101 protein-coding genes and 4 tRNA genes (2 of these 105 cut by a window edge) are annotated in these 115343 nt (G+C 51.8%); 42 read left to right on the top strand and 63 right to left on the bottom strand.

Annotated features, from left to right (window positions below):
- The 11 genes from ABXT50_RS00820 to ABXT50_RS00770 all read right to left on the bottom strand — a co-directional run.
- Positions 1–553, bottom strand: partial view of a pirin family protein gene (locus tag ABXT50_RS00820; protein WP_415274300.1) — the 5' portion only. It extends 323 nt beyond the left edge of the window; the window shows 553 of its 876 coding nt (coding positions 1–553); it begins with the start codon at positions 551–553; its stop codon lies beyond the left edge, outside the window.
- A gap of 81 nt (positions 554–634) precedes the next feature.
- Positions 635–1825, bottom strand: a complete 1191-nt coding sequence (gene tuf / locus ABXT50_RS00815; protein WP_415274299.1) for an elongation factor Tu — start codon at positions 1823–1825, stop codon at positions 635–637.
- A 102-nt stretch (positions 1826–1927) separates the two neighbouring features.
- Positions 1928–4030, bottom strand: coding sequence for an elongation factor G (gene fusA, locus ABXT50_RS00810; RefSeq protein WP_415274298.1), 2103 nt, complete (start codon positions 4028–4030; stop codon positions 1928–1930).
- Positions 4031–4114: 84 nt separating this feature from the next.
- On the bottom strand, positions 4115–4585 hold the full coding sequence (rpsG, locus tag ABXT50_RS00805) for a 30S ribosomal protein S7 (protein WP_040324824.1): 471 nt from the start codon (positions 4583–4585) through the stop codon (positions 4115–4117).
- Entirely contained in the window at positions 4585–4956 is a 372-nt protein-coding gene (gene rpsL / locus ABXT50_RS00800; RefSeq protein WP_007540759.1) for a 30S ribosomal protein S12, read from the bottom strand. The genes rpsG and rpsL overlap by 1 nt, the downstream gene beginning before the upstream one ends.
- Positions 4957–5130: 174 nt before the next feature.
- Entirely contained in the window at positions 5131–9309 is a 4179-nt protein-coding gene (gene rpoC, locus ABXT50_RS00795) for a DNA-directed RNA polymerase subunit beta' (RefSeq protein WP_415274297.1), read from the bottom strand.
- A 35-nt stretch (positions 9310–9344) separates the two neighbouring features.
- A complete protein-coding gene (locus ABXT50_RS00790) occupies positions 9345–12968 on the bottom strand; it encodes a DNA-directed RNA polymerase subunit beta (protein WP_415274296.1) in 3624 nt (1207 codons plus the stop codon).
- A gap of 235 nt (positions 12969–13203) precedes the next feature.
- Positions 13204–14118 (bottom strand): permease-like cell division protein FtsX, encoded by a 915-nt coding sequence (gene ftsX / locus ABXT50_RS00785; protein ID WP_415274295.1) that lies wholly within the window; start codon positions 14116–14118, stop codon positions 13204–13206.
- Positions 14115–14855, bottom strand: coding sequence for a cell division ATP-binding protein FtsE (ftsE, locus tag ABXT50_RS00780; protein ID WP_415274294.1), 741 nt, complete (start codon positions 14853–14855; stop codon positions 14115–14117). The genes ftsX and ftsE overlap by 4 nt, the downstream gene beginning before the upstream one ends.
- 80 nt (positions 14856–14935) lie before the next feature.
- Positions 14936–15025: transfer RNA gene (locus ABXT50_RS00775), tRNA-Ser, on the bottom strand.
- A gap of 80 nt (positions 15026–15105) precedes the next feature.
- The gene (locus ABXT50_RS00770; protein WP_415274293.1) at positions 15106–15549 is read right to left on the bottom strand and encodes a nucleoside deaminase; all 444 of its coding nucleotides are present in this window, start codon (positions 15547–15549) and stop codon (positions 15106–15108) included.
- 12 nt (positions 15550–15561) lie between these two features.
- Between ABXT50_RS00770 and upp the strand changes: the two genes are divergently transcribed.
- A complete protein-coding gene (gene upp, locus ABXT50_RS00765; protein WP_415274292.1) occupies positions 15562–16209 on the top strand; it encodes a uracil phosphoribosyltransferase in 648 nt (215 codons plus the stop codon).
- 2 nt (positions 16210–16211) lie between these two features.
- Here upp and ABXT50_RS00760 read toward each other — a convergent pair whose 3' ends face one another.
- Complete coding sequence (locus ABXT50_RS00760; RefSeq protein WP_415274291.1) at positions 16212–17675, bottom strand: sigma-70 family RNA polymerase sigma factor; 1464 nt, start codon at positions 17673–17675, stop codon at positions 16212–16214.
- A gap of 76 nt (positions 17676–17751) precedes the next feature.
- On the opposite strand from ABXT50_RS00760, the gene ABXT50_RS00755 reads away from it, so the two are divergent.
- From ABXT50_RS00755 to ABXT50_RS00730, 6 genes are read left to right on the top strand one after another with little or no spacing between them, the layout of a single operon-like run.
- Complete coding sequence (locus ABXT50_RS00755; protein WP_415274290.1) at positions 17752–19068, top strand: UDP-glucose dehydrogenase family protein; 1317 nt, start codon at positions 17752–17754, stop codon at positions 19066–19068.
- Positions 19061–20002, top strand: coding sequence for a glycosyltransferase family 2 protein (locus tag ABXT50_RS00750; RefSeq protein WP_415274289.1), 942 nt, complete (start codon positions 19061–19063; stop codon positions 20000–20002). The genes ABXT50_RS00755 and ABXT50_RS00750 overlap by 8 nt, the downstream gene beginning before the upstream one ends.
- 12 nt (positions 20003–20014) lie before the next feature.
- Positions 20015–20245: a hypothetical protein gene (locus ABXT50_RS00745; protein ID WP_415274288.1), complete on the top strand. Its 231-nt coding sequence runs from the start codon at positions 20015–20017 to the stop codon at positions 20243–20245.
- Positions 20224–21768 (top strand): polysaccharide pyruvyl transferase family protein, encoded by a 1545-nt coding sequence (locus ABXT50_RS00740; RefSeq protein WP_415274287.1) that lies wholly within the window; start codon positions 20224–20226, stop codon positions 21766–21768. Before ABXT50_RS00745 ends, ABXT50_RS00740 begins: the two co-directional genes overlap by 22 nt.
- A complete protein-coding gene (locus tag ABXT50_RS00735) occupies positions 21768–22538 on the top strand; it encodes a hypothetical protein (RefSeq protein ID WP_415274286.1) in 771 nt (256 codons plus the stop codon). The genes ABXT50_RS00740 and ABXT50_RS00735 overlap by 1 nt, the downstream gene beginning before the upstream one ends.
- On the top strand, positions 22538–23272 hold the full coding sequence (locus tag ABXT50_RS00730) for a glycosyltransferase family 2 protein (RefSeq protein ID WP_415274285.1): 735 nt from the start codon (positions 22538–22540) through the stop codon (positions 23270–23272). Before ABXT50_RS00735 ends, ABXT50_RS00730 begins: the two co-directional genes overlap by 1 nt.
- Positions 23273–23284: 12 nt before the next feature.
- Here ABXT50_RS00730 and ABXT50_RS00725 read toward each other — a convergent pair whose 3' ends face one another.
- Entirely contained in the window at positions 23285–24565 is a 1281-nt protein-coding gene (locus ABXT50_RS00725) for a S8 family peptidase (protein ID WP_415274284.1), read from the bottom strand.
- An 84-nt stretch (positions 24566–24649) separates the two neighbouring features.
- Here ABXT50_RS00725 and galU point away from each other — a divergent pair, with 84 nt between their 5' ends.
- On the top strand, positions 24650–25558 hold the full coding sequence (galU, locus tag ABXT50_RS00720; protein WP_415274283.1) for a UTP--glucose-1-phosphate uridylyltransferase GalU: 909 nt from the start codon (positions 24650–24652) through the stop codon (positions 25556–25558).
- A gap of 4 nt (positions 25559–25562) precedes the next feature.
- Here galU and ABXT50_RS00715 read toward each other — a convergent pair whose 3' ends face one another.
- The 6 genes from ABXT50_RS00715 to ABXT50_RS00690 form a co-directional block, all read right to left on the bottom strand.
- Entirely contained in the window at positions 25563–25640 is a 78-nt protein-coding gene (locus ABXT50_RS00715) for a DUF2256 domain-containing protein (RefSeq protein ID WP_415274781.1), read from the bottom strand.
- A 64-nt stretch (positions 25641–25704) separates the two neighbouring features.
- The gene (locus ABXT50_RS00710) at positions 25705–26793 is read right to left on the bottom strand and encodes a DUF3048 domain-containing protein (RefSeq protein ID WP_415274282.1); all 1089 of its coding nucleotides are present in this window, start codon (positions 26791–26793) and stop codon (positions 25705–25707) included.
- A 49-nt stretch (positions 26794–26842) separates the two neighbouring features.
- Complete coding sequence (locus ABXT50_RS00705; RefSeq protein ID WP_415274281.1) at positions 26843–27484, bottom strand: DedA family protein; 642 nt, start codon at positions 27482–27484, stop codon at positions 26843–26845.
- Between the two features lie 117 nt (positions 27485–27601).
- Positions 27602–28627 (bottom strand): ABC transporter ATP-binding protein, encoded by a 1026-nt coding sequence (locus ABXT50_RS00700; RefSeq protein ID WP_415274280.1) that lies wholly within the window; start codon positions 28625–28627, stop codon positions 27602–27604.
- Complete coding sequence (locus ABXT50_RS00695; protein ID WP_415274279.1) at positions 28627–30141, bottom strand: ABC transporter permease; 1515 nt, start codon at positions 30139–30141, stop codon at positions 28627–28629. The genes ABXT50_RS00700 and ABXT50_RS00695 overlap by 1 nt, the downstream gene beginning before the upstream one ends.
- 10 nt (positions 30142–30151) lie before the next feature.
- Positions 30152–31153 carry an iron ABC transporter substrate-binding protein gene (locus ABXT50_RS00690; protein WP_415274278.1) on the bottom strand — a complete coding sequence of 334 codons (1002 nt, stop codon included), beginning with the start codon at positions 31151–31153 and terminating at the stop codon, positions 30152–30154.
- A gap of 373 nt (positions 31154–31526) precedes the next feature.
- Between ABXT50_RS00690 and ABXT50_RS00685 the strand changes: the two genes are divergently transcribed.
- Entirely contained in the window at positions 31527–32531 is a 1005-nt protein-coding gene (locus ABXT50_RS00685; protein ID WP_415274277.1) for a fatty acid desaturase family protein, read from the top strand.
- Between the two features lie 209 nt (positions 32532–32740).
- On the opposite strand, the gene ABXT50_RS00680 is transcribed toward ABXT50_RS00685, so the two are convergent.
- Positions 32741–33157, bottom strand: coding sequence for an arsenate reductase ArsC (locus tag ABXT50_RS00680; RefSeq protein WP_415274276.1), 417 nt, complete (start codon positions 33155–33157; stop codon positions 32741–32743).
- Positions 33150–33809 carry an aquaporin gene (locus tag ABXT50_RS00675; RefSeq protein WP_415274275.1) on the bottom strand — a complete coding sequence of 220 codons (660 nt, stop codon included), beginning with the start codon at positions 33807–33809 and terminating at the stop codon, positions 33150–33152. The genes ABXT50_RS00680 and ABXT50_RS00675 overlap by 8 nt, the downstream gene beginning before the upstream one ends.
- Before the next feature lie 143 nt (positions 33810–33952).
- On the opposite strand from ABXT50_RS00675, the gene ABXT50_RS00670 reads away from it, so the two are divergent.
- The 4 genes from ABXT50_RS00670 to ABXT50_RS00655 are packed head-to-tail and all read left to right on the top strand — an operon-like array spanning position 33953 to position 37270.
- Positions 33953–34285 carry an ArsR/SmtB family transcription factor gene (locus tag ABXT50_RS00670; protein WP_415274274.1) on the top strand — a complete coding sequence of 111 codons (333 nt, stop codon included), beginning with the start codon at positions 33953–33955 and terminating at the stop codon, positions 34283–34285.
- A gap of 34 nt (positions 34286–34319) precedes the next feature.
- The gene (locus ABXT50_RS00665) at positions 34320–34541 is read left to right on the top strand and encodes a heavy-metal-associated domain-containing protein (RefSeq protein ID WP_415274273.1); all 222 of its coding nucleotides are present in this window, start codon (positions 34320–34322) and stop codon (positions 34539–34541) included.
- Positions 34542–34563: 22 nt separating this feature from the next.
- A complete protein-coding gene (locus tag ABXT50_RS00660) occupies positions 34564–36624 on the top strand; it encodes a heavy metal translocating P-type ATPase (protein ID WP_415274272.1) in 2061 nt (686 codons plus the stop codon).
- A 46-nt stretch (positions 36625–36670) separates the two neighbouring features.
- Positions 36671–37270 (top strand): RBBP9/YdeN family alpha/beta hydrolase, encoded by a 600-nt coding sequence (locus ABXT50_RS00655; RefSeq protein ID WP_415274271.1) that lies wholly within the window; start codon positions 36671–36673, stop codon positions 37268–37270.
- Here the strand turns inward: ABXT50_RS00655 and ABXT50_RS00650 are convergent.
- Positions 37242–38453, bottom strand: a complete 1212-nt coding sequence (locus tag ABXT50_RS00650; protein ID WP_415274270.1) for an MFS transporter — start codon at positions 38451–38453, stop codon at positions 37242–37244. The two genes, ABXT50_RS00655 and ABXT50_RS00650, sit on opposite strands and share 29 nt — an antisense overlap.
- A 115-nt stretch (positions 38454–38568) precedes the next feature.
- Between ABXT50_RS00650 and ABXT50_RS00645 the strand changes: the two genes are divergently transcribed.
- Genes ABXT50_RS00645 through ABXT50_RS00630 form a run of 4 tightly spaced genes read left to right on the top strand, consistent with a single transcriptional unit; the run spans position 38569 to position 42718 of the window.
- On the top strand, positions 38569–39429 hold the full coding sequence (locus ABXT50_RS00645; protein WP_415274269.1) for an SDR family NAD(P)-dependent oxidoreductase: 861 nt from the start codon (positions 38569–38571) through the stop codon (positions 39427–39429).
- Positions 39430–39456: 27 nt separating this feature from the next.
- The gene (deoC, locus tag ABXT50_RS00640; protein WP_415274268.1) at positions 39457–40428 is read left to right on the top strand and encodes a deoxyribose-phosphate aldolase; all 972 of its coding nucleotides are present in this window, start codon (positions 39457–39459) and stop codon (positions 40426–40428) included.
- Between the two features lie 8 nt (positions 40429–40436).
- The gene (locus tag ABXT50_RS00635; RefSeq protein ID WP_415274267.1) at positions 40437–41867 is read left to right on the top strand and encodes an aldehyde dehydrogenase family protein; all 1431 of its coding nucleotides are present in this window, start codon (positions 40437–40439) and stop codon (positions 41865–41867) included.
- Entirely contained in the window at positions 41867–42718 is an 852-nt protein-coding gene (locus tag ABXT50_RS00630; RefSeq protein ID WP_415274266.1) for an aldehyde dehydrogenase family protein, read from the top strand. Before ABXT50_RS00635 ends, ABXT50_RS00630 begins: the two co-directional genes overlap by 1 nt.
- 11 nt (positions 42719–42729) lie before the next feature.
- Here the strand turns inward: ABXT50_RS00630 and ABXT50_RS00625 are convergent, their stop codons facing one another.
- Complete coding sequence (locus tag ABXT50_RS00625) at positions 42730–43623, bottom strand: carbohydrate kinase family protein (RefSeq protein WP_415274265.1); 894 nt, start codon at positions 43621–43623, stop codon at positions 42730–42732.
- Positions 43607–44512, bottom strand: a complete 906-nt coding sequence (locus ABXT50_RS00620; protein ID WP_415274264.1) for a pseudouridine-5'-phosphate glycosidase — start codon at positions 44510–44512, stop codon at positions 43607–43609. The genes ABXT50_RS00625 and ABXT50_RS00620 overlap by 17 nt, the downstream gene beginning before the upstream one ends.
- 72 nt (positions 44513–44584) lie before the next feature.
- On the opposite strand from ABXT50_RS00620, the gene ABXT50_RS00615 reads away from it, so the two are divergent.
- From ABXT50_RS00615 to ABXT50_RS00600, 4 genes are all read left to right on the top strand, one after another.
- Entirely contained in the window at positions 44585–45049 is a 465-nt protein-coding gene (locus ABXT50_RS00615) for a hypothetical protein (RefSeq protein ID WP_415274263.1), read from the top strand.
- 190 nt (positions 45050–45239) lie between these two features.
- Complete coding sequence (locus tag ABXT50_RS00610; RefSeq protein ID WP_415274262.1) at positions 45240–46028, top strand: bacteriorhodopsin-like; 789 nt, start codon at positions 45240–45242, stop codon at positions 46026–46028.
- Positions 46029–46248: 220 nt separating this feature from the next.
- On the top strand, positions 46249–46989 hold the full coding sequence (locus ABXT50_RS00605; protein ID WP_415274261.1) for a nitroreductase: 741 nt from the start codon (positions 46249–46251) through the stop codon (positions 46987–46989).
- Positions 46982–48172 carry a cytochrome P450 gene (locus ABXT50_RS00600; protein WP_415274260.1) on the top strand — a complete coding sequence of 397 codons (1191 nt, stop codon included), beginning with the start codon at positions 46982–46984 and terminating at the stop codon, positions 48170–48172. Before ABXT50_RS00605 ends, ABXT50_RS00600 begins: the two co-directional genes overlap by 8 nt.
- Positions 48173–48195: 23 nt before the next feature.
- Here ABXT50_RS00600 and ABXT50_RS00595 read toward each other — a convergent pair whose 3' ends face one another.
- The 9 genes from ABXT50_RS00595 to ABXT50_RS00555 all read right to left on the bottom strand — a co-directional run bounded on the left by ABXT50_RS00595 (position 48196) and on the right by ABXT50_RS00555 (position 56368).
- Positions 48196–49128 carry a carbohydrate ABC transporter permease gene (locus ABXT50_RS00595; protein ID WP_415274259.1) on the bottom strand — a complete coding sequence of 311 codons (933 nt, stop codon included), beginning with the start codon at positions 49126–49128 and terminating at the stop codon, positions 48196–48198.
- On the bottom strand, positions 49125–50057 hold the full coding sequence (locus ABXT50_RS00590; RefSeq protein WP_415274258.1) for a carbohydrate ABC transporter permease: 933 nt from the start codon (positions 50055–50057) through the stop codon (positions 49125–49127). Before ABXT50_RS00590 ends, ABXT50_RS00595 begins: the two co-directional genes overlap by 4 nt.
- A 23-nt stretch (positions 50058–50080) precedes the next feature.
- Positions 50081–51379, bottom strand: a complete 1299-nt coding sequence (locus tag ABXT50_RS00585; protein WP_415274257.1) for an ABC transporter substrate-binding protein — start codon at positions 51377–51379, stop codon at positions 50081–50083.
- Positions 51380–51537: 158 nt separating this feature from the next.
- Positions 51538–52572, bottom strand: coding sequence for an LLM class flavin-dependent oxidoreductase (locus tag ABXT50_RS00580; RefSeq protein ID WP_415274256.1), 1035 nt, complete (start codon positions 52570–52572; stop codon positions 51538–51540).
- Positions 52573–52609: 37 nt separating this feature from the next.
- Positions 52610–53782, bottom strand: coding sequence for a 23S rRNA (adenine(2503)-C(2))-methyltransferase RlmN (gene rlmN, locus ABXT50_RS00575; RefSeq protein WP_415274255.1), 1173 nt, complete (start codon positions 53780–53782; stop codon positions 52610–52612).
- A 92-nt stretch (positions 53783–53874) separates the two neighbouring features.
- Positions 53875–54195, bottom strand: coding sequence for a hypothetical protein (locus tag ABXT50_RS00570; protein WP_415274254.1), 321 nt, complete (start codon positions 54193–54195; stop codon positions 53875–53877).
- 130 nt (positions 54196–54325) lie between these two features.
- Complete coding sequence (locus ABXT50_RS00565) at positions 54326–54445, bottom strand: type II toxin-antitoxin system Phd/YefM family antitoxin (protein ID WP_415274253.1); 120 nt, start codon at positions 54443–54445, stop codon at positions 54326–54328.
- A gap of 225 nt (positions 54446–54670) precedes the next feature.
- Entirely contained in the window at positions 54671–56056 is a 1386-nt protein-coding gene (locus tag ABXT50_RS00560; RefSeq protein ID WP_415274252.1) for a PTS galactitol transporter subunit IIC, read from the bottom strand.
- Between the two features lie 36 nt (positions 56057–56092).
- Positions 56093–56368, bottom strand: coding sequence for a PTS sugar transporter subunit IIB (locus ABXT50_RS00555; RefSeq protein ID WP_415274251.1), 276 nt, complete (start codon positions 56366–56368; stop codon positions 56093–56095).
- A gap of 132 nt (positions 56369–56500) precedes the next feature.
- Here ABXT50_RS00555 and ABXT50_RS00550 point away from each other — a divergent pair, with 132 nt between their 5' ends.
- Positions 56501–56953: a PTS sugar transporter subunit IIA gene (locus ABXT50_RS00550; protein ID WP_415274250.1), complete on the top strand. Its 453-nt coding sequence runs from the start codon at positions 56501–56503 to the stop codon at positions 56951–56953.
- A gap of 123 nt (positions 56954–57076) precedes the next feature.
- Here the strand turns inward: ABXT50_RS00550 and ABXT50_RS00545 are convergent, their stop codons facing one another.
- Genes ABXT50_RS00545 through ABXT50_RS00530 form a run of 4 tightly spaced genes read right to left on the bottom strand, consistent with a single transcriptional unit; the run spans position 57077 to position 61150 of the window.
- Positions 57077–58027, bottom strand: coding sequence for a sugar-binding transcriptional regulator (locus ABXT50_RS00545; RefSeq protein ID WP_415274249.1), 951 nt, complete (start codon positions 58025–58027; stop codon positions 57077–57079).
- Positions 58020–59150: a biotin/lipoyl-containing protein gene (locus ABXT50_RS00540; protein ID WP_415274248.1), complete on the bottom strand. Its 1131-nt coding sequence runs from the start codon at positions 59148–59150 to the stop codon at positions 58020–58022. Before ABXT50_RS00540 ends, ABXT50_RS00545 begins: the two co-directional genes overlap by 8 nt.
- Positions 59150–60139, bottom strand: a complete 990-nt coding sequence (locus ABXT50_RS00535; protein ID WP_415274247.1) for an alpha-ketoacid dehydrogenase subunit beta — start codon at positions 60137–60139, stop codon at positions 59150–59152. The genes ABXT50_RS00540 and ABXT50_RS00535 overlap by 1 nt, the downstream gene beginning before the upstream one ends.
- A complete protein-coding gene (locus tag ABXT50_RS00530; protein ID WP_415274246.1) occupies positions 60140–61150 on the bottom strand; it encodes a thiamine pyrophosphate-dependent dehydrogenase E1 component subunit alpha in 1011 nt (336 codons plus the stop codon).
- Between the two features lie 142 nt (positions 61151–61292).
- Between ABXT50_RS00530 and ABXT50_RS00525 the strand changes: the two genes are divergently transcribed.
- Together ABXT50_RS00525 and ABXT50_RS00520 are read left to right on the top strand one after the other, a co-directional pair.
- The gene (locus ABXT50_RS00525; protein ID WP_415274245.1) at positions 61293–62135 is read left to right on the top strand and encodes a UbiA family prenyltransferase; all 843 of its coding nucleotides are present in this window, start codon (positions 61293–61295) and stop codon (positions 62133–62135) included.
- Positions 62136–62146: 11 nt separating this feature from the next.
- A complete protein-coding gene (locus ABXT50_RS00520; protein WP_415274244.1) occupies positions 62147–63562 on the top strand; it encodes a phytoene desaturase family protein in 1416 nt (471 codons plus the stop codon).
- 5 nt (positions 63563–63567) lie between these two features.
- Here ABXT50_RS00520 and ABXT50_RS00515 read toward each other — a convergent pair whose 3' ends face one another.
- Both ABXT50_RS00515 and ABXT50_RS00510 read right to left on the bottom strand, forming a co-directional pair.
- Positions 63568–64125 (bottom strand): hypothetical protein, encoded by a 558-nt coding sequence (locus tag ABXT50_RS00515; protein WP_415274243.1) that lies wholly within the window; start codon positions 64123–64125, stop codon positions 63568–63570.
- Positions 64122–64427 carry a hypothetical protein gene (locus ABXT50_RS00510; protein WP_415274242.1) on the bottom strand — a complete coding sequence of 102 codons (306 nt, stop codon included), beginning with the start codon at positions 64425–64427 and terminating at the stop codon, positions 64122–64124. Before ABXT50_RS00510 ends, ABXT50_RS00515 begins: the two co-directional genes overlap by 4 nt.
- A 204-nt stretch (positions 64428–64631) precedes the next feature.
- Here ABXT50_RS00510 and ABXT50_RS00505 point away from each other — a divergent pair, with 204 nt between their 5' ends.
- Positions 64632–65351 carry a LuxR C-terminal-related transcriptional regulator gene (locus tag ABXT50_RS00505; protein ID WP_415274241.1) on the top strand — a complete coding sequence of 240 codons (720 nt, stop codon included), beginning with the start codon at positions 64632–64634 and terminating at the stop codon, positions 65349–65351.
- A 217-nt stretch (positions 65352–65568) separates the two neighbouring features.
- Here the strand turns inward: ABXT50_RS00505 and ABXT50_RS00500 are convergent, their stop codons facing one another.
- Positions 65569–68838 (bottom strand): beta strand repeat-containing protein, encoded by a 3270-nt coding sequence (locus tag ABXT50_RS00500; protein ID WP_415274240.1) that lies wholly within the window; start codon positions 68836–68838, stop codon positions 65569–65571.
- A gap of 516 nt (positions 68839–69354) precedes the next feature.
- On the opposite strand from ABXT50_RS00500, the gene ABXT50_RS00495 reads away from it, so the two are divergent.
- Positions 69355–70062 carry a LuxR C-terminal-related transcriptional regulator gene (locus ABXT50_RS00495; RefSeq protein ID WP_415274239.1) on the top strand — a complete coding sequence of 236 codons (708 nt, stop codon included), beginning with the start codon at positions 69355–69357 and terminating at the stop codon, positions 70060–70062.
- Positions 70063–70204: 142 nt separating this feature from the next.
- Here ABXT50_RS00495 and ABXT50_RS00490 read toward each other — a convergent pair whose 3' ends face one another.
- Positions 70205–72007 carry a fibronectin type III domain-containing protein gene (locus tag ABXT50_RS00490; RefSeq protein WP_415274238.1) on the bottom strand — a complete coding sequence of 601 codons (1803 nt, stop codon included), beginning with the start codon at positions 72005–72007 and terminating at the stop codon, positions 70205–70207.
- Positions 72004–78057 (bottom strand): hypothetical protein, encoded by a 6054-nt coding sequence (locus ABXT50_RS00485; RefSeq protein ID WP_415274237.1) that lies wholly within the window; start codon positions 78055–78057, stop codon positions 72004–72006. The genes ABXT50_RS00490 and ABXT50_RS00485 overlap by 4 nt, the downstream gene beginning before the upstream one ends.
- A gap of 772 nt (positions 78058–78829) precedes the next feature.
- Here ABXT50_RS00485 and ABXT50_RS00480 point away from each other — a divergent pair.
- Both ABXT50_RS00480 and ABXT50_RS00475 read left to right on the top strand, forming a co-directional pair.
- Positions 78830–79318 carry a beta-class carbonic anhydrase gene (locus tag ABXT50_RS00480; RefSeq protein ID WP_415274236.1) on the top strand — a complete coding sequence of 163 codons (489 nt, stop codon included), beginning with the start codon at positions 78830–78832 and terminating at the stop codon, positions 79316–79318.
- A 412-nt stretch (positions 79319–79730) separates the two neighbouring features.
- The gene (locus tag ABXT50_RS00475; protein ID WP_415274235.1) at positions 79731–80219 is read left to right on the top strand and encodes a phosphate-starvation-inducible PsiE family protein; all 489 of its coding nucleotides are present in this window, start codon (positions 79731–79733) and stop codon (positions 80217–80219) included.
- A 7-nt stretch (positions 80220–80226) separates the two neighbouring features.
- Here the strand turns inward: ABXT50_RS00475 and ABXT50_RS00470 are convergent, their stop codons facing one another.
- A complete protein-coding gene (locus tag ABXT50_RS00470) occupies positions 80227–81162 on the bottom strand; it encodes a nucleoside hydrolase (protein ID WP_415274234.1) in 936 nt (311 codons plus the stop codon).
- Positions 81163–81339: 177 nt separating this feature from the next.
- Here ABXT50_RS00470 and ABXT50_RS00465 point away from each other — a divergent pair, with 177 nt between their 5' ends.
- A complete protein-coding gene (locus tag ABXT50_RS00465; protein WP_415274233.1) occupies positions 81340–83178 on the top strand; it encodes an ABC transporter ATP-binding protein in 1839 nt (612 codons plus the stop codon).
- 10 nt (positions 83179–83188) lie between these two features.
- Here the strand turns inward: ABXT50_RS00465 and pdxH are convergent, their stop codons facing one another.
- Entirely contained in the window at positions 83189–83842 is a 654-nt protein-coding gene (pdxH, locus tag ABXT50_RS00460) for a pyridoxamine 5'-phosphate oxidase (protein WP_415274232.1), read from the bottom strand.
- Positions 83843–83939: 97 nt separating this feature from the next.
- Here pdxH and ABXT50_RS00455 point away from each other — a divergent pair, with 97 nt between their 5' ends.
- Entirely contained in the window at positions 83940–85124 is a 1185-nt protein-coding gene (locus ABXT50_RS00455; RefSeq protein WP_415274231.1) for an FAD-binding domain-containing protein, read from the top strand.
- A gap of 147 nt (positions 85125–85271) precedes the next feature.
- On the opposite strand, the gene ABXT50_RS00450 is transcribed toward ABXT50_RS00455, so the two are convergent.
- Positions 85272–87599 carry a leucine-rich repeat protein gene (locus tag ABXT50_RS00450; protein ID WP_415274230.1) on the bottom strand — a complete coding sequence of 776 codons (2328 nt, stop codon included), beginning with the start codon at positions 87597–87599 and terminating at the stop codon, positions 85272–85274.
- A 124-nt stretch (positions 87600–87723) separates the two neighbouring features.
- On the opposite strand from ABXT50_RS00450, the gene ABXT50_RS00445 reads away from it, so the two are divergent.
- Positions 87724–88362 (top strand): response regulator transcription factor, encoded by a 639-nt coding sequence (locus ABXT50_RS00445; protein WP_415274229.1) that lies wholly within the window; start codon positions 87724–87726, stop codon positions 88360–88362.
- Positions 88359–89990 (top strand): hypothetical protein, encoded by a 1632-nt coding sequence (locus ABXT50_RS00440; protein WP_415274228.1) that lies wholly within the window; start codon positions 88359–88361, stop codon positions 89988–89990. Before ABXT50_RS00445 ends, ABXT50_RS00440 begins: the two co-directional genes overlap by 4 nt.
- A 189-nt stretch (positions 89991–90179) precedes the next feature.
- Here ABXT50_RS00440 and ABXT50_RS00435 read toward each other — a convergent pair whose 3' ends face one another.
- The 7 genes from ABXT50_RS00435 to ABXT50_RS00405 all read right to left on the bottom strand — a co-directional run bounded on the left by ABXT50_RS00435 (position 90180) and on the right by ABXT50_RS00405 (position 99938).
- Positions 90180–91043, bottom strand: a complete 864-nt coding sequence (locus ABXT50_RS00435; protein ID WP_415274227.1) for a cytochrome c biogenesis CcdA family protein — start codon at positions 91041–91043, stop codon at positions 90180–90182.
- On the bottom strand, positions 91043–91531 hold the full coding sequence (locus ABXT50_RS00430; protein ID WP_415274226.1) for a TlpA family protein disulfide reductase: 489 nt from the start codon (positions 91529–91531) through the stop codon (positions 91043–91045). The genes ABXT50_RS00435 and ABXT50_RS00430 overlap by 1 nt, the downstream gene beginning before the upstream one ends.
- Before the next feature lie 4 nt (positions 91532–91535).
- Positions 91536–92777, bottom strand: coding sequence for a YeeE/YedE family protein (locus ABXT50_RS00425; RefSeq protein WP_415274225.1), 1242 nt, complete (start codon positions 92775–92777; stop codon positions 91536–91538).
- Positions 92777–93760 (bottom strand): sulfurtransferase, encoded by a 984-nt coding sequence (locus ABXT50_RS00420; RefSeq protein ID WP_415274224.1) that lies wholly within the window; start codon positions 93758–93760, stop codon positions 92777–92779. Before ABXT50_RS00420 ends, ABXT50_RS00425 begins: the two co-directional genes overlap by 1 nt.
- A gap of 579 nt (positions 93761–94339) precedes the next feature.
- A complete protein-coding gene (locus ABXT50_RS00415; RefSeq protein ID WP_415274223.1) occupies positions 94340–97516 on the bottom strand; it encodes a beta strand repeat-containing protein in 3177 nt (1058 codons plus the stop codon).
- A gap of 593 nt (positions 97517–98109) precedes the next feature.
- Positions 98110–98712, bottom strand: coding sequence for a helix-turn-helix domain-containing protein (locus ABXT50_RS00410; protein ID WP_415274222.1), 603 nt, complete (start codon positions 98710–98712; stop codon positions 98110–98112).
- The gene (locus tag ABXT50_RS00405; protein ID WP_415274221.1) at positions 98709–99938 is read right to left on the bottom strand and encodes a tyrosine-type recombinase/integrase; all 1230 of its coding nucleotides are present in this window, start codon (positions 99936–99938) and stop codon (positions 98709–98711) included. Before ABXT50_RS00405 ends, ABXT50_RS00410 begins: the two co-directional genes overlap by 4 nt.
- A 627-nt stretch (positions 99939–100565) precedes the next feature.
- On the opposite strand from ABXT50_RS00405, the gene ABXT50_RS00400 reads away from it, so the two are divergent.
- From ABXT50_RS00400 to ABXT50_RS00360, 9 genes are all read left to right on the top strand, one after another.
- Positions 100566–100919 carry a hypothetical protein gene (locus ABXT50_RS00400; RefSeq protein ID WP_415274220.1) on the top strand — a complete coding sequence of 118 codons (354 nt, stop codon included), beginning with the start codon at positions 100566–100568 and terminating at the stop codon, positions 100917–100919.
- A gap of 30 nt (positions 100920–100949) precedes the next feature.
- Positions 100950–101672, top strand: a complete 723-nt coding sequence (locus tag ABXT50_RS00395; protein WP_415274219.1) for a CDP-alcohol phosphatidyltransferase family protein — start codon at positions 100950–100952, stop codon at positions 101670–101672.
- Complete coding sequence (locus ABXT50_RS00390) at positions 101669–102700, top strand: lysylphosphatidylglycerol synthase transmembrane domain-containing protein (protein WP_415274218.1); 1032 nt, start codon at positions 101669–101671, stop codon at positions 102698–102700. Before ABXT50_RS00395 ends, ABXT50_RS00390 begins: the two co-directional genes overlap by 4 nt.
- Positions 102697–103749 (top strand): glycosyltransferase family 4 protein, encoded by a 1053-nt coding sequence (locus ABXT50_RS00385; protein WP_415274217.1) that lies wholly within the window; start codon positions 102697–102699, stop codon positions 103747–103749. The genes ABXT50_RS00390 and ABXT50_RS00385 overlap by 4 nt, the downstream gene beginning before the upstream one ends.
- 27 nt (positions 103750–103776) lie before the next feature.
- Positions 103777–104565, top strand: a complete 789-nt coding sequence (locus tag ABXT50_RS00380; protein ID WP_415274216.1) for an inositol monophosphatase family protein — start codon at positions 103777–103779, stop codon at positions 104563–104565.
- 482 nt (positions 104566–105047) lie between these two features.
- On the top strand, positions 105048–105878 hold the full coding sequence (locus ABXT50_RS00375) for a zinc-dependent alcohol dehydrogenase (RefSeq protein ID WP_415274215.1): 831 nt from the start codon (positions 105048–105050) through the stop codon (positions 105876–105878).
- Positions 105879–105886: 8 nt separating this feature from the next.
- On the top strand, positions 105887–106282 hold the full coding sequence (locus tag ABXT50_RS00370) for a 6-pyruvoyl trahydropterin synthase family protein (RefSeq protein ID WP_415274214.1): 396 nt from the start codon (positions 105887–105889) through the stop codon (positions 106280–106282).
- Between the two features lie 2 nt (positions 106283–106284).
- Positions 106285–107058: a class I SAM-dependent methyltransferase gene (locus tag ABXT50_RS00365; RefSeq protein WP_415274213.1), complete on the top strand. Its 774-nt coding sequence runs from the start codon at positions 106285–106287 to the stop codon at positions 107056–107058.
- Positions 107059–107200: 142 nt separating this feature from the next.
- Positions 107201–107860 (top strand): RibD family protein, encoded by a 660-nt coding sequence (locus tag ABXT50_RS00360; protein WP_415274212.1) that lies wholly within the window; start codon positions 107201–107203, stop codon positions 107858–107860.
- A gap of 347 nt (positions 107861–108207) precedes the next feature.
- Here ABXT50_RS00360 and ABXT50_RS00355 read toward each other — a convergent pair.
- Positions 108208–108280 (bottom strand) — tRNA-Arg (locus ABXT50_RS00355).
- Positions 108281–108412: 132 nt separating this feature from the next.
- Between ABXT50_RS00355 and ABXT50_RS00350 the strand changes: the two genes are divergently transcribed.
- Positions 108413–108985, top strand: a complete 573-nt coding sequence (locus ABXT50_RS00350; RefSeq protein WP_415274211.1) for a cytochrome b5 domain-containing protein — start codon at positions 108413–108415, stop codon at positions 108983–108985.
- 116 nt (positions 108986–109101) lie between these two features.
- Here the strand turns inward: ABXT50_RS00350 and ABXT50_RS00345 are convergent, their stop codons facing one another.
- From ABXT50_RS00345 to serS, 10 genes are all read right to left on the bottom strand, one after another.
- A complete protein-coding gene (locus tag ABXT50_RS00345) occupies positions 109102–109968 on the bottom strand; it encodes a substrate-binding periplasmic protein (protein ID WP_415274210.1) in 867 nt (288 codons plus the stop codon).
- 64 nt (positions 109969–110032) lie between these two features.
- On the bottom strand, positions 110033–110683 hold the full coding sequence (locus ABXT50_RS00340; RefSeq protein WP_415274209.1) for an amino acid ABC transporter permease: 651 nt from the start codon (positions 110681–110683) through the stop codon (positions 110033–110035).
- Positions 110683–111318: an amino acid ABC transporter permease gene (locus ABXT50_RS00335; protein ID WP_415274208.1), complete on the bottom strand. Its 636-nt coding sequence runs from the start codon at positions 111316–111318 to the stop codon at positions 110683–110685. The genes ABXT50_RS00340 and ABXT50_RS00335 overlap by 1 nt, the downstream gene beginning before the upstream one ends.
- Positions 111318–112088, bottom strand: a complete 771-nt coding sequence (locus tag ABXT50_RS00330) for an amino acid ABC transporter ATP-binding protein (protein WP_415274207.1) — start codon at positions 112086–112088, stop codon at positions 111318–111320. Before ABXT50_RS00330 ends, ABXT50_RS00335 begins: the two co-directional genes overlap by 1 nt.
- Positions 112085–112240, bottom strand: a complete 156-nt coding sequence (locus ABXT50_RS00325) for a hypothetical protein (RefSeq protein ID WP_415274206.1) — start codon at positions 112238–112240, stop codon at positions 112085–112087. Before ABXT50_RS00325 ends, ABXT50_RS00330 begins: the two co-directional genes overlap by 4 nt.
- 560 nt (positions 112241–112800) lie before the next feature.
- Positions 112801–112891 (bottom strand) — tRNA-Ser (locus tag ABXT50_RS00320).
- 54 nt (positions 112892–112945) lie between these two features.
- The gene (locus tag ABXT50_RS00315; RefSeq protein WP_415274205.1) at positions 112946–114184 is read right to left on the bottom strand and encodes an LCP family protein; all 1239 of its coding nucleotides are present in this window, start codon (positions 114182–114184) and stop codon (positions 112946–112948) included.
- Positions 114185–114359: 175 nt separating this feature from the next.
- Positions 114360–114447: transfer RNA gene (locus ABXT50_RS00310), tRNA-Ser, on the bottom strand.
- Positions 114448–114464: 17 nt separating this feature from the next.
- Positions 114465–115295: an HAD family hydrolase gene (locus tag ABXT50_RS00305; RefSeq protein ID WP_415274204.1), complete on the bottom strand. Its 831-nt coding sequence runs from the start codon at positions 115293–115295 to the stop codon at positions 114465–114467.
- Positions 115296–115343, bottom strand: partial view of a serine--tRNA ligase gene (gene serS, locus ABXT50_RS00300; protein WP_415274203.1) — the 3' portion only. It continues 1218 nt past the right edge of the window; the window shows 48 of its 1266 coding nt (coding positions 1219–1266); the start codon falls outside the window, past its right edge; it ends in the stop codon at positions 115296–115298.

The raw sequence follows: 115343 nt of genomic DNA, 5'->3' as shown, positions 1-115343 counted from the left end.
CCATTCCCGCATCCACGGGAATCTTGTGCGTGCCTGGTTCAAGCACTAGCTCGACGCCCAACAATGGAGAAAATGTTTTTGCCATGGCGGCATGGCCCATGAACTCGCCAACTAAGACTGTTGCCCTAAGGCCCTGCATCTCAAGACGGGGCAGTTGCTCAATGTGTTCAAAGAATGGATCTATGTCTAAGGACTGCTTCGGAAGAGCAACCCAGAGCTGAACTCCGTGAAACCATTTTGCGCCCTCCATAGACAACTCGCTGTGAGAAATACCCTTGCCTGCGGTCATCAAGTTCACCTGACCCGGTGTAATCAGCTGAACTGAGCCGACGCTGTCGCGGTGCTCGATATGTCCCTCAAACAGCCAGGTTACTGTCTGCAATCCAGAGTGTGGGTGAGCAGCAACGACCATTGGTTTGGTTTGCTCGGTTGGACCAAAGTGATCTATGAAGCACCAGGCCCCGATGGTCTTGAGCCTTGCGTGCGGAATTGTCCTGCTGATTTCAATGCTGGTGCGCGTGGTGAGCTTCACTCGGCGAGGTTCTATGCGCATCCGACAAGCCTAAGCACTTTCCGATCTCGTTAAGCACAAAACCCCCCGGTTTCCCGAGGGGTTTTGTAAGAGTTTCTTATGTTACTTGGTGACCTTTGTAACGGTACCGGCACCTACTGTGCGGCCACCCTCACGGATCGCGAAACGTAGTCCCTCTTCCATCGCGATTGGCTGGATTAGCTCCACGCCCATCTCGGTGGTGTCGCCAGGCATAACCATTTCGGTACCAGCTGGCAAGGTGATAACACCAGTTACGTCAGTGGTACGGAAGTAGAACTGCGGACGATAGTTCGCGTAGAACGGGTTGTGACGGCCACCCTCATCCTTAGCAAGGATGTAGACGTTGGCGTCAAAGTTGGTGTGAGGAGTGATCGAACCTGGCTTACAGACAACCTGGCCTCGCTCTACATCCTCGCGCTTGGTACCACGCAATAGAAGTCCAACGTTTTCGCCGGCCTCCGCGTAGTCAAGTAGCTTGCGGAACATTTCGATTCCGGTAACTGTGGTCTTCTGCTTGTCGCGGATACCAACGATTTCGACTTCGTCGTTTACGTTTACAGTTCCGCGCTCGACCTTACCGGTGATAACGGTTCCACGACCAGTGATAGTGAACACGTCCTCGACAGGCATTAGGAATGCCTTGTCAATGTCGCGCTTTGGCTCTGGAATGTGTGCGTCACAAGCCTTGATTAGCTCGTAAACCTTCTCGGCCCAAACTGGGTCACCCTCAAGTGCCTTGAGAGCTGAAACCTGGACAACTGGGGCGTCGTCGCCTGGGAACTCGTACTTGGAAAGAAGTTCGCGAACTTCAACCTCTACAAGCTCAAGAATTTCAGAGTCGTCGACCATGTCGGACTTGTTTAGGGCAACAACGATGTAAGGAACTCCAACCTGACGAGCAAGAAGCACGTGCTCCTTGGTCTGAGGCATTGGTCCATCAGTTGCAGCAACAACCAAGATTGCGCCGTCCATCTGGGCAGCTCCGGTAATCATGTTCTTGATGTAGTCAGCGTGACCCGGTGCGTCTACGTGAGCGTAGTGACGCACGTCGGTCTGGTACTCAACGTGTGAGATGTTGATAGTAATACCGCGCTGCTTCTCCTCTGGGGAGTTGTCGATCTGATCGAACGCATAGCTTGTGTTCTGATCAGGGAACTTGTCGTGCAGTACTTTTGTAATTGCCGCAGTCAGAGTGGTCTTACCGTGGTCAACGTGACCAATGGTTCCGATGTTGACGTGCGGCTTTGTGCGCTCGAATTTCGCCTTAGCCATTTTGGGTCCTCCTGATGGATCCGTAGTAAATCATCGACCGGTGGGCCGACTCTGATTGGGTTTTACAGAATTTCTATCTTAGTCAAGTTTAAGTAGTTTTTACTACTCGCCCTTGGCCTTCTGTACGATTTCGTCAGCAACTGCCTTCGGAACCTCTGCGTAATTCTCGAACGTCATTGAGTAGACGGCTCGACCAGAGGTCTTCGAACGAAGGTCACCAACGTAACCAAACATCTCCGAAAGTGGCACTAGGGCGCGAATAACTTTCACACCTGTCGCTTCTTCCATCGATTGGATCTGCCCGCGTCGTGAGTTTAGGTCTCCGATTACGTCTCCCATATATTCCTCTGGGGTACGAACTTCGACTGCCATCAACGGCTCGAGTAGAACTGGGTCTGCCAATCGAGCGGCCTCTTTAAAGACCATCGATCCGGCAAGCTTAAACGCCATTTCTGACGAGTCAACATCGTGGTAAGCACCATCTAGCAAGGTGGCCTTCACTCCAACGACTGGGTACCCCGCTAGCACACCGGACTGCATTGCGTCCTTCATGCCGGCATCAACCGACGGAATGTACTCGCGTGGAACGCGACCACCGGTTACGGCGTCTACGAATTCATAAATGGTGTCGCCCTCAACAACTAGAGGCTCAAGCTTGATCTGCACCTTCGCGAACTGACCCGAACCACCGGTCTGCTTCTTGTGTGTGTAGTCGTGCTTTAGCACCGTGCGACGGATTGTCTCGCGGTAGGCAACCTGCGGCTTACCCACGTTGGCTTCAACCCCAAACTCACGGCGCATGCGGTCAACCAGAATGTCCAAGTGAAGCTCGCCCATTCCGGAAATAATCGTCTGGCCAGTATCGATGTCGTTCACAACTCGGAATGTTGGGTCTTCTTCAGCAAGCTTCTGAATAGCGATTCCAAGCTTTTCCTGGTCTGACTTCGTCTTTGGCTCAATGGCCACGGAGATAACTGGCTCCGGGAAGGTCATCGACTCCAACACAATCTGGTTGTCCAAATCGCACAAGGTATCACCGGTTGTGGTGTCCTTCAGGCCAATGGCTGCATAGATGTGGCCAGCGGTGACACCGCTGATAGGAATTTCCTTGTTGGCGTGCATCTGGAAAACTTTTCCGATGCGCTCTTTGCGTCCCTTTGTAGAGTTCGCAACAGCGTCGCCAGCGTTAGCTTTTCCAGAGTAAACCCGGATGTAGGTCAAACGACCAAAGAATGGGTGCGTAACAACCTTGAACGCAAGGGCCGCAAAAGGCTCATTGACGTCAGGCTTACGAGTGATTCGCTTTTCCTCGTCGCGAGGATCTCCACCCTCGACGCTTGCAACATCAAGTGGGGATGGAAGGTAATCCAAGACAGCATCCAGCATTGGCTGAACACCCTTGTTCTTGAAGGCGGAACCGCAAAGAATCGGGTAAGCAGCGCTGTTGACAGTCAGCTTACGAATTGCCTCTTTGATTTCCGCAACAGTCATCTCTGTGCCGTTGAAGTATTTCTCCATTAGCTCGTCAGAAGTGTCGGCAACGGCCTCGATTAGCTGAGCCCGGTACTCATCGGCCTTGGCCTGCATGTTCTCTGGAATCGGTTCGATTTCATACTTCGTGCCCATTTCGACGTCTCCACGCCAGGTTAGCGCGCGCATCTCAACTAGGTCGATAACACCTTCGAACTCATTTTCGGCTCCGATTGGAAGCTGAATTACTAATGGCTTGGCACCTAGTCGATCAATAATGGTTTTCACGGTGAAGTAGAAATCAGCACCCAACTTGTCCATCTTGTTCACAAAACAAATACGTGGAACGTTGTACTTGTCAGCCTGACGCCAAACGGTCTCGGACTGAGGCTCCACGCCTTCCTTACCGTCGAAAACAGCAACGGCACCGTCTAGGACACGCAACGAACGCTCCACCTCAACGGTGAAGTCGACGTGACCGGGGGTGTCGATGATGTTGATCTGGTTGTCTTTCCAGAAACAGGTTGTCGCAGCAGAGGTGATAGTGATTCCACGCTCTTGCTCTTGCTCCATCCAGTCCATCTGAGATGCACCATCGTGAGTTTCACCGATCTTGTGAGTGATGCCTGTGTAGAACAGGATTCGCTCAGTCGCGGTTGTCTTACCGGCGTCAATGTGCGCCATGATGCCGATGTTACGAACCTTGTTCAGGTCAGTGAGCACGTCTTGTGCCACGGTTGCCTCCGAAGAAATTTATTGACTAGGGGTTTGATGCTTGTGCCACCGAGGATCAAGACCCTCGATGCCAGTATTTGGTTTTTACCAGCGGTAGTGAGCGAAGGCCTTGTTGGCCTCAGCCATCTTGTGAGTATCCTCGCGACGCTTCACAGCGGCACCAAGGCCGTTAGAAGCATCAAGAATTTCATTCATCAGACGCTCGGTCATGGTCTTTTCGCGACGTTGCTTCGCAAACTGAACCAACCAACGCATAGCCAAGGTATTAGCACGGTGGCTCTTAACCTCGATTGGCACCTGATAAGTCGAGCCACCAACACGGCGAGAACGTACCTCGACTGTTGGGCGGACGTTGTCCAGAGCCTTCTTTAGGAGGACCACTGGGTCGTCGCCGGTCTTGACGTTGGTGCCTTCTAGGGCACCGTAAACGATTTTTTCTGCAATTGACTTCTTACCGTCAAGCAAAATCTTGTTTACTAATTGCGACACAACTGGGGAACCGTAAACCGGATCCATAGCGACTGGGCGCTTAGCTACTGGGCCTTTACGAGGCATTACTTACCCTTCTTTGCGCCGTAGAGACTACGAGCCTGCTTACGGTCTTTCACTGCCTGAGTGTCCAGGGCACCACGAATGATCTTGTAACGAACACCGGGTAGGTCCTTCACGCGGCCACCACGGATAAGCACCATCGAGTGCTCCTGAAGGTTGTGACCTTCGCCCGGAATGTACGCGGTTACCTCGGTACCGTTTGACAGCTTGACGCGTGCCACCTTGCGAAGCGCAGAGTTCGGCTTCTTTGGGGTGGTGGTGTACACACGGGTGCATACACCGCGCTGCTGCGGGTTAGCCTTTAGGGCTGGAGCCTTGGTCTTGGTGACCTTTGGGCTGCGTCCCTTGCGAACCAACTGCTGAATTGTTGGCACTTGTTCTCCTCGTTCATTAATCTTTGGCGCGCCAGAACGGCGCTTTATAACCAAAGGTTTTGGCCGTGATCTCGAACATTCACGAGAGCTGGCCTGATACATGCAGTTGCATGACCAGCCCTAAGCATACCCGTAGCCCGTGAGAACGGTCAAATGGTTTTTTAGTTGTCTTGGTTACTTCTCATCGATTGCAAATGGATCCGAAACACTCAAGCTGAGCTCCTGCGAATCTAGATCGGTTGGGTCGTAACCCTGGTCCGACCAGATCCGGTTAGGATAGCGCTCGGCTTTCGCCTCTTCTGTTCCATCTACTTCGAAGTTGCGGTAAGTCAATAGTCCAGTTCCAGCTGGAATTAGCTTTCCGATGATCACGTTTTCCTTTAGACCCACAAGCCTGTCCTCACGGCGATCTAGCGCCGCTTGGGTTAGGACTCGAGTGGTCTCCTGGAAGGATGCCGCAGATAGCCAAGACTGAGCAGCAAGTGAAGCACGGGTCATACCCATTACCTCTTGACGAGCACTGGCGGGACGATTGCCCTGCGCAACTGCCTGACGGTTCTTGCCTGCAAAGCTCTGGCGATCGATGATCTCACCTGGAAGCATGTTGGTGTCTCCAGAGTCGATTACGGTCACCTTGTTCAACATCTGACGGACAATTACCTCAAGGTGCTTGTCGTGCAGCGGAACGCCCTGTGAGCCATAGATGGCCTGAACACCACGAATGATCTCCGCAGCCGCTTCACGCGAACCACGAATCATCAAAACCTCGTGTGGAATTGGAGTTCCATCAACCAGGTAATCTCCGGCGTCAACCATGTCACCCTTTTGAACCACTAAATCGCCAACTGAGGCAACGATTGTGATCGGAAGGTAAGGACTTAGCTTCTTGAAGGTCTTCGATGCAGTACGGCTAAAGCTGTACTGAGTCGCAAGCGCCTCAGCTTCCTTCTCGGCCTTCTCGCCCTGTGGGCGAACGTAGACTTCGAAGCTCTTGGTTCCGGTTAGGGAAACCTTCTCAACGATGTCCACTTGACCGGCCCAGAATGCCATAACAGCAACCTTGCCAGCTTGACGCCATCCAACACGAGCTTCTAGAAGGTCAGTAACACCGTTCAGACCCTGCGTGATGTCATAGGAAATCAGACGCTCAACGCGAACCTTCTGGCCACCAATTGACTTCAGAATGGTCTGCTTCTTGGCGCTCGATGCGGCTCCTCCGGTGTGGAAGGTGCGCATTGTTAGCTGAGTGCCAGGCTCACCGATTGACTGAGCAGCGATGATTCCAATTGCCTCACCAATAGTTACCTTTTGGTTTGTGGCTAGTGAAACACCGTAGCAAGCCGCACAGATACCGCTTTCAGCTTCACAAGTTAGAACGGAGCGAACAGTTATTGTTTCAACTCCGGCTTCCTTGATTCGTCTTGCCGCAGAGTGGTCAATGTTCACACCGGCAGGAAGAAGAACTGTCTTTCCCTGCTTGATGTCAACAAGATTCGTACGACCCACGATTGAAAGCTCAACCTGCTCTTGGTCCAGAAGATCCTTGTCTAGACCCTTGGTGGTTCCACAGTCCTCAATCTGAATGATGACATCCTGTGCCACGTCGACCAAACGACGGGTTAGGTAACCCGCTGCAGCAGTCTTCATGGCGGTGTCAGCGTTACCCTTACGGGCTCCAGTTGCGTTAATGAAGTACTCGTGAGGGGTTAGGCCCAATAGGTAGTTACCCTTCACCGGCATCGGAGCAAAGTCACCTGATGAGGTTGCAACCGGTCCACGCATACCCATGATGGAACGAATCTGTAGCCAGTTACCTCTGGCGCCAGATGTGACCATCTTGTAGATCGCATTGTCGGTCGGGATCGATTCGCGTAGTAGCTGCTCGATTTCGGCAGTCTCCTTGAACCAAAGTGCTCCAAGCTCATCTCGACGCTCCAGGTCTGACTTCAAACCATTGTCGAATGCTTCCTGAATCTTGGTGTGTGCCTTCTCGGCCTTGACGATCCTGGAAGCACGTTCCTTGTCGAAAGTACCCTTCGGGTCAAAGTTGGCATCAGAGATAGCCATCGAAACACCGGCACGTGTTGCCCAGTGGAACCCGGCATCCTTCAAGGCGTCAAGGGAAAGTGCAACCTCAGTTCGGCTGAAAAGCTCGACCAAGTCAGAAACAATCTGGCCTAGCTCTTTTTTGCCGACTTGCATCTCCACGAATGGGTATGAAAGAGGAAGTGTCTCGTTGAATAGCGCACGACCAAATGTGGTCTCGCGCAATTCACCCTCGATGCGAATTCGAACCTTGGCGCCTAGATCGAGGCCGCCAATGTCAAAGGCCATCTGGGCCTCTCCCATTGAGGTGAAGGCTAGGCCCTCACCAGTGCCGCCAGGAACTTCAGCGGTTAGGTGGAAGAGCCCAATGATCATGTCCTGGGTAGGTGTAGCAACCGGACGTCCGTCCGATGGCTTCAGAATGTTGTTCGAAGCAAGCATCAAGATGCGGGCCTCGGCCTGCGCCTCAACTGACAGAGGAAGGTGAACAGCCATCTGGTCACCGTCGAAGTCGGCGTTGAAGGCCGCACAAACAAGCGGGTGAAGCTGAATAGCCTTGCCCTCAACCAGTTGTGGCTCGAACGCCTGGATTCCCAAACGGTGCAAGGTAGGTGCGCGGTTTAGTAGCACTGGACGCTCACGAATAACTTCCTCGAGAACTCCCCAGACCTGTGGTCGGCTTCTTTCAACCATGCGCTTAGCGCTCTTGATGTTCTGAGCAAGGCCCATGTCAACAAGACGCTTCATTACATATGGCTTGAATAGCTCAAGGGCCATCAGCTTTGGAAGTCCACACTGGTGAAGCTTCAACTGCGGTCCAACCACGATTACGGAACGGCCAGAGTAATCAACTCGCTTACCCAGAAGGTTCTGACGGAAACGACCCTGCTTACCCTTCAGAAGGTCAGACAGTGACTTCAGTGCACGGTTACCGGTTCCGGTAACAGCGCGACCGCGACGACCGTTGTCAAACAGTGCGTCAACGGCTTCCTGAAGCATGCGCTTCTCGTTGTTCAAAATGGTCTTTGGAACAGCGCCTAGATCAACGAATCGCTTTAGACGGTTGTTACGGTTGATCACCCTGCGATACAGGTCGTTTAGATCGCTGGTCGCGAAGCGGCCACCGTCTAGCTGAACCATTGGGCGAATCTCCGGAGGTAGTACCGGAAGAACCGATAGCACCATGGAAGTTGGAGGAGTGCCGGACTGAGCGAAGCTGTTTACAACCTTCAGGCGCTTGATGGCCTGAGTCTGCTTAGAGCCCTTGGTGGTTGCAATCTCGGCGCGCAATTCTGCAGCTGCACCCTCAAGATCGAATGCAGCCAATACCTGCAGTACTGCCTCGGCACCGATTGAAGTTATTACGTAGTCGGAGAAGTAGTAATCGAAGTAGTCAAAGACCACGTCGTTTGGCATTAGCTGGCCGACTTCCGCCGTTAGGAACATGCGCCATGCCAACTGCTCCTTGTGAAGGTTTGCCGGACGCTCTAGACGGGCGTACTCGCGGACAATCTTGTCCACCTTCTTTTTGATGTCGGCAATCAATTTCTTGATCTTCTTGGCCTCATCGGTGGTGCGAACAACGGTGTCGTCCTGCTCTTCGTCAGACATCTGAGCTAAGGTTCGGACGGACCAGAATGCATCCGCATCCTTTTCCTCTGAGTCAATTAGCTGCTCCAGGCTCTTAGAGAACTGCTTCTCGATCCAACGAGGTGCCTCCCAGAACTTGTTGGAGATCTGCATTACCAAGCCAAGTTCGCGCATTGCAGCGATCTCTTCGCCGGCTGCGGCCTCAAACTCTTCTTCACGAGCATCGATCAGAGCGCGAATACGGGTTACGTACTCGTCACGAACTAGGTCATACTCTGCGGTTCGCATCTCGTGGTCAATATCCATGACACGGTAAGCGGCAAAGTAAATGATCTTCTCTAGGTCTTTTGGTGCCATGTTCAATAGGTAACCCAGACGAGATGGAACACCCTTGAAATACCAAATGTGAGTTACAGGAGCGGCTAGCTCGATGTGACCCATGCGCTCACGACGAACCGAGGACTTTGTTACCTCTACGCCACAACGCTCACAGACAATTCCCTTGAAGCGAACTCGCTTGTACTTACCGCAAGAGCACTCCCAGTCCTTGGTTGGACCAAAGATCTTCTCGCAGAACAAGCCGTCTTTTTCAGGCTTTAGAGTTCGGTAGTTGATGGTTTCAGGCTTCTTGACTTCACCTGATGACCAAGAGCGGATTTCCTCCGAGGTGGCAAGACCTACCCGGAGAGCACTGAAGTTTTCTACTTTCACAGACATATGTTTATTTCCTTCTGAAAATTCGAGATTCGGAATTACTGGTAGGTGTTGAAGTCGGAGTCAGATGACAACTGCTCGTTGCGGCTCAGGTTGATGCCTAGTTCCTCAGCGGCGCGGTCGTTTTCAAACGCCTCGTCCTTCAAAACAACTACTTGGCCCTTGTTGTCGATTACCTCGACGTTTAGGCCCAGTGACTGCATTTCCTTTGCGAGTACTCGGAAGGACTCGGGGATACCAGGTGCCTGAATGTTCTCGCCCTTGACGATTGCCTCGTAGGTTCGAACACGGCCGGCGATGTCGTCCGACTTGATAGTCAATAGCTCCTGGAGAGTGTGCGCTGCGCCATAAGCCTGCAGTGCCCAAACTTCCATCTCACCGAATCGCTGTCCACCGAACTGAGCCTTACCACCAAGTGGCTGCTGAGTAATCATGGAGTAAGGACCGGTGGAACGAGCGTGAATCTTGTCATCAACCAAGTGGTGCAGCTTCAACATGTACTTCACGCCAACAGCAATTGGCATTGGGTAGGGCTCACCGGAGCGGCCATCGAAGAGGTTGGCTTTACCACTGCCATCGATTAGGCGGTTGCCGTCTCGGTTTGGCAAGGTGTGATCTAGAAGACCCGCAACCTGGTTCTTGGTCGCGCCGTCGAATACCGGCGTGGCGACCTTAGTTCCAGCTGGAGCGCTGAAGAGATCCTTAGACATCTCATCTGCCCACTTAGCAACTCCGGAAACGTCCCAGCCCTGGCGGCAAACCCAACCAAGGTGTGATTCCAGAACCTGACCGAAGTTCATTCGACCAGGAATACCCAGTGGGTTCAATACGATGTCAACCGGAGTTCCATCTTCCATGAACGGCATGTCCTCGACGGGCAAGATTTTAGCAATAACACCCTTGTTGCCGTGTCGTCCAGCAAGCTTGTCACCCTCGGTGATCTTTCGCTTCTGGGCGATGTAAACGACTACACGCTTGTTGACGCCAGCACCGAGCTCGTCGCCCTCTTCAGCGTCAAATACCTTGACGCCAATGATGGTTCCCTGCTCACCGTGTGGCACCTTCAAAGAGGTGTCTCGAACTTCACGCGATTTCTCGTTGAAGATCGCACGCAATAGTCGCTCTTCGGCTGAAAGCTCAGTCTCACCCTTAGGCGTGACTTTTCCAACCAGGATGTCTCCCGGGCGAACTTCGGCTCCGATTCGAATAATTCCACTCGCATCTAGCTGAGCAAGAGCTTCAACTGAGATGTTTGGGAGGTCAGAAGTAATTTCTTCGGCACCAAGCTTGGTGTCTCTGGCATCAACTTCGTACTCTTCGATGTGGATTGAAGAAAGGGTGTCGTTCTTCACTAGCTCCTGGCTCAGGATAATAGCGTCCTCGAAGTTGTAACCTTCCCACGGCATGAATGCCACGAGCAGGTTCTTTCCAAGTGCTAGTTCACCATTCTCAGTGGATGGGCCGTCAGCCAAAACATCACCCTTTTCAACCCGCTGGCCGATTTCGATAATCGCCTTCTGGTTGATTGCGGTGCCCTGGTTCGAGCGGTCAAACTTGCGAAGTGTGTAGTTTGAACGTGACCCATCGTCGTTCATCACAACGATCTGGTCAGCGTCGATTTCTTCCACAACACCGGCTAGCTCATTGATCAAAACCGCACCGGAGTCAATCGCCGCTAGGCGCTCCATGCCGGTTCCAACAAATGGGCTTTCTGCCTCTAGAAGAGGAACAGCTTGACGTTGCATGTTCGCACCCATCAAAGCACGTGACGAATCATCGTGCTCAAGGAATGGAATCAACGAAGTTGAAACGCTGGCCAACTGTCGAGGGGAAATGTCGATGTAATCGACGTCCTCGGCCGCAACCTCAACCATGTCTCCACGGAAACGAGCAAAGGCACGTGGTCCAACCAAAGTTCCATCAGCATTCAAAGGAGTATCGGCTCCGGCAATAACCTTGCCCTCTTCTGCAGAGGCGTCAAGGTAATCAACCTTCTTGCCGACCTTGTTGTCCTTCACCAAACGGTAAGGAGTTTCAATGAAGCCAAAAGCGTTGATCTTGCTGAAAGCGGTTAGTGATCCGATGAGGCCAATGTTCGGGCCTTCTGGGGTCTCAACAGGACACATACGTCCATAGTGAGAAGGGTGAACGTCACGGACCTCCATTTGGGCACGCTCACGAGCGATACCTCCCGGTCCAAGTGCTGACAAGCGACGCTTGTGAGCAAGACCGGCCAATGGGTTGTTCTGATCCATAAACTGCGAGAGCTGGCTGGCACCAAAGAACTCTTTGATCGCCGAAACAACTGGTCGTAGGTTAATAAGCGTCTGCGGGGTGATCGCTTCAATGTCCTGAGTGGACATACGTTCGCGAACAACACGCTCCATGCGGCTCAGACCGATTCGAACCTGGTTCTGAATCAACTCACCAACCGAACGAATACGACGGTTAGAGAAATCGTCGATGTCATCCGAGCTAACAACTAGGTTGACCTTCTTGCCTGCCATCTTCACGTTGAACTCAGCGCGCTGAGTGTTTGAAGAAACGTTATTGGCCAGAGTTAGGTCGAATAGCAACAGATACTTCAAGGTTGCAACGATGTCCTCGTTGGTCAAAGTTGTGGTGTCTGCAGCCTGGTTAATGTTTAGCTTGCGGTTTAGCTTGTGACGCCCAACCTTCGCCAAGTTGTAACGCTTGCCCTCGAAGTAGGTTGAACGCAACCAAGCCTCGGCAACTTCAGCACCGGCAGCTTCGCCTCGCACCTTGCGGTAGACCTCGCGAAGTGCGTCTTCCTTGGTAAGGATTCCGTTTGGGAAAACCTTTGACTCGTCGTATTCAAGGGTGCGCTCGATGATGTCATCGTCGTAGCTAATACCCAGTGGGCTTGCAAGTGCTGCAGCCTTAATGTCTGAGAACTCAGCGCGAATTTCTTCCTTGGAAAAACCAAGAGCCTTCAAAAAGATAGTTGCCGAAACCTTGGTCTTGCGGTCGACCTGCACCTGCAAGATCGGCTTTCCGAACCTAGCGGCTGGCTTACGCTCGTCCTTGACCCACTCGGTCAAAAATTCTAGATAAGAACCACGGCTTGGGATGATCTGGGCCTTGTTGTTTCGAACGTCAAGGTTTCCAGTGGTGTTGGTAGACACGGAGAAATAAACACCTGGGGAACGAACTAGCTGAGAAACAACAACTCGCTCGGTTCCGTTAATAATGAATGTGCCCTTGCCGGTCATAACTGGGAAGTCACCCATGAACACGGTCTGGCTCTTGATTTCACCGGTCAGATAGTTGGTGAACTCAGCTTTGATATAGAGCGGCTTGGTGTAGCTCTTGCCCTTTTCCTTGCACTGATCAGGAGTGTAGGTCGGGTCGAACAGCATTGGCTCCGAGAAAGAAAGCCCCATTTTTGCATCTTGAGCAGCGTTTGAGCTGTCCTCGATTGGGCTGATTTCTTCAAAGACTTCATCCAGACCGGTTCTAGCATCCGTGCCAGCGATTTCACGCCATGCAGGGTTGCCTACCAACTGATCAAAGCTCTCCGTCTGAAGGGAAAGCAGATCTGGTATCTCTATCGGGTCTGGGTGCTTTGCGAATGTTGGTCGCATTGCTTCGCGAGAGTTTTTTGCGGACTTGATGGAACTAGCGTTTTTCGCAGCAGCCAAAGTTAATACCCCTAGGGTTCTCGTAATTTAGGCGGAAATTTACATTCCTACACCAATGACGCCAACATATGCATCACGCCAAAAAAACCGCTATTTATCTTCAAGGCATGGGTTAGGGAAGTAAGTCTCAAGTCTAAGGGGTGCATAGTGTGGCACGCAACTTAAAAGTACGCAGCATAGTTATAAATGTGTGATGTTTTTGAGTTTTAGCTAGAAACCACAAAAACGCCACTTTTTAGACTCTGACGTGCCGATAAGTCGACACCGCAGCAGCCAAGGTTGCAATCAGCGCACCGACTCCCAGCACGAAAGGCGCAATCGTAAAGACATCGTCGATGCCAACGAAGCTAGTAAACGCCAGCTGCGTGGAAAGAAGATCCGTCACGAAGTATTGAGTCCCAAAGGCCACCGTCGCGATAGCTAAACCGCCACCCACTAGGGCCGCCAACAGGCCTTCGAGAATAAACGGCAGCTGAATTGACAAGCTGGAAGCACCGACCAGACGCATAATTGCGATTTCTCGCCTTCTGGAAAAGGCACTGAGCCGAATTGTGGTTGTGGTCAACAGGGCCGCGCTAAAAAGCATTATTGCCGCCACCCCGCCAACGGCCAAAGAGGAAATGTTTAGAAAGGTAATAATTTGGTCCAAATAGCCGCGCTGATCTCTGACCTCGGCGACCCCTGGCTGATTATTAAAGGCTTCAACAATCAAGTCAGTCCTATCTGGGTTTATTAGGTTTACCCAAAAAGCCTCGTTCAGCTGTTCCGGCAGAAGATACTGAGCTGCGGATAAGTCTTCTGACTCGGCCAAAAATCTGTCAAAAGCGTCCTGCTGAGACTCGAAGTAAAACGCTTCAATGTGAGGCGTCAAGGCCTGACTGTCTAGAGATGCCTCCACGGCAGCAACTTGACCCGCCGTTGCCACTCCGGCTGGGCACTGTTCTTCTGGCGAAAAGTCCGAGCATAGATAAATCGCAATCTGAGCCCGGTCGTACCAATAATCTTTCATGTTGCCAACCTGCAGCTGCAGCAGCGCTGCAACCGAAACAAAGCTCAGAGAAACAAAAGTGACCAAAATTATTGACACAATCATCGAGAAATTGCCGCGAATTCCCGACCACATTTCCGAAAGAATTAGCCCCACCTTCATAGCTTTTCCTCGAAGTCCCTAGGCTCTGGGATTATCGGCATCGGCTCAGAAGGAATTTCTTTGTAGCTTGCGGTCTGCGCGTCTCGGATTATTACACCTGCGCTTATCTCCACAACTCGCTTTTGCATCCGGTCCACAATATTCCTGTCATGGGTAGCCATGACGATTGTGGTGCCGGAAAGATTGATGCGTTCGAGCAAGTTCATGATCTCATTGCTTGATACCGGGTCTAGGTTTCCAGTTGGCTCATCGGCCAGCAACACCTCGGGACGATTCACAACCGCTCTAGCAATTGCCACTCGCTGTTGCTCACCTCCGGAGAGTGCCGAGGGCAAGGAGTTCGATTTATGATCAAGGCCGACTAGCCGAAGAACATCCGGAACTGCAGTCTCGATAAACGCCTTTGGCTTTCCGATTACTTGCAGCGCAAAGGCGATGTTTTGATAAACCGTTTTATTTGTGAGCAACCTGAAATCCTGGAAGACGACCCCGAGCTGGCGCCTAAATTGTGGCACTCGTCTTGCCGGAATCCTAAACAGGTTCTCCCCCAAAACCAAGACGTTTCCGCTGTCAGGCCTTTCTTCACGAAGCATCATGCGCAATAGCGATGACTTGCCAGACCCGGATGCCCCGACCAAAAACACAAACTCGCCACGCTGTATGTCTAGAGACACCTCTCGAAGCGCTGGCTCATCGGCGCCTCGGTAGGTCTTGGTAATTTCTTCAAGTCTTATCATTTCAACAAGAGCCTAGATAGGCATTGGCAGCAAATGCCGCAGGCGCTTGGGGTTGTCGCTAATTATTCTTCAAACAAACATGGCGGTGACGGTGGGATTTGAACCCACGGTGGACTTTCACCCACACAACTTTTCGAGAGTTGCACCTTCGGCCGCTCGGACACGTCACCGTGGGAAAGCTTAGCAACACTCGGGCCATGGATCGAAGCTTGAAAAATAACGTGAGTGCAAAGCAAAAATAAGTTTTCGCCTAGCGCCTGGCTTCGAAAAATTCTTTTAGGACTTTGGCGCACTCATTAGCCAACACCTCGGGAATCACCTCAACCGGGTTGCCAAGCCGGCTGTCTCTTAGAACATCGTAGATAGAGCCCGCCGCCCCAACGCGCTCATCCCATGCCCCGAAGACAACCCTTGGAATCCTGGCTGCAACGATTGCTCCGGCACACATCACGCACGGCTCAAGCGTGACGATGAGCGTGCAGTCATCTAGTCTCCAAGAGTTCAATTTCTTTGCGGCAGTTCGAATAACCTCAATCTCAGCGTGCGAGGTTGGGTCCTTTAGCTGCTCTCTCAGATTGTGCGCGATTGCGACAACGTTGCGATTGCCATCTATTAGCACAGCACCGACCGGGACTTCGTCGCCGGAAAGCTTGGCTTGTTCAAGTGCAAGGTGCATCAAAGCTTCAAACTCCATAGTCTTGAGCCTATGCGACTTCATGTAGCGAATCACCCATTGATTACTCACAAGCTCACCGTGCTGAGAGACAAGCGCACGCCGAGCCCTCAGTTCCGACAACTGGTCGAAGAACTCGTGACTCTCCTTGCCTATGAGGCCACTAGAGACATCCGAGTTCAAGAGGTTGAGATTGAGACTCCGGTGCAAAAAACCACGGGGTTGAAAATTTCCAACCCCAAGCCACTCATCGTGCCTGTTCTTCGAGCGGGCCTCGGCATGCTCGAGGGAATGGTTAAGTTACTGCCTAGTGCTGAGGTTGGCTTTCTTGGGATCAAGCGCAACGAAGAAACTCTCGAGCCTTATACCTATGCCAATCGTCTGCCAGATGACCTACAAAATCGCCAGGTTTTCATAATCGACCCGATGCTTGCCACCGGGGGCACACTAAATGACTCCATCGATTACATCTTTGAGCGCGGCGCAGTCTCCGCAACCTGCGTCTGTCTCCTCGGTGCACCCGAAGGTGTTGAAAACGTGAGAGCACACCTACTAGCCAATTGGCCTGATCGTGAAGTTGACGTGGTTCTTGGAGCTCTCGATGAAAAACTAGATGAGCGCGGATATATCGTGCCCGGCCTAGGAGATGCCGGAGACCGGCTCTACGGAATAGCTCAGTAGTTTTAGCGAGAAACCGTCATTGAGGCTTTGACCGGGTTTCCTTTGGAATCCAGGCTCAACTTCACGGTTGAAATAGCATTGGCTAGCGGAGACTGGTCGAACACGTTCCCATTCTCATCAACAACCCAGAAATCGCTGGCCCTCAGGACAATTTCGTGGCCGTCAGCGATTGGGGTGGTCTCCACGGAGGAGATTTCAGCGACTGCGTAGTAACGCTTTCCGTCAACCCACATTTGATAAACAGAATTGAAAACTGTCCTGTTGGCAAAATCGATGTCTAAAAACGCGGAGATGCCGGTGCCACCGAAGATCTCGATTGAGCTCCCGCGGAAACCTGCCGATAGAAAGTCAGAAGAAGCGTAAGAGTTTGTGTAGTAACCAGCCTGAGGAACATTCGTGGCCAAAATTGTTGCCACAGACGCCTCGTCAAAAATTGGTTCCGGTCCACTTGCCACAACCGTGGTTGCCTCTGCGGCATTTGGCGCTCGGGCTGGACCTTGAGTTTGCGATTCGCTCACCGTCTGAGTGGAGGCAACGTCGATTGCATCCGTTGACTCAACCGGAAGCTCAGCAGGCGCAGCGCTCGCGGCTGGTACCTCAACGGCTTCTGTCGCACTTACCTCACCCGCTGAACCCAGGGATAAGGCCTCAGCGCTTTCAGACGGTGCGCTCGCAACCTGATTGGTTGTGGTCTGGTTTATGTTCGGCAACACCCCAAGTGAAACTGCCATTACCAACAGAAACGCTCCTGCAGCAGCAACGTACTTACCAGACTCGGCCGCCGCTTTTCTAGCGGCAACCGACAAAATTTGCCCGGCTGACATGCCAGCGGTTTCTACCTCGCCAATGAGGGCCTTCTTGAATGCCGATCGCGCTCGGAATAGCAGTTGCCTGGTCGCGTTTTCGCTCAGCCCGAGTTGTTCTGCAACGGCATCAGTTGATTTTTCCTCGTAAATCGACGCGATCAATACTTCGCGCTGTCGCGGCTGAAGCTTCGCAAGAGCCATCGAAACAATGGCTGCATCGTCCGCTCGCTCCATCTCCAAGGACATCTCCGGGCTGTTTGCAGCTATTTCCGGCTGATCATCTAATGGCGCAATGCTCACGCGTGAATTAATGCGGATGACATCCAGACTCAAAAGCCTGGTTTTCCACTTCAAAAACTTTAAGACCCCAACTTCGGAATCTAATTCTGGCAGTGTTGTCATCAAGTACAAGAATGCGTCCTGGACCACCTCTTCAACCTGGGATGGGTTTACTAGGTAGCGACGAGCGTGCCTCTCAAGGTGAGGGCGAAACCTGACATAAATACTGGCAAAATCGGCGGCAGACCAATCTTTCAAAACCGCTGGAGTCAAGGAGTCGGCTAGGTGCTCTCTATATTCGGGTGCCCCAAATTCCTCGTCCGACTCTTTATCAAGCAGTCGTTCGAGTGGATCCTCTAGAAAATCCTCAGAATTAGCCATCAGTTTCAATATACGCACTATGTCAAGAGTTGTTACGCATATTTTTCATCTCGCGAACACTAAACTCCTTCTCACAATGAAGATTTCAGTCATCGGGCTTGGCTATCTTGGAACAACCCACGCGGTTGCCATGGCACAGCTTGGCCATAACGTAATCGGAATCGAGCCCGATTCCTCCAGGGTTCAAGCGCTGAAGGCTGGAAATTTGCCCTTCTTCGAGCCCGGATTAGAAGATGCCCTGAGGCAGGCAATTTCCTCGGGAAAAATCAGCTTTCAATCACACCACGATGACCTCAGTGCAGCAAGCGATATCCACTTCATTTGCGTTGGAACACCTCAAATTTCTGGACAGCAGTCCGCCGACACTTCTTATGTCTTTGCCGCCGCCGGCCAGCTTGCAGCCGTGCTGAAGCCTTCGAGTCTGGTGGTTGGCAAGTCGACTGTGCCGGTTGGCACCGCCAGACACCTGATCACGAAAATGCAAGAAGTTTCAGGATTCGTCCCAAGGCTTTGCTGGAACCCGGAGTTCCTTCGAGAAGGAACCGCCCTTGCAGACTCGATGTTGCCGGACCGAATAGTTATCGGTAGCGATGACCCTGAATACAATCAAGCCCTGAAGGGTTGCTACCAAACCATGATTGATCAGGGTATTCCCGTGTTGGAGCTAGACCTAGAAACAGCTGAACTTGTGAAGGTTTCGGCAAACGCATTTCTTGCAACCAAAATTAGTTTTATAAATGCAATGGCAGAAATTGCCGAGGCCTCCGGAGCCGATGCCGTTCGGCTCGCCGAGGCAATCGGGCTGGATAACCGAATTGGCAAAAGCTTTCTTCGAACCGGAATTGGCTTCGGCGGCGGATGCCTACCCAAAGATATTCGTGGGTTCATCGCCAGGGCGGATGAGCTTGGCGTTGGAGACTCTCTCGCGTTTCTAAAAGAGGTCGATCAAATAAACCTCCGAAGACGCCAGCGAATCGTGTGGCTTGCCACCGAAGAACTTGGCGACATAAAAAACAAGAAGATCACAATGCTTGGAATCAGCTTCAAGCCGGACAGCGACGATCTTCGAGACTCGCCTGCTCTTGAGATCGCGCTGAGACTGCAAGCCCTCGGCGGCGTTGTCACCGTCCACGATCCGGTTGCTCTGGAAAACCTGGATAAAAAGTCCTCCGGGCTGATTTCCGAAGCGGATCTATCGACAGCAGTGAAGGACGCCGATTTGATGATTCTCGGAACAGAATGGGCGGATTACAAAAACCTGGATCCTGAGGCGGTGAGTAGCTTGCCCCGAATCAAAACCATCATTGACGGCCGGAACGTTCTAAATGTCGATTCTTGGCAAATAGCCGGTTGGCGAATAATTGCGCCAGGCAGAAACATAGTCAATGTCTGACCTCAAAGACGTTTCCTTTGTAATGCCGGTTCTGAACGAGCAGGATTACCTGGCAATCGCTGTCGAGTCAGTTCTAAGCCAAAAGACTCCAGGAAAAAAACAACTCGTGCTGGCTCTTGGACCCTCCACCGACAAAACAAACCAAATTGCTGAATCGCTGGCTAAGAAGTATCGAACTCTGATTTTGATAGAGAACCCAACTGGGCTTACTGCGAACGGTTTGAACTTAGCAATCGAGAAATCAAGTTACGAAACAGTAATTCGAGTCGACGCTCACTCAGAACTATCCGACAACTATGCCGCGAGCGCCGTCAAAATACTGAACACTACCGGAGCTGCAAATGTCGGCGGCATGATGATTGCTAAAGGCAGAACGGCCTTCCAAAAAGCAGTTGCTTTTGGATATAACTCAAGGTTCGGTCTTGGCGGTGGGTCATTCCACGTTGGCGGAAAATCAGGGCCCGCTGACACCGTGTATTTGGGTTGTTTTCGAAAATCGATAATCACCGAGCTTGGTTTATACAAAGCCAAATGGGTGCGCGGTCAAGACTGGGAGCTGAACCTAAGAATTAGACAGGCCGGCCATACCGTTTGGTTTGACCCAGAACTCAAGGTCGGCTACTACCCGCGAGAGAGCATCAAGGCTCTTGGCAAGCAGTTTTACTCCACCGGTGTCTGGCGCGGCGCCCTAACTAAACAGAATCCGATGGAGTCCTCCTTCCGCTACTGGATTCCTCCCCTACTAGTAGTTGCGAGCTTGCTGCAAGTTCCGCTTTGGATCTACCTTCTTGCAGTGGCGCTTGTCAGCTTCGGTGTTAGCAAGTTAGACCTCAGCTCCAAATTCTGGCTACTCGCGGTTTTACCAACAATGCACTTTTGTTGGGGTATTGGGTTTTGGGTCGGGTTGCTCTCCAATCAAACCAGGGCTCGGTGATAGATTTTGCCCGTGACTAAACCCCAAATAGTAATTTGCTCGTTCTATACCCCCGACGAGTACTACGGCAACCACGCTAAGCAATTGCGCCAACAGCTAGATGAGCTAGGGCTTGAGCATGAGCTTCTAGAGGTCCAAAAGAACGAGGGCGAGGACTGGGCTGATGTCACGAGAAAAAAGATTGGCTTTATTAAAAAGTCTGCGACCGCAACCCTGACAAAATGGTGTTTTGGATCGATGTAGATTGTCGAATCTCGCACCTGCCGGATTACATAGCTAACTCCAGCGCCGATTTGATTGGGTTCCAGAGAAGCTTTGGTGCTCCGATGCAGATTGGGTACAACAACAAAACTAGATTCTGGGAGCCAAGCTTCTGGGGCGTAAATGCCACCAAGCAAGGACGCAAGCTAATCGATGACGCCTACGCGCTTGAGCAGCGGGCTGAAATCAAAGCAACCGATGACTACTTTCTCGAAGAAGCCTGGCGAGCAAACTCAAGACTAATCAGCTTCCAGATGATCCCAACCACCGGAATCATGCGCGCGCGCGCGATGACCGAACCCGGTCAGCACCCAGCCTTTTTCTCCTTTGGCTCAAGCGGCAATGTTGCCGACTTCAAAGACAAAGTTGTTCAGCACGGGCCAGCCAAGGCAATAGGAACTCGTCGCAAAATATTGCGTCGAGTAAAGCGCGTTGAGCGCCTCCTACCGAAAGCCATAAAGTATCCGCTTCGAAGACTGGTCGATGGCGTCGGCATAACGGGGCTTTTGACCCAAGGAAGACCGACCCACATTGACCCAGCTAGACGGACTGCCTTGGGCCAGATGCTAAGCGCGGGGATGAATGGTCAAACAGAGAACCTCACCATTGCCAAATGGGATTTTGAAAAAAAGTTTCTAGCCAGTAACCAAGATCAAGCAACAATTGATGTGGCTAGCTCGTTCCTTTACTACTCGGACAAGCCTTCGGAAAACATAATCCCAGTTACTTGGTGGTCGAAGCCATTCCCAGGAAACTTCGGAGACTGGCTGTCTCCACTAATGATCTCCCACTTCACCAGCAGCAAAATCATTCTTCAGTCCCCAACTAGGCCGACGACCAAAAAGAACCTGGTAGCGATTGGTTCAATTGGTCGCTTTATAAAGCCACATTCGGTCGTTGTCGGCACTGGAATATCAAGCGAAGAAATTGAGCTTTCAAAAAAAGCCGACTACCACTCGGTGCGCGGACCGATAACAGCCGCAGTACTGAGCCGGTCCGGTGGACCGCAAGTGGATAGCTTTGGTGACCCAGGCCTAGCAATCAGCGAGGTGATACCCCTAAAAAGAGGCAAAACAAACGGCAGAGTTGCGTTTATCCGTCACTTTTCTCATCTAGCTATTCCGGTTCGATTGCCCGAAAACTATGACGAGATTTCCGTGTTGCTTTCCCACCCGGATCACATCAAGAGTTTTCTTCAAAACTTAGTTGGCTACGAGAGTGTCATCACCTCGGCGATGCACGTAATGATTGCCTGCCAGTCCTATGGCGTTCCATGCGGTCTTGTCACCTTTGAGGGCTTCCAGGAAAACGTTCATGGCACAGGGATCAAATACCAGGACTACGCCCTAGGTGCCGGCGTTGAGGTCATGAACCCCGAGATCATCGCTCTTGATCTAACAAAGCTTGACTCAGACCATCTGGTTCGCGATATCAGCGTCTCGAAAGAGAAAAAACTCGAAGTGTTGGATGCAATAAAGAGCGCGATTGCTAGGTTTGATAACTAATGAAACGCATGGCAATTGAGCTGTTCTCCTCCGCGAGACTTTTGTTGCCCACAAGACGTTTCCGTTGGCAGCTTTTGCTGCTTGTACTGATAGCCGCAGCCATACCGGTTACTGAACTTTTGGTAGCCAAGTTATTTACCGACTTGGTAATCGACGGGGCAAACCGTTCATTGCTTGAACTTGGGTTATCGGTTTCAATCTTTGCGGCGCTATTTATTGCGACGAGAATCGCCAACTACATTCAAAAAACCTATCGCGTGAAGTTTTTTGACAGGGCATTCGGTGCGGACACTAGAGAACGCTCCAGCCAAAAAGAAAGCTGGGAATGGGCTATGGCCCTGGAGCTAGTAAATGTGTTCAGCTTTCTAACTCAGCTAATAGTCATTTCGGGCTTTTTCTTCGCTCTTTCTCCAGCATTTGCCGGTATCAACCTGCTGCTGGTAATCATCGTCCTTGAAGTATTCGGAAGGCTTTTTAGAAAGCAGCAGATTATTCAGCGTGGCTATGTTGAAGCGAAGAGAAACAAGGAAGCCGTAGCCCCCGCAGAGCGCTTGGGTTCCAGAATTCAAACTGCAGAATTTGGGACGCTTTTAGCAAGCTTTCTGGTGGTCGCTCTCATGGGCGTATTGATTTGGCTGAGCATCGCAGGGGTAATTTCACTTTCAAACACCATTGTGTTTTTTCTTGGACTAAGGCTGCTAAACACCACATTTTCTTCGGTGTCCTCGAGCCTGATGCGTTTTGCCCGGGCAAAGGCAAATAGCTTCTAATGCCGCTTCTGACCATTGGATACTCGACTCTCGCCGATCGAGCCCAAAACATCAGGTATCCAAACGGTGCTGACTGGGAATACCAAGTTCACATCCAAAAAGCTCTTGCTAAACCGGTCAAACCCGGTGTGGTGTATCTAGATTCGTTGGGAGTTGCCAAAAGTCGAAACTCCGCCCTAGAGCATGCCAACGGAACCTACCTGTTGTTCGGTGACGACGACGTGGTATTCCACGAACAAGCCCTCACGGAGGCACTGCGTTATTTGGAGCACCACCCGGAGGTCTCACTGCTACTTACCAGCGCCGTGGATGAAACCGGCAAGTTGCGCAAAAACTATCCAACGAAGCTCACCGAACTGACTAGATTCAACTGCGCCAGAGCCGCCACCTACGAAATGATCGTGCGAGTGGAGGATGTCAAAAACTACGGTGTGCTTTTCGATGAGGATTTCGGTGCCGGAGCCAAAAACCACCTAGGGGATGAATATATTTTTATCGCTGACTTGATCTCTAAAGGTGCAAAGTGCGTGTTTGCACCTATCCCCATTGCTATGCATCCGGCCGACAGTTCGGGCGCTAGGTGGGGAGCCAGGCAAGACCGAATCGCAAGAGCAAGAGTTTTCAAAAGGGTCTTTGGAGTCATGGCAGTACCGGTGAGGCTGGCCTTTGCATCTAGACGCGTGACCGAACTAGGTGGCTTTTTGAATGCCGCTAAGTTCGTAATCTCCCGCTAGTTAAACCCGCCTCTATTTGGTAATTACCGTTTTAGAAAATGCCTCCGGGGTTACCCCATTGAGATAAAGATCTATCTTCACCGTCAGCCCGGTCGCCGAGGTGAGGCGATCAAAGGCTTGGTAGTCCTTGGTCACGGTCACTTTCTGCCACCTGCCGGCAATTCTCCATGACAGAGTTTGGCCCTTGTAGCCCTTTGCATAGACCACAATTTTGCCGTTGAAGGTTCCCACGTTGAGAACCTGCCCTGTTGAGGCCTGTGGGGCTATGACTGCCCCAGCGGCTGTGTTTGAGAGCAACAAGTAAGCGGCTCTTAGATCAATCATCGGTATGTTCTTCCGGATCACATCATTGATGGGCGTTCCAGATGCCTTGATTGCCGACAAAACCTGCTCAGCGCCGTGGTTAGGGAAGGCCTGACGTAATAAAGCGTAGCTACCGGCAACTAGGGGCGCTGCCGCACTGGTGCCAGATGAGCGGATGTAACTGAAAGTATTCGCACTGGTTGTATAGTCGGGCGCCACTAGCTCAACCTTGTCGGACATGGTCACATACCAGGACACGTCCTTAGCCTGGTTGACTGACCCAACCGCCACGGCATCCTTCAGGCAGCTCGGGAAAAGTGAGGTGGCGATGTCAAGTGTTGGAGTATTGCCGGCCGAAGCAAAAGGGATAACTCCGTTTTTGCGAAGAGAACTGAGAACTGCTGCCATCTGCTGTAGTTCGGGGTTTGTGTCACAACGAAGCCATTCACGTGGAATCTCCGTGAAGTAGCCGCCCCAGCTCATGGACAACGCCACAATGTTCAGTTCCTCCTTGCGTTGGTCCACGTACCTCAATCCAGCCAAAATGCCGCTCAGCGTAAGGTCAACATTTGCCATCAATATGTCCGAACCCGGAGCAACGCCACCAGGTGCCTCGTTGGTAGGGTTTCCAGCCACAATTCCGGCCACCATGTTGCCATGGTCCTCGGCTGAGAATTGGCTTCCGATTTTTCGCTGCGAAGCAGCCTCAACGCCTGATTGCTCCAGTGAGCCATTTGGGCATCGAAAGCTGGAGGTTGCTTCTACAAAGCAGTACCCATCGATTATTTGGCCAACGAAATAGGGATGATTTAGATTCACGCCCTGATCAATGATCGCTACCGTTGTTCCTTCGCCCGTAAAGCCTTGGTCCCAAACGCTCTGCGCGTTGATGGCCTGATAGGCCGGTTCGCTCGATGCTGCGTTCGCGGAGAGGCCCGTGGAGAGCAGTACCGCTAACGCGGCAATAAGAGCCAGTGACTTTGATTTCAAAACGGTCCCCTTCGAAGTGTTGGTCTTACAAGATTCTAGGTGCGAATGCTCAGAGAATCCTCAAAAAAAGTCTAGGCTCTAGCTATGAAAACCCTTGCAAAAAACACCGACTACAAAGTTACCAAAGCAGTGATCCCGGTAGCCGGCCTAGGAACCAGGTTCCTTCCTGCCACAAAAGCGATGCCCAAAGAGATGCTTCCCATCGTCGATAAGCCCGTTATCCAGTACGTCGTCGAAGAGGCAGTATCCGCTGGCCTCAGCGATTTGCTCATGATTACCGGAAGAAACAAAAACGCTCTTGAAAACCACTTTGATCGAGTAGCCGAGTTAGAGCAGGTACTCGCCAGCAAGGGTGACGCGCAAAGATTATTTAGCGTCCAAGAGTCCTCCCAGCTGGCGGACATTCACTACACGCGACAGGGCGACCCTCTGGGCCTTGGTCACGCAATCTTGAGAGCCAAGAGCCACGTTGGCGAGCACAGCTTTGCGGTGCTGCTTGGCGATGACATTATCGACGCTAGGGATCCCCTACTGAATCGCATGCTTGAAATTCACCAGCAAACCGGGGATAACGTCATTGCCCTAATGGAGGTTCCAGCCGAGCAAATCTCCCTCTACGGTTGCGCCTCAGTGACCGCCACAGATTCAGACAGCGTAATGGTTACTGATCTTGTGGAGAAGCCGGCTCCGGGAACCGCTCCATCTAACTATGCAGTGATTGGAAGATATGTGCTTCGGCAGGAAATGTTCCAAATTCTCGAGCGGACTGCACCCGGCCGAGGTGGAGAAATTCAACTAACCGATGCCCTGCAGTATGCCGCCAAGCACTCGGAAATTGCCGGCGGTGTAAGGGGTGTTATTTTCACTGGTCGTCGCTATGACACTGGGGACAAGCTCGATTTCATAAAGGCAACCATCAAGATCGCGAGTGACCGCGAGGATATTGGGCCAGATCTCAAGGAATGGCTAAAGGAATACACCAAGTCCTTATAACTAACTATTTTGTGCGCTTACATTTTTCCGAGCAGTAGCGAACTTCATCCCAATTTTTTTCCCAGGACTTGCGCCACACCATTGGTCGGCCGCAACGTAGGCAGATCTTCTCGGGTAGGTCTTTCTTCTTTACTCCGCGCACAGCGTTACTCGGTGGCAGGCTCGGTCAAAGAAATTTTCAATACCGATTTTGGAACATCCATCATCTCAACCCAGGTGTTTCCAATTGCTAGCTTCAGAACTTCTCCGGATGCGGTGGTGAGGATTATTGGGTCTTCACTCTCTCCCTTGGACCAAGAACCCTTCAGGTAGTAGCCATCCGAGAAGACGTGGGCTATGCCCTCGTTATTGACAAGCTTGGCCTTTGGAATCGCGCCATATTTTGGATCCACAAAACTTAGATCATGGACAACTTCTAGGACCACCACATTTTTAGCTGCCACCTGATCGCCGCCGAATTGCGTGTGAGGGGTTCCATCTTGAGTTCGAAGCCAAGCAACTTGCAGTGGTTCGGCCCAATCGAACTTAGCGGTGCCAAGATCCCAAACTGATTTCAACTGCGGATACTTAACGCTTAGCCCCTTTGCTGCGAGTCCTTGAGACACGGCCGATGGAATTGCATCAAATTCGAAACCTGCCTGAGGCACTGCCTGTTCAGCTGCATAGAGGCCCTGTAGTTTTCGCGCACTGAAATAAAGATTCCAAGGCGCTTTTCTTGTGGACTCGCGATAGTAGGTCTCGTTCTTCATTTCAGTGTCTTCATCGCTGATAACGAGGCCAGTGCTTTTTGCCGCCGACTTGAAAGGAGCCTGGCCACCCGAGAAAACAAAGATCCCGTGGAATGGATCGACTATGGATGCGTCGACCGGTCGAACTGATCGAACCGGCCCGATTGCCTCTGGCATCCTCGAATGCCAAACCGGTAGGAGCCTGGTGAGACCCACCTCAACCCGAGTCACATACACAATGTCAGCCTCGTTTAGCGCCAGTTGCGGCCTACCAGAGTAAGTGTTGTCAATCTTTGCCGAAACTGCCGGCATGGCTAGATAAAGATTCTCGCCCTCAAGGTATGAAACTCCGGTTAGCGGAGCCGCTTGGTACACGGGTTCCGGTTCCGGCTCAACTGTTACTTGCGGAGCTGTGGAGGTTATGGCTGGCACTGGCTCAGCTGCCTGGCATGAGGTGAGGACCAGAAGGCCGATGAGTGTGACAACAGAGAGTCTGAGTGAGCGCATTTGGATAATCTTAGAAGTTTTAGATAAAAACTGGTTGATGGCAGGGCGGCTATTTGCCCGACTGACTTTTTCTAACTTTGTGTCGCTTCACCAGTCGGTCTCTTAGAACTTCCAATGGCAGCAACATCGTGGTGCCGACGACAATAAGCAGGACGGTAATTTCTAGGTTTTCTTTGACCATATCAAAACCACCCAACCAATAGCCTGGCACCATGAAAACTACGACCCAAGCCGTGGCGCCAATGAGATTTAGTTTGGTGAATCTTCGGTAGTCCATCTTGGAGATACCGGCAAGCATTGGAATCAGAGCCCTCAGAATCGGCACAAATCTAGCTAAAACCACTGCCCTAGCTCCGTAGTTTTCGAAAAACTCATGAGTTCTATCGAGTGTCGCCTTGTTCAAAATGAACTTGCGCTCCTTGGCTATCAAGGGCGGCCCGATTTTGGCGCCAATCCAATAGCCCACCTGGGTCCCAGAGAAAGCCGTGGTCCAAATAAGCAGGAAACCTGCCCAATCTGGAAGCCAAGATTCCGAGTTTGCGAGAGTTAATCCGGTCAAAAACAGTAGGGAGTCGCCGGGCAAAATGGATGTAAAAATAAAGGCGGTTTCAATGAAAATTACAAACGCAACAGCAACTGCGGCCCAGTCGCCAAACGCAGAGATTATCTCTTGCGCATCAAACCAATTCAAGTTCCATCGCTCCTATGACTAACAGCAAAAGAAGCTGCCCTAAAAACAATTCCGAGCCTAGTGGCAGAGCTTGTCCGGTACCTGTGAGTTTGTCGAAACTTATGGAAAACTGTCAGTTTAAACGGGGTAAAAATTCACTGAACCGCGAACCCAAACTGAAACCTTCATTCCAACCTCCGGGGCAAAGGGCCCGTTGGATCTTGCTCTAATTTTTAGGCCCTTGGTCACGACCTCAACCACGGCATCGTGCCCAAAGAAAACTTGACCGATAACTTCGCCCTCGCCCTTTGGGTTTGGGAGCAAATAGAAATTTTCTCCCCTGATTGCCACTCGACCAACTTGACCCTCAGTGACTTTGTTCAGCGGGTTCAAGGCGCCCAGCAAAGTTACCACCCTGCCGTTTTTTACTTCGCCGTCAATCAGAACCGCGTCTCCCAGGAAAGTCGCGATGCCTATGTCCACCGGTGAGTTGTAAATCTCGGTCGGAGAACCAACCTGAACTATCTGACCGCTGCGCAGTACAGCCACGCGATCCGCCAGTGACAGCGCCTCTTCCTGGTCATGGGTAACTAAGATCGCAGTCGCCCCCTGATTTTGCAGGATGGCCTTTACATCCAGCCGGAGTCTGGTTCTTAGCTCGGCATCTAGCGCACTAAAAGGCTCATCCATCAACACAATCGCTGGTCTCGGAGCCAGAGCTCGCGCTAGGGCCACGCGTTGAGCCTGTCCGCCGGAAAGCTTGTCAGGACTTGCGTCCGCAAATCCTAAGAGTTCAACAATTTCTAGCAGCTCGTTCACGCGCCCCGCTTTGTCTTTTGAAGACCAGCCAGCTAATCCAAAGCCGATGTTTTGACTTACGCTGAGGTGAGGGAAAAGAGCCGCATCCTGCGGAACAATCCCTATGTTTCGTTTTTCCGGAACCATGACTTTGGTGACGCTAGAAATTTCTTTTCCCGCCAACTCGATTGTTCCGGCTGTTGGTTTGTCAAAACCTGCGATTAATCGAAGCAGAGTGGACTTGCCAGACCCAGAAGCACCAAGAACCGCAACCAGTTCTTTATCCTCTACCAGCAAATCAACGCCACTCAAGACTTCAAAATCACCAAATGACTTTTTTACGCCGCGTAGGTTCAGAGTCGCCATTAGCCTCGAACCTCCGATAGTGCTTTCCTGGCCCGAGCATTCAACGCGAGCGCGGGTAACCCGGCAATGATAACCAGAAGCAGAGCATATGGTGCCGCTTGGGAGTAAGCAAGGTCTTCGGTTGCGCCCCACAGCCTGGTCGCCAACGTGTTGGTTTCAGTCGGTCGCAATAACAAAGTTGCGGGCAATTCTTTCAGCACAGTTAATGCAACCAATGCGACACCAGCGATGATCCCCGGAAATGCAATTGGCAAGACCACTTTGAATAGGGTTCGGTTGGCCGGAACTCCAAGTGACTGAGAAACATCTTCTAGGTCTCTAGGAACTTGGGCAATTGGGGTGCTGATTGCTGCCAAGGCATTGGGTAGGAACAAGATCATGTAGGCGATGACCAGCATCCAGGTTGTTTGGTAAATCCAAGGCGTGATGTTCGCCCCAAAAAACACCAGCGCCAGGCCGACTACGACGGCCGGAAGCGCATGTGTTGCCCAGGTAACGGTCTCCACGAAAACGCCTAGCTTGGTCCGGTACCGAACAGCCCACAGCGCTACTGCGGTGGCAAAAGCCCCAATCACTAATCCGGATATGAGAGCCAAGCGCACCGAACCCCAAAGAGCATCGAGCAGCATCGTTAGATTCAGGCTCGCACTTCCTTGGGCGCTCCAAACTATAAGACTGAGGATTGGAACACCAACGCTGACTATTGCGACCAAAGTGAGTCCAGCCATGGCAACCCAAGACCAAGAGCCCAAATCAACCCTGACTCTTTTGCCAAGTGCCTTTGTGTTTGCAAGGTAGACACCTCGATAACGACGCTCAAACCATATGACAATAAGGGTGATGACTAGAAGAACAAGTGCGAGAGCAGCGGCGGAAGTTCTGTCAAAAGACCCTCGATAAGCGTTATAGATGGCCCTGGTGAAAGTGTCATAGCGCAAAAGCGCAATGGCTCCGAATTCACTCAGGACATAGAGTGCCACCAATAAAACCGCGGCCGTCGCCGCAGGTCGGACCTGCGGCCAAGTGATGCGGCGCAATACCTGAAACCTACCGAGACCCAGTGTTCTGGCCACCTCTTCGCTCGCAGTATCGATTCTCACCAAGGCCGCGGTGACCCCCAAGAACACATAGGGGCTGGTGGCCAGAGTAAGAACCAACCACGAGGCAAAAAACCCTGAGAAATTGGGAAAGAGCGAGATGTATCCAAGAGCCATTACGTAGGAAGGAATCGCGAGCGGCAGTGCAGCTAGCACTGCAAACACCGATGCGAATTTCAAATTTGAACGGGTAGTCAACCAGGCCTGCGCAAACCCCAGCACCAAAGCACTTACTGAAACTGCGGCCACCAATAAAATCGTGTTGCCCAGAAGCTCAAGAGTCCTTAGTCGCAGCAGCTCAACCAGGGCCCTATCGAAGCCCTCGAAGAGCCGAAGCACCAAATAGCCGATTGGGAGAACAGCCAACAGGGCAGCACTAACCCCAAAAGCTACTAGCAGTGCCGGTGGTTTACGCATCAGTCCTTGGCTAAATAAGCCCAGCCTCCCGAATCAACTTGAGTGTCTCCTCAAGACTATCTAGATCGCTAAGGTCGATATCTGGAGCCGGTATTTGATCCAGCGGGGTCAGGTCGACTCCAGCTTCGATCCCGGAAATCAGTGGATACTCACTGGTCTCGTCAACAAAATACTGCTGGCCTGTGCGACTTAGCAGGTACTCCACAAAACTCCTGGCTGCATTTGAGTCGCTAACGATTCCAACTCCAGCAGCGTTGATTAGGTTACCAACGTCTCGAGCTTGGAATTGACCCAAGCGTGAAGTGAGGTTCTCGAAGCCAACTTCCCTACCCATGGCGAACCAGTAGTAGTGGTTTATAAGGCCCGCATCCACGCTCTTGTTTTCAACGGCCTCCAAGATCGCAGAGTTTTTCTCGTAGATCACGCCGTTGGTCTTCATAGCCCGAAGCCATTCGAGAGTCTTGTCTTCACCGTGAAGAACGCGCATGGCGGTAACAAACGCCTGGAAGGACGCATTTGTTGGGGCAATTCCGATTCTGCCCTGCCATTCTGGCGCCGCTAAATCAAAAACCGAGCTAGGCACATTGGCCACTTTGTCGGGGTTGTAAACAAACACCCTCACTCGCCCGGAGACTCCAACCCAGCTGCCATCGGCTGCTGAGTACTGAGGAGAAACAAGTCCCAGAATTTCATCTGGCAATTTTGAAAGGAGGCCGGCCTTAGCGACGGCTCCGAGAGCTCCAGCATCCTGAGCGAAAAAGACATCCGCGGGAGAGTTCTGCCCCTCCTCCAAGAGCTGAGCCGCGAGCTCGGCACTTCCTGCGTATCGAACCTCGACGGCGATACCAGTGTCTGAGGTGAACTGATCGACAATCGGCTGAATCAAAGCTTCGCTTCTGCCTGCGTAAACGACGATGGAGGATTTATCCGGTAGCGCTGCTTCTGCCGTGCAGCCGGAAACTGAAATTACCGCTACCGCGGCTACTACTAGAGCAAGTGTCTTTTTGAGCAATTAGGGTTCCTTCTGTTTTCAGCGCATATTTTCCGCCGCTCTGAATAGGTTAGGTAACCCTTACTAGTTTGTCAATGAGAAGTTTTTGACTCTACTGACATCAGCTTGCGCTAAACCCAGTCGGGGAGAACCGGCTTGAGCGCCCAGGTCTTAGCTGCGTCACGGATACTATGTGAAACCCTGACTTCCTCCAGCTAAAACACAGGAAGACGCTCTAGCTTTAGGATATCGAGGCGGTGTGAGCGTCTTGTATCCTGAGAAGCCCCGATACCTGAGACGAGTCTCCATGTCACCAACACTTGACCGAAGCAGCGACAGTCCTTCTCGAATTGATCCCGCCGCGCACCCTTACACCTCAGACTTTGCTGGATTGATGAAGAGCATTAAGTCCGCCGGTTTATTACGTAGGCGCCATGGCTACTACGGCGTGCTTGCGTCGATACTCACTGTCGTTCTCGGCATGACCGTCACCGGCATGATTTTCTTGGGATCCTCGTGGTGGAGCGTTGCTCTTGCGCCACCACTGGCAATCGTGCTCACTCAATTTGCTTTTCTTGCTCACGAATTGGCCCACAAGGCGGTGTTTGCTAGCGGCAGCTCGAATGACATCTGGGGGCGGATTATTGCGAACCTGGTGGTGGGTATTAGTTACTCCTGGTGGATGAACAAACACTCTAGACACCACGGCAACCCGAACACAGTGGGCAAAGACCCTGACATTGAGTCCGATGTCGTCGTGTTCCGAGAAGACATTGCCCCTACCACCACCGGTTTGCAGCGCGCAATCGTGAAACGGCAAGGGTGGCTCTTTTTCCCTCTATTGACCCTGGAGGGGCTCAACCTCCACATCCAGGGCTTCAAGAGCGCCTTCTCCAGAAAAAAGATTGAGGCTCGCGGTTCCGAGATCACGATGCTGCTTTCCCGCCACATCATTCTGTTTGGGCTGGTCTATTGGTTTATGCCTTGGGGGGTAGCAAGCGTTTTCATTGTCACCCAATTAGCTGTCTTTGGTGTCTACATGGGCGCCTCTTTTGCCCCTAATCACAAAGGCATGCCCATCATTGGGCGAGACGTCAAAGTCGACTTCCTGCGCCGTCAAGTGCTGACCAGTCGGAACATCACCGGGGGTACTGCTATGGATCTTGCCATGGGCGGACTCAACTACCAGATTGAGCACCACTTGTTCCCCAATATGCCTCGCCCCGCCCTAGCCAAGGCGGCAAAAATGGTCAAGGCCTACTGCCTGGAGCGCTCAATCACTTATACGGAGACATCCTTAGTTCGCTCTTACGGCATCGTCGTGAGCTACCTCAACCGCGTGGGTCTCCAAGCCCGCGATCCTTTTGATTGCCCCATAGCTCAGGGAGCCGGGCGCTAAATCACATAGCGACGCGACCAGAACGCCTGTTTCCAGGTCGAGATCGATCGCTTCGGTGATGGTCCTACAGACTGCCGGACAAGTTGGCCATGGCATCGAGTTTTGCGCTCCATTTTCTCGTCCCTTTGTTTCTTATCCTTGTCAGTTAGAAACCTGGATCAGGAGCGGCGAGTATTCGCTAAGTCGCTCGGAAAGCGCCCTCGGTTACTTCAGCGAGTCAGTTTCTTGTCTATTTCAGCAATCAAGCTTTCAACTAGTCCGCGGATCTCATCGCGTATGGGGCGCACAGTGTCGACTCCCTGACCGGCTGGGTCCGTAAGCACCCAGTCCAAGTAGGTTTTGCCTGGATAAAACGGGCAAGCGTCGCCGCAACCCATAGTTATCACGTAATCGCTCGCCTTGACGTCTTCATCGGTCAAAACCTTCGGGGTGTTGCTGGAGATATCGATACCCTCCTCGAGCATCGCCTCGACAACCGCAGGGTTGACCTTGTCAGCCGGCATTGTTCCTGACGACCTGACTTCAACTCGGTCACCCGCCATATGGGAAAGGTAGCCAGCTGCCATCTGGCTACGACCGGCGTTGTGAACACAAACAAACATCACCGATGAAATTGGCTTAGACATTTTGCTCCTTCTTGGTGGATAGAAAATAGAACAAGGTCAGCGCGACTCCCGCGCCAATTAGTTGCCCAATTACAAAACCGGGCACCGACGCGAAGTTGATTCCGGTAACAGCATCAGTAAAGGCTCGACCAAATGTCACGGCCGGGTTTGCAAAAGAGGTAGAGGAAGTGAATAAGTGGCCAGCGGCAACCCAGGCTCCGATACTGGGAGCGATCAAGGACAGCTTTTCTTGATCAACCAACAACAACACAATTAGCAGTAGCCCAGCTGTGGCAACAATCTCACCAACGAAAGTCTGAGTAGTTAGTCGCTGGACAGTGCCTGCCGCTACTGCATAGACACCAAACATTAGGTTTGCGACCACTGCGCCCAGGAACGCTCCCAATAGCTGCATAGCAACGTAGACAAAACCGGTCTTGAGGTCAATTTGCCTCCTGATCCCGAAAGCAATGGTTACCACCGGGTTGAAGTGAGCTCCGCTGATGGATTGGAACATGCTGATTGCAACAAACAAAACAAGTCCCACTGCTCCGGCAATTGCCGCTAGCCCAACCGTCTCGTCGGCCCCCAGCAAAAAGACCATGTGACCGGCGCCTGCCACGGTCAAGACAATAAGGAATGTCCCTAGCAACTCGGCCAGGTACTTACTCATTTTTGCGGCTGTACTTTGCGATTTAGTGATGGTTTTGTTCGACTTTCTGAACTAGAGTTGGGATTGGTTTATAGATGGTTGTCTATTTATAGCAGACATTCGGGAATTTATAGACGTGTATCGATGTATAGGGTGAATAGAAGATGAATAAAAATTTACTTACGCTCGCAGATTGCGCGCCATCCAGCACCGCGGAGCCCATGGCAAGAGCCAAGGCTGAGGACATCTCTGCGCTGCTGAAGGCGGTTGCCGACCCAACCAGACTTCAGATCTTGGCCCTGATCGCCAAAGCTGATCTCCAGGAAAGCTGCGCTTGCGACCTAACGGGTCCGCTGGGACTTAGCCAGCCAACAATTAGTCACCACCTCAAGAAACTTGCAGAAGTTGAGTTAGTTGAAAAACAGCGTCGAGGCACTTGGATTTGGTATTCGTTGAATAAAACACGCTGGAGCCAGATAGCACAGCTGTTCGCATGAGCATCCATATCAGCAACTAATAATAAGGAGAGCAATGTCAAAAACTGAAATAACAATTACCGGAATGACTTGCGGACACTGCGAGATGAGTGTCACTAATGCAATCGCCACCCTCGAAGGGGTTGAGAGCGTAAAGGTCGATCACTCGAGCGGCACCGCAGTGGTTACCTCGAGCGATATTACCGATGAGCAGTTCACAGAAGCCGTTGAAGAAGCCGGTTACCAGGCAGTGGGATTCGCAAAAATCGATGCCTGATACCAATTTGGTAGGTGTTGAATTGCTCGATATTGAAATCGAGGGCATGACCTGCACCGCCTGCGCCAGGAGGGTTGAGAAGAATCTAAATAAGCTGGATGGAGTCAGTGCATACGTAGATTTTGCCACCGAAAAAGCTCACCTCCAGCTAATCAACCCGCTGGATCCTTCCGTGATTGCCGACGCAGTTGAAAGCGCCGGCTACCGGGTTGGCACTGGAAAGTCTGAACTCAAAACCCTGAAGCCTCGTCTTATTGCCGGTGGAGTCGCATCGCTGGTAGCGGTGCTTCTGGCCATGGTTCCCGGTTTCCAATTCCAACACAGTAATTACATAGTTTGGGCTGCTGCCACCGTTGTGATTTTTTATGTGGCCTGGCCATTCCACACAGCGGCTATAAAAAACCTTCGCCACTTTGATGCGACCATGGATACGCTTGTTTCGCTTGGCACTAGCGTCGCCTACGGCTACAGCGTTTATCTGATTCTCGCCGGCCACACTCACACCTACTTTGAAACCGCTGCGGTTGTGCCATCGGTTGTATTACTCGGCCGATACATAGAGGTAAGGGCAAGAAAAAGCGCCACTGACTCAGTTCGAGCACTGCTGAGCGCCATTCCTGAAACAGCAACCGTGGAAATCGACGGTAAGCGCGAAAATGTCGCGACTAGCTCTTTGCGCAAGCAAATGATTGTTTTGGTTTCAGCCGGTGAGGCGATTCCAGCCGACGGAAAACTGCTCTCAGCATTCGCGTCAATCGACACTTCTACGCTCACCGGAGAGTCACTGCCAAAGGACTTGCAAACCGGCGAGCTAGTAACGGCTGGAACCACAAACTTGCAGGGTGAAATAAAAATTGAAGTAATGGCGGTCTCCTCCTCTTCAAGGCTTGCGAAGATCGCAGACCTAGTTCGAGAAGCAACTGCACAGAAATCCAAACTTGCATCCCTAACCGATTCGATCTCAAAGATATTTGTGCCGCTGGTGATTCTCATCGCCATTGCCACCTACTTGATATGGTTCTTCCTCGGAGAACAGGACATCGCCATCAAGGCGGCCATCTCTGTAATAGTGATTGCCTGCCCATGTGCTCTGGGGATTGCCGTGCCGATGAGCCTGGTGGTTGCCACCGGCATCGGCACCAAAAAAGCCGTGGTTGTAAGAACCCCCGACTCACTTCGCTTGCTTGCAAAGACCAAGCATGTCTTCTTGGACAAGACCGGCACACTTACCGACGGAAAGCTTGCCATCATCAAAGCCACCGGATTGTCAGGTGTCAGCGCCGAGGCAATGTTAGAAAAAGCTTCGGCGGTCGCAGTGACCAGCAAGCATCCAGTTTCTAAAGCGATAGCCGAAACCCCACACGATCTTGTCGCAACCGATGTCATCGAAGTCGCTGGAAACGGACTCACGGGACAAGTTGATTCCGTGATGGTCTCGGTTGAAAAACCCGGAAGCTATCAAAACCAAGCCGAGCTGGATGAAGCTCTTGAACATGCCGGTCCAAACACTCTTGTTGTTGTGGCCTGGGACAATGTTGCCCGCGGACTCATCGAACTCTCCGATAAGCCAAGGCCAACCTCCAAGCAAGCAATGGATGAGCTAAAAGCCGCTGGCTTTAGCCCCTACCTAGTCTCCGGGGACAACCCGGAGCGAGTTCGCGAAGTTGCAGAACAACTGGGCATAACTGACTTCAAAGGACACGTCTCCCCGGAGGGCAAGCTGGAATTGCTGTCGGCCTATCGCGAGCCAGTTGCAATGGTTGGCGACGGCATCAACGACGTGGCGGCACTTGCCAAGGCTGACGTTGGCATCGCAATGGGCTCCGGAGCCCACGCGGCACAGGCCGCAAGCGCCATCACTATTTTGGATGATGACCCGCGCGCCATTGCTTTTGCTCTCAAGCTCGGAAAGCGGACCTACCGAAACATTTTGCAGAATTTAGGTTGGGCTTTTGGCTACAACATAGTTCTGATTCCGGTTGCGGCCCTAGGGCTACTGAATCCAATGCTCGCTGGCGTAGCAATGGCATTCTCATCCGTTTCGGTGGTTGCTAATTCGTTGCGGCTCAAGGCCGGAAACTAGACGATTAGATCAGGTTCTCTTTCGGGTTTTGTGGAAAGATGCATTTGTGAAGAAAGTTCTGATCCACCACGGCTGGACCAACATACGGCCCTCTGGTCACTGGGCAAGGCTCGCTGCAGCGGAGCTAAGAAATAATGGAAATCAAGTTTGGTACCCGCAGTTCCCAGACCCTGACACCCCCAGTACTGACACGTGGCAGGAGCTGTTGCGCCAAGAAGCCAACATGATGGATGAGGTTCAAGGCGGCGAAAAAATAGCTATTTGTCATTCACTTGGGACTACCAATTGGCTAATCGCTGCAAAAAATAATCTATTTGATACGCCCTTTGATCGAGTGCTGCTTGTAGCACCGCCGGACCCAAACAAACTTTCTGAGACCGATGAGATAAAAGGCTCGCCTCTTGACTTGGATGACCCAGAACTAACTGCGAGCGCTCATAAGTGGGCAAAGAGCTTGACTGTGATAGCAAGTGATGATGACCAGTGGCTTCCCAGAGGTGTCGGCATCTACGCACCTGCACTCAATCTAGAGCCGCTAATTTTTCCAGGGGCAGGACACTTTTCATTTGATCAGGGCTGGGGCCACTGGGCCGGTCTGTCCAAATGGGTGGAGAGTGCTAACCCTCAAGACTTGATGCAGCGCTAGCATCTAGCGCAGCCTTATTTCTGACCCTGTGAATCGCACCTAGCCAGACAAGCAGTCCCATAGCCAAGACGCCCATGGCGAAGGTGAGACCGATTGCCGATTGCACGTTTGCCAACACCAAGAGTGTCAGCAACGAGGGCGAAAGTGCCGACACCATTTTGCTCAGCATCATGATGTAGCCCTGACGTTGACCGAAGCCCTCGGTCCCAAAAAACAAAAGCGGCAGCGAACCCCTAATGAACGGATTCAATCCAACTCCGATGCCATGCAGAATCACAAACGGAATTAGGGCGTTCACTCCGAAGATCCAGATCAAGACAACCCCAATTGGGTGAGCAGCAATCGACAGCGCGGCCACGCGCATCGGCGTCATGATTTTTCCAGGAACCAAAATCAGCACCCTTGCCAGCACTTGAGAAGGCCCAAGGATTGTCGCCGCAAGCAGCGCAACTTCGGAGCTGGCGCCCAATTCCCCGAGCAAAAACGGAAGGGTGGTGTTCACCGAAGAAACAATGAAGCCCTCGAGAGCGAACATCACGGCAAAAAGCACGAGCAGTACGTCAAACCGGAATCGGTTTTTTATTATCTTCCGAATCGGACCGGTGGTTGTTGGAACCTCTTTAGGTTCAGTCCTTGGGATGCCGAGGTTGAGCGGGAGTGCAATGACTAGGTGCATGAGGGCCCAGAAAAATACTGCCTGCTGCCAGCCAATTGTTTGCTCAAGATAGCTGGTAAGTGGCCAAGAAATTGTGGAGGAAAAGCCGGCAAACACCGTGATGCCCGCTATTACTCGATTTGATTTATTGCCAAAGAAAGAAACTGCAGTTGCGAAGGCCGAGTCGTAATTTCCCATCGACCCGCCAATGCCAATTAGCAACCAGGCCAAGATAAGCATGACTTGATTCGTGCTCACCGATAGCAGGCTCAGTCCTGCAAAAAAAGCAATGCTTCCGAAGGGCAAAACGGCCCTGCCCCCAAGACGATCAATCGCTCGTCCAACCTGGGGTCCTAGGAAGCCAGAGACCAGCAGTGACAGAGTGAAAGCCCAAAAGAAATCCTGGGTCGAAATGCCAAGTGAGGCCGAAATTGGAACAGCCAATATCGCCGGCAAGTAGAAAGAAGATCCCCAGGTAATAATCTGCCCCACACCGAGACGAACGGTAATCGATGAACCCTTGGTCAACTAACACCTCAAATTGGACAGAACCTCAAGCCTATTGCTGCGGTGAAGTTTCAAGGCATAATAATGAAAGCTCAGAGTGACGAGCAAAACTAATCGAGAGGCAGCCTGCAAATAAATGCCAGCCAAAAATAAAACAGCACTGATAACAGGCGCAAGCAGCGGACTCGGGTTGGAGGCCGCCAAGGAGCTTGCCGCCCTGGGGTTCAATGTCATAATGACTGCCCGCGGCAAAGACCGACTCGAAAAAGCAGGCGAGGAGATCGCCAAGCAATACCCCCACTCGAAGATAACTAGCCAAGTTTTAGACGTTGCGAATTTTGATGAGGTTCGCTCGTTCGCCAGTACATTTTCCGACCCGATTGATGTTCTTATGAATAATGCTGGAGTGATGGGCCCGGACTTTAGTTTGTCCGTGGATGGAATCGAGTCTCAGATGGCAATCAATCACTTGGGCCACTTTGTTTTGACTAAGGCACTTTGGAAGCAGTTAGTCAAAGCCGATGAGCCAAGAGTGATCACGCTGTCCAGCACCGTACACAGAAGGGGCAAGCTTCAATCGATGAGCCTCGAGCAACTAAAAGGTTCAGACCAGAAAAGGTACGATCGTTGGCAGCGATATGCCGACACCAAGTTGGCATGCCTCTTGTTCGCGAGGGAGCTTGATCTGAGAACCAAGCAATCAGGGAGCAAGGTCATTTCCATCGCCGCGCATCCAGGATGGGCCATGACCGGACTACAGGATAATTTCCCGAATCGCTTCGATCGTTTTGCACAGAATGCCAAGCAGGGAGCCCGATCACAAATAATGGCGACCGTCGAAGCCCATCTAGTAGGTGGAGAATTTATCGGCCCAGCCCAAGAGCTCTGGGGTGAGCCGAAACTGATAAAGGGCACCAAGCAGTCTCGAGATCTCGGATTGATGAAGCAGCTCTGGGAGCTCAGCGAGGAACTAACTGGAGCCACTTTCGAGCTATAACCGATAGGCTCATTTGGTTATCAAGGAGTGATTTTGCCAACTATTGACCCCGAAGCCGTTGTCGGCTCAAGGATTACCAACCAGAGCCTTAGCCGCTGGCTGCACTCGTTGCCTGGCGTGGACAAGGTTGGACTGGAAGCTCGTACCGCATCCCTTGGAACCAGGTCAATTAAAACCGCCTCTAAGGCTTGGGCGCTAGACATGGCAATCCAGATGATGGACCTGACAACTCTCGAGGGCGCCGACACCAAAGAGCGAGTCCGAAGCCTCTGCCTGAAGGCGATTACTCCAGACCCAACTGATCTAACCACCCCGCAGCCGGCAGCCATTTGTGTCTATGGAGATATGGTCAAACATGCCAAAGAAGCACTTGGCAAAAACAAAATTCACGTGGCTGCAGTAGCAACCGCATTCCCTTCCGGACGCGCAAGCTTGCCGGTCAAAATCGCTGACACCAAGGATGCGGTTAATGCAGGGGCAGATGAAATCGACATGGTGATTGACCGCGGTGCTTTTTTGTCAGGCAACTACCTAGAGGTTTATAAGCAGATTCTCGCCGTGAAGGCAGCCTGCCTGAGAAAAGATGGAACCCGCGCGCACCTAAAGGTGATTCTTGAAACCGGCGAACTGGAAACCTACGACAACATAAGGCGCGCAAGCTATCTTGCAATGCTTGCCGGCCCTGACTTCATTAAGACCTCTACAGGAAAGGTAAGTGTCAACGCGACGCTGCCAATTACGCTCCTGATGCTGCAGGCGGTGAAAGACTGGTTTGACCAGACCAAAATTCAAATCGGGGTGAAGCCTGCCGGTGGAATTAGAACTGCCAAAGATGCTATCAAGTACCTGGTAGTGGTCAAAGAAACCGCTGGCGAAGAATGGCTCACCCCAAAATACTTTCGATTTGGTGCATCTAGCTTGCTAAACGATGTCTTGATGCAGCGACAAAAACTAACAACCGGTCACTACTCCGGTCGTGACTACGTGAGCGTGGACTAGGAGCCAACATGTTTGATTACTCGCCAGCACCAGAATCCAAAGACTTAGTGAAGTTTCAAGCCTCCTACGGCCACTTCATTGGTGGCAAGTTCACCAAGCCTGCAAACACTTTCAGCACCATCAACCCTGCGACCGAGCAGGTTCTGGCTGAGGTATCCCACGGCACAGCAAAAGATGTCGATTCGGCAGTGAAAGCAGCACGTACTGCCTACGAGAAAACCTGGAGCAAGCTAAATGGCGCTACCAGAGGCAAATACCTTTACCGAATCGCAAGGATTATCCAAGAACGCTCTCGCGAACTAGCGGTTGCCGAAACTCTAAATAACGGCAAGCCGATCAAGGAAACCCGCGACGTTGATATCCCATTGGTCGCATCTTGGTTTTTCTACTATGCAGGCTGGGCCGACAAACTTGACTACGCGGGTCTAGGTGCAAACCCAAGGGCCCACGGAGTTGTCTCGCAGATAGTTCCTTGGAACTTCCCGCTGATGATGTTGGCGTGGAAGATTGCTCCGGCACTTGCCGCCGGTAACACCGTTGTTCTAAAGCCTGCCGAAACAACCCCTTTGACAGCGCTGTTGTTTGCAGAAATCTGCCAACAGGCAGAACTGCCAGACGGTGTCGTGAACATAGTCACTGGCTATGGCGACACCGGAGCCATGATGGTCGGTCACCCAGACGTCAACAAGATTGCCTTCACCGGCTCCACTGACGTCGGAAGAATAATTGCCAAGCAAATTGCCGGCACCGATAAGAAGGCAACTTTGGAACTTGGCGGCAAGGCCGCCAACATTGTCTTTGAGGATGCCGCTCTCGACCAAGCAGTCGAAGGCATAGTAAACGGCATCTTTTTTAACCAAGGCCATGTCTGCTGCGCCGGTTCCAGATTGCTGGTTCAAGAGTCAGTTCAAGACGTCGTTATCAAAAAGCTAAAAGCGCGTATGGAGAACATTCGTCTGGGTGACCCAATGGATAAGAACACCGACATCGGCGCAATTAACTCCAAGGAACAACTCACGAAGATTGACCGCTTGGTAAAGCAGGGAGTAAAAGAAGGCGGCGAAGCCTGGGCCCCTTCCTGCGTAATTCCAAAAAATGGCTTCTGGTATGCGCCAACAATCATCACGGGTGTCTCACCTGCCAATACCGTTGTCAGAGAAGAAATCTTCGGGCCGGTGCTATCTGTCATGACCTTTAGGACTCCCGCCGAGGCCGTAGCCAAGGCCAACAACTCTCAGTACGGCCTAAGCGCCGGTGTCTGGAGCGAAAAAGGTTCAAGGATTCTGAAGATGGCCGATCAGCTAAACGCTGGTGTGGTGTGGGCAAACACTTTCAATCAGTTCGACCCAGCCAGCCCATTTGGTGGCTTCAAAGAATCCGGCTACGGCCGCGAGGGCGGCCGTCACGGATTGCTTAGCTATTTGAAGGGATCAAACTAATGCGCTTGGAAGTAAAGAAAACCTACAAACTCTTCATCGGTGGCAAGTTTCCTCGATCTGAATCGGGCCGAGTGTACATAGTGAACAACCACAAGGGCGTGTTCCTGGCAAACGTTGCGAAAGCATCTAGAAAAGACGTGCGTGACTCAGTGGTTGTCGCTCGCTCCGCTCAATCCGGCTGGGCTGGCGCAACACCTTATAATCGTGGACAAATTCTCTACAGAATCGCCGAAATGCTTGAAGGCAGGCGCGAGCAGTTCGTCGCTGAAATTCGCGAGCTCACTGGCCAAAACGAAAAGCAAGCTAACCAAGAAGTAGACAGCGCAATTGACTCCTGGGTATGGCACGCCGGCTGGACCGACAAAATCGATGCGGTTGCAGGCAACATGAACCCGGTTGCTGGGCCGTTCTTTAATATTTCAACCAATCAACCAACTGGAGTTGTCGCGGCATTCGCGCCTCAAGACAGCTCTTTGGTTGGCCTGGTGAACACAATCGCCCCGGCGATAGTTTCCGGTAACTCGATAATTGCCATCTCATCAGAAACGTTGCCGATTTGCGCCGTGACACTTGCTGAGGTGCTGGAAACCTCTGACTTGCCGGGAGGAGTAGTAAACATTCTCACCGGGAATGCAAGTGAACTCGGAAGCTGGCTCGCCTCTCACTTGGATGTCAACGCTATCGACCTAGAAGGCACCTCGAACGCTGCGGAGCTTGAAATGCTGGCTGCTGAAAATCTAAAGCGAGTAATTCGCAAAGGCAGCTACTCAAGAACTGGGGCAACGGGCTCACTTCAGCACATTCTTGACCTGATGGAAACTAAGACCGTCTGGCACCCAAAGGGGCACTAGCAACAAGGTCTTTAGTTGGATTCGGCTAAGCCTGGCTGACCGCCGATTACTTCCATTGCTTCAGCTGCGAACGCGCAGGCCGCTTTTGCAGCCTCTGTCACCTTCACGTCTCCATCCAAAATGGTGCGCATGAACATTGCGGCAAATGCGTCGCCGGCTCCGGTTGGATCGACAACCTTCGCTTCGACTCCAGGAACCAGCTCCGCGGTTGTGGGGTTTCTGACGTACGCCCCATCTTTACCCAGTGTCACAACTACAAGCGGAAACTTTTCATGAAGAGCGTCCGCAACGCGGGCCGGTGAATCCTCGCCCGTCAGCGCCTGCGCCTCTTCAAGATTTGGAAAAATTACATCCGCGCCCTCGATTGCTTCTAGAAAATACTTCGCTCCGTAGTCTCGGATGAAGCTGGCACCTCCGGGGTCGCAGACGGTCACCATGCCGTGGGCCTTTGCCATTGCCATTAGTTTCTGAGTTCCCTCGGTTCCAATGGATAACACTGTGTAACCGGAAATGTACAAGAAGTCTCCGAGCGCCTCAAGAGGCATGACGCCGACTTCAAGGTTCTGATTTGCTCCCCTGTCGGTGAAAAAAGTGCGATTATCGCCATCGATTAGCACTACTATCCGGCCGGTAGAGAGGGATTGATCCTCCTGCAAATGTGCAGTGACATTTTTTAGTTTGAATTCCGCGGCGAACTTTTTGCCGTCACCCTTGCCGACCCGGGCAAACAGATGCGTCTCAATCTGCAAGGTGGCCAGCCACACCGCAAAGTTCGCGGCTGAACCCCCTGAAGTCGCAACAAGTTTTGACTCGTTATCGGTGTTCGATTGAACTTGGCCAATCGGCATCACAACGATATCCTCGATTATGTCGCCAACAACTAGAGCTTTAATTAATCCCTCCAAGTGCTATGGCCTTGGATATCTCCGCAGCTACCAAGATGTTATTCCTAACCAGTGACAAGTTCACTTCAAGTGAGGCTTGATTGGACGCCCCGACTATGAAATCAAGCAGAAAGGGCGTGACATGTTTTCCTCGAACGCCGGCTTTATTCGCAGCGGCGAATGCTTTTTCCAAGACAATGTCGTGATCAGCCTTATTCCAGGCCTGATCATCTGGAACTGGGTTGGCAATCAATAGTGCCGCCAGAGAGCCGAGCTTTTGCTGCTGGAAAACTATCGCTGCCACTTCATCGGCTGAGTTCACACTCCAGTCCAAGGTGTAATCGCTTGTTGGGAGCCAGAAGCTTGGAAAGTTCGTAGTTTTGTAACCAACCACCGGAATACTCAAAGTTTCGAGTCTTTCGAGCGTCGCTGAAATGTCTAGAACAGATTTAACTCCGGCACTGACAACTACCACCGGGCAAGTCGCGAGGGTAGTCAGGTCGGCTGATTCATCAAAGGTCTCATTTGCCCCTTGGTGAACGCCACCGAGCCCGCCGGTTGCAAATACCCTGATACCGGCCTTGGCTGCCAGGAAAGCGGTAGCCGCAACAGTGGTTGCACCGTTGATTCCTTTGGCCGCAATGATGGGAAGATCCCGGACCGAAGACTTGGCTGTGCCCTCACTGGCTATTTGCTCTAGCTCATCTTGACTAAGACCAATTGTGGGAACGCCGTTGATAATGCCGATCGTTGCCGGAACTACTCCGGCATCAATCAGTTGCTGCTCGAACTCTCTAGCAGCGGCGATATTTCTGGGATAGGGAAGACCGTGAGAAATAATCGTAGACTCAAGTGCGACTACGGGACCGTTGGAATTCAGTGCTTCTTGAACCTGTTTGCTAATTTTCATATCATCTCCAGTGCTCAAGGTTATCTGAGGGCGGCGAGGCAGTAGATTATTTTTTTTAGAAAGCGCACAACAATGAAGAGACCGTGGCTAACCACCACCACCGGCCAGCGGTGGTCAATTGTCCTCAGTGTTGTAATTTCCGCGGTCATGGTCATCTCTCTAGTTAGCTACTGGATTCTGCAGGCTGCCCCAAGAATCCAAATCACACAGCTTGATCCGAATCAGATTGACTATTGCCAGCTGAACGATTGCGCTCCCATAGACAAGCTAGCCGGCCTAGAGTTGGTAACCACTCCGGAGCCCTACCTTATAGTGGCTAGCGAGTGGGGAACCAATGTCCAGTTGAGGTTTGTGAACCACGGCCGGCTTGAGGGAACTCGCGAACTAAGGCTTCTGCTCAGGTCCGACAAGGGCAAAATCATCGAGGGCATGACTCAAGAAGTAACCCTTTTACCCAAGGGTCCGGTGCTTGTCGAGTTCTTCTTCACGGGCTTTCCCAAGGAGCTTCAGAGCGGTACCTTGGAGCTGGGCTACTAGTCAAAATTGAAGCAAAATCTCCGTTACCAAAACGTTATACTTTTCAGGAGTTTCACAGACAACAATCTGTTGTAATGACTCTGTGAAGTGCGCATTGATGTGCAGTTTCGATAGACTTAGACATACTGGTCTGTCGAAATTTTGCGTGTCGCGGACTTTTTAATAAAAGAAAATCGAAAGGGAAAATCTAATGAATGAAGTTATGAGCTATGAGGGCTACAACCTCCTTTATAACCTGTTCTCGCTGGGTATCGCGAGCATGTTGTTCACCACCATATTTTTGTTCGTAGCACGTGAGCGCGTATTGCCTCGTTACCGCATGGCCGTAATGGTCTCGGGAACAGTTACTGCAATTGCCGCCTACCACTACTTCAGAATGTTTGACAGCTTCAATGAATCGTTTGGACCTGAAGCAGTTGAGGGAGTCGTCTACAACGTCGGCTACCGCTACATCGACTGGTTCCTAACAGTTCCACTACTACTGGTTGAGACCATTGCTGTTTTGGCTTTGGCTCGCGCAGTTCAGACCAAGATGTTGGTAAAGCTCGTTCCTGCAGCCGCACTAATGATTGGCTTGGGCTACCCAGGAGATGCACAGCTAAACGTTTTCTATGAAGGCGACGCATCACTATGGGGCTTGCTTTCAACCATTCCATTCCTATACATCCTTTACGTACTGTTCGTCGAGCTAGGCAAGAGCCTTGACCGTCAGCCAGCCGGGGTTGTAAAGAAGATCAAGGAACTACGTCTCCTTCTTCTTGCAACCTGGGGTGTTTACCCAATCGCGTTCATCGCTAGCATGAATGCAACCGGATTCGACGAGACGTCATTCGTTCTTCGCGAAGCCGGTTACACCATCGCGGACATCCTTGCTAAGTGCCTATTCGGCCTAATGATCTTCACCATCGCTCGTATCAAGAGCGCTGCTGACGACGCTGAGTTTGAGAAGTCCGAGTACAAAGAAGAAGTTTCAAAGTAGTTAGCACCAAATCAAGAAACGGCGCCAGGAACATTCCTGGCGCCGTTTCTTTTTCTCCAATAAATTTCAGAATCGCATTTCAAGGGAGAAGTGAATGATTAAGAAAAAAATAGACTGGGATCTCATTCAGATCATTGTCCTAGTGACATTGATGCCGCTCATGATTTTAATTGGCGCCTTGGCACCTAGCTTCTTCGCCAACTACAGCTAATGTAAGCGAGTGCGAAAAAACATCGATCCAGCAGACTGGCAACAATTCGTTGCGGGCAGAAGAACCACTCGAGATTTTCTGGAAAAAGCTGTCCCCCAAGAACTCATAGACATCCTGCTAACCGATGCCATGACAGCGCCCTCCTGGTCAAATACCAGGCCTTTTATGGTCGGTATTGCATCCGGTGACCGCAGAGACCGGATTTCAAAAGAGTTTCTAAACCGGTGGCAGGCGGCGTCGGCAGCATTGAAGCCCGGCATCTCGGGCAAGCTCAAGCTTTTTATCACTCGCTATGGACTGCCCAAGTCTGACTACAAGGTTTTTCGCCCCTACCCTAAAGATCTAAAGCCTAGGCAGCAAAAGGTTGGCGCTGACTTGTATGGGTTTATGGACATCAAGCGTGAGGACAGCCAGAAGCGTCAGGAACAATGGGGGCGAAACTATGACTTCTTTGGGGCTCCGGTCTCACTGTTTATATTCACTCACTCAGGCCTTGGCGAGTACTCGGTGTCTGATGCCGGGCTATTCATGCAGAACCTAATGCTTTCGGCTCATGCCCACGGTCTTGGCACTTGTGCTCAAGGGGCCAGCGCACTCTGGGCCGAGCCGGTTAGGAAAGAATTCAAAGTTCCAAAGCACTACAAGTTACTTTGTGGAATCGCCCTTGGCTACCCAAGCGATGACAAAATCAATAAATTCGAGGCTGAACGCCTAGGAATCGACCAAATAAAGCTTGATCCCAATGATTGATCTAACAGCTCCAGATTTCATAGACAACCCATACCCGGCCCTTAAGCTTCTGCGCGAAAAGGGAGCACCGCAGTGGCATGAGCAAACCGGCACCTTTCTCGCAGCCGGATTCAAGGACGCGAGTCAGGTTCTCAGAAACCGTGACCTCGGCCGGATCTTCGAGGAAAACGCACCATCTAGCGAATGGGAAACCTTCAACTGGCTTCACTCCGATTCAATACTTGACTCCGAGCCGCCCAAGCATTCCAGGTTACGCTCCCTAGTGATGAAAGCGTTCAACCCGAAAAAGATTGAGAGCCTTAGGCCCGATGTTGAACGCATCACCAAAGAGTTATTAGATGAAGCAGTAAAAAAACACAACGAGACCGGCCAGTTTGACCTGATTGGCGACTATGCCGAACCGCTTCCAGTGAAGGTAATTGCCTTCCTGCTGGGCTTCCCGGTGGCCGATGAGCACCTGCTTAGGCCCTGGTCCCAGTCGATTGTAAAGATGTATGAGGTAAGCCCGAGCGACACTGACAGAGACGAAGCGAAACTCGCCTCTATCCAGTTTGCCTCCTACGTTCACGAACTAATGCTTGAGCGCAAGAAAAACCCGGGTACAGATCTGATCAGCGAGCTGGCCCAAGTCGAAGAAGAGGGCGAGAAACTGAATGCCCACGAACTTATTGCAACCTGCGTTCTTCTTCTAAACGCCGGACACGAAGCTTCAGTCAACGGCTTCGGCAACGGCATGGTCGCGACCCTGCAAGATGCTGAGCAGCTAGCGATTCTAAACGCCGACCCCTTCGGCCTGGCTGACACGGCCGTTGACGAGTTTCTTAGATTCGATGCGCCGCTTCACTTATTTGAGCGCACCGCAACCAAGGACACCGACATTGGTGGGGTTGAGATTCTAGAAGGCCAGAAAATTGCGGCGCTTCTTGGAAGCGCCAACCGGGATGAGCGCGTTTTCAAAGACCCGGATAAATTAGACCTATCCAGAAACCCGAATCCCCACATTGGCTTTGGTGCGGGAATTCACTTCTGCATCGGTGCGCCACTGGCAAGACTGGAAATGGCGATCTCGCTTCCAAGGCTTATTGAGCGATTTGGCTCGCTCAAACTTGCAGAGACCCCAGTTAGAAGACAGAGTTTCGTACTTCGGGGCTATGAACAGGTGTTAGTTACCAATAGACCTTAGAAACACCTCTAAATGGAGCTGCGTTAGCCTTTGGTGGCCCCGAGAGTCAGGCCCGACACAAACTGCTTTCGAAGCACAAAGAACACGATCATGGTCGGCAGAGCCGCAATCATCGCCCCAGCGGCCAGCAGGTTGTAGTCAGTCACGAATTCGCCAGTCAGTCTTCCAAGTGCCGATGTAATCGGACGCTTGGAGTCAGTGGACATCAAAACCAGTGCCCAGAAGAAATCGTTGTAGATCCAGGTGGTCATCAAGACTCCGAGAGATGCAAGTGGTGGCCTTAGAAGTGGCAGCATGACCCTGAAAAAGTGGGTGAATACCGAAGCGCCATCAACAAGTGCCGACTCAGAAATTTCCTTGGGAATCGTCTTCATGTAAGAACTCAAAACAAAGGTAGCGAACCCCATCTGGAAAGCAACGTGAATCAAAATCACACCCAAGGGCGAGTCATACAAAAACCTTCGGTCTCCAACTAAGTCACCTATTGCCAAGTACATCTTGAACACCGGTATAAATACCAGCTGCGGTGGAAGCAGGTTTCCCGCCGTAAATAGCAGCAATAGAGCAACGTTGGCCCTAAATGAATACCGCGTCACAACAAAAGCCATCAATGAACCCAAGAGCAAAATCAGAAACACAGCCGGCAAAGTAATCAGCGCGGTGTTGAAGAAATAAGTCGGAAGTTCCATTCGGCTAATAGCCGAGGTGTAGTTGTCAAAGTTCAATACCTTGGGGAAGGACAGCACGCCTCCGGCACGAATTTCCTTATATGGCCGAAGCGATGAATAAAAGGTCCAAACGATCGGGAAGAGCCAAGCAATCGCAAAGAAGCCGATGAAGACCGAAATGATTCGATCCTTAACTTTTTGGGCGTCCTTTACTTTCTTTAGCCTTTCCTGTTCCTTGGAAAGCTTCTTTTCCGCCCTGTTCTCTGACCTCCCTTCAATCACACTCACTTCATGTCCTCCTTGAACTGCGCACGGAGGTAAGCGATGATCGGAACGATCGAAAGCAAGAACAAAATTACTGCGTAGGCGGCGCCCTTCATAGAGGCTCCCTCACCCGCGATGTTCTGAAATACCAGCACACCGAGAATCGGCAAGCCGCCGGACGAGCCGTAAATGATGTAAATCAAATCGAATGCGCGAAGCGACTCAATGATTGTGATCACAATCACGATGACGTTCACCGGCTTCATCGTCGGGAACACCACCTTGCGAAAACTTTGCCATTCTGTTGCACCGTCGATGGAAGCAGCTTCTCGCAGAGAGGCATCCACAGCCTTCAGGCCAGCTAAATACAAAAGCATGATGTAACCGATGTGTCGCCACGAGGCCATTGTCAAAATCACCCAAATGTTATAGCGATCATCGCCAAAGAATGAAACGGCCTCACTGATCTCCAGCCCAAGAAGACCGTTTACCAATCCGTCTGGCCGTAGCAAGAAGTTCCAGATCACACCGATGACCGCCAAAGACAAGACAACCGGCAAATAATAAGCAGCTTGGTAAAACTTGCTGCCTCTAATTTCGCGGTCAATTTGGTAGGCAAGCAAAATACCCAGCGGTGTTGCTATCGCGCCAAACCAGATCAGCCAAACGACATTGACCCGGAGCGCGTCCCAGAAAATGGGTGTATTAAAGAAAATGTTTTCGTAGTTGGCTAACCCGGCCCATTGGATATCACCAATGTGGATACCGGTCCAATACGTGAAGGATAGATAGATGGTTGCGGCTGCTGGAAACCAGACCAAGGCAACATGTAAAAAGGTCGGGATCCCAATGAATATCCCAAGGGTGAGGCGATCGCGCTTAGAAAAAGAACGACGACGCTTGGCCTTGGGCGCATTTTTAAGCACGGGGTCAAGCGTCGTCGAGCTTTTCATAATTCAGTTAGTTTAGCTTCGCTTTACAGCGGAGCTAGAGCGTCCCACTGGCTCTGCAATGACTCAAGAATGTCATTCGTGCTAGATGGGTCCTTGAACCAGCTCTGGAATGCAGGACCGATGATTGGGCCGGCAAAGTCGGGGCGGGTGTCGCGGTCTAGGAACTGAGTGATGTACTTAGCCTCGTCCATAACAGCTTGCTGAGCGACCTGGAATGCATCGTAGGATGACTTGTCCTGACCGTTGTTAGCGCTGGTCATTGGGACACCGGTGTCAAGCATGGCCTGAACACCTTCCATGTCGCCGGCGAACTTGATGAAGTCCTTACCAACGCTGGCGTTTCCACCGTTCGCTGCAACACAGAAACCATCCAGTGGAGCATCGACAGTGTCGCGTCCGTGGTCTGCGTTGATCTCTGGGAAAGGAATGATCATTAGGTCGTCATAATCTTCTTGGCTCTGCTCTTTGAAGTTTCCACCGAACCATGAGCCCATCATGAAGAATCCAGATTGCTTCTGCAATAGCAGCTGCATTGCGCCATCCCACTCAAGGTCTAGGACGTTGGTGTTCTGGTAAGGAAGTAGCATCTCCCAGTGACGGAAGACTTCCTTGACGCGGTCATCGGTCCACTTCTCACGGCCGGCAAGTAGGTCGACGTGGAACTGGTAGCCATTGATACGTGCGTTCAAGATGTCAAAGGTGCCCATTGCTTCCCAGCCACCCTTGTCGGCAGCTGCAAGTCCAATTAGGCCCTGGCCCTTGAGCTCCTTTAGAGCTCCCAACATGTCGTCCCAGTTGTAGACGTCAGTTGCGGCCAGGCCGATCTCTTCCATCATTGACTTACGGAAGTGAAGACCCCACGGGTACCAGCTCTGAGGAACGAAGTACTGCTTCCCGTCAAGGCCTGTAGCCGCAATCTTGTAGCTGTCGGAGTACTGGCTTCCGATGTCATCCCAAACGTCTGACACGTCCTCTAGAAGACCCTGCTCCGCGAAGAACTGCATGCGGTAACCGGCCATCCACTGGAAGCAGTCGTCAGGTGTTCCCTGCAAGTACTGCGACAAGTTGTTCTGGAAAGCGTTTGACTCCGTCGCGTTGTAGGCAACTTCGTTGCCTGACTTCGCGGTGTAAGCGGCAACTAGCGCTTCTAGCTGCTGAGTTGGCGACTCGTCAACGGTGCGGGCACCGAATGACATTGGGCCCGATGCTGCAGGCGCACAGCCTGCCAACATGGTGGCACCGGCAATACCTAGACCACCGGCAGCTGCGCCCTTGAGAAGTAAACGACGGTCAACTTCGTGACCGGTAATTTTGTTCAACATTGAACCTCCTAGTAAGAATGTCTGGCTACAGAATAACCACGAAATAGGACCAAATTGAACAGATTTGATAACGAAGTGGTCACAAACGAACATTTCCAATCATTCACGAACATTCCTGAAGAGTTCGCTTGCCCCGAAAATGCCCCGAACCCCTGCAGCTAGGGGTTTGAGAGCATGTCGCGAACCATAGGAACAACTTTGGTTGCGTATAGCTCGATGCTCTTTGTGAGCTTTGAGTGCGATAACGGTCCCATGTCGTACTTCAAGTCAAAGCGGCTTGCACCAACAGAGCTAAGGGCATGAACAATCTTTTTCGCCACTGTCTCTGGCGAGCCGACATACATTGACCCGTGATAAACCTCGGACAAAAAATGCTCCTTTGAAGTCGGACCCCAACCGCGTTCTAGCCCGATCTTCCCAAACGAGGCCTCATAGCCTGGCCAAGCCTCCTCGATGGCCTGGTCATCAGTTTCCGCGACGTGACCGGGTGAATGAACCGAGACTGATAACTCGGGCACGCCCAACTTTGCAAGAGTTTCTTTATATAACCTCGCAAAAGGCTCAAACCTTGCTGGGTCACCACCAATTATGGCAAGCGCCATTGGAATCTTTAGTCTGGCTGCTCGAAGCACCGACTCCGGCGAACCGCCAACACCAACCCTGAGTGGCATTTGGCCGCGCTCGGTCTTTGGGTAAACCTCTTGGTTTGATAACCCGGCTCTCATGGACCCGGACCAGGTGACGGGACCCTCTTTCAGGAGCTCCACCAATAATTCAAGCTTCTGCTCAAAAAGCTCGTTGTAATCGGATAGCTCGTAGCCAAAAAGCGGAAAGCTCTCAATGAATGATCCACGCCCCGCGGTTATCTGAACCCGGCCGTTAGATAGTGCGTCGATTGTGGCAAAGCGCTGGTAAACCCGAACCGGATCTTCGCTTGATAAAACTGTCACTCCGGTGCCAAGGGTTATGTTCTTTGTGGTGGTGGCAAGGCCAGCCAAGATTGTGTCTGGAGCAGTGACTGCAAAATCATCTCGGTGGTGTTCGCCGATGTTGAAGTTATTGAGACCTAGCTCATCAGCGAGCTGACCCTGAGCTAAAACATCGCGAATCACCTGTGCGGCGGAAAGCATATTTCCATTGTCATCAAGAGAGACGTTGCCGAAGGTGTCTAGTCCAAAAGATAATTGAGTCATCAGTTTAGTCTAGGGGGTCTTGACAGTTTTGCAAACCTTAGTCCGTAGCAGCCAGCTGCCCGCAGGCTCCGTCTATTTCCTTGCCGCGAGTATCGCGCAGAGTGGTTGGAATTCCGTTTTTCTCAAGGGTAGAAACAAAGATGTCGGTTTGTTCCGCAGTTGACGCTGTCCATACTGAACCCGGCGTTGGGTTCAGTGGAATTGGGTTCACGTGAACCCAGCCTTTTCCGCGGTCATTCAGCTTTTGAGCGAGTAATTCCGCTCGCCACCCGTGATCGTTCATGTCTTTTATAAGCGCGTACTCGATCGAAACTCTTCTTCCAGTTTTCTCAAAGTAGCTCCTGGCAGCATCGAGTGCTTCATCTACCTTCCACTTTGAGTTCACTGGGATCAAATCATCTCGCAGTTGGTCATCCGGGGCGTGCAGTGAGAGCGCGAAAGTCAAAGGTAGATCTTCATCGGCTAGTTTCTTGATTCCAGGAACTAGGCCAACGGTTGACACCGTTATGTTCCTCGCACTCATGCCCAGACCATTTGGCTGTGGTTCAACCATTGTCCGGATAGCGCTCATTACCCTTGCGTAATTTGCGAGCGGTTCACCCATGCCCATAAAAACAATGTTGTTTACCCGCTCGTCGTCGTGCTTGCGCTTACCCAAGCCGCCCGCTGCAATTAGCTCGTTGGCACGGACAATCTGATCAACAATTTCACCGGCTGACATATTGCGAACCAGTCCCGCCTGCCCGGTCGCGCAGAACGGACAGTTCATGCCACAGCCGGCCTGTGAAGAAACACACAGTGTGATGCGGTTTGTGTAGCGCATGAGAACTGATTCGACCAAGGCTCCGTCAAATAAGCGCCACAAGAATTTAACAGTCTTACCGTCATCGGTCTGCAGTCTCTTGACTTCGGTGAGCATGGTGGGCAGCACTTTTTCAACCAGCTCTTCACGGCCGATTTTTGGAAGATCGGTCATCTTTTCAGGGTCTGAGGTGTAGTGATCAAAGTAATGGGTCGCCAGTTGCTTGGCCCTAAAGGGTTCAATGCCGAGTTCTTTGACTCTGGCTGCTCGTTCGCCTGGTTCGATGTCCGCTAGATGAAGCGGCGGCTTTCCGCGCTTGGGTTCGGCGAACTGCAATAACGGCTTGCCGGATTCATCTTTTTTCTGAGTCCAGCCCTCGGTTCTGGGTGTGACTTGGCGGTTAGACATCTGACTCCTTAGACAGCCCCAAGTCTACGTTGTGGCATCCAATATCCAATCAAAGTTTTGAGCGAGTATCTTTCGATCTGAGTTCACGAGAATCAAGTTATTTGCGGCGGCTGTAGCCATAATTTGTCGGTACATTGGGTCTGGTACCTGACTGGCAAAAAGCTAGGACAGGCGAAGCTTGCTCCTGTGTCAAAATTCAGTGCCATGATGCCCGCTTCGTTCCAGACGCTTGGCAAGTCCGGGTTGAATAGATACTTTCCCAAAGACCTCATAAAGGATAATTCAGCGACTGAAATCGATGAGAAATAGATCTCTCTTCTTTCAATCAGATGAATTAAATTCTTTCCGATGCGCGCTGGAAAATGCTCCAGCCAGACCAAGACTTGAGTGTCAAATAGGTATCTCTTATGCATCCAGCTTGCCATATTCGATTGAATCCAGGAACTCTTGATCCATCAGATCCCACTCCTCATCAATGATCGGAAAAGCCAGACCCTTCAAACTTGAAAAGTCCCTTGGCACCGGGAGCTCTGCTTCGAACTTTCAAAGCCTCATGATGACCTTTTCATCTCTGGCAATCAAAACCTCGTCGCCGGCCTCAACTTGTTGGGCGAGTTTGGAAAAGTTTGTCTTTGCCTCGTGCATGTTCATCTGCTTAACCATAAAACTATCCCTAGGCCGATTAGTCCACTTGCGCTAGGTCGCCTGGCTGTGGAGAACTAGCTCCCACCTGAGACGTGCTCGAACTTAGTTCCGATTTGCATTAAACCCTTCTGATTGCCGAAGGGTTTTGAGGCGAAGGACGGTCTTTCATTGGCCTCGTAGTCGGAGTCCCGTTAAATTACTAAAGAGGCCCCCGCAAAAGGGACCTCTTTAGCAATTTGCTTTTTAGGCAGCTACCTTGGCCTTGTCGGCCACCCTAGCCTTGCCTCTGATTCTGACCCACACAGCGAATGCGAGAGAGGCTACTGCGAGTCCTGCGATACCGAGCCATCCCATGTTTCCAAACAAGTAGAACATGCCTGTCATGGGGTTTGCGCCGTCAACAAGAGATGAAATCAATCCACCGGTCTCGTTTTGGAAGCCCGCGTTTTCAGCAACCTTGGTGATGGATGGAGCAAGAGCTGTAGCGATGAACAGTCCGGCGCCAATCACGATTGCTCCACCAACGACCGAACGCACGATATTTCCGCGGAAGATTGGAACCATCAGTGCGACGATGAACGGTATGGTCGCGAGGTCAACCAGTGGGAGCACTCGGTTGCCCAACGGTGCCAAAGCGATTGCCGTTAATAAGGTGACTGGCACGAGTATCAACGATGTTGCTATAACGGCAGGCTGACCAATCACGATTGCGGAATCTAGGCCTATATAGAACTCTCGTCCAGGAAGTCGCTTTGTCACGAATGCACGAGCAGCATCGGAGATTGGAATAAGGCCTTCCATAAGAATGGCGACCATTCTAGGTAGCAGCACCATTACTGCGGCCAAATTGATACCTAGACCCAGGATCGCAATGATGTCTGCACGAGGCTCGTCTAGTCCGTATCCTGCAAGACCAAGCAACAATCCAATTCCAAATCCGAGGATCATTGATTCGCCGAATATGCCGAATCGCTTTTGGATTGAATCTGGGTCTGCCTTTAGCTTATTAAAACCAGGGATCCGATCAAACACCCAGTTAAGAGGAGCCGCAATGAGCGCGTACGCCGCCGAAGTTCCGTGCGGGAATGAGATGTCTGGGTAGTCGTAGTGCGCCTGAATTTTTGGTGCTGCCCAGTCGGCAAGAGCCAAAGTCAAGAGCATCGCAATACATGCAACTGCAATGCCCATGAGGAAGTTCCCCGTGGTAGCTGCAACTAGACCACCGATGAAGGCGAAGTGCCAGTAGTTCCAAAGGTCGATGTTTAGGGTCTTAGTCAACCCAGCAGCTAATAAGAGTACGTTCAGCAGTAGCAAAACCGGAATGGCAACTGCGCCAACTTGTGAACCGAATGCGATTGCAGCGCTAGCTGGCCACCCAACATCCACAATATCCAGGTTTACATTAAACCTTGCTGCTAAGCCTTGAGCCGCCGGACCAACTTGTCCGAAAAGCAGGCCAACGATTAGACCGATACCTATGAATCCAATACCGATCATTACACCAGCACGAAATGCCTTGGGAAACTTTTGTCCAAGGGCCACGCCGAACAAGGTGATGAGGATCGGCAGGGCTATAGATGCCCCTAGATCCAGGAATATTTGACTAATTTGTTCTAATGCTTCATTCAATTCAACCCTCCAGGTTTCTTGATTTGGCTTAACTGCTTATTTCAGTGCGTCCACGATGCCCTCAAGGGTTTGCTCAACACCTATACCGGTGAGAAACGGAAGTCCTTGAATTACCGGGATTTCTATTGATTTAGGGATTGGCGTCGTAGCCACAATGAGGTCGTAGCCCTCCACGCCTCTAACTAAATCCATGACTTTGCCCTGAGTTACTGAAATCGGAATGCCCTGCGATGCGCAGTGCTCCTGAATTTTTACGGCCACCACGGTCGAGGTGGCAACTCCCGTGCCGCAAATAACAAGAATCTTTTTCATACTCACAACCTCTTGACTGATTTCAGCGTTGAAATCTTGGAGTCAAATTAGCACGGCACAAAGTTATTAATCCAAACCGAATCTGCACATTTGTGACTTCTTTAAGGTCGTGATTCTTGTTAAGGTTTTGTCATGTCCTTTAACGCTCAGCTGATCCCGAACTTCTTTTCGTCACGCATGCAAGTAAGTACTTTAGAAGATGCCCTTAAGGGTGTCGCAAACACTGCGAAGAGCCTCGACCTCGTGCACAACAGCTGGCTTGAAGCAGTCATAGGTCGAGAAAAAGACTTCCCAACTGGGTTGCCAATGGTTATTCCGGTTGCCATTCCACACACCGAATCCGTGCACGTAAAGGCGGATGGCTTTGGCTTTTTTAAGCTTGAAAGTCCGGTGGATTGGGGTGAAATGGGGTCCGTCGATGGCACGGTTTCGATTAGCATGATGTTTCCTTTGCTGATTACAAACCCTAAGAACCAAGTAGATCTGCTCATGTCAGTGATAGACAAGATTCAGGCGTCGGGCTTTCTAGAGTCGCTCATGGAGGCCAAAACGGACAAGGCCATTATGGAGATTCTGGGCCGCTAGTCGCAGTCGCCTACTGCTACCGGGATTCAATTTGTTTTGAGCAGTGTGAGGGAGTTTCGGGCAGCTATTGATCAAGGCCATAATCACGAATTTGCGAGCACTTTCTAACAGGCAATTTAGCCCTCAGTGAGCTTCTATGCCCAGGATCCGCTTTGCGCAGTCTTGGCTTGTTACCAGCTCTGTGATCAATTGACCTCGGAGTGCCGCCAAGACCCCAGGCGCCTTATCTGCACCGTGGGCAACCCCAACTACATTCCGAATCTTACGCAAATCCTCCAAGTCAATTCCGATAGTTCTCTCATCTAGCTGGCTGTCAATCGCCCTGCCGTTCGTATCGAAAAATCTCCCACCCAGATCGCCCTCGAACTTAGACCAAAAATCTCGATGATGTAACTGAGTCATTCCAGCCGCTTCCAAGACATAATTTGCGCTGGAGGACTCCTTCGAACCAACCCCTACGAAAGCAACGTCAGCGCTTTTTGCGGCCTCTATGACGCGACTGATGCTCGGCTCCTGAATTAGTGCCGTCTTCACTTCGGGCGATTGCACGATGGTGGGCGCGTGTAGCACTTGGAAATCGGCACTCAACTTTTCCGCCAGCGACCGAATCAGGGTTTCCCCATTTAGGCTATTCGGAGCTCCAGTCATTCCCCCCATCAAAGGGATGAAAGTTACGTCTGGCCTTTGGTGTCTCTCCACGGCGGCGACCATTGCCTCCATAGACCGACCCCAAGATATCGCCACCTTGGCTCGGGGCTTAAGGTGAGTTAGGAAGTGAGTTGCGGCCAGTTCACCAATCAGTCCGACGTCACCGGTCCCCTCAGGTACGCTTGCCACCGCGGCAGCTCTGAGGCCGAATCGGGCGACAAGCATTTCCTCAAGTTCCGTGTCGCGCTTGGCCGCTTCCGCGACTCTAATTTCCACGATGCCTTTTTTCTTTGCGACTGTGAGAATGCGGGAGATGTTCGACCGGCTAGTCAGAAGCGCCCTTGCGATCTGGTCTTGAGACATCTCTTGCTCGTAGTACATGCGAGCGACCTTAACGATCTCGGCGCGATCTCTAGCACTAGCCATCCAACACCTCGTTCAAAAACTTCTCAAATAGACCGAGCGCTCTGGCTCCATCGCCCGGATCAACAATTCTGTGATCCAGCACAATTGTGACATCAATTGTGACTGCTTGTTCCTGTTCCAGTGCTTTACCTAAATTTAGGCCGCTGGTTTGCGAGCCAAACAACAATGTATTCGCCTGCAAAACATCGAACTCGGATAAGTCAGTAACTGAGGTTGTCGCCCCAGATAGGTTCTCCAACGAAATTTTGTTTGTACTTGCAGCAGCCAAAATGCTCCCAACAGTAATTGCAAAGTCTCCGGCCAAAGAAATAACTGGTGACACAAAGCCAAGGCTTGTCTCCACGAGATATGCAGCCCTGACTTCTGAGTTAGAAACAAAGCTGCCGTCAACAAAGCGAGTGTTTAGTTTCGGACTGGCGGCAATAGTTTTTTGCCAAGCTTGAAGTAGCAAGCTCGCTCTTGTTTCAAAATCTTTGGGCAGCGGTTTTGAAATTGAAACCTTTTTGCTCAAACTGAACTGCGGTATTTCAAGAGAGGTCGCGACAACCTTGGCAATCAACGCCCTCGCCTTCAGCTCTCTATTCGGCTCTATAGCTTGAGCCGAACCCCTAGACACAGCCAAATCGGACTGTTTGATTACTCCGCTGGGGCTTGCAGCCTGCACGTTAGCTAGATCAATACCTTGATCTCTTGCTTGCCTGCGAGCGCCGGGCATAGCCAAAATCGGCTTTGCAGGCTCTGGTACCGCCGGCACTTCACTGATAACTGATTCTTCAACCGGCGCCTGACTGGAAGCTGCAACCGTGGAAACTTCAGTTGCAGCTGGGGCTGGCTCTACCGCTTCTGGAGCCGACCCAAACAATCCCGCTAGTAAGTCTTCGCCTTGGGTTTCCAACATAAACATTGGAGCTCCAACCTCAAGCACATCACCTGGTTTAGCCAAAACCTCTAGTACCTTGCCGGCGTGGTCTGACTCAACCTCCATGTCGGTCTTATCGGTTCCAACCACTGCCACGAGCTGACCTGATGTGATTTCATCACCGACCGCGATAAGGATCTCCACTACCTCGCCCTCGGTCATAGTCATTGACATCTTGGGCATCACTATCGCGGTGCTGGCCATTAGCTACCCCTGTGCACTTCTAGAGCATTGGCAATGATGTCATCCAACTGAGGAACAACACTCTTTTCAAGCTGCGGAGCATATGGGATAGGAACGTCCATTCCGCACAACCTTCGAACCGGCTCAGTCAGTGAGAATAGCGCCGGTCCTTCAGAAATTTGAGCTGCAACCTCGGCCATAAACCCTCCGTGCTTCGGAGCCTCTTGAACGAGCATGACCTTGCCAGTCTTTAGAATCGAATCGTTTATCGGGCCCATGTCAAAAGGCGACAATGATCGAATGTCGATTACCTCTATTTCAACACCGGAATCCTTGAGAGACTCAGCCGCTTCAAGGCACCGAGAAACCATCACTCCGCTTGCCACGACCGTCAGGTCATTGCCGCTTAGGACCAGGTTGCTTGTCCCTAGGGGAATCCGGTACTGCTCCTCTGGAACATGGCCAGAGGTTTTATACAAAAGCTTGTGCTCTAGGAAAATAACTGGGTTTGGGTCATCTAGGGCTGCAAGCAATAGACCCTTGGCCTCGTAGGGGCTTGATGGCATAACTACCTTTAGCCCCGGCACGTGAGCAAACCAGGCCTCTAGGCTCTGAGAGTGCTGCGCAGCAGCACCAGTCCCTGAACCGGAAGGCGCTCGAAGCACCAACGGCACCGAAAGCTCGCCACCGAGCATGAAGTGAATCTTGGCGGCCTGGTTAACAATTTGGTCCATGGCCTGAGCTGTGAAGTCCGAGAACTGAATCTCAACAATAGGCTTCATGCCAACAAGGGCAGCACCGACCGCAGCACCGACTATGCCGAGCTCTGAAATTGGAGTGTCTAGGATTCGATCTTTTCCGAACCGATGGTAAAGATCCCCTGAAACACCAAAGGCGCCCCCGTAGATGCCGATGTCCTCGCCGAGCATGAAAACGTTCTCGTCAGTCTCCATGGCCTGCCCAATCGCCTCACGAATTGCTTCGGCGTAGGTAAGTATGCGTTCGGTCATTTATTCTGCCTCCCTGTAAACGCTGCTGAGTAACTCTGCAGGATCAGAATCTGGGGCTTCGGACGCCTCGGTGATTGCGCTGCGGACTGAGTTACGGGCCTTTTCAGTGATTGCATCGATTTGCTCCTGAGTCAAAGTCCCCTGCTCCAGAATCTTTTGCTCAAAACGGCCGATCGGATCCTTGGCCTTCCAGGCCTCGATTTCTTCCTTGGTGCGGTAGAGATTCTTGTCGCTCTTGGAGTGTCCTTTGTGACGGTAAGTCATGCACTCAATCAAAGTGGGACCCTCGCCCGCTCTGGCTCTTTCAACCGCAGTCTTGGTGGCTTCGAATACGGCATCGACGTCATTTCCGTCAACCGTTACTCCAGGAAAGCCATAGCTACCGGCGCGCTCAGAAATCTGGTCAATCCTCATGCTGAATTCTGTCGAGCCACTCATACCGTACTTATTGTTTTCGCAAACAAAAACAACCGGCAAATCCCATATGGCCGCCAAGTTCATAGCCTCGTGGAATGCACCCTCATTGGTTGCCCCATCACCAAAGAAACTCACAACGACGTTGTCTTTGCCCTTCATCTTTTGGGCTAGTGCTGCCCCAGCGGCAATTGGGATTCCGCCGGCGACAATTCCATTGGCACCCAGGTTGCCAGTTTCAACATCGGCAATGTGCATTGAGCCACCGCGACCGCGACAGTAGCCGGTCTGCTTAGCTAATAGCTCCGCCATCATTCTGGTCAGGTCGGCACCCTTTGCAATGCAGTGACCGTGACCGCGGTGAGTGGAGGTAATAAAGTCAGTCCTTCGAAGCGCTGCGCATACCCCGGTTGCGACTGCCTCTTGGCCAATCGACAGGTGCATGGTTCCATGCATAAGTCCGCGAGCAAACAGGCCGTCCACGGCTTCTTCAAAATACCTAATAGACAAAAGCGACTCGAGGGCGGCGCTTGCACTGGCCGCATTCTCGCTGATTGATCCAGTATCAGTCGCCAGTAGTGGGTTGATGCTTGTCATTTATGCCTCACGATTGTGAACAGGATTGAACATTGGTGACAAGTATGGCAATTTACGCCCCTAAAGTGCGGTTTTCTTGCGGCACATTCGTGATAATGCTTCACCTCAAACTAAACTGCCGCTTCCCGTCTAGGCTTTTCTAATGTTGAAGCGGCTAATTGAGATTTCTCGTCCGGTTCTATGGGTGAATACCATAGGAACCTCCGTCACTGGAATGTGGTTGGCGGGCTTTTTGTGGACCTGGGACATCGTCCCAATCTTGATTTGGGTCACCTTCCCGATGAACATCCTGATCTATGGAATCAACGACATCTTTGACCAGGAAACCGACAACATAAACGCCCGTAAAGGCGGTTATGAAGGCGCTCACATTTTCCCGAATGAAGTCAAACCGATCTGGATAGCGGTACTTGTCACCAATGTTCCATTTCTTGTCTACTTCGCACTAACCCTGCCGCTGGCAGCAACCCTATGGATGCTTGCCTATGCGCTGTTCTTCACTTTCTACTCAGCTCCTCCTCTTAGGTTCAAGGCCAGGAAGTATCTAGATGCGCTTTCAAACACCGACTACGCCTTCCCGCTGGCCTTTGTTCCGCTAGCCCTTGGAGTAACACCGGTGTGGTTGGCGGTTACCGGTTTGATGGCTTGGTCAATTGCCAAGCATGCCTATGATGCAATTCAGGACATCCCCCAAGACTCTGACACCGGCATCATTACCACTGCCGTCCAACTCGGCCCAAAAAACACAGCCATTTGGGCGACCTTTTGGTGGGGAATTTCCACGGTGCTATTTGCACTTGTTAACATTCCAGTTGCAATTGTGAATGCTGCAATCGCGGGCCTGTTGGTTTACGGCATTTTCAAGACTCCAACGCCTGAAAAAGCGCACGATCTTTATAAGTACTCCATTGCCTTTCCTTACATTGCGGGAGCCGTTGCCGGAGTTCAGTTGGTAACCGGTCTGGTATTAGGTATCTACCCGTAAAGAAGGAAACCATGAGCAAAGTAATCGTTCTAGGAGCAGGGCTCTCCGGCCTTGCAAGTGCCGCCCTTTTAGCGCGCGCTGGCCACGAAGTTACCGTTCTTGAGCGCCACGACTGGCTAGGTGGCAAATCAAGAAGAGTCACCGTCGCCGGCCAAATCATGGACACCGGCCCAGCTCTTGTAACCTTCACCGGAGTCTGGGACAAACTTTTAGAAAGCTATGACTCACTCGGCGAGAAGCAATCAAAAACCGCTCGCGAGATTGCAGACCTAGAGTTTGTAAAACTCAATGAACTTGGCAGGTATTACTACAAAGATGAAATAACTGACCTGCCAGTAAAGCCCGATCACAAGTGGTTCGAGCCTTGGCAGCGCTTTGAAAAAGAACATGCTCCGCTAACCGAGCCAATAACGCAACTACTAACTAAGCTTCCGATGGACCCCAAAGCGCTGCCGTCGCTTGCCAAGATCCAAAGACGATATGGAATCAGGCTCACCACAAGCTGGTACCTAAATGCTCTCAAGTGGCTACCTCAAGACCTCAAAGACATCATCGCCATCCACACCCTGAATGCTGGCATCGCTCCTTCTAAAACCCTCGCGCTTTACGCATCTATGACCGCGGTAATGGCAACCGATGGCATTCGAGTTCCAGTAGGTGGAGTAAACGAGATTGCCCAATCGCTCGGCAAGTTGGCGACAGCGGCCGGAGTGACAATCAACTTCAACGAGGAAATAACCAGCATCAAGAAACGGAGTGTCGAAACCAAAAACGGCTTTTTTACGGCCGACTACATAGTTTCGTCCTTGGACCCGCAAGTATTCAAGTCGCTGATGACAGGGAAGCCGGCGCTCCCCGCACGAATGCGGTCCTGCTCTGGAATAGCGATCTACGGAGTTTTGGCAAAGCCGCTACCCAAAAACACGGTCACCCACTCGGTTGTTATGCCGGATGACCCGAATGATCTTTATAAAAAGCTTGAAGGTAACCGACTACCAAACCAAACCATGGCCTTTGTGAACTACTACAAAGCCCGAGAGATCTACCCGAATAACAAACCAACGGTTGCAGTTCTCCTAACGGCGCCAGCTGATGGCGGGAATTACGACATTCAACACCCTTGGGTGAGGCAGGAGATTACCCGAATCTCCAACAAGCTCGGCCTCAAACAACCCATCACCGAGTTATTTGAGGATCACATTGTTCTAGACCCTGCATACTTCGGCAGCTGGGGGGCACCTGGCGGAGCTCTCTACGGAGCGACGAAACCAGTGTGGCAATCGGGTCCATTTCACAACCCGCAATATATGAACCCTCTCAGGCCTTGGCTTTACCGAGTGGGAGCTTCTGTGCACCCAGGCGGAGGAATACCGGCTGTATTGGGTGGTGCTATGAATTCAATAGCGCCGCTCCTAAAAAAGAACTAGGTCTGTTACTGCTCAGCATTCAGAGCTTGTTCCAGTAGCTCCAAGGTTGGAAGATCCGGCTCATACCTAAACACTCCAGTCCAAGAACCATTCACCGCTTCACCGGAGACGATAATGCCGTTTTCAATAAACACCGTGAAGTCGCCGTAGCCATCGTTTGTCAGCGTGAGTTGGTTGTCGCCTTCGACAATCACAGTTGCATCATCCTTGAGCATCATCCAAGCACTGTAAACGGTGAAGAGCTCTGGCTGCTCAATAGGGATAACATCTTCAAGCTCTATGTTGTAAAGCGCCGCTACAAACTCAGCGCCTGGCTGATAAGTCAGGATATAGGTATCACCTGAGGAAGTAACCTCCTCGGTCATGCCTTGAAACAGCCAGAGCTGATAGCTGGCCTCAACGGCATCTAAAACACTCACCTCAACAGCTGTCTCTGGCGCTGTGGCGGAGGTGGGGGTTTCACTTGAAGTGCTTGTAGCCACCTCTCCCGGAGCACAGCCAGCCAGGCCAGCAACCAAAGAGAAAGCTGCGACTACAACAAGGGGCACAAGAGTTTTCTTCACCCCTCAAGGCTAGCCGAAGATAAAGATAACCAGTCCTTGGTCACCTCAACCACATCACCAAAAACACCCGTTTCCTTGACCGTTATGGTCCAGCCGTCACTGGTTACGGATTCGCCCAGCTTTAGCGATGCGTCCATGGTCCAACTGAGGCCAAGATTCACTCTCTTTGGAGCAATGACATGAACGTTAATTTCGGTGTCTGGTTGGTACAACTTTGCGCTGGTATCCACTCGATAGTCGTAAGCGCCCGCAAATTTTACCAAGCAGTGCGTCATAGGCCTGGCGCCTTCGTGATTCAACAACGATGACCACCTGGTGAGAAATAGATATCGTGCGACCTTTTTGGTGATCCCCCGTCCATGCGGCTGGGGGTGGCAACGAAAATTATTGAAGGGACGTCCGGGATGTCCGGACAGTATCTTTTTTGTCTGGGCAGGTGCTAGGGTTGCTAGAACTCATTTATGGTGGGCAATAATGTACGTACATACATTTAGCTAAGGAGAACAGTGATAGCTCTAGCGGACCATGAAGCATCAAGCTCCGAGGTAATGCACGACCTGACTGTGCTTCTAGTTGATTCCAAGACACCATATAGTTACGTTCGTTCGTGTGCGACGCACTCGTTATTCGGTAAGTACGCCCTGGGTGCTGAGCTGTTTGTCATAAACCCTGATGCGTCTCTGACTTCACTGGCCGCATTTGGGCGTTCACTCTACGTTTCTGAACAGAGACTTTCACTCTGGGACCAAAACCCCATTTCCGAGGCCGCAAGAACCGGTTTGCCCACTAATGGGACGGAGCTGATTGAAGAAACGGGGTTAGAGGTTTATTTTTACTGCTACCCGTTCTCATCTTCGGCTCACACAATCGGGGTTATGGTCATGATCAAGTCCTCACCCTATGAAGTAACACTGGGAAAACAGGACCAACGAACCGCTTCAATGTTCGGCGGCCTATGGCTTGAGTGCATGGGGACCGCGAGCCAAAATACTCTCGCCACGGATTCCCATGGCGACCTGGAAGAGCTAACTAGCCGACAGCAAGTAGTGCTCGAAATGATTGCGAACGGAAACACCAACGGCACGATAGCCGAGTCCCTAGAGCTCTCAGAGTCAACCATTCGTCAAGAGACCATCAAGATCTACCGAAAGCTTGCAGTCCCAAACAGAACTGAGGCGACTAAAAAGGCAGTCCTTCTAGGACTCCTCAACACAATGGGAAGCTAAGCACTAAAACCAAAACAATTACCCGCCAGCAAACCACAAGAAACGCCGTTGGTCTTCTAACCCCCGAAAGGTGAAGGCTTGAGCGAATTGGGTTTGGCTCTCTGCCGTGCTCACTTTTCCAAATAACAGCAACATCACTCACATAAACCAATTAAATGACTAACCCCAGGCCCGAAGGCCTGGGGTTAGTGGTTATTGAACTACTAAGTAGTAAGAACTACTTGGTGGTTACGTTGAATGTGCTGATCATTACACCATCAATGTAGATGGTTGCAACGATGTCGTAGCCAGCTCCGGTGAAGCGAACTACACGCTCGAAGTCAGAGGCTAGTGAGGCAACCACTATCCACTTACCAGCAACGATTGCGCTCATCTTCTTGCCTTCATAGCCCTTTGCATAAAGTGCTACGTAGCCCTTGAATGAACCAGCGTTTACCTTTGTCTCTGAAGCCACATCGCCAGAGGCGGTGATCACAGTTGTCGAGGTAGTAACTAGGTCCTTGGCGTCGAGGTAGTCAGCATCCTTGTTCTGGTCATAGGACACGGTTACAGAAACTGTTCCGGTGTCGTTTGAACCTAGTAGAACGCTGAACATTAGCTCACCATTGGCGTCGGTCGCGGTTGGCAAGTTGCCAAACACAATTCCGGCACCAGTGTAGGCAACCTTGACAGCAGCAAGAGCAACACCGTTACCGTATGCGTCTGAAAGCTTTGCCTTTACCTGGAAGGTAGAAGCAGGCTGTACAGCAGCAGGAGTAGTAACTGTAAGAACAGTTCCCTCTCCAACGCCGATTCCGGTGAAGGATACCTTGGTGGTGGAGCTCACGCCGTTAGCGGTCACAGTGATTACTGAATCTGTCTGAGCAGATGTCGAGTACAGGTTCACTGCAAACTCACCGTTCGTGTCAGAAACCAATGTGATTGATCCGCGCTTGTCAACAGCACCGTTTGAGAACAGGATGTTGGCAGGGCCCGAAACGGTCACAACCGAGAAGCCAACCGAACTACCAGAAGTGGTGTTGGTTACCTTACCTGAAACAAGGTTGCTGTTTACGTAAAGAGGTGCAGCAGCGAAAGCGATACGGGTATCGCGCTCAACCAGCGCAACCTTAGCAACTGCATCCGAAAGATCTGCGGTTGAAGAGGCGTACAAGGTTGAAGCATCTGCCGCTAAGTTAACCTTCGACTTAGCGTTAGTTGCAGTTGTTAGGTCAACGATGGTGGTTGTGTTAGCAAACACTCCAGTTGAGCCCTTCTTCTGCAATGTGATTCTGGACACGAAGGAAGTAGTTACCTGACTGTCAGTCACCTTTACAGTTGCCTTGCCGTTCACTAGGGAAACGAATCCCGCAGTGACGCCAGAGCCGCTCACAGCTAGACGGTAGTCTGCATCCGCAGCCGCAGTGAAGAACTGGTCAGCAACAAGCAAGTTGAGGTCATAGCTTGCGCCGACCGCTACAGTGCGAGTTCCAGTTGTTAGAGCCGCGCTGTCAGACACGTTCATGTCAAATAGCGTTAGCGCTGCAGTGTCCCATTCAAGAGTGAATGTTGTCTGCGCACCGGCGTTACCTTCTGGAGTAACTGTGATGGTGACCGTCTTGCCGTCGGTACCAGTTGTGTCGGTAACAGTGAATGTGACCTGTCCGTTTGCGTCAGTCACCAAGGCTGGCTTCGCTGCAGAAGATGCAAGTCCGTTTACCTTGATAGTTGTGTTCGCTCCTACTGCTGTGGTGTATGCAACAGAACGTCCGGCGCCAACTGAAACTCCATCTTTATCAACAACAGTCGCAGTTACCGTGGCAGAAAGAGTTCCTGCTTTGATTTTTGCGTCTGTGGCGTTGTTAACCGAGTTGTTTATACTTGCGCCCTGAAGTGACTCAGAAGCGACAGTTGTAATTACAGTGTCGGCTGCTAGAAGAGCAAGCGTTCCAAACTTGGACGCTGTTCCAACAGTTGCGTACTTGTTCGCAGTTTGCTCGAAGGCAAGAGTTGCAGAGTAGTCACCAGCGAACACGGATGTGATCGAGGAGTAAGTAACCGTGTAGGCCGTAGCGGTCTGTAGGTCCGTGTCGGACTCCGCTGCAGTTGGCTTCACAGTTGCAGTCAATGTGTATGTAAAGGTATTAGTACCTGTCACAGTCACAGCGACGGCAGTTGCCTGTACAGCCGAATCCACGTCATCAGCAGCATCTACTGCCAAGGTGATCTTGTCACCTGTTCTTAGGTGGTGGGCAGCAGTTGTGGTGACAGAAACAACGCCAGTTGTTGCAACAGAAACAGCCGTTAGATCATCAGTTCCGGGAGCAGCAGCATCGGCACCGTCAGTTCCGGCAATCGGAGTAACAGGCAACTGGAAGTTCCAGTCGTTCATGCCAGCAGTGGCAGTCAAGTCGATGGCTGCAATGTCGGTGGTTGCATTTACCCAGCCAGTTAGGTTCGTTACATCAGCCAAAGAAACGCTGACTTCCCATGTTCCGGCGTCCGCATCCTGGGTACTGATGTCGGCCTTAACAATTGGAGTCTGGTTCGAACCCTGACGGGTAAACACAGCTGCTAGCAAATCGTCGTCAGCGACCTGAACACCGTTAATTACTGGGGTGGTCGAAATCGTCGCAGTTAGAGATGCATCCAGTGTGTTAGGTGGGGTCAAAGCGATTGATCCATCTAGGTCCGCTAGAGCAACAAATGTGATCTCACGAGCTGGTGAAACGTAGTCCAGTGAGTCAATCTTGTCGTTTTCCACGTAGTCAACGAAGGCCTGAACAGTAACGCTCTTTGTTGTTGTGTTTGGGGACAGAAGCTTTAGGTCTGCGTTTGCAGCGTCGTCATCACCAGTGTCTACAACGAATGAGTTGTTAGATCCACGAAGGTTTGACAGCTGGTTGACTGTAACGGTTGTTTTCACTTCTTCGTTCTGATCAACCGCGAAGGTTGCGCCGGCGCCGCTGATATCGATTTCGGTCTTGAAGGTAATATCGTTACCGTCAACAGTGGCATAGTAAGGAGTGTCGGCGGAAGCAACAGTGGCGCCGGTAGCGCCTGCTCCACCGTCCTCCTCGCCTATAAGGGCACCATCTAGGAAGATGTAGCCACCAGTGCCCAGCTCAGTTGCTAGATCAGCGGCCGTAATGGTAACCGTGTTAGCAGTTTTGTCGATAACCATGGTGTCGGCTTCCGTGAAATCTTCATCAAGATTAACGAAAGCGCTGGTTCCGTCAGCAGCAGGTACGAATTCTGCCTCTGGGTCCGTTACGAGGAACTTCAGTTCCTTGCCGGTGAACTTAGCGGACGCACCCTGTGTTGCTCGGATGCTGAATGTGTTACCAGTATCCGCGATTACTGCATATGCGCTCTGGACACCGCTGGACGGAGCCAGGGTTACGAATCCTTCAATTGCTGCGTTAGCCGGAGCTGCTGCAAACATGGAGGAAACGAGAGCGACACCTGCACCAAACGCCAGACCCTTTTGGGTTGTGTTCTTAGACATGTATGTCTCTTTCTTTCTTGGTTTGCCTATAACCAGTTGGTTACAGGCTGTAAGAGAGTGTTACCACCAACCAAGCAGGAGATAGCAAACCCTTACGTAGATAGGTAACCAGTGGGTAGGTGGTTTGGTTACTATCGCGGGCCGAGGTATGAACGAACATCCTGAATGTCTGTGCGTACAACTAAAAACCTGATTTCTGCCAATACGGTGACTTCGATTTGTGGACAGTGCCGTCCAGTTGCTAACTGGCCTTCAGGAAGCCCCCACGCTGCTGTCCCTACTTCGGGGGAGGCGTCAAATCAGGATCAACCGATGTCTGATCAGTCTTCGCCCCTGGGCGGCCTATAGGCACTGCGATTACGGGCGCACGGCCCCGACTTGGGACTTGGACGACGCCGCCCGGCGAAAGACGATCAATGAATTGTCCGAACAAGCGTTTCGATTGTCCGAACATGTATCCGCTATGGTTCTAGGAGGTTGAAGAACTCGGGTGTACCGAACAGATCGGAAAAGCTTTTGGACGTCACTACAGAAATAGCTCAGACAGTTCGAATGATTGGGCTTATCGCCTCAAGTTCTTCTGGCAACGAATTGTGCCGCCGGATGGCAACGGATGAGCTCTTTGGCATCGGCACATTGGGGGTTCAGGTGTATGCCCTGACTAATACCGGTCGCTGGCAACCACTCGGCTCCTATGGCAAGAACTCGTTTGAAAGCCAAACCCTCTCGCAGCTTGATGACAACCTCTTGACTGAGGCCGCAAGGACGAGAGAGCTGTCTTTCGGAACTGCCATGTTAGACGACCAAGAAGTTGATGTGATTGGTTGCGTCTACCTTCGAAACGAACTGCCGGTAGGTGGGGTAATTAGATTCTCACTGAAAGACTCCTACATTTTTACCCCGGATAACGGAACCTTGAAGGCCATCCAGGCTGCGGGCGGTTTGTTCCTGGACTCCATTGGCTACAAAACGGTAGCCAATAGTCAAGATTCCAAAAAGGCCTCTCCCGAGGACATGACACAGCGTCAAATGTTAATCCTGACCGAGATGGCTCTGGGAAAGACCAACCTGGTAATTGCCAACAAAATGATTCTTAGCGAGTCGACAATTAAGCAGGAGTCAGTAAAAATCTTTAGAGCCCTCGGTGTTAGCACCAGGCAACAAGCCGTCTTAAAGGCTGTGACCCTTGGGCTGTTGCCTGAAGGAGTTGAGATTTATTTCTAGACAGTCCCTTCAAGAGCGCCACATGGACTGTAGAGCCATTGAGCACAAACGTTACTGAGAAACGCGTATCCCCAGCTGTCGCGACGACTAACACTGGGCGCAATAGGAATCTGTGCGATGCTCACTGGTGCTGGCACAGTAACTACTTAGTGAGGATTGGGATGGTAGAAAGTAGCTTTCTATCGATGTAAACACGCACCGCTATCTTGTAACCAACGCCCGTATACTCGACAATTCGTACAAAGTCGGACTTCAGTGCTGGCACAATTACCCAATCTTTCCCAACCTTGGCTGAAAAACGCTTGCCCTTGTGACCCTTGGCATAAAGCGCAATGTAACCCTTAAAGCTCCCAGCATTGACTTTGGCGCCCGCAGACGTTGAGGGAGTTCCTGTAACAGGGTCCCCACCCGACCCAGGAGCAGTTGGGTTGCTGCCACCGATAGACCCCGATGAACCTGGACCGACAGATCCAGAGGAGCCTGGACCGACAGCGCTAGAAGTTGAAGCGATTTGGAAGGTGTGGGTAATAGATTGGGCTGGGCTGTAGGCAACGTTTCCTGGCTGTGCTGCAGTGACGCTGCAACTACCGATAGCCGAGAACGACACCACAGAGCCCGAAATCGAACAACTCCCGATCACTGTGAACCTAACCGATAACCCCGAAGAGCTTCCAGCAGAAACTGCGATAGGGCCAGGCAGAGCTTGGCTAGCTACCGGAGAAAAGGTGATGCTCTGCGCTGCCTTCACTGTGATTGTCTTGGAGCCAGTACCTGCGGCAAAGGACGCGGTTGCAGCAGCAGCAGCAGCAACATTGCAAGTGCCGGCTGAAACTGCAAAAACCTTGCCCGCTGAATATGTGCAAGCGCCGGCTGGAGAAGCACTGACGGTAATTGTGACTGCTCCGCCTGAAGGGGCAGAGGCCTTCAAAATTACATTGGTACCTATGTCCATCGAAGCCAAGTCTGCGGGACTAAAAGTTGGTGTGTTATCGGAGGCGCCCGAAGAAATGATCTTGGAAGTTGATGCGATTGAGCGTGCGCTGGTTCCTTGAGCGTTTGTGGCCGTCACTTTTAACGTGTAAGTACCAGAAGCCACGTTGGATAGCGTCAGTGAAGTGGAGGTGGCTGGGCTTGGCACCGCAGGTGTTCCAACATCCGTTCCCGAAGAGTTGATTAGGAAGACCGAGTAGGAAGTAATTGCACTGCCATTTGTTGCGGGTGCCAACCAGTTAACAGGGATGGAGCTACCCTCCACAGTGGCTGTTGGCGCAGCCGGCGCAGTTGGCGCAGTCGCAAAAGTGATCGCATCAAAGTCATCGCTTGCCGCCTCACCGAGTGAGTTCACTGCAACGATGCTAAAGGTATAGTTTTGGCCAGCTGTGAAGCTCGAACTGCTGTACGCAACGCTTGCAGATGACACGTCGACGCTGAATGAACCGCCGTCGGAGATCACGTACTTGATTATTGCGGAGCCCCCGTTACTGGGGGCCGTCCAGCCAAGAGTAATTTGTCCTGAACTGAGCGAGAGAGTCAGTGAACCTGGAGTGAAGGGAACAGTCTCCGCAATAATTGTGGCGTTAGGCGCCGCCGAGGGGGTTTCAGATCCGTCAGCTGCGATTGAAGTCACGACCACCGAGTAGGTGATGCCTCCGGTTAGCCCCGCAAGCGAAGATGAGCAGCTGCCGCCGGCGCATACTGCAACAGAACCGGACTGGCTAGTTTGGCCATTAGCGGTTGCGGTTACCGAATAAGTTGCTGCTCCTAATGCCTGGGTCCAAGTCACAGATGCTGTTCCTGCCGATGTTGCAGCACCGTCTTGAGTCGTGCTCAGTACGCTTACGTTTGTCGGTGCTGACGGAGCCGCGATTGCGGGGCTTGCCACATTAGCCACCAGCAACATTCCAGCTAGGGCAGCAAGAAACCTGAAACTGCCTACTATTCTCACTTGGCCACCAACGTGATGTTTACGGCTTTCGGGGTGGTGGTGGTGTCTGCTGTTCGGAGGTCTGAAGCACTGACGGAGTAAGGCGTCAGGTATGAAGCCAAAGGCGTAACAATGGCCGGAGGGTTCACATAGAACACTTTGATCTTCCAGTCAAAACTAGAGTCAAGCTGCAAGGCATAGTCACCCGTTGCGCTAGTGACAGCTTCCGCGGTTTCTCCGCTTGCAACACCGTCACTGGTATTGAAAGCCTCGGCAAACACGATTGCCCCAGATACCCCGGCAGATCCAGAAGAATTTAGTATCCGTCCTGCAACATTGCCGGCACTTAGCTGCAGAGTTATTGCTTTGGAGACTACTTCCCCAGACTGACCCCCGCACTTAGCTGCAACCTTCGAAACAACCCCGAGGCCGTCAACTGCGAACACGCAAGTTGTCCTAGACCCTTCAGACAAATGACCTGGATACAAGGTCAGCCTGAAGGTCTTGCCAGATTCAAGGTTCAATGATGCAACTCCAGACCTATCGGTCCCGTATCCGTTTTGCCAAGAAACGTAGGAGTAGCTAGTTGGATCTACCTCCTCGACCTGAATGAAGGCCCACTTAGCTGCCGAGATTCCATCTGCGTCCTTGACGGTTATCTTCAAGTTCGGAGTGCCGAGTTCAAAATTAGTGCCAGTTAGCTCTGCGTAAGTGAGGTTGTTTACCGTTGTTCTAGAAAAAGTGCTCCTAGAGATCCAAGGCGCCTCAATTTCGATGCTGAATCTTGCACCTTCGTTCAAAAGATAAGTATCGTCTATATTGAAGCGAGCCTTTCCATTAGCATCCGTCGCACCAGAACTTAGCCACCGCTTCCAACCACTTTCCTCATAGAACAAATTCACCCATGTGTTTTTGATCGGGGTAGGGCTGTCTCCCGGGGACAGCACGGTTACTGTCGTGTTTGGTCCCAGAGCCGTGATGTTTCCAAGGTCTACGCCACCGGGAAGGTAGTCTTGACCGATTACTAGATCCGCGAGCTGTGCACAAATTGGTTTGCTGTCGCCAGAAGAACATCCCCATCGAACTGCATCTATACCGCTTTGTTGGTTCGGGTCAACCCAAATTTGGATGTCCTGCGCACCACTAAGACTAGGATTTCGCAGGGCAATTTCGGCGGAGTCGATCAGCAGTGAGATGTTGCCGTCCTCTCCGGAGAAGGCATTTGACCACCAATTTCCAACTGAAATACTCACGTTGGTGTACTTCAGTGGGTTGCCATTAGTGTCTAACAGCTTGAACTTCACATTCGGCTCGCGCAATCGCAACATTATTTGGCCGCCAACTACGCAGTCGCCGGTTACTAGTTCGCTCGCCACAGAAACTTGGCACTGCGCAGAATCAGAAAGAGTTCGCTCATCCCATGGTGCTCGAGCCTTGAGGTAGTAGGTTCCATCAGGCAGGGTCATGCCAAAGGCACCATTCTTGTTGGTGCTGATGCCGTACTCCCAAAGTTCCCAGCGGGTAGAGAAATCAATCGGTACTACATAACTGTTCTGAACCTTCGTCGAGCTCTCCCCTGGTCGATAAACATTTCCTCGAAGGTTCGGGGCTGCCAAGGTGAGTGGGAACACTCCGGCTTCTGCTGTCACCGACCGAGTTGCACCCACGTCCTCGTGCATCTCGATCTCCCCAGCAGAATTTATCCTGGCGTAGTAGATGTTTCTGGACAATAGGCCAGTGTTTTGGTAGCTAGGGTTCACAGTGAAACGGTATGTGTGAGAACCAGAGGCTGGCACCGGCAGCCTCAAGGATGCCTGACCTTGGTAGTCCGAACTGGAACCTCTCGACCATTCGTCCGTTGTCTCGTTGTAAACATCAACGTAAGAGTCTCGAACAGGGTCACCTAGCGCAGATCCATCGGTCCCCGGTTCGTAAATCTTCACCCTTAGATTTGGTGTGTCGAGACCGATGGTCGCTGCGAATTGTCCGCCAACTGTTGACGCTGCAACCTGCGCCTGAGTGAAGATTTTGGTAGTTGAAGTGTAAGCACTTGTCGGTCCGGATGAGTTGACATAGATTTCAACTCTCATGTCCGCCGCTAGGGTTTCTAGGTTCAAACTAACTACACCATTGGCATCCGCTGAGCCTCCTCCCAACCAACCAATGTCATCGTTCATAACGTTCACCCAGACATAGGGCGCGCCATTTGAGCCAGCCGTAATTGTGAAGATGGTGTTCGGCAGCGCCGGTGACAATTGAATCCCGGTTCCTGACCCGATAACCGCACCGCTCGAAAAGGCTCCAAGAACTCCCTCGATTTCTGCTTCGCCCTCGTAGCGCGCTTCAGCAAATTCAGGGTTTTGATTGGCACGGATTGTAAGCACTGAAGTGTCGTTGAAGTCATCGAATGATGGCCACTTCGATAGCGCCCATTGACCGGCGTTATTGGACTGTGTGCAACGACTGGAGTCGTTGCCCTCGTTATTCTGCCAAAGGCAAATCGAGGCATTTGCTAGCTTTTTAGAGGTATCATTTGGCGCAACAACCTCACCAGTCCAGGTTGGGTCACTCAATTGAAGAGATATTCCAGAACTGACTGCTACTCCGCCAATACTCGCTATTCCTTCAGCATCAACGATAAGCCCAGTGATCTCTGCGCTGTCTCCGTACGCAGTCGACTGGTAAGGAGCTCTCGCGAACAACGAGTACTCGCCCTCTGGCAAAGCCAAGGCCCATCTGCCCTCTCGGTCAGTCCACTTGGAGTATTCCCATAGCTCTTGCCCAGTAAGGGCGTCAACAGGAAGTATTTGGCTGTCTGAGATCGGGGTTGTGCCGTCAACACCGTAGACAACGCCAGTCAAGGCTGGCGCCCTCAGCACAAGGCCATTGAAAGTTCCGGAATAGTCTGCAAGCTCAGCTTCGGTTACCGTGAATTCAGCTGAGAGAGTGGTCGCATAATCTTGGCTTCCCCAGGGCTCAAATCGAAGCCTGAAGGTTCCGGCACGATCAATAGTTAGACCGAAGCCACCGTCAGGACGCACATTGGCATTCATGTCGGTCCACTCCCAGTAATCCATCTCCGGGACATACCTCTGGACTTGGACGTTTACCCAGAGCCGTTGTCCAAGATCAATACGGTCTCCCACCGAATCATTTAGCCAGCCGGTTAGGTTCGGTGAACCCAATTCAAGAGCAAACACCCCATCGACCGCGGTCGCTGAGTTCAAAGTTAGGACAAGAGTCCCTCCGACATCAGCCACCGTGCCCGTGTATGTCGTTGAGACCGCATCGCTGTTATAAGGCGGGTGAACTCTGAATTCATAAGATCCGGCACCTTCCTCAGTAAAGCTCGCAAGACCATTTTGATCAGTGCTGATCCAATCTAACCACTGGCCATCTTTTCGGATTTCAATGCCGATGTACCTAATTGGCACTGCAGAGCCAGGCTCATAGACCTTGAAGGTTGCGGTTGGTGCGGAGAATCTCAGGTCAGGGAAGCTGGCAACGGTTCCTGAGAGATTCTCGTTCGTTGCCTCAAATGGGGCGCCAAAGGTTTTGCCAGCTCCCTCTATGCTGTAAGGCTCTAGGATCATCCTGTAGAGACCGGTTTCGTTCAAGTTGAGCCCGAAGTTTCCCTTATTGTCTAGGTCTGCATAATTGTTGGTCCAGGTCCAAAGATTTGCTGCATCATCGTACTTTTGAACTCCAACATTGGCCCACGCTCCGCTGGAAAAATCGAGAGTAGCTCCCGAGGGAGACTTGAGTTTGCCGGTGACATTCGGCCTATCTAATTCAAGGACGAACACTCCGTCGCCTGAGGGCGTCACGCCGGGAATTGTTATTGAGAAACCGCCTACTCCCGAATCGCTCACTGTGAGCGTGTAAGTCGTGGATGCCATCTCCGAAGGTGATGCAAGATGGGGCTTTTCTACTCTTAGTTCGTAAGTTCCAGCGCTAGATATGTAGGCTCCAGCTACGGTGCCAGTGTCGGTATAGAGGCCGTAGCTCGATCCGGCCCCGCTTAGTTGACTTCCGATATTTCTCAAGGGATCGGTCTTGCCCGGGGCAGTTACGGAGAACTTGAAGTTTTTCAGCGGGAGATCAATCACGCCCAAGTTCTGGACCACTTCAGGGTTTGATACATTCACACTCCCAAGAGTGAGGCCACCGAAGTCCGACCCACCTTGCGGTTGGTCAATTGTAACTTTGTACAATCCAACCTCAGAAACGTAGAAACCCACTCTTCCATCAGGCTTCACTTGCGTCCACTGCCGAAATTGCTCGTCTGATGAAAAGTCAACAATCGCATTTTCCAGTCTCGCCCCCAGGCCAAATTGACTGAGGTCTACAGGGGAGCCGTTGGCATGGACTGTTGCGATAAGGTTTGCTCTGTGAGGCTGAAGTTGGAAGAAACCACCCGTCGAAAGAGTCTCCACAAGAGTTTGGGAGTCCTTGATGCTGGCGACTTCTCCGCCAACCATCTCTATGGAATATTCTCGGTCGACAACCAGTAAATCCGACGATGTGCTAACTCTCAAATTGTATTTACCATCAGGCAGCCTGAGTCCCACGACTCCGGAGTACGTGTCATTATTCGCCGAAAAGTTTCTATTTTCAACCTCAGTGCCGTAGGCGAAGACAGAAAAGTTATCGAAAAAGTTTCCAGGCTCGTAAGGATTTACAAGCTTAATATTTACATTCGCAAGTTGATATTGAAGCCTGTAATTTCCATTACCGTCCAATGGAGGGACAGTTTCTCCCGACGAGTCTCGAAGAGTGGTGGATCCAGAATCCACCACCAGTTCATACTCTTCTCCGGCAAGCAGGTTCTCGTCCGGATAGGTACTGAGTTGATAGACACCATCTTCTAGGGAGTAGCTCGCGAGACTGTTGGCCGAATAACCGGGGCCCCAATAACCAGACTGGCCGGACTCTGTGTTTTGAAAAAGCTGAATGCTTCCACCCTGCTTAAGTCCTGCATTTCCAGTTTCGATAGAGACCCTGAAGTTTGGAACTGGAGGTACGACCTCGTATTTAAAAGTACCCGGATCGGTAAACGGCCCTGCTTCAGAAAGTGAGTAGTCACCATTCGCATTTATGTAGAACGGCTGGCCGGTAAATGTGGGAACCGAATTTGAACCTGAAATCTCGAACTGCGGCCAGTATTTCCCTGCCAAAGGGCTCTCGATAAGCGCCGCAAAACTTCCGTTGCTAGCGATTTGTGAATTCCTTTGCCAACCGTCGAAGTCGACCTGGCCGTTAGCAAGGGATTTGCGAATAGTTATCGTTCCACTAACGCCGTCTGATAATGAAAGTGGTGCTCTGGATGCGTCTAACAACTGCCCCCGGAAATTTGCCGCGGTCAAAGTGAGAGAGATGACCGAGGTGCCGTCTATCAACTCCGGAAGGATGGCGTTAGCAAAGGTGTCGTCTGAATAGGCCGTGTGGCTGTACGAAGGGCTGGCCCCCGACAAGCGCAATCCGAATTCTGAAAAGAAAACTCCCTGTTGGCCTTCAGGATTGATTGAAATCAAATAGTCCTGCCCAGAACTTAGGCCCGTTGACAAATCAAGGCCGAATGGACCTGCCCGAAGAATTGGCGCATAGGAGGGGTTGAATCCCGTGTCCCCCGTCGCAGGATAACTAATCCAAGAGAACCCACTAACTTCGTCCCCCGACTCATCTACGGCCCTAAAAACCGTATTTGCTGCAACTAGCTGAATAGCAATTGATTGAGCTGAGTCGGTGAACCGCACATAGCCGTAGAGGTTAGCGTGGGAGTAATCCCCCACTGGAGGAAGAATCGCATACCCCTCGAAATACCGACCGTTGTCTGGATCGTAATTGATTTGCGCTACACCATCGGCGCCGGCCGTCTCGGGTTCAGTTGGGGCTATTCTTCCGGTGCTTGGATCCCACTCAAGAAGTGCTATTTCTGCACCCTCGTAGGGGGCACCATCACTGTCAGTGATGGTGAACGTCTTAGCGGAGGTCTCGGCCACTGCAACTGGCAAGCCAAACCCCAAAACGCTAAACACCAGAGTCAAAAGTAGCGCTATAGCTTTCTTCAACGTTCCCCCCCAGGAAATTTGTACCAGCAATTAATTAGCATAAATTTATAGATACATTTGTCTTTCGACAATGCCGACACAAGAAATACCTAAGGGGCACCTGTCCCCACTTACGGGGTTCGAATTCAAAGCGGTTCCCAGAATTTGAAACGGACTTACGAAGAGTAAGCCTCACGGAAGTAAATCAATCATCGCTATGCGTTGGTTCCTTCTGCCGCCGCGTAGTAACCAAAACGGTTCTTTAAAAGACGTCACTCAACAAAAAATCGACATGGATTCCGCAACCGGCCGCATATGTGCCCTCGTGACCGTTAAGCGGCAAGGCGCTAATGACTGACTACCCAGACTTTAAAAAACAAGGATCTTCAATTGCTAGCTTGCCTTGGACGACCACCCGGAGTCTAAACACCACCACAGCGAGGGCGAGCCTTGCGATTTCGGCACTCTTATTGGCTGGTTGTCCAGTTTGAAGGACTTAGATATTTGCGGCGCCGGGAACTCCCGCCCCCGGCAAACGCAATCGAGTTCGACGACACCATCAGATGTAGTTCAGCTGCTCAAAGTGAAATTGCTGTCGAGGTGGATAAACCAGCGACCTGGACGACAGCCTTGGCCGAACAATCTGGGTTACATAAATGGCGGCTGGCGGGAAATAAGTAACCGTTCGCAACAAAGGAATGACCTAGGAGTTTTTGCGTTGTAATAAGGGACAACAAACAAAAGGCGCCGGCGACCGCCGGAAGGCTATAAGAGCGCGAAATATAAGGACCCCATGTCATTCACCGATGAACTTCTAGAGAACAACAAGGCTTATGCCGCCACGTTCTCCGGCCCCCTTCCACTTCCACCCGCGAAGAACATTGCTGTGCTGGCCTGCATGGATGCAAGAATCAACGTCTATGGCGTGTTAGGTCTTGAAGAAGGTCAATCGCACGTGATTCGCAATGCGGGAGGCGTTGTGACAGCCGATGAGATCAGGTCCTTGGCTATTAGCCAGCGACTGCTTGGCACTAAAGAAATAATTCTCATTCACCACACCGACTGTGGCATGCTCACCTTCACGGACGATGAGTTCAAAGAGGGCATTCGCGCTGAAACTGGCTTGAAGCCCGAGTGGGCGGCGGAGTCGTTTAACAACTTAGAAACTGACGTCCGACAGAGCATCGCGCGGATAAAGGCTTCGCCCTTCATCCCTCTCACCGATGCAGTTAGAGGTTTCATCTTCGATGTTGCCACTGGACTACTAGAAGAAGTCAAGTAGCGTCAGAGACTAAAAATGAAACGCGAAACCCGGTCCTAGATATTCTTAGGACCGGGTTTTTCACTACTGAAAACAGTTTCGAGAATTTGCCTTACCTCATGAGTTATGAGTCAACTGCCAGCCGGGATTCAGTTCTCCGATACCTTGATTGGTTGAAGAAACCCACGATGTCGTGAAAAGCATCGTGGGCCTCAGTGCGTTTGGGGGGTATCGAACCCAAAAAAATCGATCCAGAATGATCAACCAAGCGCTTTGTAACAATTCCGACCCTATCCCTTGAGATAACAACGGGCAAGTGCTGCAGGACGACGATCACTTAGGAACGCGAAACTAAAAAACTCTCCCTCGAAAGAAGCCTAAAAAGACCTTTTCGAAATGGGGAGAAAAGCAGCTGTTGTAGGATTTTAGGATTATGGAAAATGACATTGAGCCAGAAAAAAAGAGCCTCGTTCCTTCCCGCGCTGTCGAAATTATGGAAGAGGTCTTCCACGTAGTTCTCGGGTTCTTCCTTTTCGGAATCGCTGTTGCGGCACTTATTTACTCGGTCATAAGAGTCTTCACCACCTCTCCCTTTTTCCCAACCGGCATGATTCAATCGATCAATGACATTTTGTTCATCATTATCATTTTGGAGATCTTGAGAACTGTCATTGCCCGCTACACCGATGGCGTTTTCCAGCTCCAGAACTTCTTGATTATTGGAATCATTGCTGCAGTCAGGCACATTCTTACCGTCGGTGCCTACATGACCCTTGGCTCAGGTAAGACAAGAGAAGAGTTTGACCGAGCGGTAATTGAGTTATCAATCAGCTCCGGAATAGTTGTTGCGCTGGTGCTGGCCATATTCTTGGCCAAGGTCGCAGAGTCCCTGCCCTCAAAAGCGCAGGCAATTACAAAATAGCTCCCGGCTATTTGATTTGCTCCATCCACAACTTGACCATTGCATCCGCATCGACCTTCAAGATCACCGTGCATTCCTTGCCCGGTCTGAAACCGTAAAGCTCGGGGGCGTCTGGGCGGGCGTCGCAAATTGTTTGTCCTCGACCAGGGCCCTGAGAAGTGTCGACAACCACGTTCATAACGCTGCTTCCTACTAGCTCCGGATGCAGCAGGCTTGCGACAGCACCATAGTCCCCGAGGCACATCTCAGAACCCAACGATTGCAACCGGAACTCAATCAAGTCAGCGGCGAAGTCAGCCGACACGGACCCAGCTTCCCGAAGTGCTACTACATGTGTCTGGTCGACTTTGAGATCATAAAAAACATCGAGACCATACATCGTCACGGGAAGCCCGCTATTAAAAACAATGTGCGCGGCCTCTGGGTCGTGCCAAACATTAAATTCTGCCGCAGCAGTCATGTTTCCCCCTGAGGCAGAGCCACCCATCAGAACTATGCGTTCGAGCTTCTTAGCCGTTTTAGGGAAAGTGGATATAAAAAGCGCAATGTTTGTGAGCGGTCCGATTGGCACAAGTGTGACCGGGTCTTTTGAGCCCTCGATGAGGTCTCTGATTAGCTCGATTGCGTGCCGGCTATCTAAGACCCTAGAACTACCGGCGTTAGAAAGCCCGGCAAGCCCGTCACCACCGTGGACGTGGCTGGCGTCGCCAAGATCGCCGGCTGTGCCCATGAGTGGCTCATTGGCCCCTGCGGCCACTGGGATCTTCGAAGCCCCAGCCATATCCAACACCTGAAGCGTGTTTTTGCAGACGTTATTCAGACTGGTGTTCCCGTCGACGCAAGTGATACCGAGGACCGCTATCTCAGGGTTACGGGTTGCGTAGAGAATGGCAAAGGCGTCATCGACGCCGGTGTCAACATCAAGAATTATGCTTACGGTCAATTTATTTGCGCCTTTTTTGTCGGTCTTGTTGAAGCGTATAGGAGGTCGGCCAGAAGATTACGAACGCAGGCAGAGTCAGCACTTCCGCAGCCTGGCAAGAAGGTGGCTCCGGTTTGGTATTTACGCCTTCAGCTTTCCGACAAAACACTCGCTACGGGGCTGAAGTACTCTTAGGTGATGAAAAAAACTTCTGGCCCAGGGGGCTTTATGGTTGACACCGAAAAACGTAAAGCTGAAAACGCTGCGGCACCCAAGGTCGAAAATTTACTTGGGCGCATTGCAGAGTTGTTTACCAACCACCGAGGCGCACTAGTCGGAACGATTGTTTTGGTGCTACTTGGGGCGGGCCTCTCCGTTATCCCGCCGCTACTGATTGAGCGCACGTTTAATGAGGGCCTCTTTCCACCAGTCGGACCACCAAACATGACAGTGCTTGCTCAGTTGGTGAGCCTGATGATTGTCATCTTTATTGCTGCGGCAGCAATAGGTGTGTGGCAGACCTACCTAACAGCCAGGGTTGGTAACGAGGTTATGGGACAACTTCGGGAGCGACTCTTCTCGCACCTGCAGTCCATGGAGTTGGCGTTTTTCACCATGACCAAGACCGGAACCATCCAGTCACGATTGCAAAACGACGTTGGCGGCGTGGCAAACGTGTTGAGCAACACTGTTTCTAGCGTGCTGGGTAATACAGTCACCGTGATCGCCGCCTTCGTGGCGATGCTGCTACTGAGTTGGCAGCTGACTTTGGTTGCTGCAGTGATAATGCCTTTGATGGTCATCGCCCAGCGCCGAGTGGGTCAAGTGCGGGCCAAGATTGCCGGTAAGACTCAGGAATCATTAAGCGAAATGACCGCTATTACCCAAGAGTCGCTTGGAGTTAGTGGAATCTTGCTGGCAAAGAGTTTTGGTCGACAGCAAATAGAAGTCGATCGTTACGCGGCTGAGAATAAAGTACAGATCGGCCTGCAGATAAGACAAACCATGAGTGGCCAGTGGTTTTTCGCCATGGTCCAAATTTTCTTTTCCGCTATTCCGGCAATCATTTATCTAGTTGCCGGCTGGTTGATAACCGAGGGTAGCGTGGTCTCAATTGGCACCGTGGTGGCTTTCACTACCGTTCAGGCCAGACTGCTCTTTCCTTTAATTGGACTAATGCGAGTGGTGCTGGACCTACAAACCAGCGAGGCGCTGTTTGCCCGAATTTTTGAATACATTGATCTAACGCCAGCCATCAATGACCCAGAAAATCCAGAGAAGCTAAATCCTGAGGACCTTGGGTCTGTGGAGTTGCGCGATGTCACGTTTAGCTATCCGGGCTCCGATAATGAAGTGGCGACCCTCAAGAGCGTGAACATCAAGGTTCAAAAGGGGCAATATGCCGCTCTAGTGGGGCCATCGGGTTCTGGTAAAACTACGATTAGCTACTTGATTCCTAGGCTCTACGCTGCCAGCGAGGGTCAGGTGCTCTTCGCGGGAGTTGACGTGCGTGAGCTTTCGCAAACCGACTTGATTGATCAGGTGGGCATCGTGAATCAAGAGACCTACCTGTTCCACGCAACCATTAGGGAAAATTTGGCTTACGCCAAACCTGATGCAACCACCGAAGAAATTATTACTGCGGCCAAGGCCGCAAACATTCACGAAACCATCTCCAGCTTCCCGGAAGGTTACGAAACTGTGGTCGGCGAGCGTGGTTACCGACTAAGCGGCGGCGAGAAGCAGCGAATTGCAATTGCAAGAGTGCTGCTAAAAGACCCACCAGTTTTGATACTCGATGAAGCCACCAGCTCTATGGACACCCGAAGTGAGCGCATCGTTCAGGAAACCCTAGACGCTGTCACACGAAACAGAACAACCATTGCAATTGCTCACCGTCTTTCGACCGTAATCAACGCCGATGTCATCTTTGTCATAAGCGGCGGTGAAGTAGTTGAGCGCGGCACTCACACTGAGTTGCTAAAGAACAAAGGCCTCTACTCGAAATTGGTCAACGAGCAGTTCAAGAACGCCTAGAAAGACACCACTAAGGCTGTAGGCGCTGAATCTTCCACTGGCTAGGTGTGCCAGCTGCATCGAGCGTTCTGGAAAAAGCGATTCGATCGTGCATTCGGTTTGAACGCCCTTTCCAGAATTCAATCCTGGTCGGAACAATGCGAAAGCCACCCCAGTAGTCAGGTCTCGGCACTTCATCAGCTTTGAACCGCTCCAGCGCAGCATGGAACTGGGCATCCAATGCATCGCGGTTTTCGATTGGTTGTGACTGCTGGCTGGACCATGCCGCCACTTGAGATTCCTGTGGGCGAGAGTGGAAGTACTCATCGGACTCTTTGCCCGGCACAGTTTTGGCAACGCCCTCTATTAGCACCTGTCGATACATCGAGTACCAGCCAAATACCGCGCTCACCGCAGGGTTTTTATCGATGGCTTGGCCTTTGCGAGAATCAAAATTCGTGAAGAAGAAAAATCCGTGCTCATCAACACCCTTTAGCAACACGGTTCTGGCGCTCGGGGTGTTCTGTTCGGTAATTGTTCCAAGCACAAAAGCGTTTGGCTCGTAAATTTTTTCGGCCTCTGCCTCAACTAACCAAATCTTGAACTGCTCAATGGGGTCAGCCAGTAAGTCAGTCTCGTCCAGTGCTTCCTTGCCGTAATCTTCGTGCCGATTCAGAGAGTCCATGAAACAAGAATAAGCGCTTTATCTCAAGCTTTTTCTCAAATCTTAGAAGCTCCTCAGCATAAACTTATGTCACTCAAACCAGAGGAGTTTGGCTTAATTGAAGCAATTTGACATCACTACCGACGCCGAACAGCTAGTAACTGAAGTCTTCGCCGGTTTACATTCCGGCGGCGGTCGAAGTTCCATTCCGGGAGGCCAAACAGCAGCTAATTTGGCACTTTCGGATCTCCAGCTACGTGGCTATGCCAAAAACCGCTCCCAGGTGCTACCCATACACAGCAGGGGCGCAACGGTTATGTCTCCCTATGTTCGGCACAACATCATTTCGCTCTCGACACTGTGGGATGTGGCCGGTAAAGCGCCGCAGTTTGACCGAGATAAGTATCGAGACGAGCTGTTGTGGCAAGAGTACGCCCGGCACCTCTACGCACGTATCGGCACGAAACTATTTAGCAATTTGAGGTTTGAGCAAACCTGGGATGCCCCGGGCGACGGTTGGCCCGAGGGCATGGCTTGCGTGGACTTTGCGCTCGATGAGCTACATCAAGATGGTTGGTTAGTGAACCAAACCAGAATGTGGTTGGCCTCTCACTGGAGTGTGCGCAATGGCAAGGGTTGGCTTCACGGACAAGAGCGCATGCACCAAGAACTAATTGATGGCTCCAGAGCTGCAAACTTGCTTGGCTGGCAGTGGACCGTGGGTTCGGGTAACGGAAAGCCCTACGGCTTTGCGCGCTGGCAAGTTCAGAAGCGTGCGCCAGAACTCTGCGGCTCCTGCGCTCTCAAGTCTGCTTGCCCAATAGAAAAGTTTCCGGTCGATCGGGAGTTATCACCGATAGCCACCGATCCCTTGCTTAGTTTTGACCCAAGCCCCGAAATAACAACCGGCCCGCGTGTTCCGATGCAAGCCAACAAACCCGATGTAGTGCTCCTGACAATTGAATCCCTGGGCGACAGTGATCCCGCAATGGCTGCGAACCCAGATCTTCCAGTGGCTTTCGTCTTCAACGAGCAAGCACTAGCCAAATTGCAGCTCTCTTCAAAGCGCATCTATTTTTACCTTGAGACGCTGAAAGATCTAGCTACCAGAAGAGACCTATCGGTTTATCTTGGTGACCCAGTTGAATTCGCCAAAGCAAACAAGGTTGCGGTCACTCACGCCCCGGTTCCAAGCTTCGAGAAATTCCAGAGCCTTGCCGAGGTCCACCCTTACCCATGGCTAAAACTCCCACACTCGGGCTCGGTAAAGTCATTCAGCGCCTGGCGAGGGAAACTGCGCTAAGTCGAGATTTTGGTTGAGACGCTCACCCTAAATTTCAAACTCAAATGAAGAAACCCAAGATTTCGTGGAGGACATCTTGGGTTTCATTGCACTCGAAAGGGGTCGAACTTCCGCCCTTTTGCTGCGCTGACTGTCTACAGAGGCTAGCTACCTCGTAAGCACCGTCTTTGCTAGCAGCCTCTCTCCGTCAATAAATAGATCAACTTTTACTTCCAATCCAACTGCGATTGTCTTTCTTTGGAACACCTGGTAATCCTTGGTGATAACCACCTTGAACCATTTACCAGCAATTTTCCAAGCCAGTGTTTGCCCCTTGTAGCCCTTGGCATAAACAGCAACATAAGTATTGAAGGATCCTGCATTTACTTTTTGGTTTGTCGCAGCCTCAACCTCACCTGCGACAACTTGGGCGACACCTCCAGCCAACAAAGTTGCGTCATCCGTTGTAAGTGAAATTGTGTAGCCTCCAGCGGCTAGGCCCGCAGGCACTGTAACCGTGATGGAAGTTGTAGTCCTGGCTGTGATGGGAACGACTGTGCCCCCAATTGTTACCTGAGTAATTCGATCCATGTTCGTACCATTGATCACGAGAGTCGCACCAGCATTAGTGTCCCCAGCTACAGGAGTAGCTGTTGGAGGAGTCGGGTCTGGAGCTCGAACAATTGTTAGGCCATTCCACGTGTTCGCTGTACCGAAGCCGGTGGCGGCAAGACCAATGTTCGCCACGGGATCAGTTCCTACTGAACGGAAGGCGCTAGTGCCAACACTCGGCGCGTTGCCTGCGAAGGTTACCGATGTCATTGAGGTTGCGCCGTCGAACGCACTGACGCCGATTGAGGTGACGCTGTTCGGGATGGTTATTGAGGTTAGGGCGGTATTGAACATGAACGCAGCATTGCCGATGGTAGTGACGCTGTTCGGGATGGTTATTGAGGTTAGGGCGTGGGCGTCTCTGAACGCACCGGCTTCAATTGACGTGACGCTGTTCGGAATGGTTATTGAGGTTAATGAAGTGGTATTTCTGAACGCATTGGGGCCGATTGAGGTGAGGACACTGCCGGCCTCAAAGGTCACCGAAGCCAGTGCGGTGGCGTTAAAGAACGCATAGACGCCGATTGAAGTGACGCTGTTCGGGATTACTGCCGACCCAACGCAATCCGTGTTTCCGGTAACCACATTGTCCGTGACTGTGAACGTGCCGCTTGTGCTGCAGTTCACAAGAACGACTCCTGAGGCTCGAACAATTCTTAAGCTATTCCACGTGGCCGCTGTACCGAAGCCGGTGGCCGCCGAACCGATGTTCGCCACTGAATCAGCACCCATATTATTGAAGGCGTCAGTGCCAACAGTCGCTGGTGCATTGCCCTCAAAGGTTATTGAGGTTAGCGACCAAGAGAAGCGAAACGCCTGGTTGCCAATTGAAGTGACGCTGTTCGGGATGGTTATTGAGGTTATGGCGTTGCGTCCGTAGAACGCAAACTGGCCGATTGAATTTAGTGCGCTTCCAGCTTCAAAGGTGACTGTCTCTAGGGCGCTCGCGCCGTAGAACGCAGCGTTGCCGATTGAGGTCACGCTGTTCGGGATGGCTATTGAGGGTAGCGCGGTAGCTTGAAGGAAGGCGTTGTTGCCAATTGAAGTGACGCTGTTCGGGATAGTTATTGAAGTCAATGCGCTAGCGCTTCTGAACGCATTGGCGCCGATTGAAGTGACGCCGTTCGGGATTACTGCCACCCCTGCGCAGTTTGTGTGTCCTGTAACCACATTGTCCGAGATTGCGAACGTGCCGGTTGTGCAGTCCGCAGAACTGATTTCTGAGGCGCGAACTATTGTTAGGCCGTTCCATGTGGTCTCTGTGCCGAAGCCGGTGGCAGCAGAACCAATGTTCACCACTGCATCTACGTTATAGAAGGCCGAAGTGCCGATAGTCGGTGCATTGCCACCGAAGGTTATTGAGGTTAGTGATTTGGCGTCGTTTGCGAAGAACGCCCAGTCGCCGATTGAGGTGACGGTGCTCGGGAAGGTTATTGACTCTAGTGGCGCCCTGTAGAAGGCGTAGTCGCCGATTGACTCGAGCACACTGTCGGCCTCAAAGGTCACCGAGGCTAGTGAAATGGCATTTCTAAACGCATGGTCGTCGATTGACGTCACGCTGTTCGGGATGATTATTGACTCTAGTGAGGTGGCGATGTGGAAAGCAAAGGACCCGATTTGTGTGAGCACACTGTCGGCCTCAAAGGTCACCGAGACTAGTGAGCCGGCGGAGCGGAACGCCTCGGCGCCGATTGACGTCACGCTGTTCGGGATTACTGCCTCCCCAGCACAGCTCGAGTTGCCGGTGACCACATTGTCCGTGAGCGTAAACGAGCCGCTCGTGCTGCAGTTCACAGTCGCAGCCCACGCTGGCGGTGCAACTAAGGTCGCCCCCAATAAAGCCAGCACAGCGGTCAGTGACAATTTCTTCGATTTCAGCAACATTAGAGCTCCCCTTGAATAACGTATTCAATTGAACCTAAAGTTCGACTGACTGAATGGGAAATTAGTTGGAGGTTTACCCCACGTCCAAGGTGCGATTTGTCAAAAAACGCCCGATACTAAAGACATGTCTCTAGCAAACGTTCTGATTGTCGAAGATGACAGCTACCTGCGTTCCTTGTCTGTTGTCTCATTTGAATCAGCCGGTTTACACGTGGTTGTCGCAACATCAAGGGCCGGTGAAGCGATCGAAGCGGTAAAAAATGAAGCCGTTGATGTAGCCGTCTTGGACCTATACCTGGGGCCTGGTCCCACGGGCATTGACATTGCAACCTCGCTGCGCGCACTAAACCCGAGGATTGGCCTAGTTTTTCTCACGAGCTTTTCAGACCCTCGTCTGTTGCACCCTCAGTCCGAGCTTCCAGCTGGGTCCATATATCTAACCAAATCCAAGATCTCGGGGGTTAGGGAGATAGTGACAGCCATTTTGTTTTCCAAGCACTCGCCGCTTTCGACCAAACTGGACCAGATTGGTGACCGCACTCTCACGGATAATCAGATGAGAGTCTGGCGCCTAGTTTCCCAAGGTACGAAGACTTCAAAAATTGCCGAAGCCCTTGATGTTTCCGAGAGCGCCGTGGAGCATGTGATCAAAAGGATCGCCTTGCAACTAGACATTGCGCTCGATCCAACCATCAACCTTCGGGTTCAATTGGTCAGAGAGTTCTCGCATCGCACCGGACAACAGCTTCCGGAGATACAGTGACTTGGTTATCAATAAAGGTTGACCTGAGCGTTCGAGGCTTCCTGCTATTTGCAATCATGCCGATACTCGCAACTCCACTTGCTTACGTGCCGAGCGCTGCGGAAATTCCAACCGGCATTGGCTTTGGTGCAATGCAGGTCGCAGTACTGGGTCTAATTACCCTGTTTGCGATGAAACTGCTTGCGCTAACTGGTCGCCGGCTGTCATTGATACAACTCGCTGTCTTTGGGCTGTTTCTGGGTAGCGTTCGGGGCGTCTTGATGGTTGCTCTCGATGGACCCTTTGGCCTTGTCGATAATCTTGAGATGGCTGCTCGGATTCTGAGTTCCGCGCTATTTACTGGCTTCTGGTTCAGTGCCGCCACCTACATAGTGCATGAAGGAACTGCCTTCAACATTAAATACCGGGCGCTCAGAAACCAAGTTGCAGCGAGTACCTCAACAAACACCGACCCGCTTGCACCGGTATCCTCAAACCAGTTGGCAATGCAGGACCTCACTCACGTCTTGCAATCACTTGGTAAATTAGTGAGCGGACAGGATGCCACCGCAGAGAACCTCAGGATGGCGGCCGAGGAGGTTCGAACCAAGTCTGATGAGGTCGTTAGGCCGTTGAGCCACAAAATCTGGATGGACAGCAGAGCTAGTGCACCGAAGGCAAAGTTCTCGGAGGTTGCGAAACAAGCAATCATTGATCTGGACTACTCACTTGGGCGAGTCCTGATCATGGAGTCCCTGTTTTTGATGGGGCTAATTTCGGTCTTTAGCATCGATCGGGTATTGCTGGCTGGTCTCCTGCTCCCCCTCGTCGCCCTGTTTTCGATTGCCTTCAGGCCAAAAAAACGAGTTAGACCCGCTTCCAGGGCCGCCCTTCTTAACTCTGTCTTTCTGGTCGCAATATCAATCATTCCGATTTTTGTGGACGACCTGCTAGTCCAAGTGGCTGGCTACACGTCTGCTTTGTTCCCCGTGAACCCGTTTACCTTTATTGCGCCGGTCTGGCTCTGCGCGACAATCATCCTCGATGCAAGCCTGGCTGTCCTACGAAAGAGCAGAGCTGAGCTCGTTGAAAAACTTGAGCAACAAAAAGCAGACGCTCCTGCAACAGGTGGTGAAAACCTTGCAGGATTTCTGCATAACTCACTGCAATCCGAATTGACAGTGCTCTCTCTGCAGCTGCAGGCCGCCTCGGAATCCCACAACCCCACCGACGCCAAGGCCGCCTGGGAGCAACTGGGGGCTTGGATCAACAAATCTGTCAGCGAAGACTTTGAGAATTCAACACTCGATCCGGCATCTCGAGCCTATGGCTCGATTGCTGCTTGGCAAGGCATCGCAGACGTGGAGATAAACATCAGTCCCGAAACTTTCAGCGAGCACTCGATGGCCAACTTGATCGTCCAGGTAATTGAAGAATCCGTTTCAAACTCGGTACGGCACCTCGGGGCCAGCAAAATCAAATTCCACTTTGACCCGAGCAACATGAATCAACTCATAATCGAAACCAATGGTCGAGTGTCCGAGACAACCACGAAGGGAATCGGAGTGTCTTGGCTAAATTCGATCTCACTCAAGACCACCGAATTGGTTGAAACTGCCACTGGAACGAGATCGGTTATTGACCTCTAAGGTGATGCGGCGCGAGCCCGAGCACCGGCGCGGACCCAGAAGCCGAAGATATATCCACGGCAACTAACGAAAATGAAGAAACCTAAGATGTCGTGAAACGCATCTTGGCTTTGTTGTGCTTAGGTAGCTAGGGATGGTTTTTGCCAACACCGACCTTACTAAATTAGCCAATTGCCCAGAGGCGCAATTTCACTTCTCAGTGGGTAGTTTCGACTTAGAACCAGACCTATTTGACTTACGAAATCCCCAAACCGCGAACGCCGAGAGTAGAACAACCCCAACAATTACCCAGAGTGGCCCAACTCCATAGACAAACCTGCTGACATAGCTCTGCAGATCTATGGCCGTTGAGATAACGGCGTTTGGCTGCAAGTTGCCGGCTGCCACCTGGAGCTCAAAGACCCCGTAAGCAAATAAGTAGATCGCAACCACAATCAAGAAACCAGCAATCAACTGCTCCAGTAACTTCCCTTTTCGCCTTAGCCAGGCGATGGCCCCTTGGCTCGATGAAGCCGTGAGTAGTGCAAGCAACAAGACCATTGCACTCATTCCAAACCCATATGCCCCGAATATAATTGGGATTTCAAACCACGAGCTTGACCTAATTGCTGTCGCAGTGACGGCCAAGAAAGGTCCGATGGTGCAGGAAAGCGACGCCAGAGCGTATGTGACGCCATAGCCGACCTGCGAAAGTAAGCCTGATTTTGGTGCAATCGAAGGCCGAAACAACTTGGTCAACCCCACCGACTTACCGGCAAGGATTGCTATTCCAGTGGCCGCTAGTAGCAGCGCGACCACCAACGTGACCCAGGGCAGGTAGGCCTGAATGGAACTTGCAAATGGGATAACTACAAGCCCGAAGGCGGTGAAGGTAAGGAGTAACCCTGCGCCCATGCCGAAACTGAATTTCAGAGCCCGAAGGTAGTTGCCTTTTTTATCGGTTGTTTGCTTGAGGATTTGAACCCCAAGATAGGCGGGCAGCATCGCAAACCCACAAGGGTTGAACGCAGCCAGCATGCCAGCTAGCAAAGAGATGGCCAGCAGCGACTCCATTAGTCTTCCAAAATGCTATCTAGTAGCTCTTGAGCTACTTCTCTGGTTGCAGGTCCTATGTGAAGCTGAGCTGCGCCATCTTGGTTCAAAACCACAATCGAGGGCTGCAGTGGCACTTGAAAGTTTGCCCACAACTCTCCGGTCGTGTCCACCAGATGCACTAACTGGTCAGTGCCGGTGCGATTGACAAAGTCCTGCATCTCACCACGGGTGCCATAGCCTGCAATCCCAATGAATTGAACCTCGGGATTTGCCGCCTGAAGCTCTTTGATGTCAGCGGATTCCTGGGCGCAGATCGCGCACCACGGAGTCCAAAACCAGATCAGAGTGTCTTTGCCGGTCAAAGTGCTTGATGCGAAGTTTTCACCCGCCACAGTCTGCGCTTCAAATTCAAGCTGAGGCTGATACCCGGACTCCCCTGCCGCGCTTGCGCAGCCGGTAAGACCAAGAATCAGCAGCAGAGCTGCCGCAAGGAATGCCTTTTTCATTTTTTTACTGTCCGATCTTATTTAGTTTCAGTTTGATGCCCACAAAGACTCCCAAGAAGCTGAAAAGTAAGAACACCCAGCCAGAAAGTGCGAAGCCTTGAATGCCAGATAGCAAAACTCCGACGGTGCAGCCAAGGGCCGTGAATGCTCCCCAACCAAGCATCACACCGCCGAGAAGGGCAGTGACTCCATTTTTCACATTGATGGATTCGAACTTAAATCGATTGCCGCTGATTGCCGAGGCAAGTGCTGCCACAAATAACCCGAGGATTATCCAGCCGTTATTGGTGACCACCTCGCCAATAACGCCAATACATCCTGACAAGGTGTCCATGCCGGCCAGCGACTCCGGCCTAATGCCGACCGAATCCGCTAGGTTCTGAGACCAGGAATTCAGCTGCCTGGTCGTGCCCAACGGCTCGACTCGGAGATAGGCAACGACCCCAACTAATCCGACAATGACTCCGGTAAGCCAAGGTGACCACCTTTTTCGAACGAGATTTTCGCGCAATTGCGCAAGGTTAGTTGCTGGTTGTGCAATTCGCTTTTGCTCTTTTGGATCGGAGCGCTTGAGGGCAAAGATGGTGAGGGCCGCAAGAGCTGCGAGTGTGATCAGAAGCGATCCGGTGTAGCCCAAGTAGTTGGGTAACCAGATGGTTGGCGCATCTCGAATCCCGGCTTCATAGAGGGGGTTCCAGGTAATGAAAGCGACCATGAAACCAATCACTGTTCCGACAAGACCGGTAATTGCTCTAAGGGACCCTTCGGCCAACCGATAGATGTGTCCCGAGATGCAAGCTCCAGACAAAGCCATGCCAATGCCGAACACAAATGCCGCCAGCACCAGTGGCCAGCCAACCGGTGCAATGTGAGCTGCCGGTGGCAATGTGCCCTCCGGATTTGGAGTGAAAAGTGCAAACAGAACCGTGTAGCCGATTGCTCCAACTGCAAGCGCAGTGTAGATCGAGGTCAAGCCAGAGTTGTAGTTGCGATCGATAGCATCTCGCCAGATGCAGAAAAAACAAAACCTGCCTCGTTCGAACGCAACACCCAAGGCCAAACCCATTAAAAGCGACACCGAAGCATCGGATCCAAAGTCTTCCAGCTCACCTATGTAGTTGGCCAAAAGAATCAGCCCAGCTATCAGAGCCAGTGCAACGGCGGAACGGATGCTATCCGCTGTAGTCCAGACCCGCTCTTGGGTGGTTTCGCCCGAGGGCGGGTCTGGCATCACAATTTGTGACATTAGGAATCAGCGTTCTCGATTGGAACGTCCTCGGCGTTGCCATACTCCGTCCAAGAGCCGTCATAGTTCTTGACGTCCTCATAACCAAGAATCTGGGTCAGCGCAAACCATGAGGCGCTTGCCAACAGTCCGGTGCCGCAATAGAGGATGACCTCCTTGTCGGCTGTCGCACCAATTGCTTGGTAGGCAGCTGCAATCTCTGCCGGTTGAAGGTAGCTAACGTCTTCGTTGAAAAGGGCAAAGGAGAACAAGTTCTCCGCTGAGGCCACGTGGCCGTCAAACTTGGCCCCGGAGGTCTCCTCGCCGACGTAGGACTCGAGGGAGCGGTTATCCACAATGATGGAGTTGCCGTCCGGTCCAGCCGAAGCCGTTGCAACCACCTCTTCGATAAAGGCCCTAAGTTCAAGATTTGCCTCGGTTGGCACAAAGTCACCTGGGTCAACAGTTGGTTGCGCCAGGGAGACCTGCTTGCCCTCTGCCTGCCACTTTGACCAGCCGCCATCCAAGAGTCGAACATTATTGAAGCCATAGATCTTGAGCACCCAGACTGCCCAAGTTGCAAACAACTGGTGGGTTTCGCCATAGACAATTACCTTTGAATCCTGATTGATTCCCAGTGATGACGTGATTGCTTGGAAGCTTTCCGAATCGATGATTCCTCTGCTCTCACCGCCGGTGAGACCCGAGTACCAGTCAAGCTTTTGGGCTTCAGGAATGTGACCACGCTCGTATAGCCCTTCCTCGTTTGCAATCTGGAGAATTACCAAGTCTGGATCATCAAGGTTTTGTTCTAGCCAGTCGGTTGAGACTAGTCCCTCAGTTGTAGTCACAGTGGTTACTCCTGCGTCAAATAAAGCAGCCTCCGCTTCAACTTGATTTCCGGACGAATCTGGGCCAGAGCTCGCTGCTGCGCAGCCAACTAGGGACACTGCCAACAGAGAAGCTGCACCGATAGTCGAGAGTTTTCTAATACCTTTGATCATGAATATTCCTGTTCCCCCTGTTGGTGGTCTAAGTGAGATAGCCCCAAGGTAAGGCCTGCGGTCGCAAGTTCAAAGTGAGCGAGTAACAAACGGCAACATTCACGGATTGCCTAACCCCGCTCTTCACGGAAGCGCCTGTGGTCGTGACTCAATAGACCACTCTGTGAGTTAGAAAAAGTCCGTCCGCTCTTGTCGAGCCTGGAGTACTAGACACTCCCATGAGAACAGGTCAGTTGTCAGAAATGAAGAAGCCCAAGAAGTTGTGAAGGCTTCTTGGGTTTCAGTGCGCTTGGAGGGACTCGAACCCCCAACCTTCTGATCCGTAGTTCTATCTCAGGCGCTTAGCTGGTTTGTTTGTACCGCCAGTCTAGGGGTCTTTGGGGGTATTGGCTAGTGCGGCTTATTGAAAAACAACGCTTCTGGCTGAGCGATTGGCTGACTCTTTTCTCGCGTTTAGCGCCAGTGAAAAGGTCCATAACCCTAACAACAGCTTCGGTTTCCGATCTACCCGTTAAATGACTAACCCCCCTGGCCGAAGCCAAGGGGGTTAGTGGTTATTGAACTACTAAGTAGTTGTTACTACTTGGTGGTTGTGTTGAACGTGCTAATCATTACGCCATCAATGTAGATGGTTGTAACGATGTCGTAGCCAGCTCCGGTGTAGCGAACTACACGCTCGAAGTCAGAGGCTAGTGAAGCAACCACTATCCACTTACCGGCAACGATTGCGCTCATCTTCTTGCCTGCATAGCCCTTCGCATAAAGTGCTACGTAGCCCTTGAATGAACCAACGTTTACCTTGGTGTCTGCCGATACAACGCCAGAGGCGGTGATCACGGTAGTCGAGGTAGTAACTAGGTCCTTGACATCAAGGTAGTCGCCGTCGGCGTTCTGGTCGTAAGACACGGTAACTACTGGACTAGCAGAGTCGTTTGACCCTAGTAGAACAGAGAACGCGATCTCACCATTGACGTCGGTTGTGGTTGGCAAGGTACCAAACACAATTCCTGAACCAGAGTAGGTGACCTTTACGGTAGCAGCGGCAACGCCGTTACCGTATACGTCTGCAAGCTTTGCCTTTACCTGGAAGGTAGAAGCAGGCTGTACAGCAGCAGGAGTTGTAACTGTAAGAACAGTTCCCTCTCCAATGCCCTGTCCTGAGAAGGACACCTTTGAAGTGGCACTTGCGCCGTTAGCAGTAGCAGTGATTACTGTGTCTGTCTGAGCTGTGGTGCTGTATAGCTTCACGCTAAACTGACCGGTTCCATCAGAGATCACTGTAATCGAGCCACGCTTGTCAACCGCACCATCAGAGAACAAGATGTTGCTTGCTCCAGAGATGGTTACAACTGAGTTTGCCAACGCAACACCGGTAGCAGAGTTGGTGGCTTTACCCACTACAACTACTTCTCCACCGGTACCTGATGTGTAAGCAGGCTGTGCAGCATAAGCAACGCGAGTGTCTCTTTCGACTACCGCCACTGAGGCAACTGCGTCAGCGAGGTCTGCCGTGGTGCCGTAGATAGCCGAAGCATCTGCGGACATCGTGACTTTACCCTTTGTTGTGGTGTTTGTGGTCAACGCTACGGTTGTAGTCGTGTCCGCAAAGACGCCAGCAGTGCTCTTCTTCTGAAGAGTTAGGTTGCTTACGTACGAAGTTGCAACTCCAGCATCGGAAACAGTAACCTTTGCAGCGCCATCAACCAAGCTGACGAAGCCAGCGGTCACTCCACCACCAGCAAGCTTTAGGCGGTAGTCACCAGCTGCTGCACGGTTGAAGAACTGGTCTGCAACGATTAGGTCAAGTTCATAACTTGTCCCAGCTGAGACCATGCGTGCGCTGGTCGCAAGACCAGCAGCGGTAGATGTGTTTAGGTCGTACATGGTAAGTGCAGCCGTGTCCCACTCAACTGTGAAAGCTGAAGCAGCAGCGGTAACACCCTCAGGAGTAGCTGTGATTGTTACAGCCTTGCCGTCGGTACCCGTGGTGTCGGTTACTAGGAAGCTAACCTGGCCATTGGCGTCAGTGGTAAGTGAAGGCTTTGCAGCCCCGGTTAGATAACCGTTTACCTTGATGGTTCCAGCAGCTGCACCAGCAGCGAAGGAGTAGGCCACTGAGCGACCCGCACCAACAGCAACGCCGGTCGAAGTTAGGACAGTAGCGGTAACTGTGGTGCTAAGGGTACCGGCTGCAACCTTTGCGTCTGTGGCTGCGTCACCAGTGATAACTCCACTGGTTCCCTGTAGAACAGTGCTTGCAACAGTCGAGAATGACACGTCTGCAGATACAAGAGGCATAACAGCGAAAGCACTTGCGGTGCCAACCTTGTCGTACTTGTTGTCAGCTCCAGTGTCGATTGCTAGCTGTCCTGAGTAGTCACCCGCGAAGACGTTTTCAGAAGAAAGCACGATGGTGTAACCACCAGCAGTTTCGTCAGTGTCTGTTGCAGCAGTTACGGCTGTGGTCTCAGATAGTGGGTAGGTGAATACCGTGGTGCTCACCACTGTAACGATCGCCGCAGTCTCATTCATTACCGCAATATCAGCGGCAGCATATGTGATCTTGTCGCCGGTCTTCAGGTTGTGAACTGCACCAGTTGTCACAGTCGCTACCTTCGCAGCAGTTACGGACACTGCGCCAATGACGCCTGCCGCACGAGCAGTAGGAGCAGTGTGGCCCCAGGCAGTCACGCCTGGAAGTACTGCATCAGCTGTCCATGGCTCAAGGGTAGTAGCCGCCGCTGTTGCTGCTGAGGCGGGCCACAATCCAGTGGTTGCATTCTGATCTGCTGAGTCGACAACAAGAGCCGCAGTCTTTGGGTCACCCTGACGAGTGAAGAGAGCTGCGAACAAAGCAGCATCGGCTGTTTGTACACCGTTCAACAATGGAGTTGTGGTGAAAGTACCTGCAAGGGCAGTGTCACCCTCGTTAGGTGCAGTTAGTGAGAACGATCCAGTTAGTTCAGCATCAGTTACGAATGTAACTGTACGTGCTGGAGAGACGTAGTCAAGCTGACCGATTTCGTCATTCTCAACGAAGTCAACGAATGCTGTGACGGTAGCAGATCTGGTTACAGCATCAGGAGCGAGAAGAACAAGTGCTGCTACTGTGCCGTCAGCGTCACCGGAGTCGACAATAAATGAGTTGTCGGCGTTACGGTTTTCGCGGATAACGGTTCCTGGCTCGGCGCCTTCAATCTTCACAAGGAGTGCGTCCCCCAAGTTAGTCGTTGTCTTGAACGAAATATCGTTATTGACCACGGTCACCGAGAAAGCTGTTGCGGCCGGTGCGAGGGTTGCAGGTGCGCCATTTGCCGCGATGTCACCCTGGAGGACTGCGGTGAACTGGATTACATCGCCTGTGACAAGTAAGGCAGCCGCAGTGGCATCAGTAATCGTAACAGTGTCCAGAGCTGGAGCTGCTGCTACGGTCACAGCAACTACGGAGCTGTCCGCAATAGTTATTGCGCGACCAACGGAAGTTACAGAAGGCTCGAATACAGCCTCAGGGTCTGTTACAAGGAATTTCATTTCCTTGTTGGCGTGAATTGCTGAAGCTCCAGCGGTAGCGGTCAGGCTGAAGGTCTTGCCTGTGTCTGCGATGACTGCATAAGCATCTGCGTAGCCAGTAGTTGGCACGAGAGTTACGAAGTTTTCAACGCCAACAGCATTTGCCGGAACACCGGCAAATCCTGAAGCAATTAGAGACAGACCTGCACCAAAAGCCAGACTCTTGCGAGTCGTGTTTTTAGACATGTATTTATCTTTCTTCTTGGTTTGCCCATAACCATTTGGTTACAGGCTGTAAGAGAGGACTACCACCAACCAAGCAGGAGATAGCAAACCCTTACATAGACAAGGTAACGGACAACAGGTTCGGACATTACGGTCTGTACGAACATTTCTTAAAGTTTCTTTCATGTTTTTTTCTCTGAAACTGACACTGCAGGCCGCAATGTGCCTAAACCCCGCGCTAATCCAGGCCTGTGGGCAAACAACTGATGGTTTTCAGCAGACAAATTAGGGGGCCTTATATACATGTATCAAAAAACTAAAAAAGCACTGCGACGGCTTGGGTGCGGAATCGCCCATCAAGCAAGAATCAATCGAGCTATTCACGCCAGCATTAGTGGGCAACAGCCAGCGGGCTGCTTTGACCGCAGAAGCCTTTAGATTGTCTGGCTTCATCGAAATAGCCTGCTAGTAAGGCTTCAGCCAACAAACAGTAAAGCTGCCGATTGCAACCCAGGCCCCCTGTTAGTTTCCCGCAAGTGCGTGTCTTCTAATCGCGCCGTGGCTGCCTAATGCCAGGGGAGGGTCCTCCCCCTCCCTCTTTTTACCCTCTCTTTCTACCCATACATTTCCTCTTTCCACTTTGAGACTTTCATCTCGTTGATCAGGTAATCAGCATCAGCCTTAGACATTTGATCAAACTCCTGGATGGTTGGCTCAGTTCCTATATAGCCTGGATGTTCAATAAATAGCTCCCTAATCAGTTCAAACTGTTTAGCTGTTGCCGGTTCTTGATCACTTGGCTGATTTCGTTTTCGTCCCCGTTTTGACAACGGGGTGTTAAGTGATTCTTCTTCTATTGATTGTTCTTCTTGGTAGCTTCCTGATGACTGGGGGGTAGTCGGGAAAAGACGAGCCAAACGCCGCTCACTGTCTAATATCTGATAATCATTAGAAGTCTGCCTGCCGTCTGTAGGTCTGATTCTTCCTTTCCAGTCGATAAGGCCAACTTCCTTCAGTTGTTTCAATGCCGTCTTTACTGCCGAGACAGATAGTTTTACTTCTTTTGAAATCGTCTTATGCGATACCCAGGTCTTATTGGTTGTTCCCGCATGGCTTTTTAGGCAGACATAAACAGCCAGTGCGTTGGGGTTCAACCTGCCAGATCGAGCAATCACATTTGGGATCATCGCAAAACCGTCTTGACGTTTTATGGTCATTTCGCAGCCTCCAAGATCTGACTGGGTCTAACTACCTGGACTTGCTGATTGGGCGCAAGGTAGTTACTAAGACCGATCGAAAATTCAGTAATCAGCGGTTGAACATAAGGGGCATAAACATTTTTAGTGATGTCTATCCTTGAATGACCAAGCCCCTGAGATACCGCCTCTAAGCGAACCCCCGATGCCAGGGACAATACCGCTGCGGTGTGACGCATGTCATGAATGCGGATCACTCTGCAATCAGCCTCCTGCAAAAACTGCTTGAAGCCCCGGCTGAAATTCCCAGGATGAACCAAGCCACCGATTGAATTCACGAAAACCTGATCAGTTTCTGCCCAGCGATTTCCGGCGGCGGTTTTTGTTGCAGCAATTAGATCCCTGTGCCGCTGAAATGCCAACAAGACCTCATTGCCGATCGCAAGTTTTCGCCTGCTGTTTCTGGTTTTTGTTTCGCCTATGACAAGCGCAGTTTTGCCAGAGCCATCTTCCCGGATGGTTCTTACTTCTCGTAGCGAAACGTTTATCTTTAGAAAGCCTTCAGTAAAATCAATGTCCTTCCAGCGAAGACCAAGAATTTCGCCTCTTCTGGCCCCTAGCAACAGCGCAAGCCTTAGGAACAAGTCATAGGGGCTGCCGACAGCCTGCTGCAGGACGTTCTTGGCCTCTTCAAGGTTCCAGGGCTCCTGAAGCTGGGTCTTTTCATCTGAGAGCCGTCTGACGCGATCAGTAAGGAGCACTTGATTTTTGGCAAGCACTCCTGATTTCACAGCATGACTAAAGACTGCCCCCAATACCTGCCTTGCGCCGTTAATAGTCGCAGTCGCGCTGCCGGACGAGCGAAGCAGCGACAGCCAGTTTTGGATGTCCCTGGATTGAATGTCTTCTAATCGCCGATTGCCAAAATGTGGAAACACACAACGGCGCAAACGATCTTCGTAATCGCTCAGCGTGCTTTGTCTGACCTGCAGGCTCTTAACGTTTCTAACCCACCAAAGCGAGTAATCCATTAGCGTCTCAGCGGATTTTGTTTTTAGATCGCCGGCATAGAGTTCGGCTAGCAATTTTCGATGAAGCTTCTTGGCAGCCGCCAAACTGTGGGCAGTTCTGCGGGTTCTTATGCGTTTGCCGTTAGGTCCGTAGTCAACTGTGACTTCGACCTGCCAGATTGTTTTTCCTGATTTATTGCTTGTAGTAAATATGCATCCGTTGCCGATTCCAGGCATGCCAGACACCTCCTCAAATGAGTTCGGTGGAGGCGCAGCGGATGCTAACTGTGAACATTGGAGTCCCGCATTATTTGCGGGAACTTCGCCGGGTGCCAGAGTGTCGCTCTGCGTCAACTTTTCAGTTGTTGTTCGTCCAAAGTCGCGGATATTAGAATCACCGTTACCTGCTAATTGCTGGGCGGGGACTACCGGAAAGTTCAGGACTTGATGATCAGTCTCGCCTGAGCTGGGGTGAATCGAATGCTGACACGCCGATGAATGCGAACAAGTGTTCGATTGACTAATGACTACTTGGCTGAGTGATTGGCTGAGTTTTTGGCTGACCATGGTGATAGCTCCCTGAATCGGAGCTAAGCGATGAAGTAGAGATCCTTTTAGTAAAAGGGTCTACGGTGGTGCGCTTGGAGGGACTCGAACCCCCAACCTTCTGATCCGTAGTTATGTTGCATTGCCTCTGCCCAGGGCCTGAGTGGCAATGTATCCCAGTATTTTATTCGTCAAGCCACCCTTTGCAGATATGCCCATTCCTGTCCATTTCCGCCCGTTGAACGGAATCTAAACGGAATACCGGCTTTGCAGATCAGGTTCCTGGCCTATGTGGAACTAGGCATGTGAATTGTTTTCATGGGTCGTTCTAGAGACAACTATGACAAGCTCCTACCGCAGAAACTGAAGAACGCGAATAAGCAAGAATTGGCAACCCCTCGCATTGAAAAGCTACTCTCCAAGCTTGACTCAAATGATGCAGAGTCTCTCCTGGAAATCGCACTAAATTACTTGTCCTTTGAAGACTATGCAAGTGCTTCGCAGCAGCTTTCAGACTCAGCAAAACTAGGTAACAGGGATGCCATGTTTTTTCTTGGCCGATTGGAGCTTAAAGCAAAGAGTGACCCAAAGTGGCTAATTAAGGCTGCTGAACTTGGTGACTCGGATGCCGCGAGGGCCATCAGGCCTTCGAAATTGCGCTTTTTGAGGTAGATGTGATTTTGAAAAAGGTAAGATTTCTAAATGTTAAATGAGCGCTTGACTTCAGCTTTGACCCGGTTCAGTCCCGTCTCCCAGCTGTCCGCCACGCTTGTTCTAGGAGTATTTCTCGTAATTGCGGTTGGAAGTTTGTTTGTTGGGGTCAACGTTCAGGCGCTTGGTTTTGCTCTGCTGAGCTACCTCATCGGATCACTGCTCGCCCTGGCCCTAATGCGCGGCGGTTACCCGCACTCCCTTCTTGGAAAGGGCAACCTGGTAACTCTGTTCCGATTGTCCGTAGTCGCAGCCCTGCTTGCTCCAGTGATCGGTAATAAGCTGCCTTGGCTGCTCGTTTTTTTAGCAGTGGGTCTTTTAGTGCTCGATGGTGTCGATGGCCGATTAGCGCGCAGTGAAGGTCGAGTTTCGGAGTTTGGTGCCCGCTTAGATATGGAGGTCGACTCCATATTCTCGGTCGTGCTTGCCCTCAATGCATGGGCTGCTGGCCTCACGGGAATCTGGGTCTTGCTTCTAGCGATGCCGCGCTATTTATTCGTTGCTGCTTCCTGGTTTTTACCCTGGCTAAATCGTCCCCTGCCCCAAAGTTTGGCAAGGAGGGTCATCTGCGTGGTGCAGGTGGCCTGTCTGATAGGACTAAACGCGCCAATTTTTCCTGGCTGGATTATTTTCCTTATCGCCGCTTTAGCTGCGGGGCTGCTCATTTGGTCATTCGGTCGAGACATCTTGTGGTTGTGGCGGAATCGAGCATGACCTCTTCGAAATTCCAACCCATCGGCACCAACCTTGAACATCGTTTCCTGGGCCTCAGGCTTGCTCTAAAGAGCTTCGATTCCAAGAAGGTCATTCGACTCATGCAGCTGCTACTTGCGGTTGGGCTTTTGGTTCTCGTTTGGCGCTTGGTCGAGGGTGAGCAGGTGCTAGAAATGCTTCGCTCAGCAAACCCAAGTTGGCTGATTGCATCGCTGGCGGTAATCTCGATTCAGACGGTCTTGTCGGCACTGCGCTGGCGGCTAACCGCCGGTCAGCTCGGCCTTTCATTTAGCCGCGGAACCGCTTTGCGAGAGTACTACCTGGCGCAAATTGCGAACCAGGCTTTGCCCGGCGGGATTCTGGGAGATGCCGGCAGAGCGTTGCGATCGCGAGCTCCCGCTGGGCTTTTTACCTCCGGTCAAGCCGTGGTGCTTGAGCGCCTCGCGGGCCAGGTCGCAGTTTTTCTTCTGATGCTGATTGCACTTTTCGTGACTCAACTAATTCCGGTAGCTGTGGACTGGCCCAGTTGGTTGCTGCTGACAGTTGGCCTAATTCTGATTTCCCTTTCGGCCATCTCAGCTGTGCTTATTTGGATTGCCCGAAACAGTATGGGGAAAACGGGTCGGCTTCTCAAGGGCCTGGCGGTTTCGTCTCGGTTGGCATTTTCCCCCTCGAGGGTGTTGTGGCGACAGGTCTTGCTCAGCCTGGGAACAGCGCTTTGCAACGTTGCGGGTTTTACTTTCGCAGCCTGGGCCGTCGGGTTCGAGCTTTTGTTTTTGGACGCTCTGGCAGTGGTGCCAATGATTCTTCTCGCTATCCTGTTGCCCATTACCGTAAGCGGTTGGGGTCTGCGCGAAGGGGTCGCAGTTGCGCTTTTTCCAATCGTCGGTGCCACCGCAACTCAAGGACTGGCCGCCAGTATGGCGTTTGGGTTGACGTTTCTCGCAGCCGCTTTGCCGGGTTTAGCTTTTGTGCGAAGTGCTCGCCAACCAAAAGCCGAAGCTCAGGATCTTGGGAGTTTGGAATGAAGGAGATTTTCTTTGCTGTCCCCGGTGACATCAAAACTCAATCCGGTGGATACATCTACGACCGCAGATTGGCTCTTGAGCTTGGCTTGCAGGGCAGGAGCCTCACCCACCTGGAACTTGGTAATTCCTATCCGAATCCTACAAACGCCCACGCCTCAGATGCAGCCTTAGCGCTTTTGGCACTGCCCGCGGACAGCATCGTAATCATCGACGGACTTGCACTCGGTGCCATGGATGCCGAGGTTGTAGCAGAGTTAAAGGCGCAGCTGGTGGCGCTTGTTCATCACCCGCTCGCCCTTGAGGGTGACCTTGACCATACGCGACGCGAATCGCTATTCAATTCGGAGCGGATAAATCTGGGGCATGCCAAGCGGGTTATCGTTCCAAGCCCCCACACTGCCCAGCTACTGATTTCGGATTACTCAGTATCTCCGGACCGCATCACCGTCGCGAGACCGGGGATTGATCGACCAGATGGAACTGCCTCCCTGAGGAACCCGCCCTTGATCTTGTCGGTTGGCATCCAGGTGCCACGCAAAGGTCACGACGTGCTTTTAAGAGCTCTAGCGAGCATCAAGCAATTGCGCTGGAACGCAACCATAGCCGGACCCGCGCTAGATGCTGACTACGCTTCAAGTCTTCTGGTATTGGCCGAAGAGCTTGGCTTGGAGGACAGAGTCACATTCGCGGGTCTTGTCAGTGATGACGAGATTTCAGCGCTCTATCGCTCTGCGTCGCTGTTTGCTCTAGCAACTAGCTTTGAGGGCTATGGGATGGTTTTTGGAGAGGCTATGGCCCACGGGCTGCCGATTGTGAGCTGTGCTGCTGGTGCGGTCTCGGAGACGGTTCCTCTAGCGGCAGCCCGACTGGTGGAACCCAATAACCCCTCAGCCTTTGGTGCTGCGCTTGCCGAGTTGTTGGAAAATCATGTCTTGCGTGCAGAGCTTGCGAGTGCATCCTTGGAGGCGGGAGGAAATCTGATTAGCTGGGAGTACTCAGCAGCTCTGGTTGGTGAGATGCTTGACTCGTTACCCGCCGAAAACAACTGAAGAAAGTGCTGGAGTATGGAAACCCAAGTGACTGACACTGAAACGGATCTGGAGCTTGCCGTTAGGGCGGCGAAGTCGGCCGGAGAAATTTTGTTGAAATTCTGGGCGGAGCGATCACAGCTAACAGTTTCTAATAAGCGGGTCGGGGACTTTGTAAGCGAAGCAGATCTGACTTCGGAGAACCATCTAAAAGAGCTGCTACTTGGGGCATGCGAGGCTGACCAGTGGTTGGGTGAGGAAACCGGGGCCGAGGGAAAAAGCAGTCGCCGCTGGATTGTTGATCCGCTGGATGGAACCACGAACTTCTTGCGGGGCATACCCTTTTGGTCGGTCTCAGTGGCGCTCGAAATAGACGGAGAGTTGACTGTTGGCGTAGTGCACGACGCTGTTCACTCTGAGACTTTCGCCGCGCAACTTGGTCGCGGTGCAACGCTAAATGGTTTGCCAATAGAAGTCTCCAACACCGAAGCGATGGCTTCAGCGCTTTTCGGAACCGGCGTCCCATTTGGCTCCATGGCACATATTGCTGACTCGGCAGCCGATATCCGTCGGCTAATGCCGCATTGCGCGGGTGTCAGAAGAATGGGTTCGGCTGCGCTTGACCTGGCTTATGTGGCGTCGGGCAGGCTTGATGGATTCTGGGAGCGCAAACTTCAGATCTGGGACATTGCCGCTGGTCTGGTTCTGCTGCGTGAGGCAGGCGCAACCCTTGAGGGTGCTGAGGTCAGTGAGAGACCAGAACAGAGCGGAACGGTGATGACTGCTACGCCGAAGCTTTTCTCGTCACTAACTTCTCTTCTACGAGCCAGTAACTAGTTGCGGGCTCCAAGCTTCGCTCCCGCAGCTTTCATGGCGCGATCTCGAAAGCGTGTGTGAGTGCAGACGTAAAGGACAATATCCCCAGCGTTGAGGTTCTCCCTAAAAAAAATATGTCCAAACGAATTGTTATTCCTCACCCTCGAATCACTGTTTTTTCTAACGTTCACATCATCTTTAGAAGAAGGCGCGGAGGCTCGGGGTGCCGGGACCAAGAGGTTTTCGGACCTAAATCTGTCCGGTTAGAATTTCAGCAGGAGGGTTGCCTCAAAATGAAAGCAAATCAGTATGTAGTCGGGATTTTATCCTGGAGCTCACTCATTCGAGCTGACTTTTCGGCCAAAAAAGTGAAGTTTTAGATGAACCCGCTGGCGCTTTGGTGCACGGGGGCCAAATCTTCGGAACTGCGCCCTGCAAAATTGGGCCAAGGAGTCCTAGTTAGAACCCTGTTTAGTGGAATTAGCCGAGGGACTGAACGTCTGGTGTTTGAAGGTCGCGTTCCCGAAACCGAATGGTCGAGAATGCGAGCACCCGGCCAAGAAGGCGAGTTTTCCTTCCCCGTGAAGTTTGGCTACTGCGCGGTTGGCGAAGTCTTGGAGGGTGAGTTGGCTGGATCGCAGGCCTTTGCGCTATATCCCCACCAAGAACGATTCCGACTCGAGCAAGACATGCTTTTTCCACTCCCGAGTAACCTGCCAGCAGAGCGCGCCGTGCTGGCTGCAAACATGGAGACCGCGCTGAACGTGCTCTGGGACAGCGCAGCTTCAGCGGGTGACCGAATTGCCATAATTGGATCGGGAGTGCTTGGAGCGCTAATTGGTTACCTGGCCGCTCAGCTTCCAGGTGCAGACGTGACTTTGATTGACATAAATCCTGCCCGTGCTGACTTAGCTGCCAAACTTAATTGCAAGTTCGCGCTGACGGCTGATGCTCCAACCGAGTGCGATGTGGTGATTCACACCTCAGCATCGGCGCAGGGCCTAAACCTGGCGCTGGAGATCGCCGGGCAGGAGGCAACAGTTTTGGAAGCTAGTTGGTTTGGCACCGATTTGGTAAATCTCTCACTGGGCGCTCACTTCCACAGCAGGCGGCTTCGCATTGTTGGCTCTCAGGTTGGAGGTGTGCCGGCCAACCGAGCCGCGCGCTGGAGCCACAGGCGACGCATGCTCAAAGCCCTGGATCTACTGTGTGATCCAGCGCTGGATGCACTAATTACCGGCGAAAGTAGCTTTGCTGACCTGCCAACAGACTACGAAAAAGTTTTGGCCAACCCTGAAACTCTGTGCCACCGAATTCGATACGAAACCAACTAGGAGAGACCATGTTTGCAGTAGAGGTGAGAGACCACATAATGATCGGTCATTCCCTGCCGGCCGAAGTTTTTGGACCAGCACAGGGTTTGCATGGAGCCACGTTCACCGTTGATGCCGCCTTTTTCGCGGAAGGCATAGACGCTCACGGTTTAGTTGTGGACATTGGATTGGCGACTTCGGAGCTTGCTGAGGTCCTGGCCCCTCTGAGGTATAAAAACCTTGATGAGCTGCCTGAGCTAAAGGGTAAATTCACCACCACGGAGTTTTTGTGCGGCTACATTTTTGAGCAGATTGCCAAGCGAGTCAAAGACGGCAAGCTCGCAGATGGGGGTCGAGTTAAGAAGCTTCGGATTTCACTGCAGGAAAGCCACGTCGCCAGAGCTTGGTTCGAGAGTGAGATTTAAACTTGGGTTTTTCTGCTGACTGGCTCGCACTTCGCGAACCATCCGATCATGCGGCCAGAGACACCGCATTGTTGCGGCGGGCGGTCAACGAGGCTGGTGCAAAACCAGTGATCCTTGATTTGGGTTGTGGGACCGGTTCTACGGTCCGAGCTTTAGACGCGCTCCTGCCTAAAAATAGACAGTGGCGTCTGGTAGACAATGATCTAGGGCTTTTGCAGCTGGCTGGGAAGGCCGCTGGGGACTCCGCAACGCTTCACCAGCTGGACCTCGATGACATTGATTCACTTCCACTGGCAGGAGTGACGCTCGTGACCGCTTCGGCACTGATTGACCTAGTGTCGAGGCAGTGGCTAGCAAAATTGGCCTCAAGTCTCTCGGTCCCGGTTTACCTGGCTCTTTCTTATGACGGGGAAATGAACTGGCAGCCGGAGCATCCACTGGACAAGGCCGTCACAGCCGCCTTCAACTCCCATCAGCGCAGCGATAAGGGCTTTGGGCCGGCACTGGGTCCGGACTCGGTTGAGGTTGCCAGCGAGGTTTTTAGAGCTCACGGATTTGAAGTGCTTGTCGCCCAAAGTCCATGGCGGCTGGCTTCAGCTGAAGCGGAACTGCAAAAAGAGCTGGTCGCTGGAATCACACAAGCTGTCATTGAGTTTGGAGCTCAAGATGCAGAGCTTTGGGGACGTGAAAGAACGGCGGTGGCGGGTCAGACGCTCTGCCAGATTGGCCACGGAGACCTCCTGGCTATCCCAGAACTAAAAAGTGAACGGTCCTAAAGATGCACTTGGTTGAGGTGACTGAAGAAATTTGGCGAAGGCTCCTCATGGTTCGAGAGGGAAAATCTTGCCTCTGCTGCGGTGATTTTCGGAGGGTCAGCAAGCTGCGCTCGCCCTCTACGGTCCGCTTTCTCGCAGAGATGTGGGCCCGTTAATCACAGGTCAAATCGGGCAATCTCTGGACGGTCGTATCGCGACAACAAATGGAGATGTGGGCAAGGTTTCGGGCCCCGACGGAATATTGCACCTTCACAGGATGCGCGCACTAGTTGATGCTGTACTGATAGGTGTGAAAACCGCGCTGCATGACTCTCCTCAACTAACAGTTAGGCACTGCGAGGGGCCGAATCCGGCACGAGTTGTAATTGACATAAGAGGCAGGCTCCCAAATGATTCCCCCGTTTTAGCCGACGATGGCTCTCGCCGAATCATCATCCAGACAGATAACACCGCGCGCACGGCCGGTATCGAAGTTATTCGACTTCCCGCCACGAACGGAGCGATTGCGCCAAGTGCCATTACCGAGGCCTTGAGGTCTGAGGGGCTTTCCAGCCTGCTAGTTGAGGGCGGCAGCTTTACGATCGGTAAGTTCATCGAAGCTGGCCTACTGGATCTGCTGCATCTTGCCTTGGCGCCGGTTCTGATAGGCAATGGACCCGCAGGGCTTAACTTATCCCAACCGGATGCCCAACTTGAAATGGCAATTCGACCAGAAACCAGGGCTTTCACACTCGGCTCGGAGTTGATTCTTGAGTGCGGACTTACCAAAGCCGCGTCGGCTTCGGCAATCCCGCTTCACTAATACCGCCTAAAAAATAAACCAGAGTAAGAAATTCAGCAGTTGTTAGAACCGCGCCTATTCAGCATCGCGTCGGCACCAACTCAGTGCACTCGGAAGGAATCGAGCCAACGATTTCTTGGACTGCCGATAAGAGGTCAGAGTAACTTCATCGCTTTTTTGGTTCGCGTCTCGGGCTGGTTTGTTTTCAGAAATCAACCCGTCCGCGTTGGGGACGGCCTTAGGTGAGATGTCCACGTCTCAAGACCATGAATGTGCTGGGGGATTAGCACCGAATTGTCAAAAGGCCTGGCCGAGATACAACCGACATGAAAAAACCCAAGAAGTTGTGAAGGCTTCTTGGATTTCAGTGCGCTTGGAGGGACTCGAACCCCCAACCTTCTGATCCGTAGTCAGATGCTCTATCCGTTGAGCCACAAGCGCTGGTAAGTTCCAAAGTCTAACTTATTTCGGGGAAGAAAAGCACGGGCGTCTAAGTTCATCCGTGTATCGATGGAGAAGTAATTGCCTCGACTCTCTAACTTCGTCACCATCACATAAGGAGCCACTGGTTCTATGAAAGTTCTTGCTTTGCTATTAGTTGCAGGTATCCTGACCGGCTGCGCAGCAGCCGATGACAGCGGTTCTATTTCGAGCACCCAAGGCCAGCCACTCAAAGTTGTGACCGAGTCACCGTCTGAAGCTTCGGAAGAATCGGCGAGTGAGCCTGATGGGAAAGAAGCCGAGGCTTCGATGCAGGAAGCCGAAAACGAGCCGGAGGCAAGCGCACCCGCTAAAACTCAGTCAGTACAACCATCCGCGACCAAAGCTCCGCCGGCCTCCCAAAAAGCTGAGCCGGTTGAAACTCAAACCCCAAAACAAACCCAAGACCCGGAACCGGAGCCCGTCGAATCCAAGTATTCAATGGCGAACATTGCAAAGAACAACTCGACCTCAAGTTGCTGGGCTGCTATCTCAGGTAAGGCATATGATCTAACCGCTTGGATCTCAAAGCATCCTGGCGGTGCTGGGGCAATCGTGAGCATTTGCGGTACGGATGCCACATCCGTTTTTCAGGGTAGGCATGGCGGGCAGTCAGCACCTGCATCGTCACTTTCTGTTTACCTACTGGGCGATGTCGACAGCTAATACTTCGGTCGATTAGATAACCGCGCCAAGAATTACTTCAAGATTCACTTATACAGGTTTTGTCAGGCCATGCAGAAAGCCCCGGTGTCAACACCGGGGCTTTCTGGTTTGGCAACCTATAGAAGGTTCGGTACTGTCTCGGCTACGGCTGTTGGTGAGAAGCCCCACTTCTCAGCGATTTCGCCCAAAACACCAGACTCGCGAAGTGTGTCTAGGTTGTCGTTTATGGCTTCCTGTAATCCAGGGTTGTTCAGACTCACAGGGAAGTTAGTCTGCCCGGGCTTGGTGGTTGAGACAACGCGCTCATCTGGAGCTGGAACATTAAAGACGGCACCCTCAACAGGTGTGTTCTTCAATGCGGCCTGTCCGGATGGGAAGGTGTCTACAACAACGCTGATACGACCGCTTGCGAGGTCAGCGTAAAGAGCCTGAGTGGTCTCGTAGAGGCTCAGGTCTTTTCCTAGAACGTTCTCCAAGTCTTCGTTCCAAAGAAATCCAAGAGTTGAACCGACCTTGTTTCCGATCAGCCCCTCGACGGAGTCAACGCCGCTTACGGAGATGAGTGTCAACTGATCGATGATGACGGGGTTGCTCAACAAAACGATTTCCGCACGAGCAGCCGTGCGGTACCAGCTACCTAGAGTTGTGTCTGCACGACCAGATTCGATCGCGGGAATCATTGCTGCACCGGTTCCAGGCTGCACCATTACATCTAGGCACTCGAGCCCGGCTATGGCGTTCAGGATTTCACCTTCGGCGCCGCTAAGTGACTCGCCGTCGATTGCCGAGAACGGTGGGTACTCGTATGCGGCGACCGTGAGGAAGCCGGCCTCGACAGTGGTGAGGTCAGGGTGTGCGGGCACACAATCTACGGTTGTCGCTACTTCGGTTGTCGCCTCGATAGTGGCGTCAGTAGCGCACCCCGTCAAGAGGAATGAAGAGGCGGCTAGAAGCAGAACTAGTCTGCTGGCGTTCTTTGGCATATTTTTACTTTCGTTGCGCTGTTTATCAATCGGACTATTCCGATTGAATTCGGTTTTGGTCGCCTCAGACATGTCTTGCCAGGCGTTTTTCTATGGATGTAACCAGGGCTGAAGCTGGAATTGTTATGGATGCATAGACAGCTGCCGCTGCCAAGAAAACTGGGAGGTAGTTAAAGGTTTTAGTTCCAAGGAAATAAGCGGACTGCATTACTTCGCTGATGGTTATTACATAAGCCAGTGAGGACAGCTGGAACATTATTATGGCGAGGCCCATGAGGGGCGGGATTGCGATTCTGGCGGCCTGAGGCATAATCACAAAGCGAAAACTATCAAGACCACTTAGCCCGGCAGCACTCGCCGCCTCTAACTGGCCCCTCGGAACACTCTGGATGCTGGAGCGAATAGTTTCAGTCGCATAGGAGGCAGTTGACCAAGTAAAGGCAGAAACCGCAGCAACCATTGCAGACGGCACGATGTCGATCTGCGGTAGCCCCTGGTAGAAAATGTAGAGGAGCACTAATAGCGGAACACCTCGACCGACCTCGACCAAAGCTATGACTATCCAGTTGAGTGGCTTCGGCGCGATGTCGATTAGCAATGCGAACGCTAAGGCCAGAGGAAGACCCAGAGCCAAAGATATTCCGGTGAGCTGCATGGCTGTGACTAGACCAGGCAGCAATTCGAGTATGTAACCGAACCAGGTTTGTAGATCCACTAGTTCACCACGTATTTCAGTCGACTCTTGGTGTCGGCTCTTCTGGCCAATACACCCAATGGGATGCTCAGCAGTAGATAAGCGGCACCCACAATTGCGAATGCGGCTAGCCCCTGCCCAGTGGTTTGAGCCTGCTGGCTAGCCCTGAAGGTCATTTCGACGACACCGATAGTTGAGGCCAAAGCGGAATCTTTCATCAAGCCCATTCCGTAGGTCACCATGGACGGGCTTACGGTTCTAAAAATCTGCGGCGCAATAATCTTTGCTAGTAAGTCGAAGCTTCCAAGCCCCAAGGCCCTGGCAGCTTCTATCTGCCCACGATCGAGAGTTGCAAGCCCTCCCCTATAAATTTCGCCTAAATAAACGGACGCAATTATCCCGAAAGTGAGAATTGCTGCCTGGAGTGGCGTGAGCCTCAGCCCAACTTCGGCGAGCCCGAAAAAGACCACAAATAGCCACACGAGTGGTGGCACGCTTCTAATTATTTCTACCCAGACGCGGCCAATTCCCCGCACAATTAAGAAAGGTGCCGTTCTGGCTCCAGCCACCGCAACACCAATAACCGCGCCAATGGCAAAGCTGGACAGGGTTATAACCACTGTCCAAATCATGCCCTGAAGAATGTAGCCGATCATCAGCGACCCATAACCGCGCTGAGAAACTGCTTAGTACGTGGATGCTCAGGTTCACTCATGACCTGTGCCGGCGGGCCACTTTCGACAATACGACCATCGACCATCACGTAGACACGGTCACCAACCTCCTTGGCAAAACCCATCTCGTGGGTCACGACCATCATGGTCATTCCATCGTTCGCTAGTTCTCGCATTACCGCAAGAATTTCCGCGCCCACCTCTGGATCCAAGGATGAGGTTGGTTCATCGAAAAGCATCACCATCGGGTCCAGTGAAAGCGAGCGCGCTATTGCCACGCGCTGCTGCTGACCACCGGAACATCTACCCGGATATTGATCAGCCTTGTCCTTCAGACCAACTCGGTCCAAAAGCTCCATGGATCGCGCTCTTGCCTCTTCCTTATCTCGACCTAAAACTCTGCGCTGAGCTAGGGAAATGTTTTCAAGAACCGTCAGGTGCGGAAATAAATTAAAGGACTGGAACACCATCCCGGCGTTTCGGCGCAGAGTAGAAAGTTCTTTCTTGCTGGCTCTCCTGTGGCCTTCGCCGATCTCGATTTGAAAATCGCCAATTGAAAGCACGCCGCTTGTTGGAGTTTCGAGCAGATTTATGCATCTAAGAAAGGTCGACTTTCCAGCACCAGAAGGGCCGATGATTGAGATCACATCCCCCGAGTGAATTTCGATTGAGACGTCATCCAGCACCCTATTGTCAACAAAGTCTTTGACTATGTTCTTAGCACTTAGGTAGGGCAGTTCTCCTTTTGTCATTTCTTGGCTTTCTTGTTGTGTCTAGGAGCAATTCCGTTTAGTTCGAATCTTTTCAGTTTTATAAACTCCAGCCCGAACGAGGTTGTTCCGGATACCGGCGAAAAATGGCCAAAAATGTTTCGCACCATGCCGTCAGCTTGGTCGAGGCTCATTGTTGTATTTATTTGGGCACCAAGGACTTCCAGGGTAATTTTTAGGGGGACCGTCCAACCGAATCGACTGCCACTCCAGATCGCAGTAACCAGGTGGGGGCATGTTTTGCGTAGAGAGACTTAACCTGCCGGTGCGCATTACTCGTCTGGAAAGCAACGATTTTGGCTAGAGCCCAAACGTTCATTGGGCTCTTTAAGCCTACCCTCTGATGCGCAGCAGCAGCCTGCATGCCCAGAAGAACCCTTGATCTCCCCGGCCAAAAAGTTCCCGTGGACTCCTGACCATCACGCCAGAGCACCTGGGGAATGCCCCCAGTCAAGCCGGCGCTCAGGAAATGGATTTCATCATCACGTTCCCCTAATGCAAAAACAAGTGCCAGTCACTATGTGATTCAGCGATATTTTCTCGCTTCACTGCGAGACAAGAAGTTCGGGTAGTGACGAACCTAGGAGTGGGTTTCCACAACAACCAAGTTGGGAGCGTTCCAAATAGTCACATTGCCGTCCCGCCATCGAAAGTAAAAACCCACAACCCAGTGAACTGGGTTGTGGGTTTAGAGCGGAGACGGAGGGATTCGAACCCTCGAGGGGATTTTGGTCCCCTACCCACTTAGCAGGCGGGCGCACTAGACCGGGCTATGCGACGTCTCCATTTGCTAGCAAAGCCTACAAGATACTGGTCACTATCCCAAACCTAGTTTTAGGCTAGTTGGAGCAGCTGGTTGTTGCGGCATTGGTTCCCTTTACCCAGCTTGGTAGTTCAGCGGTTGATGTTCCATCTACCGGCTGCCCGGTTCCGTCCGAGTTATTGGTCGGTGTTGGGTTTTGAGTTTTAATTGGAGTTGCCGTGGCCGCTCCAGACTCTTCAGCAATCACCGCACCTGTTCCCGGGTTGGCCTCTGCTAAGACGAGTGGTTGGTCACTCTTTATTAGGTCAAAGAGCTCTTGGGCGCGCTCGGGAGAGGCCGCAACCCTGCCTGCGTATTCGCCCTCTAGGTCATAGACCGGAAGCTGAATGAAAGTAATTTTGTCCAGGTCGACGTTGTTGACCTGTTTGGCAAGCCCGTAGATCACTCCCAGGTCAGTCAAGCTGTTGGAGAGCGTCATGTTGGACAGAGCGGCTGTTCCAAGCTGGAACATTTTAAACGGGTTAGCAAGTGCGCCTTCGTCTTTCAGCTTTCTCATCATTGAGGTAAGGAATACCTGCTGATTGGAAATCCGAGATAAATCGGAGCCGTCACCAACACCGTGACGGGTTCGAAGGAAGGCTAGGGCTTCATCACCGATAAGCGTGTGGTCGCCTGCCTCTAGATAAAGATCCGTATAGCTGTCATCGATCGTGGTCGCGACGCAAATATCGACCCCACCGATTGCTTGACTCATTGCTATTACACCCTTGAAATCGATCATCGCCAAATACGGAATCGCTACACCGGTTAGCTCCTGAACAGCAAGCAGTGTGCAGGCAGGGCCTCCCTTACTCATTGTCGAATTGATCTGAGTAAAGTTCCTGGCCGGGAAAACTGCTCCACTTTTTGGATCTGGACATTCTGGAACCGAGACCATCAGGTCTCTCGGGATGCTCATGGCAACAGCATTCTTGCGGTCTTGTGAAATGTGCACCAAAATTATGACGTCCGCGAGCGCCGATCCGACTGGTCCGTAGGAGGTTGAACCCTGACCGACTCTGGTGTCGGAGCCAATCACGAGCATATTAATCGGACCGTTTATGTCGGCTGGGCTTGGAAGATCGAAGCTACTGCCATCTGTTGAATAAACCTCAATGCCTGAAGCACTTAGCTGACTGGTTATGTAGAAGTAGCCGCCAGCTACAGTTGCCACGGTTCCCGAAAGAAGGGCAATCAATACCCAGACAATGGCCTTCAGCCATCCGCGGCGCTTGGGTTTTGAGTCCTCTAGGAACTCGTAATCGGAATCAGTCACTTAGGTCATTTCCAGAAGGTCTTATTTACAGTTCAGAGGATACTCGAATCGGGGGGATACTCGCCGGGATTCCAATCAAATTCACATCTAGCCCCCTGTCCGGTTACGCTCTGATTGCCCGCGAAAACAAAAAAGCCAGTTTCAACGAGAGTTGAGACTGGCTTCTAAGCTTCGATGGCGGAGGCCGTGGGATTCGAACCCACGAGACATTTCTGCCCACTGGTTTTCAAGACCAGCTCCATCGGCCGCTCGGACAGGCCTCCGCGGAAGAGTTTAGCGGTTATTGAATAAACTCAAGTCCCTCAAGTGACATCAGCACTTGAGCGACACCGTCTTCAGTAACGGAAGCAGTGACGGCACTGGCAGCAAGCTTTACTTCTTCTGGCGCCTGGCCCATGGCAAAAGCATGGCCGCCGAGACTCTGGGCCCACTGGAACATTTCAATGTCGTTCCTGCCGTCACCAATCACGACAACACGGTTAGAGGTGTGGTTGTAGTGATCTCTTAGTTGGTTTAGAGCGTGACCCTTATCAATGCCCTTTGGAGCAATGTCTAGCCAGGCTGTGTAGCCAATGGCGTAGCTCACGGACTGCAAGCCAACCTCGTCCATGATCTTCAGAAACTGATCAACATCGTGGTCCGGTGACAATACAACGACCCGGCTCACTGGGTGGTGAAGTAGCTCTTCTAGGGGTGTTTCAACGTTCTGGTCTCCAAGTGCATAGCTTGGGAAGGGTTTGTTAAACCGATAACCACCGTCTAGGTCCTCAACAGCAAAGTGCGCATTAGGAACAGTTTCGATAAGCCTTGCAAGTACCTCGGCCGGATCGAAGGTCTTTATGTCGTGGATTGAAAAACCCTTGGGGTGAGCACTATCCAGCTTGATAGTCACCGCGCCGTTAGAACAGACCGCGTGCCCGGTGTTGATACCAAGTTGCCTGATAACCGGGTAGGCGTTCGATGCGGCTCTGCCGGTTGCAACAAAAACGTGGTGACCCAAATCACGAACTCGGTTTATTTGAGCAAGCACATTCTCGGAGAGGTGGCCGTCATCGTGGACCAATGTGCCGTCTATGTCGATGCCGATCAACCATTTGTTATCTTCAACCATTTAGTTCTTGGGTCCAATCTTGTCGACGCCACCGAGGTACCCACGAAG

Source organism: Aquiluna sp. Uisw_065, from assembly GCF_047731275.1.
In the GTDB taxonomy this organism is placed as follows: domain Bacteria; phylum Actinomycetota; class Actinomycetes; order Actinomycetales; family Microbacteriaceae; genus Aquiluna.
The sequence above is the reverse complement of the archived record's forward strand: the minus strand, read 5'-3'. Positions and strand labels throughout refer to the sequence as shown.

Coding starts and splice junctions, on each gene's coding strand:
- tuf (WP_415274299.1), bottom strand. CDS start 1,825: ATGGCTAAGGCGAAATTCGAGCGCACAAAGCCGCACGTCAACATCGGA.
- rpsG (WP_040324824.1), bottom strand. CDS start 4,585: ATGCCTCGTAAAGGCCCAGTAGCTAAGCGCCCAGTCGCTATGGATCCG.
- rpoC (WP_415274297.1), bottom strand. CDS start 9,309: ATGTCTGTGAAAGTAGAAAACTTCAGTGCTCTCCGGGTAGGTCTTGCC.
- ftsX (WP_415274295.1), bottom strand. CDS start 14,118: ATGAAGGTGGGGCTAATTCTTTCGGAAATGTGGTCGGGAATTCGCGGC.
- ftsE (WP_415274294.1), bottom strand. CDS start 14,855: ATGATAAGACTTGAAGAAATTACCAAGACCTACCGAGGCGCCGATGAG.
- ABXT50_RS00770 (WP_415274293.1), bottom strand. CDS start 15,549: ATGGAGTTTGAAGCTTTGATGCACCTTGCACTTGAACAAGCCAAGCTT.
- upp (WP_415274292.1), top strand. CDS start 15,562: ATGCGACTTCATGTAGCGAATCACCCATTGATTACTCACAAGCTCACC.
- ABXT50_RS00760 (WP_415274291.1), bottom strand. CDS start 17,675: ATGGCTAATTCTGAGGATTTTCTAGAGGATCCACTCGAACGACTGCTT.
- ABXT50_RS00755 (WP_415274290.1), top strand. CDS start 17,752: ATGAAGATTTCAGTCATCGGGCTTGGCTATCTTGGAACAACCCACGCG.
- ABXT50_RS00750 (WP_415274289.1), top strand. CDS start 19,061: ATGTCTGACCTCAAAGACGTTTCCTTTGTAATGCCGGTTCTGAACGAG.
- ABXT50_RS00740 (WP_415274287.1), top strand. CDS start 20,224: ATGGTGTTTTGGATCGATGTAGATTGTCGAATCTCGCACCTGCCGGAT.
- ABXT50_RS00735 (WP_415274286.1), top strand. CDS start 21,768: ATGAAACGCATGGCAATTGAGCTGTTCTCCTCCGCGAGACTTTTGTTG.
- ABXT50_RS00730 (WP_415274285.1), top strand. CDS start 22,538: ATGCCGCTTCTGACCATTGGATACTCGACTCTCGCCGATCGAGCCCAA.
- galU (WP_415274283.1), top strand. CDS start 24,650: ATGAAAACCCTTGCAAAAAACACCGACTACAAAGTTACCAAAGCAGTG.
- ABXT50_RS00715 (WP_415274781.1), bottom strand. CDS start 25,640: ATGGTGTGGCGCAAGTCCTGGGAAAAAAATTGGGATGAAGTTCGCTAC.
- ABXT50_RS00710 (WP_415274282.1), bottom strand. CDS start 26,793: ATGCGCTCACTCAGACTCTCTGTTGTCACACTCATCGGCCTTCTGGTC.
- ABXT50_RS00700 (WP_415274280.1), bottom strand. CDS start 28,627: ATGGCGACTCTGAACCTACGCGGCGTAAAAAAGTCATTTGGTGATTTT.
- ABXT50_RS00695 (WP_415274279.1), bottom strand. CDS start 30,141: ATGCGTAAACCACCGGCACTGCTAGTAGCTTTTGGGGTTAGTGCTGCC.
- ABXT50_RS00685 (WP_415274277.1), top strand. CDS start 31,527: ATGAAGAGCATTAAGTCCGCCGGTTTATTACGTAGGCGCCATGGCTAC.
- ABXT50_RS00680 (WP_415274276.1), bottom strand. CDS start 33,157: ATGTCTAAGCCAATTTCATCGGTGATGTTTGTTTGTGTTCACAACGCC.
- ABXT50_RS00675 (WP_415274275.1), bottom strand. CDS start 33,809: ATGAGTAAGTACCTGGCCGAGTTGCTAGGGACATTCCTTATTGTCTTG.
- ABXT50_RS00670 (WP_415274274.1), top strand. CDS start 33,953: ATGAATAAAAATTTACTTACGCTCGCAGATTGCGCGCCATCCAGCACC.
- ABXT50_RS00665 (WP_415274273.1), top strand. CDS start 34,320: ATGTCAAAAACTGAAATAACAATTACCGGAATGACTTGCGGACACTGC.
- ABXT50_RS00645 (WP_415274269.1), top strand. CDS start 38,569: ATGCCAGCCAAAAATAAAACAGCACTGATAACAGGCGCAAGCAGCGGA.
- ABXT50_RS00635 (WP_415274267.1), top strand. CDS start 40,437: ATGTTTGATTACTCGCCAGCACCAGAATCCAAAGACTTAGTGAAGTTT.
- ABXT50_RS00630 (WP_415274266.1), top strand. CDS start 41,867: ATGCGCTTGGAAGTAAAGAAAACCTACAAACTCTTCATCGGTGGCAAG.
- ABXT50_RS00620 (WP_415274264.1), bottom strand. CDS start 44,512: ATGAAAATTAGCAAACAGGTTCAAGAAGCACTGAATTCCAACGGTCCC.
- ABXT50_RS00615 (WP_415274263.1), top strand. CDS start 44,585: ATGAAGAGACCGTGGCTAACCACCACCACCGGCCAGCGGTGGTCAATT.
- ABXT50_RS00610 (WP_415274262.1), top strand. CDS start 45,240: ATGAATGAAGTTATGAGCTATGAGGGCTACAACCTCCTTTATAACCTG.
- ABXT50_RS00600 (WP_415274260.1), top strand. CDS start 46,982: ATGATTGATCTAACAGCTCCAGATTTCATAGACAACCCATACCCGGCC.
- ABXT50_RS00590 (WP_415274258.1), bottom strand. CDS start 50,057: ATGAAAAGCTCGACGACGCTTGACCCCGTGCTTAAAAATGCGCCCAAG.
- ABXT50_RS00585 (WP_415274257.1), bottom strand. CDS start 51,379: ATGTTGAACAAAATTACCGGTCACGAAGTTGACCGTCGTTTACTTCTC.
- ABXT50_RS00580 (WP_415274256.1), bottom strand. CDS start 52,572: ATGACTCAATTATCTTTTGGACTAGACACCTTCGGCAACGTCTCTCTT.
- rlmN (WP_415274255.1), bottom strand. CDS start 53,782: ATGTCTAACCGCCAAGTCACACCCAGAACCGAGGGCTGGACTCAGAAA.
- ABXT50_RS00570 (WP_415274254.1), bottom strand. CDS start 54,195: ATGCATAAGAGATACCTATTTGACACTCAAGTCTTGGTCTGGCTGGAG.
- ABXT50_RS00565 (WP_415274253.1), bottom strand. CDS start 54,445: ATGGTTAAGCAGATGAACATGCACGAGGCAAAGACAAACTTTTCCAAA.
- ABXT50_RS00555 (WP_415274251.1), bottom strand. CDS start 56,368: ATGAAAAAGATTCTTGTTATTTGCGGCACGGGAGTTGCCACCTCGACC.
- ABXT50_RS00550 (WP_415274250.1), top strand. CDS start 56,501: ATGTCCTTTAACGCTCAGCTGATCCCGAACTTCTTTTCGTCACGCATG.
- ABXT50_RS00545 (WP_415274249.1), bottom strand. CDS start 58,027: ATGGCTAGTGCTAGAGATCGCGCCGAGATCGTTAAGGTCGCTCGCATG.
- ABXT50_RS00540 (WP_415274248.1), bottom strand. CDS start 59,150: ATGGCCAGCACCGCGATAGTGATGCCCAAGATGTCAATGACTATGACC.
- ABXT50_RS00535 (WP_415274247.1), bottom strand. CDS start 60,139: ATGACCGAACGCATACTTACCTACGCCGAAGCAATTCGTGAGGCGATT.
- ABXT50_RS00530 (WP_415274246.1), bottom strand. CDS start 61,150: ATGACAAGCATCAACCCACTACTGGCGACTGATACTGGATCAATCAGC.
- ABXT50_RS00525 (WP_415274245.1), top strand. CDS start 61,293: ATGTTGAAGCGGCTAATTGAGATTTCTCGTCCGGTTCTATGGGTGAAT.
- ABXT50_RS00520 (WP_415274244.1), top strand. CDS start 62,147: ATGAGCAAAGTAATCGTTCTAGGAGCAGGGCTCTCCGGCCTTGCAAGT.
- ABXT50_RS00500 (WP_415274240.1), bottom strand. CDS start 68,838: ATGTCTAAGAACACAACCCAAAAGGGTCTGGCGTTTGGTGCAGGTGTC.
- ABXT50_RS00480 (WP_415274236.1), top strand. CDS start 78,830: ATGTCATTCACCGATGAACTTCTAGAGAACAACAAGGCTTATGCCGCC.
- ABXT50_RS00475 (WP_415274235.1), top strand. CDS start 79,731: ATGGAAAATGACATTGAGCCAGAAAAAAAGAGCCTCGTTCCTTCCCGC.
- ABXT50_RS00465 (WP_415274233.1), top strand. CDS start 81,340: ATGAAAAAAACTTCTGGCCCAGGGGGCTTTATGGTTGACACCGAAAAA.
- pdxH (WP_415274232.1), bottom strand. CDS start 83,842: ATGGACTCTCTGAATCGGCACGAAGATTACGGCAAGGAAGCACTGGAC.
- ABXT50_RS00450 (WP_415274230.1), bottom strand. CDS start 87,599: ATGTTGCTGAAATCGAAGAAATTGTCACTGACCGCTGTGCTGGCTTTA.
- ABXT50_RS00445 (WP_415274229.1), top strand. CDS start 87,724: ATGTCTCTAGCAAACGTTCTGATTGTCGAAGATGACAGCTACCTGCGT.
- ABXT50_RS00435 (WP_415274227.1), bottom strand. CDS start 91,043: ATGGAGTCGCTGCTGGCCATCTCTTTGCTAGCTGGCATGCTGGCTGCG.
- ABXT50_RS00430 (WP_415274226.1), bottom strand. CDS start 91,531: ATGAAAAAGGCATTCCTTGCGGCAGCTCTGCTGCTGATTCTTGGTCTT.
- ABXT50_RS00425 (WP_415274225.1), bottom strand. CDS start 92,777: ATGTCACAAATTGTGATGCCAGACCCGCCCTCGGGCGAAACCACCCAA.
- ABXT50_RS00420 (WP_415274224.1), bottom strand. CDS start 93,760: ATGATCAAAGGTATTAGAAAACTCTCGACTATCGGTGCAGCTTCTCTG.
- ABXT50_RS00415 (WP_415274223.1), bottom strand. CDS start 97,516: ATGTCTAAAAACACGACTCGCAAGAGTCTGGCTTTTGGTGCAGGTCTG.
- ABXT50_RS00410 (WP_415274222.1), bottom strand. CDS start 98,712: ATGACCATAAAACGTCAAGACGGTTTTGCGATGATCCCAAATGTGATT.
- ABXT50_RS00405 (WP_415274221.1), bottom strand. CDS start 99,938: ATGCCTGGAATCGGCAACGGATGCATATTTACTACAAGCAATAAATCA.
- ABXT50_RS00400 (WP_415274220.1), top strand. CDS start 100,566: ATGGGTCGTTCTAGAGACAACTATGACAAGCTCCTACCGCAGAAACTG.
- ABXT50_RS00395 (WP_415274219.1), top strand. CDS start 100,950: ATGTTAAATGAGCGCTTGACTTCAGCTTTGACCCGGTTCAGTCCCGTC.
- ABXT50_RS00390 (WP_415274218.1), top strand. CDS start 101,669: ATGACCTCTTCGAAATTCCAACCCATCGGCACCAACCTTGAACATCGT.
- ABXT50_RS00385 (WP_415274217.1), top strand. CDS start 102,697: ATGAAGGAGATTTTCTTTGCTGTCCCCGGTGACATCAAAACTCAATCC.
- ABXT50_RS00370 (WP_415274214.1), top strand. CDS start 105,887: ATGTTTGCAGTAGAGGTGAGAGACCACATAATGATCGGTCATTCCCTG.
- ABXT50_RS00350 (WP_415274211.1), top strand. CDS start 108,413: ATGAAAGTTCTTGCTTTGCTATTAGTTGCAGGTATCCTGACCGGCTGC.
- ABXT50_RS00345 (WP_415274210.1), bottom strand. CDS start 109,968: ATGCCAAAGAACGCCAGCAGACTAGTTCTGCTTCTAGCCGCCTCTTCA.
- ABXT50_RS00335 (WP_415274208.1), bottom strand. CDS start 111,318: ATGATCGGCTACATTCTTCAGGGCATGATTTGGACAGTGGTTATAACC.
- ABXT50_RS00330 (WP_415274207.1), bottom strand. CDS start 112,088: ATGACAAAAGGAGAACTGCCCTACCTAAGTGCTAAGAACATAGTCAAA.
- ABXT50_RS00325 (WP_415274206.1), bottom strand. CDS start 112,240: ATGAGCCTCGACCAAGCTGACGGCATGGTGCGAAACATTTTTGGCCAT.
- ABXT50_RS00305 (WP_415274204.1), bottom strand. CDS start 115,295: ATGGTTGAAGATAACAAATGGTTGATCGGCATCGACATAGACGGCACA.